The sequence below is a fragment of the Tardiphaga sp. 285_C5_N1_2 genome (assembly GCF_052076065.1).
In the GTDB taxonomy this organism is placed as follows: Bacteria; Pseudomonadota; Alphaproteobacteria; order Rhizobiales; family Xanthobacteraceae; genus Tardiphaga; species Tardiphaga robiniae.
Window position 1 is genome coordinate 4,257,069 of the sequence record NZ_CP197241.1, and the last position, 115,343, is coordinate 4,372,411.

At 61.8% G+C, this 115,343-nt stretch carries 100 protein-coding genes (1 of these 100 only partly in view); 56 read left to right on the top strand and 44 right to left on the bottom strand.

Features of this window, described 5'->3' with window-relative positions; translation table 11 throughout:
- A protein-coding gene (locus AB7951_RS20185; RefSeq protein ID WP_158596775.1) for an aldehyde dehydrogenase crosses the window boundary here: on the top strand, positions 1–1,491 show its 3' portion. It extends 12 nt beyond the left edge of the window; 1,491 of the gene's 1,503 nt are visible here — the last part of the coding sequence; its start codon lies off the left edge, out of view; the stop codon is at positions 1,489–1,491.
- 58 nt (positions 1,492–1,549) lie between these two features.
- Here the strand turns inward: AB7951_RS20185 and AB7951_RS20190 are convergent, their stop codons facing one another.
- Together AB7951_RS20190 and AB7951_RS20195 are read right to left on the bottom strand one after the other, a co-directional pair.
- Positions 1,550–2,530 (bottom strand): aldo/keto reductase, encoded by a 981-nt coding sequence (locus AB7951_RS20190; protein WP_120288830.1) that lies wholly within the window; start codon positions 2,528–2,530, stop codon positions 1,550–1,552.
- Between the two features lie 32 nt (positions 2,531–2,562).
- Positions 2,563–3,414: an SDR family NAD(P)-dependent oxidoreductase gene (locus AB7951_RS20195; protein WP_120288829.1), complete on the bottom strand. Its 852-nt coding sequence runs from the start codon at positions 3,412–3,414 to the stop codon at positions 2,563–2,565.
- A gap of 270 nt (positions 3,415–3,684) precedes the next feature.
- Between AB7951_RS20195 and AB7951_RS20200 the strand changes: the two genes are divergently transcribed.
- Positions 3,685–5,169: an aldehyde dehydrogenase family protein gene (locus AB7951_RS20200; protein ID WP_441256036.1), complete on the top strand. Its 1,485-nt coding sequence runs from the start codon at positions 3,685–3,687 to the stop codon at positions 5,167–5,169.
- A gap of 69 nt (positions 5,170–5,238) precedes the next feature.
- On the opposite strand, the gene AB7951_RS20205 is transcribed toward AB7951_RS20200, so the two are convergent.
- From AB7951_RS20205 to AB7951_RS20215, 3 genes are all read right to left on the bottom strand, one after another.
- Positions 5,239–6,756, bottom strand: coding sequence for an acyl-CoA synthetase (locus AB7951_RS20205; RefSeq protein ID WP_120288827.1), 1,518 nt, complete (start codon positions 6,754–6,756; stop codon positions 5,239–5,241).
- Between the two features lie 83 nt (positions 6,757–6,839).
- Positions 6,840–8,024: an ABC transporter substrate-binding protein gene (locus AB7951_RS20210; RefSeq protein WP_439062727.1), complete on the bottom strand. Its 1,185-nt coding sequence runs from the start codon at positions 8,022–8,024 to the stop codon at positions 6,840–6,842.
- Between the two features lie 50 nt (positions 8,025–8,074).
- Positions 8,075–9,049 carry an NAD(P)H-dependent flavin oxidoreductase gene (locus AB7951_RS20215; protein WP_089268011.1) on the bottom strand — a complete coding sequence of 325 codons (975 nt, stop codon included), beginning with the start codon at positions 9,047–9,049 and terminating at the stop codon, positions 8,075–8,077.
- A gap of 95 nt (positions 9,050–9,144) precedes the next feature.
- On the opposite strand from AB7951_RS20215, the gene AB7951_RS20220 reads away from it, so the two are divergent.
- Positions 9,145–10,035 carry a LysR family transcriptional regulator gene (locus AB7951_RS20220; RefSeq protein WP_120288825.1) on the top strand — a complete coding sequence of 297 codons (891 nt, stop codon included), beginning with the start codon at positions 9,145–9,147 and terminating at the stop codon, positions 10,033–10,035.
- Here the strand turns inward: AB7951_RS20220 and hydA (AB7951_RS20225) are convergent.
- Genes hydA (AB7951_RS20225) through AB7951_RS20245 form a run of 5 tightly spaced genes read right to left on the bottom strand, consistent with a single transcriptional unit; the run spans position 10,021 to position 14,836 of the window.
- A complete protein-coding gene (gene hydA, locus AB7951_RS20225; protein ID WP_120288824.1) occupies positions 10,021–11,445 on the bottom strand; it encodes a dihydropyrimidinase in 1,425 nt (474 codons plus the stop codon). The two genes, AB7951_RS20220 and hydA (AB7951_RS20225), sit on opposite strands and share 15 nt — an antisense overlap.
- 48 nt (positions 11,446–11,493) lie before the next feature.
- Positions 11,494–12,219 carry a maleate cis-trans isomerase family protein gene (locus AB7951_RS20230; protein WP_120288823.1) on the bottom strand — a complete coding sequence of 242 codons (726 nt, stop codon included), beginning with the start codon at positions 12,217–12,219 and terminating at the stop codon, positions 11,494–11,496.
- Entirely contained in the window at positions 12,216–13,004 is a 789-nt protein-coding gene (locus tag AB7951_RS20235) for an ABC transporter ATP-binding protein (protein WP_120288822.1), read from the bottom strand. Before AB7951_RS20235 ends, AB7951_RS20230 begins: the two co-directional genes overlap by 4 nt.
- 3 nt (positions 13,005–13,007) lie before the next feature.
- A complete protein-coding gene (locus tag AB7951_RS20240; RefSeq protein WP_120288821.1) occupies positions 13,008–13,823 on the bottom strand; it encodes an ABC transporter permease in 816 nt (271 codons plus the stop codon).
- A gap of 8 nt (positions 13,824–13,831) precedes the next feature.
- Positions 13,832–14,836: an ABC transporter substrate-binding protein gene (locus tag AB7951_RS20245; RefSeq protein WP_120288820.1), complete on the bottom strand. Its 1,005-nt coding sequence runs from the start codon at positions 14,834–14,836 to the stop codon at positions 13,832–13,834.
- A gap of 205 nt (positions 14,837–15,041) precedes the next feature.
- Between AB7951_RS20245 and AB7951_RS20250 the strand changes: the two genes are divergently transcribed.
- The 9 genes from AB7951_RS20250 to AB7951_RS20290 all read left to right on the top strand — a co-directional run bounded on the left by AB7951_RS20250 (position 15,042) and on the right by AB7951_RS20290 (position 25,704).
- The gene (locus AB7951_RS20250; protein WP_120288819.1) at positions 15,042–15,788 is read left to right on the top strand and encodes a GntR family transcriptional regulator; all 747 of its coding nucleotides are present in this window, start codon (positions 15,042–15,044) and stop codon (positions 15,786–15,788) included.
- Between the two features lie 145 nt (positions 15,789–15,933).
- Positions 15,934–16,908: an NAD-dependent epimerase/dehydratase family protein gene (locus AB7951_RS20255; protein WP_120288818.1), complete on the top strand. Its 975-nt coding sequence runs from the start codon at positions 15,934–15,936 to the stop codon at positions 16,906–16,908.
- Between the two features lie 4 nt (positions 16,909–16,912).
- Positions 16,913–17,671 carry an SDR family oxidoreductase gene (locus tag AB7951_RS20260; protein WP_120288817.1) on the top strand — a complete coding sequence of 253 codons (759 nt, stop codon included), beginning with the start codon at positions 16,913–16,915 and terminating at the stop codon, positions 17,669–17,671.
- A complete protein-coding gene (locus tag AB7951_RS20265; protein ID WP_120289230.1) occupies positions 17,668–19,098 on the top strand; it encodes a flavin-containing monooxygenase in 1,431 nt (476 codons plus the stop codon). Before AB7951_RS20260 ends, AB7951_RS20265 begins: the two co-directional genes overlap by 4 nt.
- Positions 19,099–19,248: 150 nt before the next feature.
- Positions 19,249–20,865 carry an ABC transporter substrate-binding protein gene (locus AB7951_RS20270; RefSeq protein WP_120288816.1) on the top strand — a complete coding sequence of 539 codons (1,617 nt, stop codon included), beginning with the start codon at positions 19,249–19,251 and terminating at the stop codon, positions 20,863–20,865.
- A 112-nt stretch (positions 20,866–20,977) separates the two neighbouring features.
- Entirely contained in the window at positions 20,978–22,009 is a 1,032-nt protein-coding gene (locus tag AB7951_RS20275) for an ABC transporter permease (protein WP_170849808.1), read from the top strand.
- Positions 22,006–22,854, top strand: a complete 849-nt coding sequence (locus AB7951_RS20280; RefSeq protein WP_068737405.1) for an ABC transporter permease — start codon at positions 22,006–22,008, stop codon at positions 22,852–22,854. Before AB7951_RS20275 ends, AB7951_RS20280 begins: the two co-directional genes overlap by 4 nt.
- A complete protein-coding gene (gene nikE / locus AB7951_RS20285) occupies positions 22,851–24,551 on the top strand; it encodes an ABC transporter ATP-binding protein (RefSeq protein ID WP_439062555.1) in 1,701 nt (566 codons plus the stop codon). The genes AB7951_RS20280 and nikE overlap by 4 nt, the downstream gene beginning before the upstream one ends.
- A 175-nt stretch (positions 24,552–24,726) precedes the next feature.
- Positions 24,727–25,704 (top strand): tripartite tricarboxylate transporter substrate binding protein, encoded by a 978-nt coding sequence (locus AB7951_RS20290; RefSeq protein ID WP_439062554.1) that lies wholly within the window; start codon positions 24,727–24,729, stop codon positions 25,702–25,704.
- 57 nt (positions 25,705–25,761) lie between these two features.
- On the opposite strand, the gene AB7951_RS20295 is transcribed toward AB7951_RS20290, so the two are convergent.
- The 7 genes from AB7951_RS20295 to AB7951_RS20325 all read right to left on the bottom strand — a co-directional run bounded on the left by AB7951_RS20295 (position 25,762) and on the right by AB7951_RS20325 (position 35,440).
- Positions 25,762–27,417 carry a dipeptide ABC transporter ATP-binding protein gene (locus AB7951_RS20295; protein WP_120288815.1) on the bottom strand — a complete coding sequence of 552 codons (1,656 nt, stop codon included), beginning with the start codon at positions 27,415–27,417 and terminating at the stop codon, positions 25,762–25,764.
- 5 nt (positions 27,418–27,422) lie between these two features.
- The gene (locus tag AB7951_RS20300) at positions 27,423–28,253 is read right to left on the bottom strand and encodes an ABC transporter permease (RefSeq protein WP_120289223.1); all 831 of its coding nucleotides are present in this window, start codon (positions 28,251–28,253) and stop codon (positions 27,423–27,425) included.
- 13 nt (positions 28,254–28,266) lie between these two features.
- Positions 28,267–29,289, bottom strand: coding sequence for an ABC transporter permease (locus AB7951_RS20305; RefSeq protein WP_120288814.1), 1,023 nt, complete (start codon positions 29,287–29,289; stop codon positions 28,267–28,269).
- Complete coding sequence (locus AB7951_RS20310; protein WP_120288813.1) at positions 29,286–30,872, bottom strand: ABC transporter substrate-binding protein; 1,587 nt, start codon at positions 30,870–30,872, stop codon at positions 29,286–29,288. The genes AB7951_RS20305 and AB7951_RS20310 overlap by 4 nt, the downstream gene beginning before the upstream one ends.
- Positions 30,873–30,971: 99 nt before the next feature.
- Entirely contained in the window at positions 30,972–32,558 is a 1,587-nt protein-coding gene (locus AB7951_RS20315) for an ABC transporter substrate-binding protein (protein ID WP_120288812.1), read from the bottom strand.
- Between the two features lie 39 nt (positions 32,559–32,597).
- Positions 32,598–34,184 (bottom strand): ABC transporter substrate-binding protein, encoded by a 1,587-nt coding sequence (locus AB7951_RS20320; protein ID WP_120288811.1) that lies wholly within the window; start codon positions 34,182–34,184, stop codon positions 32,598–32,600.
- Between the two features lie 161 nt (positions 34,185–34,345).
- Complete coding sequence (locus AB7951_RS20325; RefSeq protein ID WP_439062553.1) at positions 34,346–35,440, bottom strand: 2-hydroxyacid dehydrogenase; 1,095 nt, start codon at positions 35,438–35,440, stop codon at positions 34,346–34,348.
- Positions 35,441–35,518: 78 nt separating this feature from the next.
- On the opposite strand from AB7951_RS20325, the gene AB7951_RS20330 reads away from it, so the two are divergent.
- Positions 35,519–36,397 carry an AraC family transcriptional regulator gene (locus tag AB7951_RS20330; RefSeq protein ID WP_199712037.1) on the top strand — a complete coding sequence of 293 codons (879 nt, stop codon included), beginning with the start codon at positions 35,519–35,521 and terminating at the stop codon, positions 36,395–36,397.
- Between the two features lie 15 nt (positions 36,398–36,412).
- Here AB7951_RS20330 and AB7951_RS20335 read toward each other — a convergent pair whose 3' ends face one another.
- The 3 genes from AB7951_RS20335 to AB7951_RS20345 form a co-directional block, all read right to left on the bottom strand.
- Complete coding sequence (locus AB7951_RS20335) at positions 36,413–36,643, bottom strand: hypothetical protein (RefSeq protein ID WP_089268026.1); 231 nt, start codon at positions 36,641–36,643, stop codon at positions 36,413–36,415.
- Complete coding sequence (locus tag AB7951_RS20340) at positions 36,640–36,858, bottom strand: hypothetical protein (protein WP_120288809.1); 219 nt, start codon at positions 36,856–36,858, stop codon at positions 36,640–36,642. The genes AB7951_RS20335 and AB7951_RS20340 overlap by 4 nt, the downstream gene beginning before the upstream one ends.
- Before the next feature lie 276 nt (positions 36,859–37,134).
- On the bottom strand, positions 37,135–38,676 hold the full coding sequence (locus AB7951_RS20345; RefSeq protein WP_093761088.1) for an acetolactate synthase large subunit: 1,542 nt from the start codon (positions 38,674–38,676) through the stop codon (positions 37,135–37,137).
- A gap of 239 nt (positions 38,677–38,915) precedes the next feature.
- Here AB7951_RS20345 and AB7951_RS20350 point away from each other — a divergent pair, with 239 nt between their 5' ends.
- Complete coding sequence (locus tag AB7951_RS20350) at positions 38,916–39,530, top strand: L,D-transpeptidase (protein WP_081422064.1); 615 nt, start codon at positions 38,916–38,918, stop codon at positions 39,528–39,530.
- A 105-nt stretch (positions 39,531–39,635) separates the two neighbouring features.
- Positions 39,636–40,454 carry a DUF2927 domain-containing protein gene (locus tag AB7951_RS20355; protein WP_089268029.1) on the top strand — a complete coding sequence of 273 codons (819 nt, stop codon included), beginning with the start codon at positions 39,636–39,638 and terminating at the stop codon, positions 40,452–40,454.
- A 1,019-nt stretch (positions 40,455–41,473) separates the two neighbouring features.
- On the opposite strand, the gene AB7951_RS20360 is transcribed toward AB7951_RS20355, so the two are convergent.
- From AB7951_RS20360 to AB7951_RS20370, 3 genes are all read right to left on the bottom strand, one after another.
- On the bottom strand, positions 41,474–43,060 hold the full coding sequence (locus AB7951_RS20360; RefSeq protein WP_089268035.1) for an MFS transporter: 1,587 nt from the start codon (positions 43,058–43,060) through the stop codon (positions 41,474–41,476).
- Positions 43,047–44,228: an HlyD family efflux transporter periplasmic adaptor subunit gene (locus tag AB7951_RS20365; RefSeq protein WP_120288807.1), complete on the bottom strand. Its 1,182-nt coding sequence runs from the start codon at positions 44,226–44,228 to the stop codon at positions 43,047–43,049. The genes AB7951_RS20360 and AB7951_RS20365 overlap by 14 nt, the downstream gene beginning before the upstream one ends.
- A gap of 126 nt (positions 44,229–44,354) precedes the next feature.
- Positions 44,355–45,047, bottom strand: coding sequence for a MarR family winged helix-turn-helix transcriptional regulator (locus AB7951_RS20370; protein WP_158596774.1), 693 nt, complete (start codon positions 45,045–45,047; stop codon positions 44,355–44,357).
- A 143-nt stretch (positions 45,048–45,190) separates the two neighbouring features.
- Here AB7951_RS20370 and AB7951_RS20375 point away from each other — a divergent pair, with 143 nt between their 5' ends.
- Both AB7951_RS20375 and AB7951_RS20380 read left to right on the top strand, forming a co-directional pair.
- Positions 45,191–45,772, top strand: coding sequence for an amino acid synthesis family protein (locus AB7951_RS20375; RefSeq protein WP_068738529.1), 582 nt, complete (start codon positions 45,191–45,193; stop codon positions 45,770–45,772).
- 49 nt (positions 45,773–45,821) lie between these two features.
- Positions 45,822–47,021, top strand: a complete 1,200-nt coding sequence (locus AB7951_RS20380) for an amidohydrolase family protein (RefSeq protein ID WP_120288805.1) — start codon at positions 45,822–45,824, stop codon at positions 47,019–47,021.
- 245 nt (positions 47,022–47,266) lie between these two features.
- Here AB7951_RS20380 and AB7951_RS20385 read toward each other — a convergent pair whose 3' ends face one another.
- Positions 47,267–48,775 (bottom strand): 4-hydroxyphenylacetate 3-hydroxylase N-terminal domain-containing protein, encoded by a 1,509-nt coding sequence (locus AB7951_RS20385; RefSeq protein ID WP_120288804.1) that lies wholly within the window; start codon positions 48,773–48,775, stop codon positions 47,267–47,269.
- A 187-nt stretch (positions 48,776–48,962) separates the two neighbouring features.
- Here AB7951_RS20385 and AB7951_RS20390 point away from each other — a divergent pair, with 187 nt between their 5' ends.
- The 6 genes from AB7951_RS20390 (at position 48,963) to AB7951_RS20415 (ending at position 54,616) form a co-directional block, all read left to right on the top strand.
- Positions 48,963–49,634, top strand: coding sequence for a MarR family winged helix-turn-helix transcriptional regulator (locus AB7951_RS20390; protein WP_158596773.1), 672 nt, complete (start codon positions 48,963–48,965; stop codon positions 49,632–49,634).
- A gap of 495 nt (positions 49,635–50,129) precedes the next feature.
- Positions 50,130–51,356, top strand: coding sequence for an ABC transporter substrate-binding protein (locus AB7951_RS20395; protein ID WP_158596772.1), 1,227 nt, complete (start codon positions 50,130–50,132; stop codon positions 51,354–51,356).
- Between the two features lie 89 nt (positions 51,357–51,445).
- A complete protein-coding gene (locus AB7951_RS20400; RefSeq protein WP_068738539.1) occupies positions 51,446–52,324 on the top strand; it encodes a branched-chain amino acid ABC transporter permease in 879 nt (292 codons plus the stop codon).
- The gene (locus AB7951_RS20405) at positions 52,324–53,160 is read left to right on the top strand and encodes a branched-chain amino acid ABC transporter permease (RefSeq protein ID WP_120288801.1); all 837 of its coding nucleotides are present in this window, start codon (positions 52,324–52,326) and stop codon (positions 53,158–53,160) included. Before AB7951_RS20400 ends, AB7951_RS20405 begins: the two co-directional genes overlap by 1 nt.
- Positions 53,157–53,909, top strand: coding sequence for an ABC transporter ATP-binding protein (locus tag AB7951_RS20410; RefSeq protein ID WP_120288800.1), 753 nt, complete (start codon positions 53,157–53,159; stop codon positions 53,907–53,909). The genes AB7951_RS20405 and AB7951_RS20410 overlap by 4 nt, the downstream gene beginning before the upstream one ends.
- Entirely contained in the window at positions 53,909–54,616 is a 708-nt protein-coding gene (locus AB7951_RS20415) for an ABC transporter ATP-binding protein (RefSeq protein ID WP_120288799.1), read from the top strand. Before AB7951_RS20410 ends, AB7951_RS20415 begins: the two co-directional genes overlap by 1 nt.
- Before the next feature lie 154 nt (positions 54,617–54,770).
- Here the strand turns inward: AB7951_RS20415 and AB7951_RS20420 are convergent, their stop codons facing one another.
- Together AB7951_RS20420 and hydA (AB7951_RS20425) are read right to left on the bottom strand one after the other, a co-directional pair.
- The gene (locus AB7951_RS20420; protein ID WP_120288798.1) at positions 54,771–55,886 is read right to left on the bottom strand and encodes a DSD1 family PLP-dependent enzyme; all 1,116 of its coding nucleotides are present in this window, start codon (positions 55,884–55,886) and stop codon (positions 54,771–54,773) included.
- Complete coding sequence (gene hydA, locus AB7951_RS20425) at positions 55,886–57,352, bottom strand: dihydropyrimidinase (protein WP_120288797.1); 1,467 nt, start codon at positions 57,350–57,352, stop codon at positions 55,886–55,888. Before hydA (AB7951_RS20425) ends, AB7951_RS20420 begins: the two co-directional genes overlap by 1 nt.
- Positions 57,353–57,439: 87 nt before the next feature.
- Here hydA (AB7951_RS20425) and AB7951_RS20430 point away from each other — a divergent pair, with 87 nt between their 5' ends.
- Positions 57,440–58,099 (top strand): aspartate/glutamate racemase family protein, encoded by a 660-nt coding sequence (locus AB7951_RS20430; RefSeq protein WP_199712036.1) that lies wholly within the window; start codon positions 57,440–57,442, stop codon positions 58,097–58,099.
- Between the two features lie 271 nt (positions 58,100–58,370).
- Here AB7951_RS20430 and AB7951_RS20435 read toward each other — a convergent pair whose 3' ends face one another.
- Positions 58,371–59,300, bottom strand: coding sequence for an N-carbamoyl-D-amino-acid hydrolase (locus tag AB7951_RS20435; protein ID WP_120288796.1), 930 nt, complete (start codon positions 59,298–59,300; stop codon positions 58,371–58,373).
- Positions 59,301–59,510: 210 nt separating this feature from the next.
- Here AB7951_RS20435 and AB7951_RS20440 point away from each other — a divergent pair, with 210 nt between their 5' ends.
- The 6 genes from AB7951_RS20440 (at position 59,511) to AB7951_RS20465 (ending at position 67,559) form a co-directional block, all read left to right on the top strand.
- Complete coding sequence (locus AB7951_RS20440; RefSeq protein WP_120288795.1) at positions 59,511–60,053, top strand: DUF4142 domain-containing protein; 543 nt, start codon at positions 59,511–59,513, stop codon at positions 60,051–60,053.
- A gap of 80 nt (positions 60,054–60,133) precedes the next feature.
- On the top strand, positions 60,134–62,251 hold the full coding sequence (locus AB7951_RS20445) for a catalase (protein ID WP_120288794.1): 2,118 nt from the start codon (positions 60,134–60,136) through the stop codon (positions 62,249–62,251).
- A gap of 226 nt (positions 62,252–62,477) precedes the next feature.
- Positions 62,478–64,091: an ABC transporter substrate-binding protein gene (locus AB7951_RS20450; protein ID WP_120289217.1), complete on the top strand. Its 1,614-nt coding sequence runs from the start codon at positions 62,478–62,480 to the stop codon at positions 64,089–64,091.
- Between the two features lie 24 nt (positions 64,092–64,115).
- Positions 64,116–65,093 (top strand): ABC transporter permease, encoded by a 978-nt coding sequence (locus AB7951_RS20455; protein ID WP_120288793.1) that lies wholly within the window; start codon positions 64,116–64,118, stop codon positions 65,091–65,093.
- A 4-nt stretch (positions 65,094–65,097) separates the two neighbouring features.
- Positions 65,098–65,928, top strand: coding sequence for an ABC transporter permease (locus tag AB7951_RS20460; RefSeq protein WP_120289215.1), 831 nt, complete (start codon positions 65,098–65,100; stop codon positions 65,926–65,928).
- A complete protein-coding gene (locus AB7951_RS20465; RefSeq protein ID WP_120288792.1) occupies positions 65,925–67,559 on the top strand; it encodes an ABC transporter ATP-binding protein in 1,635 nt (544 codons plus the stop codon). Before AB7951_RS20460 ends, AB7951_RS20465 begins: the two co-directional genes overlap by 4 nt.
- Before the next feature lie 135 nt (positions 67,560–67,694).
- Here AB7951_RS20465 and AB7951_RS20470 read toward each other — a convergent pair whose 3' ends face one another.
- Entirely contained in the window at positions 67,695–68,999 is a 1,305-nt protein-coding gene (locus AB7951_RS20470; protein ID WP_120289213.1) for an NAD(P)/FAD-dependent oxidoreductase, read from the bottom strand.
- Positions 69,000–69,122: 123 nt separating this feature from the next.
- Between AB7951_RS20470 and AB7951_RS20475 the strand changes: the two genes are divergently transcribed.
- The gene (locus AB7951_RS20475; protein ID WP_120288791.1) at positions 69,123–69,980 is read left to right on the top strand and encodes a VOC family protein; all 858 of its coding nucleotides are present in this window, start codon (positions 69,123–69,125) and stop codon (positions 69,978–69,980) included.
- A gap of 152 nt (positions 69,981–70,132) precedes the next feature.
- Here AB7951_RS20475 and AB7951_RS20480 read toward each other — a convergent pair whose 3' ends face one another.
- The 6 genes from AB7951_RS20480 to AB7951_RS20505 form a co-directional block, all read right to left on the bottom strand.
- Positions 70,133–71,515: a M20 family metallopeptidase gene (locus AB7951_RS20480; RefSeq protein WP_120288790.1), complete on the bottom strand. Its 1,383-nt coding sequence runs from the start codon at positions 71,513–71,515 to the stop codon at positions 70,133–70,135.
- Between the two features lies 1 nt (position 71,516).
- Positions 71,517–72,860: an aspartate aminotransferase family protein gene (locus AB7951_RS20485; protein WP_439062549.1), complete on the bottom strand. Its 1,344-nt coding sequence runs from the start codon at positions 72,858–72,860 to the stop codon at positions 71,517–71,519.
- A gap of 41 nt (positions 72,861–72,901) precedes the next feature.
- Positions 72,902–73,900 (bottom strand): phosphotransferase, encoded by a 999-nt coding sequence (locus AB7951_RS20490; protein WP_199712035.1) that lies wholly within the window; start codon positions 73,898–73,900, stop codon positions 72,902–72,904.
- 349 nt (positions 73,901–74,249) lie between these two features.
- The gene (locus tag AB7951_RS20495) at positions 74,250–74,489 is read right to left on the bottom strand and encodes a DUF6719 family protein (protein ID WP_120288788.1); all 240 of its coding nucleotides are present in this window, start codon (positions 74,487–74,489) and stop codon (positions 74,250–74,252) included.
- Positions 74,490–74,494: 5 nt separating this feature from the next.
- Entirely contained in the window at positions 74,495–74,635 is a 141-nt protein-coding gene (locus AB7951_RS20500; RefSeq protein WP_158596770.1) for a hypothetical protein, read from the bottom strand.
- Between the two features lie 161 nt (positions 74,636–74,796).
- Entirely contained in the window at positions 74,797–75,057 is a 261-nt protein-coding gene (locus AB7951_RS20505) for a hypothetical protein (protein WP_141137206.1), read from the bottom strand.
- Positions 75,058–75,463: 406 nt separating this feature from the next.
- Between AB7951_RS20505 and AB7951_RS20510 the strand changes: the two genes are divergently transcribed.
- Positions 75,464–75,775: a hypothetical protein gene (locus AB7951_RS20510; RefSeq protein ID WP_439066195.1), complete on the top strand. Its 312-nt coding sequence runs from the start codon at positions 75,464–75,466 to the stop codon at positions 75,773–75,775.
- A gap of 39 nt (positions 75,776–75,814) precedes the next feature.
- On the opposite strand, the gene AB7951_RS20515 is transcribed toward AB7951_RS20510, so the two are convergent.
- The 3 genes from AB7951_RS20515 to AB7951_RS20525 form a co-directional block, all read right to left on the bottom strand.
- Positions 75,815–77,134 carry a UDP-glucose dehydrogenase family protein gene (locus tag AB7951_RS20515; RefSeq protein WP_120288786.1) on the bottom strand — a complete coding sequence of 440 codons (1,320 nt, stop codon included), beginning with the start codon at positions 77,132–77,134 and terminating at the stop codon, positions 75,815–75,817.
- A 71-nt stretch (positions 77,135–77,205) separates the two neighbouring features.
- Positions 77,206–77,997, bottom strand: a complete 792-nt coding sequence (locus AB7951_RS20520) for an FkbM family methyltransferase (RefSeq protein WP_089268058.1) — start codon at positions 77,995–77,997, stop codon at positions 77,206–77,208.
- Between the two features lie 126 nt (positions 77,998–78,123).
- Entirely contained in the window at positions 78,124–78,891 is a 768-nt protein-coding gene (locus AB7951_RS20525; protein ID WP_120288785.1) for a sugar transferase, read from the bottom strand.
- An 818-nt stretch (positions 78,892–79,709) separates the two neighbouring features.
- Here AB7951_RS20525 and AB7951_RS20530 point away from each other — a divergent pair.
- From AB7951_RS20530 to AB7951_RS20570, 9 genes are all read left to right on the top strand, one after another.
- Positions 79,710–80,438, top strand: a complete 729-nt coding sequence (locus tag AB7951_RS20530; protein WP_120289209.1) for a metallophosphoesterase family protein — start codon at positions 79,710–79,712, stop codon at positions 80,436–80,438.
- A gap of 116 nt (positions 80,439–80,554) precedes the next feature.
- Positions 80,555–81,169, top strand: a complete 615-nt coding sequence (locus AB7951_RS20535) for a polysaccharide biosynthesis/export family protein (RefSeq protein WP_244628432.1) — start codon at positions 80,555–80,557, stop codon at positions 81,167–81,169.
- Between the two features lie 309 nt (positions 81,170–81,478).
- Complete coding sequence (locus AB7951_RS20540) at positions 81,479–82,903, top strand: outer membrane beta-barrel protein (RefSeq protein ID WP_120288782.1); 1,425 nt, start codon at positions 81,479–81,481, stop codon at positions 82,901–82,903.
- Entirely contained in the window at positions 82,884–85,196 is a 2,313-nt protein-coding gene (locus AB7951_RS20545) for a GumC family protein (RefSeq protein ID WP_120288781.1), read from the top strand. The genes AB7951_RS20540 and AB7951_RS20545 overlap by 20 nt, the downstream gene beginning before the upstream one ends.
- Positions 85,193–86,614: a VpsF family polysaccharide biosynthesis protein gene (locus AB7951_RS20550; protein WP_199712034.1), complete on the top strand. Its 1,422-nt coding sequence runs from the start codon at positions 85,193–85,195 to the stop codon at positions 86,612–86,614. Before AB7951_RS20545 ends, AB7951_RS20550 begins: the two co-directional genes overlap by 4 nt.
- Positions 86,611–87,693, top strand: coding sequence for a glycosyltransferase family 4 protein (locus AB7951_RS20555; protein ID WP_120288780.1), 1,083 nt, complete (start codon positions 86,611–86,613; stop codon positions 87,691–87,693). Before AB7951_RS20550 ends, AB7951_RS20555 begins: the two co-directional genes overlap by 4 nt.
- 68 nt (positions 87,694–87,761) lie before the next feature.
- Positions 87,762–88,868, top strand: coding sequence for an acyltransferase family protein (locus tag AB7951_RS20560; RefSeq protein ID WP_441256037.1), 1,107 nt, complete (start codon positions 87,762–87,764; stop codon positions 88,866–88,868).
- Positions 88,869–88,872: 4 nt separating this feature from the next.
- A complete protein-coding gene (locus AB7951_RS20565) occupies positions 88,873–89,925 on the top strand; it encodes an acyltransferase family protein (protein ID WP_439062546.1) in 1,053 nt (350 codons plus the stop codon).
- Positions 89,926–89,927: 2 nt separating this feature from the next.
- The gene (locus AB7951_RS20570) at positions 89,928–91,367 is read left to right on the top strand and encodes a lipopolysaccharide biosynthesis protein (RefSeq protein WP_120289207.1); all 1,440 of its coding nucleotides are present in this window, start codon (positions 89,928–89,930) and stop codon (positions 91,365–91,367) included.
- A 13-nt stretch (positions 91,368–91,380) separates the two neighbouring features.
- Here AB7951_RS20570 and AB7951_RS20575 read toward each other — a convergent pair whose 3' ends face one another.
- A complete protein-coding gene (locus AB7951_RS20575; protein WP_439067377.1) occupies positions 91,381–92,577 on the bottom strand; it encodes an endo-1,4-beta-xylanase in 1,197 nt (398 codons plus the stop codon).
- A 12-nt stretch (positions 92,578–92,589) separates the two neighbouring features.
- Between AB7951_RS20575 and AB7951_RS20580 the strand changes: the two genes are divergently transcribed.
- The 13 genes from AB7951_RS20580 to AB7951_RS20640 all read left to right on the top strand — a co-directional run bounded on the left by AB7951_RS20580 (position 92,590) and on the right by AB7951_RS20640 (position 105,606).
- Complete coding sequence (locus AB7951_RS20580; protein ID WP_439067376.1) at positions 92,590–93,480, top strand: WecB/TagA/CpsF family glycosyltransferase; 891 nt, start codon at positions 92,590–92,592, stop codon at positions 93,478–93,480.
- Positions 93,477–94,757, top strand: coding sequence for a glycosyltransferase (locus AB7951_RS20585; RefSeq protein WP_089268067.1), 1,281 nt, complete (start codon positions 93,477–93,479; stop codon positions 94,755–94,757). The genes AB7951_RS20580 and AB7951_RS20585 overlap by 4 nt, the downstream gene beginning before the upstream one ends.
- A gap of 8 nt (positions 94,758–94,765) precedes the next feature.
- Positions 94,766–95,956: a glycosyltransferase family 4 protein gene (locus tag AB7951_RS20590; RefSeq protein WP_120288777.1), complete on the top strand. Its 1,191-nt coding sequence runs from the start codon at positions 94,766–94,768 to the stop codon at positions 95,954–95,956.
- Positions 95,953–96,360, top strand: coding sequence for a hypothetical protein (locus AB7951_RS20595; protein WP_199712033.1), 408 nt, complete (start codon positions 95,953–95,955; stop codon positions 96,358–96,360). The genes AB7951_RS20590 and AB7951_RS20595 overlap by 4 nt, the downstream gene beginning before the upstream one ends.
- Positions 96,361–96,379: 19 nt before the next feature.
- Positions 96,380–96,775 (top strand): hypothetical protein, encoded by a 396-nt coding sequence (locus tag AB7951_RS20600; RefSeq protein ID WP_120288776.1) that lies wholly within the window; start codon positions 96,380–96,382, stop codon positions 96,773–96,775.
- Between the two features lie 252 nt (positions 96,776–97,027).
- Positions 97,028–98,188: an acyl-CoA dehydrogenase family protein gene (locus AB7951_RS20605; protein WP_120288775.1), complete on the top strand. Its 1,161-nt coding sequence runs from the start codon at positions 97,028–97,030 to the stop codon at positions 98,186–98,188.
- Positions 98,189–98,550: 362 nt separating this feature from the next.
- Positions 98,551–99,558, top strand: coding sequence for an ABC transporter substrate-binding protein (locus AB7951_RS20610; protein WP_439062544.1), 1,008 nt, complete (start codon positions 98,551–98,553; stop codon positions 99,556–99,558).
- Between the two features lies 1 nt (position 99,559).
- On the top strand, positions 99,560–100,375 hold the full coding sequence (locus AB7951_RS20615) for an ABC transporter ATP-binding protein (protein WP_120288773.1): 816 nt from the start codon (positions 99,560–99,562) through the stop codon (positions 100,373–100,375).
- On the top strand, positions 100,368–101,192 hold the full coding sequence (locus tag AB7951_RS20620; RefSeq protein WP_120288772.1) for an ABC transporter permease: 825 nt from the start codon (positions 100,368–100,370) through the stop codon (positions 101,190–101,192). Before AB7951_RS20615 ends, AB7951_RS20620 begins: the two co-directional genes overlap by 8 nt.
- A 213-nt stretch (positions 101,193–101,405) precedes the next feature.
- On the top strand, positions 101,406–102,338 hold the full coding sequence (locus AB7951_RS20625) for a sulfonate ABC transporter substrate-binding protein (protein ID WP_439062726.1): 933 nt from the start codon (positions 101,406–101,408) through the stop codon (positions 102,336–102,338).
- The gene (ssuD, locus tag AB7951_RS20630) at positions 102,335–103,495 is read left to right on the top strand and encodes an FMNH2-dependent alkanesulfonate monooxygenase (RefSeq protein ID WP_120288770.1); all 1,161 of its coding nucleotides are present in this window, start codon (positions 102,335–102,337) and stop codon (positions 103,493–103,495) included. The genes AB7951_RS20625 and ssuD overlap by 4 nt, the downstream gene beginning before the upstream one ends.
- A gap of 59 nt (positions 103,496–103,554) precedes the next feature.
- Entirely contained in the window at positions 103,555–104,946 is a 1,392-nt protein-coding gene (locus AB7951_RS20635; RefSeq protein WP_120288769.1) for an LLM class flavin-dependent oxidoreductase, read from the top strand.
- Positions 104,947–105,003: 57 nt separating this feature from the next.
- The gene (locus tag AB7951_RS20640; protein WP_120288768.1) at positions 105,004–105,606 is read left to right on the top strand and encodes an alpha/beta hydrolase; all 603 of its coding nucleotides are present in this window, start codon (positions 105,004–105,006) and stop codon (positions 105,604–105,606) included.
- 28 nt (positions 105,607–105,634) lie between these two features.
- Here the strand turns inward: AB7951_RS20640 and AB7951_RS20645 are convergent, their stop codons facing one another.
- The 4 genes from AB7951_RS20645 to AB7951_RS20660 are packed head-to-tail and all read right to left on the bottom strand — an operon-like array spanning position 105,635 to position 110,857.
- Positions 105,635–107,404: a dipeptide ABC transporter ATP-binding protein gene (locus AB7951_RS20645; RefSeq protein ID WP_439066192.1), complete on the bottom strand. Its 1,770-nt coding sequence runs from the start codon at positions 107,402–107,404 to the stop codon at positions 105,635–105,637.
- Entirely contained in the window at positions 107,401–108,315 is a 915-nt protein-coding gene (locus tag AB7951_RS20650) for an ABC transporter permease (RefSeq protein WP_120288766.1), read from the bottom strand. Before AB7951_RS20650 ends, AB7951_RS20645 begins: the two co-directional genes overlap by 4 nt.
- Positions 108,312–109,229, bottom strand: coding sequence for an ABC transporter permease (locus AB7951_RS20655; protein WP_089268077.1), 918 nt, complete (start codon positions 109,227–109,229; stop codon positions 108,312–108,314). The genes AB7951_RS20650 and AB7951_RS20655 overlap by 4 nt, the downstream gene beginning before the upstream one ends.
- Positions 109,230–109,237: 8 nt before the next feature.
- Positions 109,238–110,857: an ABC transporter substrate-binding protein gene (locus AB7951_RS20660; protein ID WP_120288765.1), complete on the bottom strand. Its 1,620-nt coding sequence runs from the start codon at positions 110,855–110,857 to the stop codon at positions 109,238–109,240.
- 296 nt (positions 110,858–111,153) lie between these two features.
- Here AB7951_RS20660 and AB7951_RS20665 point away from each other — a divergent pair, with 296 nt between their 5' ends.
- Positions 111,154–112,491 (top strand): LLM class flavin-dependent oxidoreductase, encoded by a 1,338-nt coding sequence (locus tag AB7951_RS20665; RefSeq protein WP_120288764.1) that lies wholly within the window; start codon positions 111,154–111,156, stop codon positions 112,489–112,491.
- A gap of 64 nt (positions 112,492–112,555) precedes the next feature.
- On the opposite strand, the gene AB7951_RS20670 is transcribed toward AB7951_RS20665, so the two are convergent.
- Positions 112,556–113,398: a CmcJ/NvfI family oxidoreductase gene (locus tag AB7951_RS20670; RefSeq protein WP_439062542.1), complete on the bottom strand. Its 843-nt coding sequence runs from the start codon at positions 113,396–113,398 to the stop codon at positions 112,556–112,558.
- Positions 113,399–113,766: 368 nt separating this feature from the next.
- Here AB7951_RS20670 and AB7951_RS20675 point away from each other — a divergent pair, with 368 nt between their 5' ends.
- On the top strand, positions 113,767–113,970 hold the full coding sequence (locus AB7951_RS20675; protein WP_089268080.1) for a hypothetical protein: 204 nt from the start codon (positions 113,767–113,769) through the stop codon (positions 113,968–113,970).
- A 141-nt stretch (positions 113,971–114,111) separates the two neighbouring features.
- Here AB7951_RS20675 and AB7951_RS20680 read toward each other — a convergent pair whose 3' ends face one another.
- A complete protein-coding gene (locus tag AB7951_RS20680) occupies positions 114,112–115,185 on the bottom strand; it encodes an LLM class flavin-dependent oxidoreductase (RefSeq protein WP_120288762.1) in 1,074 nt (357 codons plus the stop codon).
- Positions 115,186–115,343: the final 158 nt, after the last annotated feature.

Sequence of the window (115,343 nt, forward strand, 5' to 3'; positions counted from 1 at the left end):
GGTCGCCCGTTCGGGCTTTATATCAATGGCCGGTTTCAGCCAGCCTCGACCGGTCGCACCATCAAGGTGGAGAATCCGAAGGACCGCAGCCATCTGGCCGATGTCGCCGAGGGGGACGAAAAGGATATCGATCTGGCCATCGACGCCGCCGAACGCGCCGGCAAAATCTGGGCGGCGACACCGGGCGCGGTCCGCGGCGACATCATGCACCGGGCTGGCGAACTTCTGGCCAAAAAGCTCCCCGAACTGGTGACCATCGAGGTCGATCAGATCGGCCGCGCCCGCCGCGAAATGACCGCGCAGCTGGGCCGGCTGCCGGAATGGTTTCGCTATTTCGGCGCTCTGGCGCGCACCCATGAGGACACCGTCCCGCCCTTCGGCGGCAATTTCCTGAATTATACCCGCCGGGTGCCACTCGGCGTCGTCGGCCATGTGACGCCATGGAATCATCCGTTGCTGATCCTCACCAAGAAGATCGCGCCGTCGATGGCGGCGGGCAATACGATGGTGGTGAAGCCCAGCGAACTGGCGCCGATCACACCTCTTCTGCTCGGCGACATCTTCAAGGAGGCCGGGGTGCCCGACGGCGTCTATAATGTCGTGCCCGGCTATGGTACGACCGCCGGCAAGGCTCTGACCACCAGCAAGCGCATCAAGAAGATCGATCTCACCGGGGGCACCGAGACCGGCAAGATGGTGGCATCACTGGCCGGTGCCAACCTCACCAAGGTGGCCGCCGAGCTCGGCGGCAAGGCCGCGGTCATCCTGTTCGACGACACCTCTATCGAGCGCGGCGTCGCGGCGGCCCTGTTCGCCTCGTTCATCGCAACCGGCCAGACCTGCGTGCAAGGTGCTCGGCTGTTGGTGCAACGCTCCGTGCATGACACCGTGGTCGCCGAACTGGTGAAGCGCACCAATGCGATCCGGATCGGCGATCCGCAGGACATGGCGACGCAGATGGGCCCGCTGGTCTCGGCGAAGCAGCGCGAGCTGACCGAACGCTATGTCAAGATCGGACTCGAGGAAGGCGCGACGCTCGCCGCGGGCGGCAGGCGGCCGGACGGCAAGGCCTTCGAGAACGGCTATTATCATCAGCCGACGATCTTCACGAACGTGACCGGCAGCATGCGCATTGCGCAGGAAGAGATCTTCGGGCCAGTCGTCGTCGTGATCCCGTTCGACACCGAAGAGGAAGCCATCGCGTTGTCCAACGGCACGGAATTCGGCCTGGCCACCTCGATCTGGACCCGCGACGTCACTCGCGCGCACCGTGTGGCACATCAGCTCGAGAGCGGCATCGTCTGGATCAACGACCACCACCGCATCGATCCCTGCTCGCCCTGGGGCGGCTTCAAGATGAGCGGCATCGGCCGCGAGAACGGCATTGTCGCCTATGAGGAATACACCCAGATCCAGAACGTGATCGTCAATCTCTCAGACGAGCCGTTCGACTGGTATGCGGACGACGGGCAGGAGAAGCGGTATAGCTAAAGCACGCAAAAAGCGTAGGGCGGATTACGCCTTCGGCTAATCCGCCCTACGTCTACTGCTAGCCGAATCCTGCCACGGCATGCGGCACATAGGGCGCTTCGAGCGAAGCGATCTCCTCATGCGTCAGCTTCAACGACAGCGCCGCCACCGCATCGGTCAGATGCGCCGGCTTCGATGCACCGATGATCGGTGACGTGATGCCTTTTTTCTGCAGCAGCCAGGCCATCGCGACCTGTGCCTGCGGAACGCCGCGCGCCTTGGCGACGGCAGCAACCTGCTCGACGATCTTGCGATCGGACTCCTCGGACTGCACATAGAGCGTCTTGCCGAATTCATCGGTATTTTGACGCGCGCTGGTCTCGTCCCAGGCCCGCGTCAGGCGCCCGCGCGCCAGCGGGCTCCACGGCATCACCGCGATCTTCTGGTCCGCGCAGAGCGGCAGCATCTCGCGCTCTTCCTCGCGGTTCAGCAGATTGACATGGTTCTGCATGCTGACAAATTCGGTCCAGCCGTTCAGCCGCGAGGTATAGAGCGCCTTGGAGAATTGCCATGCATACATGCTGGACGCGCCGATATAGCGGACCTTGCCGGCTTTCACGACGTCGTGCAGCGCTTCCAGCGTCTCCTCGATGGGCGTGTTCTTGTCGAGACGATGGATCTGATAGAGATCGATATAGTCGGTGCCGAGCCGGCGCAGGCTGTGATCGACCTCGATCATGATCGCCTTGCGCGACAGGCCTGCCCCGTTCGGTCCCGGCCGCATCCGGTTGAAGACCTTGGTCGCCAGCACCACGTCGTCGCGCTTTGTAAAATCCTTCAGCGCGCGGCCGACGATTTCTTCCGACGTGCCATCCGAATAGACATTGGCGGTGTCGAAGAAGTTGATGCCGAGTTCGATCGCCTGCTTGATCAGCGGCCGGCTCTTGTCCTCGTCCAGCGTCCATGCATGCGCGCCGCGATCGGAGATGCCATAGGTCATGCAGCCCAGACACAGACGCGAGACATCCAGACCGGTATTTCCAAGTTTGACGTAGTCCACGGCGTTTCTCCCTTGTCGTTCTATTTGGTTTTCTATTTGCGTTTGACGAAGTCTGCGAAGGCATCGGCATAATCGGGGTGCCAGCGCGACAGAGCCGGTCTGTTCTCGACGACGTCGCCGATGGCCCACAACATGCGGCGCTCGTCGAGCGCGCGCGGCACATCGTTGTCTGGGCAAAGAATGTAGAAGTCGCTGGCTTCGAGTCGTTGCATCATGAAGTCCACGGTCTGCTCGGCTGTCCACGCTGCATCCGGCTTCTCGCTGCGCCCGCCAGCCGCGAGCGGCGTGAAGACAAAGCCGGGGATCAGCAGATGTGCGGAGACCTGACATCCCTCGGTGTTGCGCAGCTCGTGCGCCAGCGCTTCGGTATAGGCTTTCACGCCGGCCTTGGAGACATTGTAGGCGGGATTGCCGGGCGGCGTTGTGATGCCCTGCTTGGAGCCCGTATTGATGATCAGGCCCGGCCGCTTGCGCGCGATCATGTCCACAGCGAAGGCCTGACAGCCATTGACGATGCCCCACAGATTGACGCCGAGCAGCCGCTCCCAATTCTCGCGCGGACCGAGCGCCGAGGTCGGCACCTGAATGCCGGCATTGTTCATCAGCACATCGCAGCCGCCGAAGCGGGCCTGCACATCGGCCGCGAGTCTGGTCATCGCGCCGACGTCACTGACATCGACAGCGGCCGTCATCACATCGTCACGCCCGCCGCGCGCCACACCGGCGATCTTGCCAGCCGCCTCAGTCAAACGATTCTCGCCGAGATCCACGATGCAGATGCGCATTCCCAGTCGCGCAAAGGCTGTCGCTGCGGCCAAGCCGATGCCGGAGGCGCCTCCCGTAATGACGGCTACAGAACCGGCGGACAGAGCGGCGTGGGGCATGGTGCACTCCAGCAATTCGGGATTTTAGAAGGCGTCCAATCGATCGGGACGTGATCCGGACAAATGAGCGTGGCGGTCTCAATATCACGCACGACACTAATCCGCATTCACGTCACCGCGAACGAATTCACGATCATGAATTGGTCGCGAAGACCTCCCATGCAAGTCGTTTCGGGTTCCCCGCCTTTACCCGTTTCGGGAAAACGATATATTTCGCGCGCTACAACGACACTTCAATCAAACGTCCGGGAGGATCACATTATGGGCTTGATGCAGCCAATCTCTGCCACCGCGCACCCTTACGCGAACGGCTCCTACAAGCAGATGCTGATCGACGGCAAATGGCAGGACGCCCAATCCGGCAAGAAGTTCGAGACGCATAATCCGGCCACCGGCGGACTGCTCGCCACCGTCGCCGAAGGCGATGCTGGGGATATCGACCTTGCGGTCGCCGCAGCACGCCGCGCCTTCGAAGGCCCGTGGAGCAAGGCCAAGCCCTACGAGCGCCAGGCGCTGCTGCTGAAATTCGCCGAGCTCGTCGAGAAGCATTTTGACGAACTCGCTTTGCTCGATACGCTCGATATGGGCGCGCCTGTCATGCGCACTTTCGCTGGCAAGCAGCGCATCCTCGGCATGCTGCGCTTCTATGCCGGCCAGGCCACGCTGATCTACGGCGAAACCATTGAGAATTCGCTGCCAGGCGAGATCTTCTCCTATACGCTGAAGGAGCCCGTCGGCGTCGTCGGCGCGATCATTCCGTGGAACTCGCCGCTGTCAGCCAGCATCTGGAAGATCGGCCCTGCCATCGCCACCGGCTGCACCATCGTGCTGAAGCCGGCGGAAGAAGCCCCGCTGACCTCGCTACGCCTCGGTGAGCTGGCCTTGGAAGCCGGCTTCCCAGCGGGCGTCATCAACGTCGTGCCAGGCTATGGCGAAACCGCCGGCGCCGCGCTGGCCTCGCATATGGACGTCAACAAGGTCGCTTTCACCGGTTCCCACTTCACCGGCCAGTCGATCATCCGCGCCTCGGCCGGCAACCTCAAGCGCGTGTCGCTCGAGCTCGGCGGCAAGTCGCCGAACATCGTGTTCTCGGATGCCGACCTCGATGCCGCCGTCCCCGGTGCTGCCATGGCAGTGTTCGCGAATTCAGGCCAGATCTGCAGCGCCGGTACGCGTTTGTTCGTCGAAAAGAAGATCTATGACGAATTCGTTGGCCGCGTCGCCGAATTCGCCAAGAAGCTGAAGGTCGGCAACGGTGCCAACCCCGACACCCAGCTCGGGCCATTGGTCTCCAAGGAACAGCTCGACCGCGTCACCGGCTATCTCACCACCGGAAGCGGCGAAGGCGCCAAGGCGCTGTCCGGCGGTGGCCGCCTGATGGATGGCGAACTGTCGAAGGGCTTCTTCGTGCAGCCGACCGTGTTCGCCAACGTCCAGGACAGCATGAAGATCGCGCAGGAAGAGATCTTCGGGCCGGTGATTTCGGCGATCTCCTTCACCGACATGGACGAACTGGTGCAGCGCGCCAACAACACCACCTTCGGCCTCGGCAGCGGCGTCTGGACCAGGGATGTCAGCAAGGCGCATCGCCTCGCGAAGTCCCTGCAGGCCGGCTCGGTCTGGATCAATTGCTATCAGGCGATGGATCCTGCCGTGCCGTTTGGCGGCTACAAGATGAGTGGCTACGGACGCGAGTCCGGCGTGCACCACATCGACGAATATCTCAACATCAAGGCGGTCTGGATCAACACCTGACGCGCCGTGATCGCATGAAGAAAGGCGCCGAGCGACGAGCTCGGCGCCTTTCTGCTGCATCATTAGCGATCAAGTCACCGGAGCCGATCCATACTGATCCCGCAGCTTGCGCTTGAAGATCTTGCCGGTCGATTCACGCGGCAGCGCATCATGGAAATGGATTTCCTTCGGCACTTTGAAGTTGGCGAGCTTCTGCTTAAGCCAGGCCTGGATCTCCGGCACGGTGAGCGTCACGCCGCTTTCGAGTTCGACGCAGCCCACCAGCCGTTCGCCGAACTCGTCATCAGGCACACCGAACACCGCGCAGTCGCGCACGCCGTCCATGCCGATCAGCGTGTTCTCGATCTCGGCGGGATAGATGTTGACGCCGCCGGAGATGACCATGTCGCGCTTGCGATCACACATGAAGAGATAGCCGTCCTCGTCGAGATAGCCGACGTCACCGACGCTGATCAGGCCCTCACGGCCGGCTTCGGCCCGTGCGTCGGGGCGGCCCTGATAGTTGAAATCCGGCACCGAGGTCTGCCGCATAAAGATTTCACCGGGCACATTGACCGGACATTCCTTGCCGTCCACATCGAAGATCTTGACCACGCCCCCCTCGATGGTGCGGCCGACCGTGCCCGGCTTCCTCAGCGCCTCCTCCGACGAATGCCAGATCGGCACCCCGGTTTCGGTGGAGCCGAGATATTCGTTGATCACCGGTCCCCACCACGCAATCATCGCCTGCTTCACATGGATCGGGCACGGCGCTGCGCCATGGATGATGAAGCGCAGCGACGACAGGTCGTAGCGCGACTTCACCTCGTCCGGCAGACGCAGCAGCCGCACGAACATAGTCGGCACCATATGCATGTTGGTGATGCGGTGCTTCTCGGTGAGCTGCAGCAGATCCTCTGGATCGAAACGCGGTTCGAGCACGATCGTGCTGCCATGACGGAATGCCATCAGCCCGTAGGAGCTTGGCGCCGAGTGATACATCGGCCCGTTCATCAGGATGATCTGATCCTCGTTCGGCTTCAGCCCATAGGCGATGCCGCCGACGCGCTCGGATGCCGCAGCCTGTTCCGGCGTCATGGCCGCGCGGGTCACGCCCTTGGGACGGCCCGTGGTGCCCGACGTGTAGAACATGGTCAGCGCGCGCTTCGGCGCGTTCTCCACCGGCGCATGCAACTCGCGCCAGACATCGAAGTCCGTGGCGCCTGCAGGCACCTCGGTCGCAGCTTCGGCAACACCATAGGCGACTGCGATCTCCGGCGGCGTGCGGACGATCAGGATCGGAAATCCCGCCGGCAAATTATCTTTGATCTGCGGCAAAAGATCAGCGTGGCAGACCAGCAGCTTCGCGCCACTGTCAGCAAGAACATAGCTGACCTCTTCACCTTTCAGATGCCAGTTGATCGGGACCACGCGCGCGCCGAGCGCACCTGCGCCGAACGCAGTCTCGAACAGCGCGAAATCGTTGCGCAGCATCATGCCGACCGGCGCATCGGCGCCTGCGCCGAGGCTCTTGAACCCGGTCGCCACCTTGGCGATGCGCTGCATGATGTCCGGATAGCTGATCGCCCGGTCGCCGCTGATAATCATTGTCCGCCCTTATATTGTTCTTGAATCGATCGAAGCCATCGCTGGCTTCGATCCTTGTTCTGTCGATGTGATGGTACAGATGCTCACTGGTCGTCGAGCAATTCGCCGAAGCCTTCCCAGTTCTTGCCGTTGAAACGGCGCAGCCGCAGTTGCTGGAACGAAAGATAATCATCCTTGTCGGTATTGACCGTGACGCCCGACAGCAACAGCGGCAGCTTGACGTTCTTCATCGACGTCGCCTGACGCAGGATATTCTCCCGGCTGACGTCATCGCCGCACGCTTTCAGGATATGCGTGATGAGATGCGCATTCAGGAAGCCGGTCGCATAATTGGTGTTGCGCGGATCGGCTGACGGCAGGCTCTCTTTCATGAAAGCGAAATAGGCCTTCACGTCCTCGTCGTTGGCCCATGACGCGTCGTTGATGTCTTTCTGATAACTCGACGTGATCAGGCCAGTGGCGTTATCCAGACCTGCCGGCTCCAGAAAGGTGATCGACGAGGCGGACGTGGGGACGAACATCAGGTCCGGCTTCCAGCCGATTTCCGCAACGCCCTTGATCATCTGCGACGAGAATTTGCCAACCACCGCGCCAAACAGCACATTCGCGCCGGACGACTTGAGCGCCGCAAGCTGCGACGAGATCGTCGGCGCACTGGTCTCATAGGTCGCTTCGGATACGATCATACTGGCGGCCTTGTCGCCCAGCGCACGTTTAAAGCCAGCCACATAGTCTTTGCCGAGATCGTCGTTCTGCGCGAGAATGGCGATCTTGGCATCCGGCTTGGTCTTCAACACGTGCTTGGCGTAGACAACGCCTTCCGATTCATAGGCGGCCATGCCCGGCATGGTCCACGGAAAACCTTTCGGATCCGCCCATTTGGTCGCGCCTGATAGCACGAACAGCTGCGGGATTTTCTTGCTGTTCAAATAGCGATGCACCGCGTTGTTGGTCGCGGTGCCGAGCGTCCCGAACATCATCAGAACCTCATCCTGCTCCACCAGTTTGCGGGTCTGCTCCACGGTCTTCGGCGGCGAATAGGCGTCATCGAGACTGATGAACTTGATCTTGCGCCCGTTGATGCCGCCCTCGGCGTTGAGCTTGGCAAAATAGGCTTCCTGCGCGCGGCCGATCACGCCGAAGCCCGAGAGCGGACCGCTATAGGGAAGCGTCTGCCCGATCTTGATCTCTTCCTTGCTGTTGGCCGCGGCTTGCGTCGGCGCATTCACGCAGACGGCAAAAGCGAACAGCCCAAGCGTCCTCAGCATGACTGATGTCATGATTGTCTTCTCCCCGTTATATTTTTATCGGGCCGCGCTTATGCGCGTGCCCGTCTCGCAAAGTCTCCGGTCGCTTCCGCATATTCGCGCTTCAGGCGATCCACGAGTTCTGCCACCGGGGGAGCATCAACGATCTGGCCGATACCCTGGCCGCAACCCCAGATGTCCTTCCAGGCCTTGACCTTCATGTTACCGCCGGAGCCGAAGTTCATCTTGGTCTTGTCAGCCACCGGAAGATTGTCGGGATCGAGGCCGGCGGCTGCGATGGACGGGCCGAGATAGTTGCCGTGAATACCGGTGAACAGGTTGGTGTAGACCGTGTCATGCGCGGCGAATTCGGTCAGCGCCTTCTTGTAGGCCGGGTCGGCATTAGCTTCTTCGGTCGCAATGAAGCGCGTGCCCATATAAGCGAGGTCTGCGCCGAGCGCGAGCGCCGACGCAATCCCGTAACCGTCAGAGATTGCACCAGATACCAGCACAGTCCCCTTGAACCACTGCTTCACTTCGCGCACCAGCGCAAAGGGCGACAGCGTGCCGGCATGGCCACCCGCACCGGCGCAGACCAGGATCAGTCCATCGACGCCCTGCTCGGCTGCCTTGCGCGCATGCTTGACGTTGATAACGTCATGAAACACGACGCCGCCATAGGAATGCGCGGCCTCGACGATCTCCGAGGGCGGGCGCAACGAGGTGATGATGATCGGAACCTTGTGCTTCACACAGGTTTCCATGTCCTTCATCAACCGGTCGTTGGACGCGTGGCAGATCTGGTTCACCGCATAGGGCGCGACCTTCTTGCCGGGATTCTTCGCTTTGTATTCGCCGAGCTCATCCTCGATGCGCGTCAGCCACTGATCGAGCACTTCCACCGGCCGCGCATTCAGCGCTGGAAACGAACCGACGATACCGGCCTTGCATTGCGCAATGACGAGTTCAGGACCGGAGACGATGAACAGCGGGGAACCGAGCACAGGCAGCTCGAGGGTGCCATCGAGAGCTTTGGGGAGCGACATAAGCGTTTCCTTATATTTTTATAATCGAACTATAAGGGTTGACCGCCCGTGCATGTTGTTCGAATTTGAACAATAAGCCTTCCGGATTTGATCACATGGACTGGGATCTCTGTCGCACCTTCAATGCCGTGGTCGACGCCGGAAGCTATCTCGGCGCGTCCAGGCAGTTGCGCACCAGCCACCCGACCGTGAGCCGCGAGGTCGCGGCGCTGGAGAAGCAACTTGGCACCAAGCTGTTCGTGCGCTCCGACGAAGGGCTGGTGCTGACTGCCCGCGGGCGGCGCTTTCATGAGAGCACCAAAGCGATGGCCGAGGCCGCGCTGAAAGCAGAAGCTGCCGCCGGCGCGTCGGGCCAGAGCGCACGCGGCGTGGTCAAGGTGTCGATCGGACCGACGCTGGCGAATTTCTGGCTGATGCCGCATATCGGCGCTTTCATCCGCCAGCACCCGCATGTCGAGATCCAGCTGGTGACGCATCCCTTCCCGGTCAGCGTGCGCAAGCGCGAAGCCGACATCGTGCTGCGGCTGTATCAGACCGGCGACGAAAATCTCACCGGACGGAAAATCGCCAAGCTCGGCGTTGGCTTCTACGCCTCGCGCGATTACGCAGCGCGATGCCCGCTGCCCGAACAGCGGGCCGCTTGGAAGGACCACACTGTCATCGGCTTCGCCGACAAATCGTCGAACTCCGAACTCGGACGCTGGAGCGACCACATCACCAAGGACGCCACCGTCGCCATCCGCTGCTCGTCGCAAGCGGATATGCTTGCGGCCGTCCGCGCAGGAATTGGCATCTGCGTGCTGTCATGCATCGTCGGCGACGCCCATGCGGATCTGATCCGCGTGGCACCGCAGAAGCTGGCCAGCCTCTCTGATATCTGGCTGCTGGCGCATCCGGACCTCATCGATCAGCCGTCGGTGCGCGCCGTGCTGGAATTCATCACGGCCTGCGCGCGCGACGACCGCGCGCTGTTACGCGGCCGATGATGTCGCGCCCTTGCCGGGAAATGGCGCCGCACGGCTGACATAGCGTCCCTCGCCTTTTCCGCCGACGAGCTTGCCGTCGCGCGTCACGAATTTCCCGCGCAGCATCGTTGCCACCGGCCAGCCGGTGATATCCATGCCCTCATAGGGCGTGTAGTCCGCGCCGTGATGCAAGTTCGCCTGGGTAAGCGTTGCTTGGCGCTTCGGATCCCACAGCGCGATATCGGCATCGTAGCCGATGGCGATGGAGCCCTTGCCGGTGAGGCCATAGGTCTTCGCATGATTGGTCGATGTCAGCGCCACGAACTGGTTGAGCGTGATGCGGCCCTTGCTGACGCCTTCCGAGAACAGGATCGGAAGGCGCGTCTCGACACCGGGAATGCCATTCGGAATCCAGCGGAAGCTGGTACGCGCGTTGGGTGGCTGCTTGCCCTGCACGTCGTCATAGCGGAACGGGCAATGGTCGGAGGAGAACAGGGAGAACACACCCTGCTGCAAACCTTCCCAGCATGCCTGCTGGCTAGCGAGATCGCGCGGTGGTGGCGAACAGACATATTTCGCGCCCTCCATGCCCAGATCCTTCAGGTCTTCCTCTGTCAGCACCAGATATTGCGGGCAGGTCTCGCCATGGATCGTCAGCCCGCGCATTTGCGCACGGCGGATCTCTTCCATGGATTCACGATTGGAGACATGAACCACCACCATCGACACGTCGACCAGTTCGGCCAATGAGATCGCGCGATGCGTGGCCTCGCGCTCGACAACGATGGGACGTGACTTGGCGTGAAAATACGGGCCGACATTGCCGTCGCGTTCGAGCTTGTCGACCAGAAAGCGGATGGCGTCGTAATTCTCCGCATGAACCTGAACCAGTGCACCGGATTCACGCGCCACGGCCAGTACCTGCAGGATCTGCAGATCGCTCAGTGCAAGGTCTTCATAGGTCATGAAGACCTTGAGCGAGGTGTATCCATCGGCGATCAAGGCTGGCAGCTCCTGCCCGAGTACCGCTTCACTGGGATCGGCGATGATCAGGTGGAAGGAATGATCGATATGGCAATTCTGATCGGCAAGCGTGTGATAATTCTTCAACGCCTCGCGGATCGGTTGGCCCTTCGCCTGCAGACAGTAAGGCATCACGAAAGTGTTGCCGCCGAAGGCTGCGGCGCGCGTGGCGCTTTCGAAATCGTCGGCCATCACGATGCCGGGGCCGGATGGTTGCGCAATATGAACGTGGCTGTCGATACCGCCGGGCAGCACCAGCAGACCGGTAGCCTCAACCGTCTCGTTCGCGTCGGTCAGCGCTTCGCCGATGGCAACGATGCGGCCGTTCCTGATGCCGACATCGGCTTTGTAGGTTTCGCTCGCGGTTGCAATGGTGCCATAACGAATGACGGTATCGAAAGCGGTCATGAGCAAAACCTCATCAATTCAGCAACGCAGGGTGCATACAGACAAATACTAGACTTGCTGAAACAGCGATCCCCATTGGGTGACGCGTTTGGTATCGACGCCAGCCATCTTCAGGCATTTCCAGACCACCGTGGCAATGGTGTCATAGACCGGAATGCCCGTCTCCCTTTCCAGTTTCGCCACGGATGGTGCAACTCTCAAATTGGTGCAGATGATCGTGATAGCGTCTGGCTTTTCCTTGGCCACGTCCCGCGTCATATCCTCAAGTTGCACAACGGGCACTTCGGAGAACGAGAAGTTATCCTGCAGGCCGAGATGGCGTTCACCCTGGCACGCAAAGCCCAGCTTTTCGTAATTCTCCAGAATCTTGGCTTGAACGTCGTCCAGATAGGGCGTCACGTACCCCAGACGCTTCACCTTTTGATGTTCAAGAATCTCATTGAGAGCCAACATCGACGTTGTCGCAGGAATCCCGGTTGCTGCGGTGATCTGCTCACACAGGCGGACATCCGCCTCAAAGCCGAGCCAGCCAGAGGATGTTCCATTCCAGCCGATGACATCGACCTTCGCATGAGCCAGCAATTCTGCGGCCCGCAGGATTTCCGAATTGTCGAATTGGGCGAGCGCCTTGTTCGACAGCGCGATCTCCGTGACCTTGAAACGCGAGAAATGCGCCGAGACTTCGGGCAATTCGCCAAGCATGGCAGTCGTGATCGGCTCCAGCGCCGTGTTCGACGAAGGCGTCAGCATTCCGAGAAGCACACGTTTGGTCATGGATGATCCAGAGTTTCGAGGGATGGTTTCGTCCGTTCAGATCGAAGCAGATCGAGAACGTGACGTTTGATTTCGTTGAACTGTGGGCTGGTGATGTCGCGTGGCCGCGGCAGGTCCAACGAGATGATTTCGCGTATACGCCCCGGGCGGGCGCTCATCACGGCAACATGCGTGCCCAGCGTCAGTGCTTCGTCGATGCCGTGCGTCACGAAAACGATCGTGCCCTGATGCTCTTGCCAGATCCGCACCAGTTCGTTCTGCATGTCCATGCGGGTCTGCTCGTCGAGCGCGCCGAACGGCTCATCCATCAGGATGACCTGCGGATTCATCAGCAGCGCGCGTGCAATGCCGACGCGCTGGTTCATGCCGCCTGACAGTTCGGACGGATAGTGATTTTCAAATCCCGTGAGCCCGACCATGTCGATATAGCGCTGCGCCGTCGCGCGCCGCACGGCTTTCTGGCCACCGCGCAGCAGCAGGTGGAAGCCGACATTCTCCCAGACCGGCAGCCACGGCATCAGGTTGGCCTGCTGAAACACCACGCCACGCTCCGAACCGGGCGCCGTGATCAATTGACCATCGACGGTGACGGTGCCGGATGACGGCTTCTCGAAGCCTGCGATCATATTGAGAAGCGTGGACTTGCCGCATCCGCTGGGGCCGAGCAGACAGAGAAACTGGTTCTTCTCCACCTTGATATTGATGTCGTCGAGAGCCGTGACATCGGCCTTGCGCTTCGCGTCCTTGAAGACCTTGGAGACACCAGAGATTTCAATCGTCGCCATGACCTAGGTCTCTCCGTTCTGGATCGTCGTGTTGCGCTGCCAGTGCAGCACGCGCGCCATCACGAGACGGATGCCGAAATCGCTGAGAAAACCGAGCAGGCCGATGCTGGCCATCGCAGCGAGGACGAGGTCGTAGCGAAGGAAATAATAGGAATCCCACAGCACATAGCCAAGGCCGCTTTTCACAGCGACCATCTCCGCCGTCACCGTCAGCATCCAGGCCGAGCCGATGCCGATCCGCAGACCGGCAAAGATGCTGGGCAGTGCCGCCGGCAGCACGATGAAGCGCAACAGTTGGCGATTGCCGCCGCCGACCATGGCTCCGGCGCGGATCAGATTGCGATCGCAGGTCTTCACGCCGTGGATCGTATTGAGGAGGATCGGGAAGAAGGCGCCGAGAAACACCAGGAAGATCGCCGGTTTGTTGGCGATGCCGAACCAGATGATGGCGAGCGGAATCCACGACACCGGCGGGATCGGCCGGAGCGTCTGCAGCGTCGGCTCGATGATCACCTCGACAGTGCGGGACCATCCGATGGCGACTCCGATCGACACGGCCAGCGCCGTGGCGATGGCGAAACCCGCGAGAACGCGCGACAGGCTGGCGAGCATGTCGAACAGCCAGTTGCCGCTATAGGTCTGGGTATTGCCGTCGGTGCCGAACACCCAATCCGCCCAAGCCCAGGCCACGGTGGAAGGCGCCGGCAACAGCGCCGCAGGCAGTGCGCCGGACCGGGAAAACGCTTCCCAGCCGGCGAGGATCAGGACCGGCACAATATACCGATCCAGTCGCCTGAACATTGCGAGGGCCTGGGGCATGACCGGGCTCAGTAGCCGAGTTCGGATTTCGGCTTGCCGGTGGCAGCCTCCAGGAAGCGGTAGTCCATGTTCTTCTCAACCGCGGCGGTGACGTCGGAATTGATGTATTTCAGGTCGCGCATCATCGCGGCGATGGCGAGCGCCGATGCGCGGTACATCTTCGGATCCGGATCGAGGTTTTCGACAGCGCCTGTGGCGATCGCCTTGTCGAGGCCGGTGATCTTGGAAATCACGTCGATCAGGGCACCCTTGTCCGCCGCGACGAATTCATCGACTTTCACAACCGCACGCACGGTCTCTTCGAGCTGCTTCGGTTTGTCCTTGACGACATCCGACCGCGTCAGAATCAGGTTGGTGAGCTTTCCCGCAGCCTGATCGTAGGGAAGGCCAAACATCTTGGCGGCCTTGGCCTGAAGGATCTGCGTGGCGAACGGCTCCACGGTGCAGATCAGCTCGATTTCACCGCGACGCAGCGCCTGAAGGTGATCGGAGGGATTGGGAATGTTGACGAACTGCACATCCTTGTTGATGTCGATGCCCTGCTTGGCAAAGGCGCCGCGCATATGAATGTCCTGCGCGTTGCCGCGGGACGCCGCGACGCGGAATGGCTTTCCCGCTGCCTTGTAGTCGGCGATGACTTTCTTGAGCGAAGCCCAGTCATTCGGAACGATCGACAGGTCATTACCGACCAACATTGCCGAACCGCCATTGACCTGCCCGGAAATGGCGACCACGTCGAAACCCTTGTCGAGCGCGATCGCATAATGAAGATAGGTCACCTGGGCGACGTCGATATTCTTCGAGACAAGCGCAGTCAGCGCATCCGTGCCTGTGTTAAATCCAACCGCATCGATCTGAACGCCCTTGGCGTATTGCGGGGTGAGTGACATCGGTGTGCAATGCGCACATTTCGCATAGCCGAGCTTGATCACCGACTCGGACTGGGCCATCGCGGCCGGGGCAATCGATGCCAAACAAAGCGCAATCAGAATGCCGAGCAGATTTTTCTTCATCGTCGCAATCTCCGGAGCGGGTGGCGGTGAATTCACGATACGTCCACCACTCAGCAAGCCTCATGCCAATCCGGATACGATATACAATCGTAAAATTATATAGTAATATCAATTACTATGAATTATTATCATCTCGATTTCGATGCTGCATTTTTGGGCGAAGGATGTCGTTTGGAGGCAACCTCGCCACCCGAGAAACTGAACCATGAGTGAGATTGCCCCACGCGCGAAGCTTCGGACGCGCTTCAAGCCGACACGGCTGAAGCTCTCCTCGGATCATTCAAAACGGCCGCTGGACCGTATGTCGCTGCACGATCAACTCGTCGCGAAGGTGCGCGAAATGATTGTCGATGGCGAACTCCAGGCCGGAGCCCCTTTGCCAGAAAAGATGTTGTGCGAAACGTTCGGCGTATCGCGCACACCGTTGCGCGAAGCATTCAAGATACTGGCCTCCGAAGGGCTGATCGAACTGCGTCCTCACCGCACCCCTGTCGTCACCCCGGTCGACAGGGAAGAAATCGCAAACAGCTTTGCGATCATGGTCGCACTGGACGGCGTTGCCGGCGCCGAGGCCGCAATGCGCGCGACGGATGAAGATATTGCCCGGCTCAGTGCGATGCACGACCAGCTTGTTATCCTTCATCGCGAAGCATCGCGCCCGGCCTATTTCAGGCTGAACCAGGACATCCATATCGAGATTACCAGGCTCGCCAAGAATCCCGTGCTCCTCAATATCTGGACGACGTTGAACGCGAATATCTATCGGGCACGGGCCACCGCCAATTATGACGCGGCACGGTGGACGGAATCCGTAAGGGAACACGAGGCTTTCATGGCTCTGCTTCGCGCGCGCGACGCGCAAGGATTTGCAGCCTCCCTCAGCGCGCATACGCGTAAGACCGGCGATGCCGTTCTTGCGACATTGCAGATTGCGACCGACGCGAAGACCTAGCAGGCCTCTATCACGACGAATAAAGCCTGGGCCCGTATCGCTGCACACCGCATAATCGCCAAGCGCCTGCAAAACGTGCTTTGGGCATGGAGCGCGATGGTCCAAACAGGGGCGAAGGACCGCCTCGCGGTTCACAGGTTGATCGATGAAGATTCTCGTTTTTGGCGGCACCGGCTTTGTCGGGCTGAATATCGCGGAAGCCCTGTTGAAGCGCGGTCATGTGGTGACCCTGTTCGACCGTTCGGGCCTGCCACCGGCGGCGCAGCTTGCCTTCGCTGACTATGGCGATAGGCTTTCGGTGATTATCGGCGATGTGCTCGACCGGACATTGATCGACAGTGTCATCACCACGGGCTTCGATGCCATCGTTCTCGGCGCTGCGATCACGGCAAGCACAGAGCGCGATGCCGCCGATCCGGAAGGCATCCTGCAAGTCAACCTGATGGCGCAAACGCCGATCCTCGCGGCAGCACACCGCCATGGCGTCAAACGCGTGATCAATCTGTCATCTGCCGGTGCATACGGCACGTCCGCGTTCAAATATCCCCTGCTCGATGAAGAGCTGCCCTGCGATCCCATCTCGCTCTATGCCATCACCAAATTTGCATCGGAAAAAGTCGCGTCGCGTCTTGCCGCGCTGTGGCAGACCGATTTCATCAGCGTGCGGCTCAGCGCCGTGTTTGGACCATGGGAGCGTGCAACAGGCGTACGGGATACGCTCAGCCCGCTGATGCAGATTTTCACGGCGCACGCGAAGCAGAGCGCCGCCATTCTGGTCCGTTCCGGCGTGCGGGACTGGATCTATGCGCCCGATGTCGCCGATGCCATGACTTTGCTGATCGAGGCGCCGAAGACGCAGCATCGCCTCTACAACATCTCAACCGCCACCCCGTGGTCAGCGCTGGAATGGGGCCAACAATTGGCGGAATCCCATCCGGGCTTTGTTTGCCGCCTGGCCAGCACCGGCGAAACCCCAACCATCGATCTGCACAGTGACAGCGACAGGGCACCGCTATCGGTCGCGCGATTGGAGCAGGAATTCGGATGGCGCGCCAAATTTGGCTGCGCCGACTCAGCCGCGGATCTGATCGACTGGTCGGCGCGGCACAGCATAGGGTGATGACATGAGACTTCAGGGACGTACAGCAATCATCACCGGCGGAGGCTCCGGCATCGGCCAGGCCAGTGCCATGCTGTTCGCACAGGAAGGCGCGTTTGTCGCACTGGTCGATCGCGACGAGGCCGGCCTGAAAGAAACGCTGGCGACACTGCCCAATGCAACCAAGGCGTCGACGCATCTCGGTGATGTCGGCGACGGCGATTTTGCGCAGACCGTGGTCGGGGAGATCGTCGCCCGGCGCGGTCAGCTCGACGTGTTGATGACCTCGGCTGGCTTTTCCTGCGGCGGCACCGTGGTGACTACAGCGCCAGAAGATTGGGACGCCGTGTTTCGCACCAATGTCGGCGGCACCTGGCTATGGGCGCGCGCAGCCATTCCGCAGATGCAGAAGCAGGGCAAGGGATCGATCATCACGCTGGCCTCGCAATTGGCCATCGCCGGCGGCAAGGGCAACAGCGCCTATATCGCAGCCAAAGGCGCGATCATCAGCCTGACACGCACCATGGCCGTGGATTTCGCCACCGACGGCATTCGCGTCAACGCGATCGCACCGGGCGCTATCGACACGCCGCTGCTGCGCCGCAGTTTCGCGCGCCATGCGGACCCCGAACCCGTGCGCGATGCCTCCCGCAATCGTCACGCCATGAAGCGGTTCGGTTTGGCCGAGGAAGTCGCGCAGACCGCGCTGCATCTGGCGAGCGATGCATCCTCGTTCACGACCGGCACAGTCATGCCGGTCGATGGCGGATGGCTCGCGGCATGAGCGACGCTCTCGCAGCGCTGGAAGCGCAGGTCCGCGACGATCTCCACAAGATCGCCCATCCGAACATGCCGTGGCTGCAGCCGAAATCCGCGCCGGACGGCACAGCCGCGCTGGACGTGCTGATCGTCGGCGCCGGCCAGGGCGGCGTCACAGCGGCCTTTGGCCTGCTACGATCGCAGGTCACCAATATACTCGTTGTCGACAAAAGCGCAGAAGGCCGCGAAGGCCCCTGGCTCACCTACGCCCGCATGCCGACGCTGCGTAGCCCCAAACACTTCACCGGCCCTGATCTGGATATCCCCGCTCTCACCTATCAGTCATGGCACGAAGCCATGTTCGGGAAGGATCACTGGCAGGCGCTCGATCGCATCCCGCGCGGACACTGGGCGGACTATCTGCTGTGGTTCAGGCGCATCACCGGCGTGCCTGTACGCAATGGCTGCGAGGTCCTGGACATTGGGCCTGCCGCCAACGGCTTGCTTGCAGCAACCGTACAAAGCGCCGGCGGCATCGAAATCATCCATGCGCGCAAGGTGCTGCTGGCGACCGGACAGGAAGGCATGGGCGACTGGATGATCCCGGAGCAACTCCAGCACCTGCCATCATCGCTTTGCGTGAATGCATCCGCGGATATCGATTTCGAAGCTCTGCGCGGCAAGACCGTCGCCGTGATCGGCGCCGGCGCATCCGCCTTCGACAATGCGGCAACCGCGCTCGAAGCCGGCGCTGAGGTGCACCTGTTGTGCCGCCGCGCGGAAATCCAGATCGTGCAGCCCTATCACTGGCTGACGTTCCGCGGGTTGCTGCGTCACTTCAGCGAGCTCGACGATGCCTGGCGCTGGCGCTTCATGCGCCGGCTGATGGATTTGCGCGAAGGCTTTCCACAGCCGACCTGGGATCGCTGTGCGCGGCATGCCGGCTTCCATCTCCACGAGAACGCGCCCGTTCAGTCGGCACAAAAAATAGGCAACCAAGTTACATTGCAGACGCCACAGGGTACCTTCACGGCGGACTTCGTGATCTGCGGCACCGGCATCGACATGGATTTCGCAGGCCGTCGTGAGCTACAGAGCTGCGCCGGCAATATCGCGATCTGGTCTGATCGCTACCAGCCGCCGGATACCGAGTTCAGCCCGCGCCTCGGCCGTTTTCCATATCTCGGCGATGATTACGCGCTGATGGAACGCGTTCCCGGCACCACGCCGTGGATCGCCGACATCCATCTTTTCGCAATTGCGTCCACCATGAGCTTCGGCCCGTCGGGATCATCGATCAATGCGATGACCACCGCGATCCCGAAACTGGTGCATGGCCTGACGCGCGGCTTGTTCCGCGCGGATATCGAGCGATACTGGACCGCGTTCGAGGCTTACGACGTTCCACAAGTGACCATTGCAAGGGCGACGGAAGCTGCGGCAAAAAGCTAAAGAACCAAATTATTCCGACGGGGAAAGTTCTCCGCTTGGCACCTATCGACCATCGTTTGGCGCGTTCCTTGCTTCAGTGGATGGGTCGCTCGACAGATCAGGCACTGACGAGTCCGTTCAGAGTTTCCGTCGAATTCAGAGGATAGGGTTATGGGACTGATCTATTCCAAGCAGATGCTCGGCGCCGCCGCAGCGCTGGCATTTTTCACCGCTGCCGTTCCTGCCAAGGCGCAGACCCGCGCCGAGACGCTGCGTTACGTGACCGGCGCCGCCGTCAACACGCTCGATCCCAATATTCCCGGCTCGACCCGCGAAGCCTTCGCTGTCAGCCTCTCGACCTATGATCGTCTGGTGTCGTTCGGCCGCAAGCAACTGAATGGCAAATGGGTGTTCGATCTGGACACCATCCGCGGCGAACTCGCAGAGTCCTACACGGTCAGCCCGGATGGCCTGAAAATCACCTTCAAGCTGCGCAACGACGCGAAATTCCAGGACGGCTCGCCGGTCACGGCCGAGGACGTGAAGTGGTCGCTCGACCGCGCCGTCACCGCCAAGATCCTTGGCAAGGCGCAGCTACTGACCGGTTCGCTCACCGATGCCAGCCAGTTCAAGGTGATCGATCCCACGACATTCGAAGTAACACTGCCGCAGCCGGACAAACTGGCCCTGCCAAACCTCGCAACCGTCTATCCGATCATCATCAATTCGAAACTCGCCAAGGCCCACGCCACCGAGGAAGATCCGTGGGCACAGGCCTGGCTCAAGGAAAACACTGCCGGATCCGGCGCCTATATCGTCGAGACCTTCAAGCCCGGCGAGCAGGTCATCCTCAAGCGCAACGACGCCTGGAATCGTGCCGCCGGCGACAAGCAGGCTTTCTTCAAGCGCCTGATCATCCAGTCGGTGCCGGAACCGGCAACGCGCGCCAACCTGGTTGAAAAAGGTGACGCCGATATCGTCATCGATCTGCAGGCCAGCGACGCGCAGGCATTAGAGGCCAAGGGCAAGCTGCAGGTGATCTCGACGCCGCAGTATAACGCCATCACCTTCATCTCGATGAACAACCAGATGGCTCCCTTCGACAAGCCGGACGTGCGTCGCGCCGTGGCCTATGCGTTGCCTTATGACGACATGTTCAAGGCGGCACTCTTCAGCCGCGGTGATTTGCTGGCCGGCGCGACCTGGGCCGACGGCAAGCCGCCATCAGGCGCGTTCCCGATCAAGCAGCCGATCAAACTCGATATCGAAAAGGCCAAAGCCTATCTGAAGGCCGCAGGGTATCCGGACGGTTTCTCGACCACGTTCAGCTTCAATGTGGGCCAGTCGGCAACGGCTGAGCCGATGGCTGCACTGCTGAAGGAATCGCTCGCCAAGATCGGCATCAAGGTCGATATCCAGAAGCTGCCGGACGCACAGATGTCGACGCAGATCACCGAAAAGAAGCTGCCCTTCTTCACCGAAGGCATCGTCGCCTGGCTGCCGTCGACCGACTACTTCTACCGCAACTTCTACACCGGCAATCAGCGCTGGAACTACAGCTCTATCGACAATGCCGAACTGACCGCGGTCGCGCAGAAGGCTCGTTTCGAGGCTGACAAGGCCAAGTACGAAGCCGACGGCAAGGTGCTGAACGCGATGAATTTCGACCTGATGCCCCAGATTCCGCTGTGGCAGCCGAGCCAGGACGCGGTGATGGCCTCGAACCTGACGGGCTACACTTATCAGTTCCATCGCCAGGTCGATTACCGCGACCTCAGCCGGAAGTGATTTTCCGAGCACCATGCGAGCGAATCCCGAAGCGCCCCTCAGCGGCGCTTCGGATCTATGCAGCTTGCGAACTTAACTGCAGCGAGCTGTCCTTGACTTCGAGTAACCGATCATGACGACACTGGGCGCAACGGCCATCCGTGCAGCGCGACGCTTCGCATCCTCGCTTCCTGCATTGTTCGGCGTGCTGATCTTCACCTTCCTGCTGATGCGCGTCTTGCCGGGCGATCCCGCCGTGTTCTTTGCCTCGGGACCCAACTCCGGCAAGGAAGAGATCGAGACGATCCGCAAGCAGATGGGTCTCGACAAGCCGGTACCGCAGCAACTTTTCCTGTATCTCTATGACGTCGGCCGCGGCAATCTCGGCCGTTCGCTGATGACGGGCCAGAACGTGACCAAGGACCTGCGTGAGCGCCTGCCCGCCTCCCTCGAACTGACCTTCTCGGCACTCCTGATCGCACTTGTTCTCGCAATCCCGCTGGGTGTCCTTGCAGCGCTGAAACCAGGATCGCTGGTCGATCACGGCGTAAGGCTCTTCTGCGCTCTCGGGGTCTGTGTCCCGACCTTCGTGTCGGGCCTGCTGCTGATCTATATCTTCTATTATCTGTTCGGCGTGTCGCCCGATCCGACCGGGCGCGTCGATATCTTCACGACGCTGCCGCCCGCACATACCGGCTTCCTGTTGATCGACTTTGCGCTCGCCGGCGACTTCGATGGCTGGTGGGCCGCATTCAAACAATTGATCCTGCCGGCCTGCACCATGGCGCTGTTTGTTATCGCGCCATTGGCGCGTATCACCCGCGCCTCGATGCTGGCCTCGCTCGGCAGCGACTTCGTTCGCACCGCGCGTTCTGTCGGCCTGTCATGGTGGCGCATCATCGTCACCTATGCGTTGCGTAATGCGATCCTGCCGGTCATCACCATCGCCGGCATCGTGTTTTCGACCATGCTCGGTGCGAATGTGCTGGTGGAGAAGGTGTTTTCCTGGCCTGGCGTCGCCTCCTACGCGCTCGATGCGCTGCTGTCGTCGGACTATGCCCCGGTGCAGGGCTTCGTGCTGTTGATGGCGTCGGTCTTCGTTATCGTCAATCTCGTCGTCGATGTGCTCTATGGCATCGCCGATCCCAGGATTTCCATCGGATGAGCAGCGCAACACTTCAACACGCCGCGTTCATCCTCCGCGGCAACCCCATTACCGGCATCGCCGCCATCGGCGCCGCGCTGCTCATCTTTGTCGGCATCTTCGGTCCGTGGATCGTACCCTATGATCCCATCGCATCGAACGTTCAAAACGCCCTGATGCCGCCGAGTGCCGCGCATTGGGCCGGCACCGACCAGCTCGGCCGTGATGTGTTCAGCCGCATCATCGTCGCCGCACAGCTCGACCTCGCCATCGCCGTCTCTGCGGTCGGCATCTCCTTCGCGCTGGGCGCCGTCATCGGTGCCCTCTGCGGCTATTCGGGTGGCAAGCTGGATCGCGCTGTTGGCCGCTTCGTCGACGTGCTGATGGCGTTCCCGCTATTCGTGCTGGCCATGGCCATGGTCGCTGCCCTCGGCAATCGCGTCGAGAACATCGTGATCGCCACCGCAATCATCAACCTGCCGTTCTATATCCGCTTTGCACGCGCAGAAGTGAACGTGCGCCGCAACCTGGGCTGGGTCGAGGCCGCTCGCGCTTGCGGCGACAGCCATGTCTCGGTGGTGCTGCGCTTTCTGTTGCCCAATGTGCTGCCTGCGATGGTAGTGCAGATGTCGCTCAATCTCGGCTGGGCCATCATCAATGCTGCCGGCCTCTCGTTCATCGGGCTCGGCGTCAAGCCGCCGACGCCTGAATGGGGCATTATGGTCGCTGAAGGCGCGCGTTTCATCTCCACCGGCAAATGGTGGCTGGTCGCGTTTCCCGGCCTGGCGCTGATGCTCGCCGTGCTTTGCTTCAATCTGCTCGGCGACGGGCTGCGTGATATTCTTGATCCTAGACAACGTACATGAGCGCAGCGAACGTGATGACGACACCAAAACCGCTGCTCGATATCGAAAACCTTCAGGTCACTTTCTCGACACGCCGCGGCCCGGTCGAGGCTGTGCGCGGGATCTCACTCTCGCTTGCCGAGGGCGAGACGCTCGGCATCGTGGGCGAGAGCGGCTCCGGAAAATCCGTCACCGGCTTTGCGATGACGCGCCTGCTGGACACGTCGGGCAAGATCTCCGGCGGCCGTATCTCGTTCCGCGATCGGGATATCACCAAGATGACCAGTGCCAGCCTGCGCGAGATGCACGGCTCGGCGATGGCCATGATCTTCCAGAATCCGCGCGGCGCGCTGAACCCGATCCGCGCCATCGGCCAGCAGATCGCCGATGCCATTCTGGCGCATCGCAAGATCTCCGCCTCCGAGGCACGCGCGCAATCCCTCGAATTGCTGCGTGCGGTGAAGATCCGCGACCCCGAAAAGCGCATGAACGCCTATCCGCACGAACTCTCTGGCGGCATGTGCCAGCGCGTCATGATCGCCATGGCAATCTCCAGCAATCCGGCTCTGCTGATCGCGGATGAGCCGACAACCGGCCTCGACGTCACCACGCAGAAAGTGGTGATGGATCTCCTCGCCAGCATCGCCGCCGAGCGGGGTATGGCGACGATCCTCATCACCCACGACCTCGGCCTCGCCGCCCGCTATTGCCGCCGCGTCGTGGTGATGGAACAGGGCAAACTCGTCGAGGAAGCCGACGCCCTGACGCTGTTCCGATCGCCGCAGCACCCCTACACCAAGCGGCTCGTCGCAGCGTCGCCAACCGCGACCTCGCGGGTCGAGGATCTCGTGACCGACGACGAGAAGCTGCTGGTACCGACCGTCCCCCTCGCTCCGCCGCCAAAGCCGGCGCATGGCACGCCGCCGCTGCTGGAAGTTCTCGACCTCGTCAAACGCTTCGACGACGGCACTGTCGGCGTCGCGAATTTCTCGATGGCCATCGCGCCTGGGGAAAGCGTCGGTCTGGTCGGCGAGTCCGGCTCCGGCAAGAGCACGACCTCGCGCATGATCTGCCGTTTGCTCGATCAGACCGAAGGCACCATCAATTTCAACGGCCAGTCGATCAGCCATATTCCGGCGCGAGACTTCCACCGCGCGCCGCAGCGCCGCGAGATCCAGATCGTTTTCCAGGATCCGAACGACAGCCTCAATCCGCGCTTCAACGCCTTCGACTGTATCGCGCATCCGCTGATCCGCCTGCTCGGCATGCGCAATGGGGCGGCGCTGCGCCAGCGCGTCGGCGAATGTGCTCATCGCGTCGGCCTCCCCGCCAATCTGCTGGAACGGTTTCCGCACCAGCTCTCGGGTGGCCAGAAGGCCCGTATCGGCATCGCGCGCGCGATTGCCTGCCGGCCGAAGCTTCTGGTGCTGGACGAGCCGACGGCCGCGCTCGACGTTTCCGTTCAGGCCGTGGTGTTGCAGCTCCTCGATCGTTTGCGCCGCGAAGACAATCTCGCCTTCCTGTTCGTCAGCCACGATCTCAACGTCGTGCGCATGATGTGCCAGCGGACCATCGTGCTGCGCAACGGCGCCATCGTCGAAGAAGGCGAGAGTCACCAGTTGTTCGACAGCCCGAAGACCGACTACACCCGCGAGCTCGTCGATGCAGTTCCGCATATCGAGATGATCGCCGCAGAAAAAATGGCCGCCGGCGCCTAGCCGCGGGTGGCTAGCGGCTAAACGCCTCAACGGACAGCCTTGTCCGGTTCCACTGGCGTAACCATACCGACTATAGTGTGAGTTATACCGGTGCCGGATACCTTGCATCCGCGCCTTATCTCGCAGAACATAAGACTAAGCGTCCCCAATGACGCAATAAAATCGGGAGGATTCCGTGCGGATCAAAGCCGTTCACGTTGCCTTGCTTGCCGTCATGGCGAGCTGTTCTGCGATCACGACCGGCGCGCACGCCCAGTGGCCGCAGAAACAAGTCACCTTCATCGTTCCCTTCGCTGCCGGCGGCGGCACCGATGCCTTTGCGCGGCCACTGGCGGCGCAGCTCGATACCCAGCTTGGCAAGCGCGTCATCATCGAAAACCGCGCCGGTGCCGGGGGCACGGTCGGCGCTTCGGCGGCTGCCAAGGCGGCGCCTGACGGCTATACCTTCTTCATGGGTGCCGCGCATCACGCGATCGCCCCGTCGCTCTATCCCACCCTCGATTATGACATCGAGAAAGACTTCATCCCGGTGGCGCTGATCGCACGGCCGCCACAGGTTATCGTGGTCAATCCAGAAAAGGTCGCCGCCAAGACACTGGGTGAATTCATCGCCTATGCGAAGGCCAACCCGGACAAGCTCTCTTATGGATCGGCCGGCGCCGGCACGACGCATCACCTAGCCGGCGAGCTGTTCAAGATCCTGACCCAGACCAAGATCCAGCACGTGCCCTATCGCGGCGCCGGACCGGCAATGCAGGACCTGATCGCCGGTCACGTGCCCGTCGTGTTCGACGGTCTCGGCTCGTCCGCCGCGCCAATCCGCGCGGGGCAACTCCGCGCGCTAGCGATTGCCGCTCCGAAGCGCGTGGCAGCCTTCCCCGATCTGCCGACCGCGGCGGAAGCCGGTTTGCCGAATTATGAAGTCGCCACCTGGTACGGGCTGTTCGCCCCCAAGGGCACACCGCCCGACGTGGTCGAGCGCATGGCGAAGGAATTGAAAGCTGCATTGCAGGTGCCGGCGATCAAGGAAGCGTGGGAGCGCAATGGCTCCGACGTGCCTGATGTGGCCGGCGCCGACTTCGGCAAGATGGTGTCGGCCGAGGTGGCGCGCTGGCGCAAGGTCGTGACCGAGGCCAACGTCAAGCTGGATTGATCCGAGCGAACACACGAAAGCCCACCGGACGCGGTAACCTGCGTCTGGTGGGCTTTTTTATGCGGAAGCGACTTCTGCCTGCCTGGCACCTGGACCGGCAAACATCGCACGGCCGGGAATCGCATCCAGCAGCGCGCGGGTATAGGCGTCGGTGGGATTCTGGAAGATCTTCTGCGTCTCGCCCTGCTCGACGATCTCGCCGCGCCGCATCACCACGATGCGGTCGGCAATTTCAGCGGCGACACGCAAGTCATGGGTGATGAAGATCATGGCGAGGTTCATCTCCTCGCGCAGTTCTGCGAGAAGCTGCAGCACCTGCGCCTGCACCGACACGTCGAGCGCCGAGACGGCTTCGTCCGCGACCAGCACCGAAGGCTTCAGGGCCAGTGCACGGGCGATACAGATACGCTGGCGCTGACCGCCGGAGAATTCGTGCGGATAGCGATTGGCCGCACTCTCCTGCAGGCCGACGCGGGCCAGAAGGCGCTTGGCATCGGCCATGGCTTCCTTGGAGGGCGTGCCATAGGCAATCGGGCCGCCGGCAATCGCGTCGCCGACCTTCTGGCGCGGATCGAGCGCCGCGAAGGGATCCTGGAACACGATCTGAATCTTGCGGCGCATCTGGCGCAATCGTTCGCCACGCTGTGACAGCAGATCCTTGCCATCGAAATGAACTGAGCCCGTGTCAGGCTCGATCAGCCGCATGATCAACCGCCCCAGCGTGGACTTGCCTGACCCGGACTCGCCGACGATGGCCACCGTCTCGCGCGCCTTCAGGCCGAGCGAGATGTTCTGCACCGCATCGGTCCGGCGCGGCGGCAGGAACATGCCCTGCTTGGTGATGAAGGTCTTGTTCAGCCCGACCGCATCGAGCAACGGCTCACCGGTGATCTTGCGATCGGCTTTGGTCAGCGAGCGCGCGCCGGGGACGGCGGCGATCAGGCTCTTGGTGTAATCGTCCTTCGGATTACGCAGGACCTCGTCGACGGTGCCCTGCTCAACGACACGGCCGTTGCGCATGACCACGACGCGATCAGCGACATCGGCAACGACGCCAAAATCGTGGGTGATCAGCAGCACGCCCATACCGCGCTCCGACTGGAGCTTCTTCACCAGCGCCAGAATCTGCTTCTGCGTGGTCACGTCGAGCGCGGTGGTCGGCTCGTCTGCAAGAAGCAGCGCCGGATTATTCGCCATCGCCATCGCGATCATGATGCGCTGACGCTGGCCGCCCGAGAGCTGGAACGGAAAGCTGCGCGCGAGCGCCACCGGATCCGGCAGGCCAACGTCCCGGATCAACTCCTGCACGCGCGCATCCACCGCCTCTTTGGACGGCGTCGGCTTGGTGTGTGTGATGATCGATTCCGCAATCTGCTGGCCGACACGGGCCAGCGGATTGAGCGCGCTGAGTGGCTCCTGGAAAATCATCGAGATGGCGCCGCCGCGCAGCTTGCGCATTGTCGGCTCATCGGCCTTGGCGATGTCGTTACCATTGAAGCTGATGCTGCCCTGCGCAACGCCCGTTCGGTCGGGCAGCAGTCGCAGGATCGCATGCGCGGTCATCGACTTGCCGGAGCCGGACTCGCCGACAAGACAGACGATTTCGTTGCGGTTGACTGTGAGCGATACGTCTTCGATGGCAAAAGGACGATCTGCGCCCGGCGGCAGGCTGATAGAGACGTTCTCGATGGCAAGCAGTGTTTTGTCAGTCATGGATACTATCGCTTGCGTGAGATACGGGGATTCAGCGTGTCGTTGAGACCTTCACCCACGAGATTGATGGCCAGCACGGTGAGCAGGATGGCGAGGCCGGGAAACACGCTCATCCACCATGCCTGACGGATCACAGTGCGCGCAGCACCGATCATGAAGCCCCACGACATCAGATTGGGATCGCCGAGACCCATGAAGCTCAGCGCACTCTCGATCAGGATGGCGCTGGCGACCGCCAGCGATCCGGTGACGATGATCGGCGAGATCGCGTTCGGCAGAATGCGACGCAGCACTACGGTCAGCGGACGCTGGCCCTGACACACCGCAGCCTGAACGAACTCACGCCCACGCAGCCGCATGAACTCGGCGCGCGTCAGGCGTGCCAGTGGCGGCCAGCTGACGATGCCGATCGCGAAGATGATATTGGAGATTTTCGGCCCGATGGTCGCGACCAGCAGGATTGCGAGAATGAAGCCCGGAATGGTCTGGAACAGCTCGGTGATACGCATCATCACCTCATCAACCTTGCCGCCGAAATAGCCGGCGGTTGCGCCGATGGTGACGCCGATGACCAGGGAGGTTAGCGTCGAGATGACGCCGATGATCAGCGAGATGCGGGCGCCATGCGCGATGCCGGCAGCCACGTCACGGCCAAGCATGTCGGAGCCAAGCCAAAGCCCTTCGCTGAACGGCGGCTGGAACGGCGCGCCAACCATGTCCCAAGGGTCGTCGGGAAACAGCCACGGGGCCGTCACCGCGAGGAGGACCACCGCGAGGAGGACGATCAGACCAATCATCCCGGTGGGATGGCGGAGAAACGATTTGAGCGTAGACATCATATAATCCCGTTCACGATGCCGCACGCACGGAGACGCGTGGATCGATCACCCGGTAGATCGCATCGGTGAGAAGATTGAGCGCAATCACGATCACCGACATCACCAGGAACACGCCCAGCAACACCGGATAGTCGCGCTGCAACAGCGCGTCATAGATGAGACGGCCGAGACCCGGCCAGGCGAACACGGTCTCGATCACCACCGCACCGCCAACCAGCGCACCGGCCTGCATACCTGCGACAGTCACGATGGGCAGCATCGCATTGCGCAGGATATGGCGAATGATGATGCGGCCCTGCTTCAGGCCCTTGGCCTTGGCGGTCTTGATGAAATCCTGATGGGTCACATCGAGCACCGACGAACGCATCAGGCGCGTGTAGATCGCGAGATACACCGCTGCGAGCGACACTGCCGGCAGGATCAGATGCATCCCGATATCGCCCATGCGCTGCAGTGTCGTCATCGGCACGCCGATGGTGACATAGCCGAAGGCCGGCAGCCAATCGAGTTGCACCGAGAACAGCAACACCAGCATCAGGCCAAGCCAGAACACCGGCGTCGCATACAGGAGCAACGACACGATCGTCAGCAACGTATCTGACCACTTGCCAGCACGAACACCGGCCAGTGTGCCCAGAATGATCCCGGACAGCAGCGCGAGGGTGAAAGCCGTCGCTGTCAGCAGCAGCGTCGCTGGCAAGCGCTCGAGAATGAGCGATGCTACGGTGCGCTGCTGGCGATAGGAATAGCCCAGGTCGAGCGTCACGACGCGCTTCAGATAGGTGGCGAGCTGAATTGGATAGGGTTTATCGAGCCCATATTCAGCGCGCAGCTGCGCCAGAAGCTTTTCGTCGGAGGCGCCGCTCTGGCCGGCAATCACCTGCGCGGGATCGCCAGGTGCGGCATGAACGAGAATAAAGTTGAAGGTCGCAATGACCAAGACGACGGCTACGAATTTGACAAACCAACCCGCAAGCGCGAGGGCGATCGCGAACACGCGACCGCCTTTTGCATTAACCGATACCGCCGTCATCCGAAGCTCACGTCGCTGAACGATTCATGCACGCCGATCGCTGTTGTAGTCACGTTCTTGAGGCGCTTGTCGATGAAGGTGGGATAGGCCTGCTCGAACATCCAGACCACCGGCACATCCTCGACCAGGATCTTCTGCACCTGGCTGTAGAGTTCCTGACGCTTGGCCTCGGAGGTCGAGGTTGCAGCCTCTTCGAACAGACGGTCGACTTCCGGATTGGAATAGCCTGCCGTGTTCGAGAATAGGATGCCCTTCTTGATATTCGACGAGATGTAGGTGCGCGACACGCCGAGCGCGGGATCTCCGAACTGATAGACCAGATTGCCGGTCATCTCGTAGTCCCAGTTGCTGAACTTCTCCGCCCAGCCACCGACGTCGGTGTTCTCGATCTGCACATCGATGCCGACGCGGCCGAGCGACTGGCGAATGAACTCGGCCGCGCGCTGATAGATTTCACCATAAGGCGGGGTGAGATACTTGATGGTGACGCGTTTGCCGCCGGCACCCGGCTTGAGCCCCATCTCGTCGAGCAGCGCCTTCGCCTTGTCCAGCGAGTAATCGTAACGCTTGACGTCTTTCTCGTAGAACCTGGTCGCCGACGACACCGGACCGGTCGCAACCTTGGGCAGACCGAAATAGACGCGCTGCGCCATCGACTTCAGATCGAGCGCATAGGCAATAGCCTGACGGAAACGCTTGTCGTCCATCGGCTTGATGCGGTTGTTGAGTTCGAGCCACTGATGCGGAGCGAAATATTCATAACCCTTCGTGGTCATCTCGAAATTCGGCAACTTCGACAGCCGCGCCACATCGAACATTTCGATGTCGTTCCACTGCGTCAGCTGAATCTTGCCCTGCTCCAGCGCAACGGCGCGTGACGCCGAGTCGGGAATGATGCGGTAGATGATTTCGTCGAGATACGGCTGATCCTTGCGGTAGTAGCCTTCGTGCTTGACGAGATGAACATGCGAGCCCTTCACCCATTCCTTCAGCTTGAACGGGCCCGAACCGATCGCCTGCGCATTGGCCGGATTCTTGCGATATTCCGTGCCGTCATAGATATGCTTCGGCACGATCGGACCCGTCGTGCAGTCGAGCGCGGTCAGGAACGGGGCAAAGGTCGACTTCAGCTTGAACACCACGGTGAGCGGATCCGGCGCGTCTGCCTTTTCGATACGCGAGTAAATCCCGCGCGCACGCGCATGGGTCTCCGGCAGCAGCTTGGTCATCGAGAAGATGACATCGTCCGCCGTCAGCGGCTTGCCGTCGTGGAAGGTGATGCCCGGAAACAGCTTGAACGTATAGGTCAGGCCGTCCGGCGACACTTCCCACGACTGTGCGAGACCGGGAAGCGGCTTGAGGTCAGGGCTGTAACGCAGCAGGCTCTCATAGATCTTGCCGCCCAAGGTCAGCGTTGGCTGCTGCTGGTTAAGTGCAGTGACGAGAATCGGAGGCTCTGGCTGAATGATCGTGTTCAACGTGCCGCCCTTGGTCTGACCAGCGGCACGAGTGATGCCGAGGGGGATACCCGAGAGCGCAACCGCACTCACGCCCATCAGCTTTGCGAATTCACGTCTATTCATAGCCTAGTCCTTTAACAGTGCATCTAACAGTGGCTGCAGCCAGACGCTTGCACATCTGGCTGCAGCCGAGTCATCAAGTGACTTTGAGTGACCCTATCTTCAACCGAGCGTCACGGCTCCAAAAGTCTCGTGCACACCGATGCCGGTGGTGATGACGTTCTTCAACCGCTTGTCGATGAAGTTGGGGAAGTCTTGCTCGACCATCCATGCGATCGGGACTTCTTCTACGACAATTTTCTGCACGGCCGTGTAGAGTTCCTGACGTTTTGCGTCAGAGGTCGCCACGGCGGCTTCTTCGAATAGCCGGTCTACTTCCGGATTGGAATAGCCCGCGATATTTGAGAACAGAATACCCTTGCGGATATTCGCCGTAATGTAACTGCGTGACACGCCCAGCGCCGGATCGCCGAACTGGTAAAGCAGATTACAGGTCATCTCGTAATTCCAGTTGCTGGTGCGTTCGGCCCAGCCGGCGAGATCGAGATTTTCTAGTTGCAGATCGATGCCGACACGACCGAGCGACTGCTTGAAGAATTCGGCCGAGCGCTGCCAGATTTCGCCATAGGGCGGAACCAGGAATTTGATGCTGACGCGTTTGCCGTCGGCGCCGGGCTTCAGGCCCATCTCGTCGAGCAGAGCTTTCGCCTTGTCCAGCGAGTAGTCGTATTGCTTGACATCCTTTTCGTAGAACCGCGTCTTCGATGAAACCGGGCCTGTCGCCACCTTGCCAAGATTGAAGAACACGCGCTGCAGCAGCGCTTTGCGATCGACCGCGAACATCACAGCCTGACGGAAGCGCTTGTCGTCCATCGGCTTAGTGCGAAGATTGAACTCCAGCCAGAAATGCGGCGCAAAGAACTCGTAGCCCTTGGTGGTCATTTCGACATTGGGCAGCTTCGAGAGACGCGCGACGTCGAACAGTTCGACGTCGGTCCACTGCGTCAATTGGACTTTGCCCTGTTCGAGCGCGACGGCGCGCGATGCCCCGTCCGGAATCACGCGATAGATGATCTCGTCGAGATGCGGCTCGCCTTTGCGGTAATAGCCTTCATGCTTGACGAGATGGACGTGGGAGCCCTTGACCCATTCCTTGAGCTTGAACGGGCCCGAGCCGATCGCCTGGGCGTTGGCAGGGTTCTTGCGGAAATCGGTGCCGTCATAGATGTGCTTCGGCACGATCGGCGCTGTGGTGCAATCGAATGAATTGAGGAACGGCGCGAACGGCGCCTTCAGCGTGAACACGACCGTGAGCGGATCGGGCGCTTCGGCCTTGTCGATGCGCAGGAAGGTGCCGCGCGCACGCGCGTGGGTTTCGACGAGAACCTTGGTGACCGAGAACACCACGTCTTCCGAGGTCAGCGGCTTGCCGTCATGAAAGGTGATGCCCGGAAACAGCTTGAACGTATAGACCAGGCCGTCGGGCGAAACGGTCCAGGACTCAGCGAGACCAGGCAGCGGCTTGAGATCGGCGCCGTAGCGCAGCAAGCTCTCATAGATCTTGCCGCCAAGGGTCAGTGTCGGCTGTTGCTGGTTGAGCGCCGTCACCAGGATCGGGGGCTCGGGCTGGATGATCGTATTGAGCGTGCCGCCCTTGGTCTGACCGACGGCGCGGGTGACGCCGAGAGGAATTCCCGAAAGCGCAGTCGCACTCAAACCCAATAGCTTCGCGAATTCACGTCTGTTCATCTTAATTCCTTTGTAGCAAGATATTTGAAACCTTCAACGTCATCCGAAGCTCACCGCCCCGAATGTCTCGTGCACCCCGATCGCCGTCGACAACACGTTCTTCAGCCGCTTGTCGATGAAGTTCGGATAGTCCTGCTCGAACGTCCAGACCACCGGAACATCGTCAACGAGAATTCTCTGGACCTGACTATAAAGCTCTTGCCGCTTGTCATCGGATGTCGCCACGGCTGCTTCTTCGAACAGGCGATCAACTTCCGGATTGGAATAACCGGCGGTGTTCGAGAACAGGATGCCCTTCTTGATATTCGATGTGATGTAAGTGCGCGCCACACCGAGTGCGGGATCGCCGAACTGGTAGACCAGGTTGGCGGTCATATCGTAATCCCAATCGGCGAACTTTTGCGCCCAGCCGGCGATATCGGTTGTCTGCAATTGCAGATCGATGCCGACGCGCCCGAGTGACTGGCGCAGGAACTCGGCGGCGCGCGTATTGGCCTCGCTGACTGGCGAGATCAGATAGCGCAGCGTAACGCGCTTGCCATCCGGACCCGGCTTCAGCCCCATCTCGTCGAGCAGCGCCTTCGCCTTATCGACAGAGTAGTCATAGGTCTTGACGTTCTTGTCGTAGAATCGTGTCTTCGACGAAATCGGGCCGGTCGCCAGCTTGCCGAGCCCGAAATAGATTCGCTGCAGCATCGCCTTGCGGTCGATCGCATGCATCACGGCCTGACGAAAACGCTTGTCGTCCATCGGCTTGATGCGATTATTGAGTTCGATCCATTGATGCGGCGCAAAGAACTCGTAGCCCTTGGTGGACACCTCGTAATTCGGCAGTTTCGACAGCCGCGGCACCTCGAAGAATTCGATATCGCCCCACTGCGTCAGCTGCACCTTGCCCTGCTCGACCGCCACGGTACGCGACGCACCATCGGGGATCGCGCGATAGATGATTTCGTCGAGATAGGGCTCGCCCGGCCGATGATAACCTTCGTGCCGGACAAAATGAATGTGCGATCCCTTGACCCATTCCTTGAGCTTGAACGGACCGCAGCCGATTGCCTGCACATTGGCGGGATTCTTGCGATAGTCGGTCCCCTCATAGATGTGCTTCGGCAGGATCGGCGCCGTGGTGCAATCCAGCGACGTCAGGAACGGCGCGAAGGGCGACTTCAGCGTGAAGATCACCGTCAGTGGATCGGGCGCTTCCGCCTTTGCGATGCGCGCAAATGTCACGCGACCGCGCGCATGGGTTTCCATCAGCACCTTGGTCATGGTGAAAATCACGTCTTCCGACGTCAGCGGCTTGCCGTCGTGAAACGTGATGTTCGGGAACAGCTTGAATGTGTAGGTCAGCCCGTCCGGCGAAACCTCCCAGGATTTGGCGAGGCCGGGAATCGGCTTGAGATCGAAATCGTAACGCAGCAGGCTCTCATAGAGTTTGCCGCCGACGGTGAGGGTCGGCTGTTGCTGATTGATCGCCGTGACCAGGATCGGCGGTTCAGGTTGAATGATCGTATTGAGCGTACCGCCTCTGGTCTGCCCCGTGGCGCGGGTGATGCCGAGCGGGACGCCCGACAGCGCCGTAGCGCTCAGACCCAGCAATTTCGCGAACTCACGTCGATTCATTCAGCTCTCCCGATAGACACAGAGGGTTGAACGTCAGGGTTGCACTGACGCGCAAGGATGAGCTTGCAAAATTCAAGCCGCCGCTGTCGCCGGGCCGATCATTGTCGCGATCGGGCCGGCGTTGTCTGAGAACCGAGCCTGCTCCGTGAATGAGCGGGATTTCAGTATCCCAGTGCCGGATCGACGCGGTTGAGTAGAATCTCTCCAGTCTTGAGACGGCGGATATTCTCGGCAATCTGGTCGGCAATGACGCGCGGTTTGGCCAATCCGGCCATATGCGGCGTCACCAGAATACCCGGCTCCGTCCACAGCGGATTGTCGGGCTGCAGCGGCTCTTTGTCGAACACATCAAGAATTGCGCCGCGCAGATGGCCCGATCGCAATGAGGCAACGAGGTCTGGAACGTTCAGGTGCTCGCCACGGCTGCAGAGGATAAGCGCCGCCCCTTTCGGCAGGCGGGCGAAACGGTCAGCATTCAGAATTCCCACCGTGCTCTGCGTTAGCGGCAGCAGACAGACCAGGATGTCGGTCTGCACCAGGAAATCGTCGAGCGCGGCGTCGCCGGCGAAGACGTCCACACCCTCGACCTGTTTTGCGGAGCGCGACCAGCCGGAGACCTTGTAGCCGACCGATTTCAGCAGAGTGGCAGCCTGGATTCCGAGGGTGCCGAGGCCGAGAATGCCGACGCGCTTGTCAGCGGCCGCGACCTGATCGTAGCGATGCCAGTGCCCATTGCGGGCATTGGTGGAGACGCGGTCGAATTCGCGATGAAAATACAGCGTGCCCCACAGCACATATTCGGCCATCGCTTTACCCAAGAGCGGATCGACGATCCGGCACAGCGGCAGGTCCGGCAGTGCCGTGTCGGACAACACATTGTCCACACCGGCGGCGATGGAATGGATCAGCCGCAAATTCGGCATGGTCGCCATCACGCCCGCGGGTGGTTTCCAGCAGACCACAACCTCCCCGTTCAGCGCACCCTGCTCCGGCCAAGTGGTCACGACTGCGCCGGGAACCGTTCGCTTCAGGTGATCCTCCAGAAAGCCCATGGTGTTGGACAGGGTTGTCATGAGAGTAATGCGGGTCATCGAATTCCTGCGTTGTTTCTGCCCGAGCCTTTTCCGTTCCGATTGAATCGGAACGGGGCTCAGGATTGTTGTTTTACGCGTTTTCTTAACGCGAACCGGTACCCACTTCGCTGGAAAACGCGCTAGTGGCATGAAGCCTGCTTTGAGAATGGCAACGTCCGGCACGATGCGCCCAAAACCTCTATCCTAGGGTACGATGTCAGCGCATCATCTCCGTCTTCACAGGGTCAGGATTTGTCGCGTATGGGCCATATCTCTTCAATTTCGTGCAACACGCCGCGCCAGCGCGTCGCGCCGCCGGCCATGGTGAGTTTTTCCGGCTTCGAGGCCAGCGGCCGCCGCGCCGATGCACTCCAGGCCGCACAACGCCCGGTGGTTGCGATGGCCGCCGAATTCTCCTCGGGCGGCGTTGGCGTCCGGCACAGCCACCGCCGCGCGCAATTTCTCCACGGCCTGACCGGGGTCATGACGGTCATCACCGAGACTGGCAGCTGGACCGTATCACCGCAGCACGCGCTGTGGATCCCGCCCGGCGTTGTCCATCAAAGCCGCTGCTGGGGCACCGTGCAGCTGCGTACGCTCTATGTCGAACCCGACGCGACGATCGGCCTGCCGACCTCGTGTCAGTTGATGGAAGTGTCGTCGCTGGTACGCGCGCTGCTCAACGAGGCCGTCACCTTCCCGACCGAATACGATATGGATGGCCGCGAAGGGCAGATCATGAATTTGATGCTTGCCGAAATCGGCCGCATGCCCGCCGTGCCGCTGCGTGCGCCGATGCCGCAGGATCGCCGCCTCGCGCGGATCTGCGAGGCGATCCTGCGCGAGCCCGGCAACAATCAGGATCTGGAATCCTGGTCGCAGATCGGCGGCCTCGGACGACGGACGCTGACACGGCTGTTTCGCCGCGAGACCGGCATGAGCTTCGCCGAATGGCGCCAGCAGGTGCGATTGATGGAAGCATTGTCGCGCCTGACCATGCGCGAGCCGGTGACCAATGTGGCGCTCGATCTCGGCTATGATAGTCCAAGTGCCTTCAGCGCTATGTTCCGTCGCTCGATGGGAATTTCACCACGCGACTATCTGCGCTGGAGCGAACAGACGGAGGACTTGGCAACGTGACCGACGCGCACCAGCTTAGGACTCGACCGCTGGCCGCGCTTCCATCGAAGCACGCAATCGGCGAATACCGGCTTCGATCTCGCGGATGTCGTCGTCGAGCTGCCCGAGCAGCACCCCGAAATTGAAGTCCATTCTGTTGCGGACGGACGCCGCCAGCGTTTCGCGATGCACCTTGAGATCTTGCAACGCACTTAGCTGGTTCGTATCGACATAGGCGGCAACCACAAGCTCAATCGCGCTTTTCACCGCAACGCTTTCTTCTCGGCTTCATCGATTTGCGCCTTCAACCGCGCTTTGGTCGCGCGAACGCCAGGGAATGGTGCTCCGAGCCGGCGTGCCTGGATCTGAACGGAACTCTGCGGTCGTTTCATGATCACTGCGGCTCTGGCCAGCGATACTTTACGCGCTATAAGCCCTTTCAAAATTTCAATCTGTTCCTCGTCCCAACGATTTTTTGCCATCTGATCTTATGAGTGCGCTGAAATAACTTGTCTGTGCGGTAGCTGTCCCTCTGCAACGCGATGTTCACAACTATTGTTCCCGATGCGCCCAGGTTGCAGAGCACAATCCCTGCCGGAGAAAGCGCTGCGTGGATTTGTGCCGGAAAATCGGAACGTGTTTCCATTGGTATCATTTCGCCAGCAGGGAACAGTACTGAAAAGGCTCCGGAGTGATCCGGAGCCTTTCTCTGTTTGGCAGGCACCCCGCTTGGTAGCGGGGTATTTGTCAGCTGCGGCTCACATCACCACTTCGATCAGCTTCGGACCCTTCGCGGCGATCGCGTTGGCGAGCGCTTTGTTGAAGTCGTCGACGTTCGACACCGAGACGCCGGGGACGCCCATGCCCTTGGCGAGCGACACCCAGTCGAGCGCCGGACGGTCGAGATTGAGCATATCGAGCGCGCGCTGGCCGGGCTCGCCGGCATCGACGCCTGCGAACTCTCCGAGCAGGATTTGATACTTGCGGTTGGCAAACACGATGGTGGTGATGTCGAGCTCTTCGCGGGCCTGGGTCCACAGCGACTGCAGCGTGTACATCGCGCTGCCGTCACCGACCATGCAGATCACCTTGCGGTCCGGGCAGGCCACGGCGGCGCCGGTGGCGACCGGGGTCGAGAAGCCGATCGAGCCACCCATGTTCTGCAACCAGTCATGCGGCGCGGCCGCTGCGGTCGGCGGGAAGAAGCCGCGGCCGGTGGTCAACGACTCATCGACCATGATGGCGTTTTCCGGAATCGCATAGGCAATCGCCTGCGCAATCGTGGTGTGGTTCAGCGCCCCGGTCGGCTTCACCAGTTCGGCGAGCTTCTGCGGCTTCACATCCGACGGCTTGGCGCCGAGCGCGCCGGCCAGCGCTTCCAGCGCAGCGATCGAGTTCTCGCCGCCTGCGGTTATGCGATGCACTTCGCAGCCTTCCGGCTTCAGCATGCTCGGCTTGTTCGGATAGGCGAAGAAGGCCACGGGATCGTTGGCTTCCACCAGCACGATGTTCTTGAAGTCCTTCAGCAGCGGAAGTGCGGCTTCGATCACATAGGGAATGCGATCGATGGAGAAGCGGCCACGGCCGCGCGCCATGCGCGGATTATAGGTCTGGCCCATCACCTTGCAGCCGGTCTTGCCGGCGATTTGCTCGGCCAGCGCCAGGCCCTTCTCGGTCAGCCCCTGGCCGGTCATCAGCAGCAGCGTCGAGGCGCCACCGTCCTTCATGATCCTGGCGGCGGTCTCGACGGCCTGCGCCGAATAGCCGGCGCTCTGCTTCTCGGCTGGCACCGGGGCCACGCCATCGGCCGCGCCCCATGCGGTGTCAGCGGGCAGGATCAGCGTCGCGATCTGGCGATCCTTGGCGGCGGCAATTGCTGCGGCGCCGTCCTTGGCCACCGACTTGGAATCCGGCGAGGTGTGCACCCACTGCGACATCGGACGGGCGAGGCCCTCGATGTCCGAGGTCAGCGGCGCGTTGTATTCGATGTGATAGACGGCATGCTGGCCGACGATGTTGACGATGCCCGAATTGGCCTTCTTGGCATTGTGCAGGTTGGCGAGGCCATTGGCGAGGCCGGGACCGAGATGCAGCAGCGTCGAGGCCGGGGTGCCCTTCATGCGGAAGTAGCCATCCGCCGCGCCGGTGACGACGCCTTCGAACAGGCCGAGCACGCAGCGCATGCCTTCGACGCGGTCGAGCGCCGCAACGAAATGCATTTCCGACGTTCCCGGATTGGCAAAGCAGACATCCACATTGCCCGCCACCAATGTCCGCACCAGGCTTTCCGCACCGTTCATCGTCTCACTCCGTTTGATTCAGGGTCGTATCTCGGTTTCTTGATCTCGGGGGCTGATGAACCATTGTTCGGAGGGCCCGTCAAAGGGTCGGAACGCAAGGCATCGTTGTGAGGGCCGCGGGGCGGGCTGAACGCCGGTTATTATCGCTCCATCCGGGCTGTCCTCACACGGCCGTGGGTTGCGGATCGGGGCGATTTATGGCCTGTCTTGGGCCTCAATTTTTTCTGGCGAGGACCATGATGAAGCGCCTTTTTGCTCTCTTTTTTGCCGCAGCCGCGTTCACCACAATTGCGTTTCCTGCCGATGCACGCGTTCGCAACCAGCCGCCGGCACAGGACTTCGAGGTCGACGACGGCCCGTCGCTCTCCAACTTCTTCTCCAATTTCGGCAATGGCGGCGGCAACAGCTCCGGCCCGATCCAGCGCCAGACCGTCGGCTTCCACAGCAATTACGCCCCGGGGACCATCGTTGTGAACACCGCCGAGCGCCGGCTCTATCTGGTGCAGCCTGGCGGCCAGGCGCTGCGTTACGGCATCGGCGTCGGCCGCGATGGCTTCCGCTGGGGCGGCGTCCACCGCGTCACCGCCAAGAAGGAATGGCCGAGCTGGACCCCGCCGGCCCAGATGCTCGCCCGCCGGCCCGATTTGCCCCGCCACATGCCCGGCGGCATCGACAACCCGCTCGGCGCCCGCGCCATGTATCTCGGCTCGACGCTGTACCGCATCCACGGCTCGAACGAGCCGGAGACCATCGGGCAGGCCGTGTCCTCGGGATGCTTCCGCATGACCAATGACGATGTCACCGATCTCTATAACCGCGTCTCGGTCGGCGCGACGGTCATCGTCAAGAACTGAGCTTGACCTGAGAACGAAGGCTTCCTGCGGGAAGCCTTCGAATTGTCCGCGGGGGCGGCACTGAACGCTTGCGCAAATACGCGCATTGCGAGAACTTGAGTAATAATGCCCGCCCCGACACCAGATCGATTCATCGTCCGGACGATTGCCGCGCTGCTGGCGCTAGCGTCTTTGACCGCCTTCGTGCCGCAGCCGTCTTATGCCGGTGCGAGCGAGCCGCCCGCCGTTACGGCGCGCCAGCGCACCGAGAAGAAAACCTTTACCGACAGCGAGATCATCGACGGTTTTTTCAAGACCGCCTTTGGCGCCGAATATCACCTCGCCGGCCGCGTCGACCGCATCCGCAAATATGAGCTTCCGGTGCGGGTCTTCGCCGAGGGCCGTGCCGACCGCAAGGCTCAAATCGCCAAGGTTGTGACCGACATCGCGCGCCGGGTGCAGCATCTCAACATCGCCATGGCGGACAACCGCGACGACGCCAATGTGCTGGTGAAGCTGGTGCGCGACCGCGATCTCTATCGCACCATCTCGACCTTCTACGGGACCGACCGGGCCAACGAGATCCGCGACTCCCTCGACCCGCAATGCCTGTCCGGCTTCCGCAAGAACGAGGCCTTCGAGATCGAACGCTCCGACGTGATCCTCACCGTCGACAATGGCGACTTCGTCTTTCTCGATTGCGCCTATGAGGAATTGCTGCAGTCGCTGGGCCCGATCAACGATACCAGTACGGTGCCGTGGACGATGTTCAACGACAACGTCCAGATGGGCTTCTTCGACGTCTACGACCAGTACATCCTCAACATCCTCTACGATCCCCGCATCAAGGCCGGCATGACCGTGCAGGAGGTCAAGGACGTGCTGCCGCAGGTGCTCACTGACGTGCGTATCTGGGTGAGCAAGGTGAACGAGCTGCAGGATTAGTTGTCTTGTCCCTCCCCCAAGCGCGACTTAGTCGCGCGCAGTGGGGAGGGTGGCGCGGCGCGAGCTCTTGCGAGCGACGTGACGGGTGGGGTGGCGCAACAGACGCCGCTCTCGCGTGGGGAGAGACCCCACCCCGGCCTCCACTTCGTCGATGCTGCGCATCGCCTCGCTCGGCCGACCCTCCCCACTGCGCGGCTTCGCCGCTTGAGGGAGGGATGCCTCTAACGCCTGTGCGTCATTGCGGATTCAACTGTCAAACAGCCACTGCTCTTCAGACATGCGTCATCACCCCCATTGTTTGCGGCGCGGGGGCGCCGTCGTCTCTTGCATTCCCGCCCCCCCCCTGTGAGAGGGCGTGCGGAACGCCGGGTGCCCGTTGCACCCTTGGGCCTGATGCGAATGCGGTCTTCCGCAATCTAGTGTGCATCAGGACTTTCGGAGGCGCCGAGCAAGTGCCCGACGTTCCGCCTGCGGTGTTTTTTCGGTTGCCTGCACATCTGCCATGGCGAACGGTCCCATCACCAAAATTAATGTCCCAGGGCGGAGGGACAGGGTAGCCGCAAAGCACTTGGCCGAACGCGTTTCGATTTGGTCGTCCGTCGCGCTGTCCAGGGCTCTTTCCATCCGAAGGTCGGCCGTCTCCTTGCCAGTGGCAGTGCTGGCGCAGATCCGTCCTGCCCGAAGACAGACGTCCCCCATGAACCGCGTAACGCCGCATCTCCGGCGTCCACCGCATCCCACCCCGCGAACGTGACGATCGCGATCGCCCCTCTCGGTGGGGCAGGACGGAGGAGAATATAAACCTGATGGGGATGTTGTCAACGGAAGATAGGAAAAAATGTTTGGGCACTGTCTTGCCGCCCCACACTGTCATTCCGGGGCGCGGGCGCACCTTTGCGCACGCGAACCCGGAATCCCAGCATGTTCAGCGCAAAACACTTCGAGATTCCGGGTTCGCGCTCTGCCGGCTTCGCCGGCGACGCACGCCCCGGAATGACGAGTGAGGTCGCCTCGTCCCCTCACCCCCGCGGCTTCGGCGTGAACGGTCCCTTCGGCGCGTTGCCGATCAGCGACACGACGATCAGCGCTGCCATCGCGAACCAGAAGGTGAGCCAGAAGCCGTCGATATAGGCCAGCGTATTGGCCTCGCGCTGCACGAGGCTTGCGAGCGTGCCGATGCCGCGGGCTTGTGCGAGACCCTCACCATGGCTGGCGAAGCGGCCGGTGAGTTTGGCAAGAATGCCGACGACATCGGCATCGCCGCTGGCGACATGCTGGCCGAGCAGATTCGAATGGATCTGCTCGCGCACGCGCAGCCAGGTGCCCATCAGCGCGATGCCGATCTCGGCACCGCCGAGTCGGAAGACCTGGATATAGGCCGCAAAGGCGGTGGCGCGCGACGGATCGGAATTCGACAGTGCGATGATCACGATGGGCAGCAGCGTGAAGCTCTGCCCAAGCGACTGCAACATCACCATCGGGATGAAATCGCCAAGCGCCCATTCATGGGTGAGCTGCGTGCCCAGGAGGGCGGCGGCGGCGAATGCCGCAAGGCCAATGATCAGCGTCAGCTTCACGTCGTAGTAGCGAATGAGCCAGATCGACAGCGGCACCAGCACGATCATCGGCACGACGGCATAGAGCAGAAACAACATGCCGGACTGCTCCGGCCGCAACAGCGCGATGTTGGTGAGAAAATTCGGCGCCAACGATGAATTGGACAGGCTGGTCATGGTGTAGAGAATGATCGTCAGCAGCGCGAGACCGATATTGCGCGACAGCAGCACCTCGGCATGCGCCCATGGCCGTTTGACCACCGACTCATTGATGAAGAAGCCGACGGTCAGGACCGTGCCGCCGCCAAGCAGCGCCACCACCGTACCCGAACCCAGCCAGTCCAGCCGGTTGCCCTGATCGAGCCCGGCATAGATCATGGCCATGCCGGTGCCGAGCAAGAGCATGCCGCCCCAATCGGCCTCGCACAGCACGAAGCGATTGATCGGCTCGCGCGGTGTGCCGAGCCAGACGAACAGCGCCAGCAGCGGCGCGATGATGACATCCTGCCAGAACATCCATTGCCAGCCGATGTGGCTGACATAGAAGCCGACCAGCGCGGTGCCGGAATTGAGCGAGAAGCCGACGCGAATGGAATAGATCGCAATGGCCGGTAGCCACCACTTCATCGGCAGATTGCGAAAGATGATCAGCAGCGTTGCCGGCACGAAGGTGCCAAGCAGCATGCCGTGCACGATGTTCAGCACCAGCAGCAGATTGTAGTCGCGCACCAGCGGGATCACCAGCGAGATCGCCGCATAGACCAGGGCAGGAATGCCGAGCACGCGGCGCAGCCCGAACACGGTAGCCATCCAGGCCACCGCCGGCGCGATGAATATCTGCGACGCGGTGCCGGCGGTGGACAGCCACGCGCCTTCGTCGAAACTCAGCCCCAGCGCCCCGCGCAGATCGGCGAGGCCGATGGAGAAGATGCGCGTATCGAAATTCGCGAGGAACGCGCCGAGCAGCACCGCGCCGACCGCAAAGATCGGATGGTGCGAAACGCCCCCGGTCGAGACCGGGCCGCTTTCGATGACCTTACTTTCCGCCATTGCCGGCCGCCGGCGCGTCGGTGTTGATGCTGGCGGTTACCGACATGCCCGGCAGCAACCGGTCGAGCAGCGGCTGTCCCTTGTCGAGCGTGATGCGGACCGGCACGCGCTGCACGACCTTGGTGAAATTGCCGGTAGCGTTATCCGGCGGCAGCAATGCGAATTGCGATCCCGACGCCGGCGAAACCCGCTCGACGCGGCCACGCAGCGTCTCCGCCGAGAACGTGTCGACCACGATATCGACGGGTTGGCCGGGCTTCACGCGGGTAAGCTGCGTTTCCTTGAAATTGGCGATCACATAGACGTCGGGCAGCGGCACGATGCTGATCAGGCTGGAGCCGATATTGACGTAATCGCCCGGCTGCACCTGACGCTCGCTGACCACGCCATCGAAGGGCGCCACGATCTTCGTATAACCGAGGCGTAGTCTGGCGGCATCGAGGGTCGCCTTGGCGCCGAGCAGATCGGCGGCGCGCTGCTTGCGTGTGCCGGCAAGAACTTCGAGCTGATGTTTCTGGGCGGCGATGACCGCACCACTCGCCTTTACATCGGCCTGCGCCTTGGCATAGGCGGCGGTCGCCTGTTCGAAGCGCTGCCGCGTGCCGGCTTCGGTCTGCGTCAGCGAAGCCTGACGTTCCCGCTCCTGCTGCGCCTGCACTTCCATCGCCTGCGCAGACACGCGCTGCGCCTCGGCCTGCGCGATGGTGGCATATTGCAGCTCGACCTGGTTGGCGAGATTGTCCAGCGCCGCCTGCGCACCGGCCACGCCGGCCTCGGCCTGTGCCACCTGCGCCTCGTAATCGGCGGGATCGATCTGGATCAGCAGATCGCCAGCCTTGACGTGCTGGAAGTCGCTGACGGCAACGGCCTTCACCGCACCGGCCACGCGGCTCGACAGCCGCGTTGTCTGCGCGCGGATATAGGCATCGTTGGTGGTTTGCACCGCGCGGTTGCCCATCCAGATGTCCCAGCGGGTGGTGGCCAGAACGATGAAGACAACCGCGGCAGCAACGGCCAGCAGCGGAATCGCAAGACGACGCCACGCCTGCTGCGCGGGTGTCAGCGCTGCAGGCTGTGCGGGCGGTTGCGCAACCGGTTGTGCCGGTGTCGGCGCAACAGGTTGTGACGGCGCCGGTTGCGGCGTTGGGGATGCATCAAGCTGGGACATGTCTTCCTCGCAGCGACCTGAGTGACATTATGTCTCATGTCGTCGCACCCGATTCAATCGCCCGATATCGGCAATCCATACCGGTGCCGCAGCATTCGGGTTCGATTCGTACCAAAGACCGCAGATTTATATCTTTTTGCGGCGTGCCGGTTTGTCGCCGCCATCAGATGGCGCCGGAGTATCCAGACCACGCGGCTGCAGATAGCGTTGCAGCGCAATGGCCCGCTCGCTGGATTCGACGAGTCGCTCGACGCTCCCCAGCAATTGATGAAATTCGTCCGCGTTGAGACAATCGAACTGCACGTCATTGACCTGACGCTGCGTGGGATTGAGGCTTACGAGCAGCGCATCGCCGGCCTGCGTCACCATGAGACGCAGGCGCCGGCGATCGGCGGGATCGACGAGCTTGTCGAGCAATCCCATCTGCTGCAGCTTGTTGGACACCGTGGTGACGAAAGCGCCGCTGAGATGCAGATGCGCTGCGAGTTCGCGCACGCTGACATCGCCTTCAGCGGCCAGATATTTGACCGAGATCAGCACGGTGTATTCGATCCCGGCCAGGCCGATCGCGGCGGCATGCCCCTCACGCACGGTCTCGTGACGCGCGAGGAACGCCAGCAATGTGTGCACGAGTTGCCGGAATGCATGATCGGAGCCATCGACCAGCAGCGCCTTGCGCGACGTGGTCAGCGCCGGAGCCGGAAGTTTTGCCTTGAGCGCGGTTTTGGCTCCGGTCTTCACCGCGGGCTTGGCCGCGGCCTTTTCGGATTTACGCAGCGCCGGCGTCTTGGAGAGCGGCGCAACCTTGGAACGAGACATACCGCTTCCCAGTGAACGATCCGCTACAGGATTGGCTGGCGGCCCCTGCTTCGTCAAGCGATTCTGCATACCTTCTTAACGAAGCTATTGATCAAATGCATTTACTGGGTCAGGATCGGCGCCAAATCTGACGGGAGAACATCATGAAACTCGATATCAGGCGCCTGCTCTGCTTCACCGACCACAAGGAGGTCGAGGCCGGCCACCGGCACGACCAACCGCTGCGCCGCGTCGCCGCCGTGGCCATCGTCGCCAATCCCTATGCCGGACGCTATGTCGAGGACCTCTCCGAGGCAATTGCCGCCAGTGTCGAGGTCGGCGCCGTGCTGGCCAAGCTCGCCGTCGAGGCGATGGGATCGTACAAGGTGGAAAGCTACGGCAAAGGCGGCGTCGTTGGGCTCGGCGGCGAACTCGAACATGCCAATGCGATGCTGACCACGACTTTCGCCACGCCGCTGCGCGAGGCCGTGGGCGGCGCCGAAGCGTGGATCCCCTCTTTCACCAAGCTCGCCGCCCCCGGCTGCCTGATTGACGTTCCCCTGGCGCACAAGGACGCGCTCTATGTCCGCTCGCATTACGACGGCGTCTCGGTGACGCTGCCACCCGATGCGCCGGCCGCCGATGAAGTCGCGCTGATCGTCTGTCTCGCCAATCGTGGGCGGCTCAATGCGCGGGTCGGCGGGTTGAATGCGAGGGATATCGGCGGCAAGGACGGCTTGCGCTAGGCTGCGGCTTTGTGCGGCCTTGGACGGCCTTGAGATTGCGGAGACGGGTATGAAAACGGCCATCGTCAATATCGGCACCATCGTCACCGGTGATCTCAAGGCGCCGTTCGCCGACGGCGACGGCATCCTGATGCAGGATGGCCGCATCAGCGCGATCGGCACACTGTCGTCGGAGCAGGTCTCATCCGCCGACGTGGTGATCGATGCCGCCGGCACCACGGCGATTCCCGGCCTGATCGACAGCCACGTCCACATCACCTTCGGCGATTACACGCCAAGGCAGCGCGTGGTCGGTTATCTCGAAAGCTACGTGCATGGCGGCACGACGACGTCGATCACGGCATCGGAAGTGCACGTCCCCGGACGCCCCAAGGATCCCGCCGGCGTGAAGGCACTGGCGCTGGCCGCCCGCGCCTGTTTCCTCGACTATCGCCCCGGCGGCATGCGCGTGCATGCCGGCTCGATTATCCTTGAGCCGGGACTGACAGAGGCCGATCTGGAAGAACTGGTCAAAGCGGGTCTGTGGCTCGCCAAGGCCGGCTTCGGCGCATTCGACACGCCATACGACTATGCGCCGCTGATGCAGACGGCGCGTCGACTCGGCATGGTCACCACCATGCATACCGGCGGCTCATCGATCCCCGGCTCATCGGGCATCTGGGCCGAGCACGTGCTGAAATCGAATCCGAGCGTGTCGTTTCACGTCAATGGCGGACCGGTGGCGATGCCGGAAGCCGGCTTTGCACGTCTCGTCAATGAAAGCGACATCGCGCTGCAGCTCTGCACCGCCGGCAATCTGCGCACCGCCCTGCTGACGGCGAAGCTGCTCGACGAAGCCAAACAACCGGAGCGGCTGCTGATCGCGACGGATACGCCGACCGGCAGCGGGATCATGCCGCTCGGCATGTTCTACACCATCAGCCATCTCGCCAGCCTGGGCCACATGCCGCCCGAACAGGCGATCGCGGCGGCGACGGGGAACAATGCAACGGTCTACCGGCTCAACAGCGGATTTCTGAAGACGGGCAAGGATGCCGACGTGGTACTGATCGACGCCTGCGCCGGCGGCTCACAGAACGATGCGTTGTCTGCGCTCGTGAATGGCGACGTGCCGGCAGTGAGCGCCGTGATCACCGACAGCGTGCCGCGCTTTGTCGGCCGCAGCCGCAATACGCCGGCAGGAATGCGGACTGTTCGCGTGGCGGAGACGAGATTGCCGCGGGATTTCTCGGGCGCGGCGGCGCATTGATTGGATTTACGCTGGAGTCGCGACAAGCGCTGCAAGCTCCCTCTCCCCGTTCTGCACGGGGAGAGGGGTGGGGTGAGGGGCAGGGCACAAGACTCGCCGCAATTAATCCCTCGCAGATCGGCACGTTCTCCGAACTGCACACACTGCGCTTGCATTGAACACCGAGAATGGCCCCTCACCCGCCGCGAAGACGCGGCGACCTCTCCCGGTAAAGGACGGGGAGAGGTTAAGGAAGCGACTGCGCTTTAGTTGCTGTCCTTGAACTCCGGCAGATCATACTTCCCCGTCATCTTCTCCGCCATGCCCGCCGCGCGCTCCCAGTCATAGGTGCGGTAGCTGTGGCCGCGGGTGACGAACTGCGCGCCGGCATAGAACATCTCATATTGCAGATGGCGCGAGGCGAATTCGGAGCCGACGGCGTCCCAGGTCAGCTTCAGCAGCTTGACGCGGTCCTGGCCGGACATCGCCGGCGAAATCTGGGTCAGCCCGATAATGTCCGCGATCTCCGGATTGCTGAAGTCATCCACCGACGACGGCAGCATCAGCAGCGCGCCGCCGGCGAGTTCGCGGATGGTCGAGATGATCTGGCCATACATCTCCTGCGACTGCACCTGCGCCGCATAGAGCAGATGCTTGTTCGGCAGGAAATAGTCGCCGCGCATCGCGCCGCCGGCTTCCATGCCGAGCACCATGCCCTCGATCAGCGCGGCCTGCGAGGCCAGCTTGCCGAGCACATCCACCACCGGCGGGAAATTGATGGTGCCGATGGTCTTGGCTATGCCGCGCGCGAGGCCGACCAGAAAACGCAGCTTCACCGACAGGCGGATCTGCGCCTGATAGTTCTGATAGACATGGGCTGGCGTGTCATGGAGCTGGGCGCGGCACATATCGGTGTTGCGCAGCAGGAACACGCGCTCCCACGGCACTTTCACGTCGTCGAAGAACACCAGCGCGTCGTTCTCGTCATAGCGATAGGCCAGCGGGTTGTCGTATTCGTTTGGCGCATGGGCCTCGAACGATTTCCGCGACAGCATCTTGAGGCCCTTGGTGCCCATCGGCAGCGCGCAGGAGAAGGCCAGATGCTCCTCGCCCGGCCGCAGCGGCTGGCCGGAGCCGACGAAGATCTCGTTGGCCATGATGGCTGACGTGGCGAACAGTTTGGCGCCGCGGATGGTGATGCCCGACGCATCCTCGTCGACGATGCGCGCGACCATGTCCTGCGCATTCTTGCCCTGATCGCCGAACGCCTTGGAGCGGTCGCCCTGCACATTGTTGATCACATAGGTCAGGAACAGGTCGCTCTTGCGGGCGTAGTCGTACCAGTCGCGAAACGCCTGTGCGCGTTTCGGGTCGTAATTGTCGAACACCTCGATGCCCATCATCATGCCGGACATGGACGAGGCCACGTGATCGGGCGAGCGGCCAAGGAAGCCGCCGGACAGTTCGGCCCATTCCACCAGCGCCTTGCGGCGCTCGACCAGTTCCGCGTAGCTGGTCGGCAGTTGCCAGGCGCGATTGACCCGGCGGCCGCCTCCGATATCGAAGGTCATGCGTTCGATATTGGCGGGGTCGGCCTGATAGTCATACAGCGCGCCGGCCGAGGCGACCGCATGGCGATAGGCGGGATGGGTCGAGACGTCATCGACCTTCTTGCCGTCGAGATAGACCGCACGACCGTCGCGCACAGCGGCGACATGCTGGGCGCCAGTCTTGACGCGGGCAACTGCCGCCCCGGATCCAAATGCCTTGTTCATCACTCTTCTCCGTCAGCTGCTGCCGGCCGCGTGCCGGTAATCACCATTAATAGCTATCATCCGAAGCTATTTTGAATCCGTTGTCAAGCGGACCTGTGGCATTCGCACACTTGCATCATTCGTCGTGATTGCAATTACCGCGCGAAGCCGCCAAGCTCGGGCAAGTTTTGATACATGGGATCATCACGTGGCCAAATCCGCAGCGCGCTCCACTTCGATCGGCAAATCAGTTGGCAAGGAGATCAGCAAGAAGCCTGCCACAGGCCGGCCGGCGTCCCGCGCCGCATTGACGGTCTCCCGTCCGGAGCTGCTGGTGGACGGTTCGGACGCCCAGTTCCGCCGCCTGGTCCACAGCCTGTTCGGATTTCTTGTCCGCCATCAAACCTTGCGCGAAGGTCACGCCGCCGTCATCGGCCTCGCCGGCATCGAATACACGACCTTGATTTCGATCCGGCATCTGTCGGCGCAAGGCGACGTCCATGTGCGCGCCGTCGCCGATCACCTGCATCTGAGCGGCGCCTTCGTCACCACCGTGACCAACAAGCTCGAAACCAAAGGGCTGATCACCAAGACCTCACACACCGGCGACCGCCGCCGCATCAGCCTCGTGGTGACGCCGCATGGCGCCGAATTGCTGGAGCGGCTCGCGCCGACTCAGGCGCAGGTCAACGACGTGCAGTTCGGTTGCCTCGGCACCCGGGAATTCCACCAGTTGCTGGACATGGTGCAGCGGCTTGTCGATTCCAGCGACCGCGCCATTGCGTTGCAGCGTTATCTGGCCGACACCAATGTGAAGCAGCTCTCGCCCGAGGCCCAATCGATCGCCGTCGCCAAGCGCGGCAAGCCGCGCAAGGGTTAACGGCCCGCGCTGCGACAAATCGGCCCTCCGGGCCACGGCGATCGTAGGATGGGTAGAGCGTCTTCGCGAAACCCATCATACCCCTGTTTGCCGCTGATGGGTTTCGCAAGGGCTCTACCCATCCTACGGATTACTGCGACAAAACGGCACCGGGGGAGCGTAGCCCCTTCCCGCCCAAGGGCGACGCGGGAATCAGCCGCGACGCGCCCGCAACACCAAACACCCGTGAAACAGGCAATTGCGCGCATTCCCGCCAGCTTCGAATTGCTGCATTTCCAGGCCGCACTGCCGCATAAATTAGCTTCTTAAGAGAACTATTTTATAAAGATACTCAGAATGACGATTGTCAAAGCCTGAAATTTATTGGACGATCCGACCAACGCTGTCATTCCGCTGTCACAGCCGGCGATGGCACATGGCGTGCATAGAAATCTTTATCTGGATTATGCTGCGGATCACTGCAGCAAAAGCATCAGCAGAAGAGGACGATCGTCGATGTCACGGATCAAATCGAATTTGCCGCGCGTATTGGGCACAGTTGCCGCCGTCACGTTCTCCGCCATGGTTGGCGGTCAGGCATGGGCGCAGGAAATCGCCATCGGCGCGGTGGTGCCGAGCTCCGGTCCGTTCGCCGAGTGGGGCCGCAGCAACACCGTGACGCTGAAGATGCTGGAACAGCAGACCAACGATGCCGGCGGCATCAATGGCGCGAAGCTGAAGATCACCATTCTCGACGACGCCGCCAAGCCGGCGCAGGCCGCAAGCTCGCTGCGCAAACTGGCCGGCGACGAGAAGGTTCTTGCCGTGGCCGGCCCGCTGACCTCAAGCGCCGCCGAAGTGACCTTCCCCGTCGCCAATGAAATGAAGGTGGTCTCCACCTCGCAGGCCTCCTCGAAGCCGGGCGTGGCGAAGCTCAATCGTCCGTGGGCTTTCCGCAACACCATCGACGAAGGCGTGCTCGCCAAGACCACCGTGCCTTTCTACAAGAAGGCCTTCAACATCAAGACAGTCGCCGTGATCTTCGACGCCAAGGACGCCACGGCTTCCACCGTCGGCAAGGTGATCATGCCGGCCGTGCTGAAGGCCAATGACATCATCGTTGCCAACGAGAACGATCTGCTGTCGTTCAACACTGGCGACCTCGACGTGTCCGCACAGGTCACCAAGCTGAAGGCCCTCAACCCCGACGGCGTCGTTGTCAGCGCCGATTACAGCCAGGCCATTACCGTGCTGCGCGAAATGAAGCGCCAGGGTCTGATCAAGCCGGTGGTCGGCGCCACCCAGCTGATCTCGTCAGCGATTCTCAAGGCTGCGCCGGAAATCCCGGTGATCGCGCCCGCGACCTTCTACGCCACCATGACAGGCCCGGCACCGGAGAAGTTCACGGCCACCCTGACGCCGCTGCTGCGCAAGGAATCGGGCCTGCCGAAGGACATCGAGCCCTCGATGTATGACGCCAACATCTACGAGATCGTCTCGATGTATATCGACGCGATCAAGAAGACTGGCGTCACCGGCAAGCCGACCGATCTCGAAGCCGACCGCACCAAGATCCGCGATCACCTTGCCAAGCTCGAAGGCTTCGCCGGTCTCGGCGGCCCGATCGGCTTCAATGACGACGGCGACGCGATCAAGGCCTTCTATGTGCTGCAGGGCCAGAACGGCGCCTGGGACACCAAGGTCAAGGGCTGCAGCTCGGCGCCCGGTCACCCGGCCTGCTGATCTCTCACATGATCCACGCCGCTGCGGCCGGGAAGTCCTCCCGGCCGCAGTCATGATGACGACCACCTGATTTAACGATTGCGATTCCCATGCTGATACAGCAACTCGTCAACGGCCTGACGCTCGGAGCGGTCTATACGCTGCTGGCGCTGTCGTTCTCGCTCGTGATGGGCATTCTCGGCATTCTCAATCTCGCGATTGCCGAACTCTTCATGATCGGCGGCTATCTCGGCTTCACGCTGATCACCGCAGGCTTCCCGCTTCCGGTCGCCGTGCTCGGCGGCATGCTCGGCGCAGCCGTGATCGCCATCGCCATCGAGAAGATCGGCTACCAGCCGCTGCGCGACGCACCGCTGGTGACGCCGATGCTGTCGACGCTGGGTTTCTCGATCATCCTGCAGAACGTCGCCACCAACATCTGGGGCTCGGATCCTGCCCAGCTCCCCGACGAGTATTTCGGCAAGCAATATGCGCTCGGCCCGGTCAATATCGGCGAGATGCAGCTCATCGTGCTCGTCGCCACCGTCGTGCTGGTCGCGCTGGTTGCCTATATCGTGCAGAAGACCCCGATGGGCCGCGCGCTGCGCGCCGTCGCCGAGAACCGCGAAGTCGCAAGAATTCTTGGTGTCTCTGCTGACCGCCTGACCATGCTGGCCTTCATCCTGTCGGGCTCGCTCGCCGGCGTCGCAGGCGTATTGATCGCGCTGCATTACGGCACCATCACGCCCTATCTCGGCGTCGAGATCGGCCTCAAGGCGATCGCCGTGATGGTGATCGGCGGCACGCGCCAGATCTGGGGCGCGCTGGTCGCGGGTCCCTTGATCGGCATCGCCGAAGTGCTGACCGTCGCTTACGGCGGCTCGCAGGTGCGCGACTTCGTCGTCTACGGCTTCATGATTTTGATTTTGTTGCTGCGTCCGCAGGGCCTGCTCGGCGGCGCGCGATCCGATCAGGGGCAGCGCGTCTGATGTCGACCTATTATGCAAGCCTGCTCGCCGAGTCCGGCATCCTCCTACTTGGCGCACTCAGCGTCTATATCATCCTCGCCACCGGCCAGCTCTCGCTCGGCAATGGCGCCTTCATGGGAATCGGCGCGTATCTGTCGTCATACCTCACCGTCGCGCTGAACGTGCCGCTGACCCTCGCCCTGGTGATCTCGGCCATCGCCGCCGGCATCATCGGCGCCATCGTTGCCTTCCCGGCGCTACGCCTGAAAGGCATCTATCTCGCCATGGCCACCGTCGGTTTCGGCGAAATGGTGCGCAGCTTCTTCCTCAATTTCGACGCCATGGGCGGCTCCGGCGGCTATCGCGGCATGCAGCACATCTCGGTCGGCTATGTCTGGCTATGGGCCGGCGGCATCCTGATCGCCGTGATGCTGCTGGAGCGCTCACGCGTCTGGCTGGAAATGCAGGCGGTGCATGATGATGAGACGGCCGCGGGCCTGATCGGACTCAACACCACCGTGACCAAGATCGGCGCCTTCGGCGTCGGAGCCGCCGTGGCCGCCGTCTCCGGCGGATTGTTCGCTCATCACAACGTCTATATCGAGCCGGCCAATTTCGGCTTCGATCGCTCGATCGAATTCGTGCTGGCCGTGATCCTCGGCGGCTCCACTGTCGGACCGGGCTCGCTGGTCGGCTCTCTCCTTCTGGTGTTCCTGCCTGAATTCCTGCGTCCGATCGCCGACTGGCGCCTCGCTGCCTTCGGCACGCTGCTGATCGTCGTGCTGCTGGTACGGCGTCAAGGCATTCTCGATCGTTCGCTGATCCGCACACTGACCTTCCGGAGGGCCGCGGCATGAGCACGCCCCTGCTTCAACTCACCGGCGTCACCAAGACGTTCGGCGGCATCCATGCGCTGTCCGGCATGGTCTGCGAAGTGCCGGAAGGCAAGATCGTCGGCGTGATCGGCCCGAACGGCGCCGGCAAGACGACTTTGTTCAACACCATCACCGGCGCCTATCGCGCCGATGCCGGCGAAGTGAAACTCAAGGGCGTCGACGTCACGGAGTGGCCGTCCTATCGCATCGTGCGCGAGGGCATCGCCCGTACCTTCCAGAACATCCGGCTGTTCGGCAGCATGACGGTCTGGGAGCATCTGCTGGTGGCGCAGCCGCATAGCGAAAGCGCGTGGCGGCGTCTGCTGCCGATCGCCTGGGCCAATCCGGCGGCGCAGGAACGCGCCGAGGAAGTGATGGCGTTCTTCGGTCTCACCGAACTGCGCGATCGCCCGGCGAAATCGCTGCCCTACGGCATCCAGCGCAAGGTGGAGATGGCACGCGCCGTCACCGCCAAGCCGAAGCTGCTGCTGCTGGATGAACCCGTGGCCGGCATGAACCACGACGAGGCCGAGGAGATCCGCGCGCTGATGATCCGCTTGCGCGACACCGGCCTCACCATTCTCCTGATCGAACACGACATGAATTTCGTGATGCGGCTCTGCGACTATCTCTATGTCCTCGATTTCGGCGTGCTGATCGCCGAAGGCAAACCCGAGGAAGTGCGCGCCAATCCTGTCGTCCTCGACGCCTATCTCGGAAAGGACGACTGATGCTCACCATCCGAGGCTTGCAGGTCCGCTACGGCGCCATCACCGCCGTGCGCGGCGTCGATCTCGACATCAAGCAGGGCGAGATCGTCGCGCTGCTCGGCGCCAATGGCGCCGGCAAGAGCACGATTGCGCGGTCCATTGCAGGACTGCTGCCATTCCAGGGCGACATCACCTATCAGGGCGAGAAGCTCGTGCCGAATGCGGCCGAAAAGAACCTCCGCCGCGGCATCGCGCTGGTGCCGGAAGGCCGCGGCATTCTGGCGCGCATGACGGTCTATGAAAATCTGCTGATGGGTATCTACACCCGTCCGGACAAGAGCGAGGCGATGGCCGATGTCGGCCGGATGCTGGAACGCTTCCCGATCCTCGGCAAGCGCCGTGACGGTCTTGCCAGTCTTCTCTCCGGCGGCGAACAGCAGATGCTGGCCATCGGGCGGGCACTGCTGGCGAAGCCGAAGCTGCTGCTGCTCGACGAGCCCTCGCTCGGTCTCGCGCCTCTGATGACCGATACGCTGTTCAAGATGATCGCGCAATTCCGCGACGAAGGCCTGACCGTACTGCTGGTGGAGCAGAAGGCGCGCCAGACGCTGAAGATCGTCGACCGGGCCTATCTGCTGGAAACCGGCCGCGTCGTGACCTCAGGCACGGCGCAGGCGCTGATCAATGACCCGACGGTCTCGGATGCGTTTTTGGGTGGGACACATTGACACTCAGTTGTCGTCCCCGCGCAGGCGGGGACCCATAGCCTCCAGCGATCTGGTCGAAACACGACCGCTGCTTCTATGCCGCTTCTCTTACACTGACCGTGGATATGGGTCCCCGCCTTCGCGGGGACGACAGCGGAGAGGTCGTCGCGTTCAACTACGCCCCATACCGCGCCAGCACCGGCCAGGTCTCCACGCCGTTATTATGCCCGACCACGTGATAGTCCGCGTGCAAATTTACCGTGGGATCGCAATGCGTGGTCAGCAGCAATACGCGGCTACCGAGTTTCGGCGCTTCCGCGCCTGATGGCATCGTGATCATGCCATGTTCGTCGCCGCCGAAGCGATAGGTCGACCCTTCCGGCACACCTAACATCAGCGACGGCACCGGGCCGTTGAAGGCCATCGCCTTGACGCCGGCATCCACGGTGAATTCGCCGGCACGATTCACCGAGGTGACCGTGGCGAGAATGAACAGACTTGGATCGTAAGGCAGCGCGCCACCCTCGTGCTCCAACTTGCCGTAGTCAGAATCCATGAACACGTAGGAACCGACCTGCAACTCGGTGAAAGTGCCCGTTGCATCATAGGCACAAGCTCCAGTGCCACTGCCGGTGACGATCTCCGCCTTGATGCCGGCTTCCGTCAGCACATGCAGATGCTCGTCGAGCATGGCGCGCACGCGCGCAGCACCTGCCCTGCGCTCCTGCGAGTCGATCACGTGCTGCACATGCCCCGCAAAACCCTGGATGCCGCCGAATGTCATGCCCGGCGTGGCTTCGATCAGTTGCGCGAGCGCGAGTGTCGATACCGTATCGACCACACCGGTGCGGCGCTGGCCGACATCGATATCGATCAGCACCTGCAGCGGACGACTGCCCGCATCGAGCAACTCGTGCAGCACGTGAACCTGGTCGGCGTGATCGACGACGATGCTGATGTCGCTGTGATCCGCGACAGCGGCCAGACGCGCGAGCTTCGGCCGGTCGGCGACCGGCGTGGTGAGCAGCAGACCTGTGATACCAGCCTGCGCAAAGGCCTCGATCTCGGCCACCGTCGCGCAGGAAATGCCGACGGCACCGGCCTCGATCTGCAACTGTGCGATGCGTGTGGACTTGTGGGTCTTGGCATGCGGGCGAAGCGCAACGCCGTTCGCTTTGGCGAAGTCGGCCATGGCCGTGATGTTGCGCTGAAGAGCAGACGCATCCAGCACCAGCGCAGGCGTCTGGATATCCGCAAAAGCCGGCAGATTGGGATCGAGCATGTTTGGCATCACAGCAACTTCGCGCCGAAGTTCTTCGCCGGGTCCATTTCGGCAGCGAGTCTGCCTGACGGCGTCGCGGCCTTGCCGCCCTCGCGCAGCATCAGGCGTCCCTCGCCCGGCTTGCTGTTGAACGCATCGCCATCGACCAGCACGCGGCCGCGCAGCAGGACCTTCTCGGGCCAGCCGGTCACGGTGCGGCTGGAGAACGGCGAGAAGCCGGTGAGATCGTGCATCATCTCGTCCGTCAGCGTCACCTTGCGGACGGGATCCCAGACCGCGATATCGGCATCGTTGCCGATGGCGATCGAGCCCTTCTTCGGCAGATTGTAGATCTGCGCCGGCGCGGTCGATGTCAGCTCGACGAATTTCGACAGGCCGAGGCGTCCTTTCGACACCATCGCGTCGAACAGCAGTGGCAGGCGCACTTCGAGGCCCGGCAGACCGTTGGCGACCTGCTTGAAGGTCGGATTCGGGCCGGCGCGCAGCTTGCCGGTCTCGTCATAGCGATACGGCGCGTGGTCCGACGAGATCAGTTGCAGATCGCCGAGGGCTAGCGCGTGCCACAGCGCCTCCTGATCGTCTGACGTGCGCGCCGGCGGGCTGCACATCCATTTCGCGCCCTCGGCGCCGGGCTTGTCCATGTCCTCGGCGGTCAAGAACAGATATTGCGGGCAGGTCTCGGCAAAAATCTTGACGCCGCGGCCGCGCGCCTCGCGGATCACGGCGGCGCCTTCGCGTGTCGAGACGTGGAAGATCATCACCGGCTGATCGAGCAATTCGCTGAACGCAATCAGCCGCGTGAAGGCTTCGGATTCCGACACGCGCGCATGGCTGACAGCGTGATATTTCGGCGCCGTATAGCCCTTGTCGATCAGGCGCTTCACCATCCAGGCGATGACGCCGTGGTTCTCGGCGTGAACGCAGACCAGCGCTTTGGCTTCGCGCGCTGCGGCGAGGATATCCAGCAACTTCTCGTCGTCGACCTTGAGCCGGTCATAGGTCATGAAAATCTTGATCGAGGAATGGCCTTCCCTGACCAGCGCCGGAATATCCTCGGCAATGACCTTGTCGGTGACGTCGGAGACGATGATGTGGAAGGCGTAGTCGATCATCGCGCCCTTCTTCGCCAGCGCCGTATAGTCGGTGACGACCTCCTGCACATCCATGCCGACATGCTGGGCGGCGAAGGAAATCACGCTGGTGGTGCCGCCGAACGCCGCCGAGCGTGTCGCGCTCTCGAAAGTATCGGCATTCATGATGCCCGCGGCGGAGAGCTGTTCGATATGGGCATGGGCATCGACGCCGCCGGGCAGAACCAGCTTGCCTGTTGCATCGATCTCCGTCTTGCCGGCCGCAAGCCCACTGCCCAAAGCCACGATGGTCTCACCGGCAATACCGACATCGGCGGCAAATACATCGCTCGATGTGGCGACGGTGCCACCGCGGATTACGAGATCGTAGACGGGATCGGACAAGGGCAGAACTCCAGATATGCGAACAATTTACAGGCTTTGACGGTGCGCACTTTCCGGTAATACTGCTGTCCTGACAAGGAGCCGAATATGCAGCCCCGCAAGAAGATTCTGGTGGTCAATCCGAACAGCAATCCGCAGGTGACGCGCAACCTCGCGGAGGCGTTGCAACCGGTGATGTTCGAGGCCGGGCCCGAGATCGAATGCGTCACGCTGGCGGAAGGACCATTGGGCGTGCAGACGCAGGCAGATCTCGAAAGCGTCACGATACCGCTGAGCCGGCTGGTGGCCGCGGACAATTCCGCCGATGCCTTCGTCATCGCCTGCTATTCCGATCCCGGCCTGCACGTTTGCCGCGAGGCGACGCAGCGCCCGGTCTTCGGCATCGCCGAATCCGGCGTGCTGACCGCGTTATCGCGCGGCGACCGCTTCGGCGTCATCGCGGTGGCGCAGGGCTCGATCGGCCGGCACATGCGTTATCTGCGCCAGATGTGCCTGATGGATCGCTTCGCCGGCGAACGTCCGCTCAACATGACCGTGGCGGAAGCTGCCTCCGGCGACGACACGCTGGCGCGCATGATCAAGGTCGGTCGCCAGTTGAAGGACGAGGACGGCGCCAATGCCGTGGTCATGGGCTGCGCGGGCATGTCGCGTCATCGCAGCGCGCTTGAGGATGCGCTCGGCATTCCGGTGATCGATCCGACCCAGGCTGCGGTGAGCATGGCCATCGGCACGGTGATGTTTCAGTAGCGGATTTCACTCCGGCGGGAATGCGCTCCCTCGCCCCGCACTGCGCGGGGAGAGGGTCGGGGTGAGGGGCGAGGCACGAACTCAGCCTTAACTCTACAGCAAGCGAACTGCTCGACGATCGACACGAGAATCCGACATTAACGCGACTGCGGTGAACCGCCCCTCACCCGCCGCGAAGACGCGGCGACCTCTCCCCGCCTAGCGAAGCTTCGCTTCGCCCGGGAGCGGGGAGAGGTTAGGTCTGCGTCACCTCAGCCAAAGAGCGATTCACTTACTCCGGCGGCAACACCACGCCCGTCTGGCTGGTGATCCGGCCATAGTGCTCGATGCGGCGGTGACGCTTGAAGTCGAAGATGGTGTCCTTGCCGAATTTCGTGTCGTCGAGATCGACGGTGCAAACCAGCAGCTCATCGCCTTCGGTCTTGGCTTCGGCGAGAATGACGCCATTGGGATCGACGATCAGCGAACCGCCGATCAGGGGATGACCGTCTTCATCGCCGGCCTTGGCGACGGCGACCACGAAGGTCGAGTTCTGATAGGCGCCGGCCTGCACCGACAGGCGATTGTGGAACAGGCGCTGCTCCGGGCCCTCGACCGACTTCTGCGAATTCACCGACGGCGTGTTGTAGCCGAGCACGATCATCTCGACTCCCTGCAGGCCCATCACGCGATAGGATTCCGGCCAGCGGCGATCGTTGCACACCATCATGCCGAAGATGCCGCCCAGCGCGCGGAACACGGGAAAGCCAAGGTCGCCCGGTTCGAAATAACGCTTTTCCAGATGCTGGAACGCACGCTCGGTGTCGAATTCGACATGTCCGGGCAGATGCACCTTGCGATATTTGCCGACGATCTTGCCGGTCTTGTCGGTGAGGATCTGGGTGTTGAAGTGATGGCCGTCGGGCGTCAGTTCGGCGTAGCCGATTGACAGCGCGATACCGGCCTTGGCGGCGGCGTCGAACAGCGGCTGCGTCGCAGCGTTCGGCATTTCCGACTCGAACCAGGTGTCGACCTCCTTCTGGTCGGTCATGTACCAGCGCGGGAAGAAGGTGGTCAGCGCCAGTTCCGGATAGACGACGAGGTCGGCGCCCTTCCCCTTGGCTTCGTCCAGCAGCGCCAGCATGCGCTTGACCACGGCCTCGCGGCTTTCGGCTTTCTGAATTGGGCCCAATTGGGCGGCGGCGACGGTAAGCTTACGCATAAAATTATCCGGGTTCGGGTTGCGTGCGGTTTGTACCAGAACCGAAAGCAATGATCGAGCCAACACGAGGCCCTTCCGGCCCGGCTGGGACCGGGCGGCCCAGACAGGCCTGATCGGGGCCTTCGCCCCCGACTCATTTGGTCCGGAACACAACACGATTGATCCGGTTGTGCTGACATCTGATGCCCTCGTCCAAACATTGGAAAAATCATGAAACGCCGCACCCTTATTGCTGCGAGCCTGTTGCTCGTGTCCTCCGCCCTCGCCCCAGCCGTTTACGCGCAGTCCGTCGGCGAAAAGACGGGAGTCAATTCCGTTCTCGGTGTCAGCCCAAGCACCCCTGATTTCGTCAAGCAGGTCGCGATCAGCGACATGTTCGAGATCCAGTCCAACACGCTGGCGGAAAGCAAGGGAAATGCCGCCGAGAAATCCTTTGCAGCCATGATGGTGAAAGATCACACCAAGACCAGCACCGAGCTGAAGGCGATGGTCAGCAGCGGCAAGGTTAAGGCCGAACTTCCGGCAGCGCTCGACAGCGCGCATCAAAGTAAGCTCGACAAGTTGAAGGAACAAAGCGGCGCTGACTTCAGCAAGAACTTCAATTCGGTCCAGCTCGACGCCCACAAGGACGCGGTTGATCTGTTCGAGCGCTACGCCAAAAGCGGCGACAATACCGAATTGAAGGACTGGGCCGGAAAGACGCTGCCGGCGCTGAAGCATCACCTCGAAATGGCGCAGAACCTCAGCAAGTAGCGCCTGCCCAACGCCGAACTCCCTGAGGCCCGCGAACGCAATCGCGGGCCCTTCTCCCGGTAACTTCTGCGAGACATCCCATGGCCAAATCATCAATGCCCAAAAGCGGCACCACCAATGCAACGATTCACGATCAGACGCTCATTCGCGGTGAAGGCGGCGAACTCCATCAGATCGCCGGACCAGATGACGCGTTGCTGACGACGGCCCAGGGCGGCCCGGTTTTCGACGATCAAAACTCGCTCAAGGCCGGATCGCGCGGACCGACATTGCTCGAGGATTTTCACTTTCGTGAAAAGATCTTCCATTTCGATCACGAACGGATTCCCGAACGCGTGGTCCATGCACGCGGTTATGCCGCGCATGGCTTCTTCGAAAATTACGATTCACTGGCCAAGCATACCCGCGCAGATCTGTTTCAGCGCGCAGGCGAGCGAACCCCCGCCTTCGTTCGATTCTCGACGGTCGCGGGCAGCAAGGGCTCGTTCGACCTCGCACGCGACGTGCGCGGCTTTGCCGTCAAAATCTATACCCAAGAGGGCAACTGGGACCTGGTCGGCAACAACATCCCGGTGTTCTTCATCCAGGATGCAATCAAGTTTCCCGATCTGGTCCATGCCGTGAAGGAAGAGCCCGACAGCGCCTTCCCTCAGGCGCAGTCGGCGCATGACAACTTCTGGGATTTCATTTCGCTGACGCCCGAAAGCATGCACATGGTCATGTGGCAGATGTCGGACCGAACGATTCCCCGCTCTTTCCGCTTCATGGAGGGGTTCGGCGTCCATACGTTCCGCTTCGTAAATGCCAAGGACGAATCGACCTTCGTCAAATTCCACTGGAAGCCGAAGCTCGGTCTGCAATCGGTGCTGTGGAACGAGGCCGTCAAGATCAACGGCGCCGATCCGGATTTTCATCGCCGCGACTTGTGGAGCGCTATCCAGTCCGGCGACTATCCCGAATGGGAGCTGCGGGTGCAGCTATTCAACAACGAGTTTGCTGACAAATTCGATTTCGACGTGCTCGATCCCACCAAGATCATCCCCGAAGAACTCGTGCCCCCGATCGCTATCGGCCGTCTGGTGCTGGACCGCATGCCGGACAATTTCTTTGCTGAGACCGAGCAGGTCGCGTTCATGACGCAGAATGTTCCGCCCGGCATCGACTTCACCAATGACCCGCTGCTGCAAGGCCGCAACTTCTCCTATCTGGATACACAGCTGAAGCGGCTCGGCAGTCCGAACTTCACCCATATCCCGATCAATGCTCCGAAATGTCCGTTCGGACATTTCCAGCAGGACGGGCACATGGCCATGCGCAACCCGGTCGGTCGCGTCAACTACCAGCCGAATTCGTTCGGCGTAGGCCCGCGCGAATCAACCGCCAAAGGCTTCAAGACATTTGCTGACATAGAGCAAGGCGCGAAGCGTCGGCTGCGCGCGGAGAGCTTTGCGGATCACTACAGCCAGGCACGGCAGTTCTTCATCAGCCAGACCAGGGGCGAGCAACACCATATTGCCGCAGCGCTGACTTTCGAATTGAGCAAAGTGAAGACACCGGTGATCCGCGAGCGCATGGTCGCGCATCTCCTGAACATCGATGAAGGACTGGCCAACAGGGTCGGCACCATGCTGGGTCTTCCGACGATGCCGAAGCCTGCTGACGCGGCGATGCCCGCGCGGCAGGATCTGGCGGAGTCGCCAGCGCTCAGCATTGTCGCAAATGGCCCGCAGCGTTTCGAGGGCCGCAAGCTCGGCATCCTCGTCACCGACGGGGTCGATGCCAAACTGCTTGCCGCCCTGCAAGGCGCGGTGACGGAGGCCGGCGCAACATACGAGATCATTGCGCCAAAGGTGAACGGCGTTGAAGCCAGCGATGGCAGCCTGGTCGCCGCCGACCAGATGATCGATGGTGGCCCGTCCGTTCTCTATGACGCAGTGGCCTTGCTCCCGGCGGAAGCCGGAATCGACGACCTCCTGCAGGAGTCGACCGCCCGCGACTTCGTCACCGACGCCTTTACCCACTGCAAGTTTATCGGCCATTCCGAGGCCGCCGAGCGGTTGTTCGCCAAGGTGGGAATCGCGGACGACCTCGATGAAGGCGTCGTTGCGCTGGGCAACGCCGACGACGTGGCGGGCTTCATGGACAAGCTGGCCAAGCTGCGGCTCTGGAGCCGCGAACCGAGCGTCAAGATGCGCTGAAGCGTGCAGTTGCCCGCCCTGTGTGCGGGCCGGCATAACTTTTGAGCAAAGCTTTCAGATCGAAGCAATGGCGCGGCATTTTATGCTGCGCCATTGCCATGTCTTGCAAGAATTCTCTGAGCCGCCGCAGCATTAGGGAATGACTTGGCCGCCGGTTATGCCCTAGGTTGCGCGGGCTATGCGCTGGTTCCATCTGCGCAGGCACGACGCAGGAGACTTCGACACCATGACCCGCCTGGAAATGACCCGCCGCACGGCGCTGCTGACATCCGCCGCCATTGCCGCCAATGTCGCGAACCCGCTGCGCGCCTTCGCGCAGGAAACGCCCCGCAAGGGCGGCGTGTTCAATGTCCATTACGGTGCAGAACAGCGTCAGCTCAACCCCAGCATTCAGGCCTCTACTGGCGTCTACATCATCGGCGGCAAGATCCAGGAAGCACTGGTCGATCTCGACGCCAATGGCCAGCCGATCGGCGTGCTCGCGGAGAGCTGGGAATCCACACCGGACGGCAAGACCATCACCTTCAAGTTGCGTAAGGGCGTGACCTGGCACGACGGCAAGCCGTTCACCTCGGCCGACGTCCAATTCACCGCCATGAACATGTGGAAGAAGATCCTCAATTACGGATCGACCCTGCAGCTGTTCCTCACCGCGGTGGAAACGCCGGACGCGCAGACCGCGATCTTCAAATATGAGCGGCCGATGCCGCTCGGCCTGCTGCTGCGCGCGCTGCCGGATCTCGGCTACATCTCCGCCAAGCACCTCTATGAGGGCAGCAGCGACATCCGCCAGAACCCCACCAACCTCGCCCCGGTCGGCACCGGCCCCTTCAAATTCGTCAAATACGAGCGCGGCCAATACATCATCGCCGAGCGCAACGAGAACTACTGGCGCCCGAACGCCCCCTATCTCGACCGTATCGTCTGGAAGGTCGTCACCGACCGCGCCGCGGCCGCCGCCCAGATGGAAGCCGGCGACATCCAGTACAGCCCGTTCACCGGTCTCACGATTTCCGACACGGCACGGCTGAGCAAGGACAAGCGCTTCATCGTCTCCACCAAGGGCAATGAAGGCAACGCGCGCACCAACACCATCGAGTTCAATTTCCGCCGCAAGGAGCTCGCGGACATCCGCGTTCGCCGCGCCATCGCGCATGCGATCAACGTGCCGTTCTTCATCGAGAACTTCCTCGGCGATTTCGCCAAGCTCGGCACCGGCCCGATCCCCTCGGTCTCCACCGACTTCTATCCGGGCCCGGACACGCCGCAATATGCCTATGACAAGAAAAAGGCGATCGCGCTGCTCGACGAGGCCGGCTTCAAGCCCGGCGCCGGCGGCACCCGGTTCTCGCTGCGCCTGCTGCCCGCTCCCTGGGGCGAGGACATCTCGCTATGGGCGACTTTCATCCAGCAGTCGCTGGGCGAAGTCGGCATTCCCGTCGAGATCGTCCGCAACGACGGCGGCGGCTTCCTGAAGCAGGTCTATGACGACCATGCCTTCGACCTCTCAACCGGCTGGCACCAGTATCGCAACGACCCTGCGGTCTCGACCACGGTCTGGTATCGTTCCGGCCAACCGAAGGGCGCGCCCTGGACCAACCAGTGGGACTGGAAGAACGACGCCATCGACAAGGTGATCGACGACGCGGCCACCGAAATCGATCCGGTCAAGCGCAAGGCGCTTTATGCGACCTTCGTCAAGGACGCCAACACCGAACTGCCGGTGTGGATGCCGATCGAACAGATCTTCGTCACGGTGATCACGGCCAAGGCGCGTAACCATTCCAACACGCCGCGCTGGGGATCGTCGAGCTGGCACGATCTTTGGCTTTCCGCCTGAGCCAAACTTCGCCACAATAGCCAGATGCGCATCCTGAGCCTTGCGGGGCGGCGGCTCGCCGCCTCGATACCCACACTATTCCTGATCCTGATCGGCGTGTTCCTGCTGCTGCAATTCGCACCGGGAGACACCGTCGATGCCATGATGGCGCAGATGGGCGGCGGCGATGCCGCGACCGCCCGCGAGCTGCGCAAGTTCTATGGGCTCGACCTTTCGATCCCGATGCAACTCGGCAACTATCTGTGGCGGCTGATCCGGCTCGATCTCGGTTTCTCCTCGATCTACGGCAAGCCGGTCGCCACCGTCATCCTCGAGCGGCTGCCGCCGACGATCCTCTTGATGACCGCGTCGCTGTCCTTTGCGTTTTTCTTCGGCCTGCTGCTTGGTGTCATCGCTGCACGCGGCGTCAACAAGTGGCCGGACACACTGATCTCCACCCTAGGCCTCGTCTTCTACGCTACGCCGTCGTTCTGGTTCGGTCTGATGGCCATCGTGGTGTTCTCGATCTATCTGCAATGGCTGCCGGCCGGCGGCTTCGAGGATATCGGCGCCGTACAGACCGGATTTGGCCGCACCATCGATATCGCGCTGCATCTGATCCTGCCGACCTTGACGCTGGGCCTGATCTTCCTCGCGATCTATCTGCGCATCATGCGCGCCTCGATGCTGGAAGTGCTCAATCTCGATTTCGTCCGCACCGCACGTGCCAAGGGACTCGACGAGACCCGCGTGGTGGCCAAACATGTGCTGCGCAATGCGCTGCTGCCGATGGTGACGCTGATCGGTCTGCAGGCCGGCACCATGCTCGGCGGTTCGGTCGTGGTGGAGAGCGTGTTCTCTTTGCCCGGTCTGGGGCGCTTGGCCTACGAGTCCGTCGTGCAGCGCGATCTCAACACGCTGCTCGGCATCGTCTTCGTCTCGGCGCTGCTCGTGATCCTGGTGAACTTCCTCGTCGACCTTCTCTATGCCCGGCTCGATCCGCGCATCCAGGCGGAGACGTGAGATGATGGACGCGATCAAGCGCTATTTCCGCAGCCCGGCCGCCGTCGTCGGCCTGCTGCTCCTGCTGGTGGTCATCGTGATGGCCATCACCGCGAGCTGGATCTATCCGCGCGATCCGCTGGCGCTGGCTGGTCGGCCGCTGATCTGGCCGTTCTCCAATCCGCGCTTCCTATTGGGCACCGATAATTCCGGCCGCGATATCGCCGCGCAGATTTTCTACGGCGCGCGCATCTCGCTGCTGATCGGCGGCGTCGCGACTGTTATCGCCGTCGTTATCGGCGTGCTGATCGGCGCCTTTGCCGGCTATTATGGCGGCTGGGTCGATACCGTGCTGATGCGCATCACCGAAGCATTCCAGACGCTGCCGAATTTCGTGCTGCTCTTGGTGCTGGTCGCCGTGTTCGGCTCGACCATCACCACCGTCACCATCGCCGTGGGCATCGTCTCATGGCCGGCACCGGCGCGATTGACGCGCGCCGAATTCATGTCGCTGCGCAGCCGTGAATTCGTCCAGGCCGGGCGGACGCTGGGTATGAAGGACATTCAACTGATCCTCGGCGAGATCCTGCCCAATGCGCTACCGCCGGTCATCGTCTATGCCAGCGTGGTGATGGCCCTTTCGATCCTGCTGGAAAGCGCGCTGGCCTTCCTGCGGCTGTCCGATCCCAATGTGGCGTCATGGGGCAACCTCATCGGCCTCGGCCGCGACGTGCTGCGCGTGCAGTGGTATGTCTCGGCGATCCCCGGCATCGCCATCCTGCTCACCGTGCTCGCGGTGTCGCTGGTCGGCCAGGGCCTCAATGACGCGCTCAATCCGAGACTGAAAAGCCGATGAGCGCCGTGGACAATCCGATCCTCACCATCGACGGCCTCAGCGTGAAGCTGCCCAAAGGCGCCGATCGCTCACACGCGCTTGGCGGCGTCTCCATGGCGATTTCCGCCAATGAGATCGTCTGCGTGGTCGGCGAGTCCGGCTCCGGCAAGTCTGTCATGGCCAACGCCATCATGCGGCTGCTGCCCGGCGAAGTCGCGATCGATGGCGGCCGCGTGCTGTTCGAGGGCAAGGATCTCGCCAGCGCGTCGAATACCGAGATGCGCAAGGTGCGCGGCGCCGGGATCGCGATGATCTTCCAGGAGCCGATGACGGCGCTTAATCCGCTGCGCACCATCGGCGACCAGATCGGCGAGATGTTCGAGATCCATACCGATCTCTCGAAGGCCGACATCAAGGCGCGCGTGCTGGCTTTGCTGCAAGACGTGCACATTCCGGATCCTGCCCAGGCCGCACGCGCCTATCCGCACGAACTCTCCGGCGGCCAGCGCCAGCGCGCGATGATCGCCATGGCGCTGGCGCTCGATCCGCGCCTCCTGATCGCCGACGAGCCGACCACCGCGCTTGACGTCACCACACAGGCGCAAATCCTGAAACTGATCAAGGAATTGCAGAGCCGCAGGAATACCGCGGTGCTGTTCATCACCCACGATTTTGGGGTGGTCGCCGAGATCGCCGACAGGGTCGTGGTGATGCAGCACGGCAATGTGGTCGAACAAGGCGCGGTCAAGGACGTGCTGACCAATCCCCAGCATCCCTATACGCAACAGCTGATCGCCGCGGTGCCACCGCTGACGGCGCCGCCGCCGCGCGCACTGTCCGACGACGTCATCCTGACGCTCGACAACGTGTCGAAGACCTATCGCAACGGCGGCTTCCTCGGCCGCGGCGTGCGTGTGACCCATGCCGTGAAGTCCGTCTCGCTGAAACTGCCGCGTGGTGCGACGCTGGGCATTGTCGGCGAGTCAGGTTCGGGCAAATCGACGCTGGCGCGCTGCATTATCAGGCTGATCGATCCCGATGGGGGATCGATCGTGCTGGAAGGCAAGGACTGGGCGAAGCTCACGCGCGACGAGGTACGCCGCGAGACCAAGCACATCCAAATGGTGTTTCAGGACCCGTTCGCTTCGCTGAACCCGCGCCGCAAAGCCGGCGACCTCGTGGCGCAGGGTCCGATCGTACACGGTACGCCGCGTGCGCAGGCAGTGGCACAGGCGAAGGAGCTGTTCCGACTGGTCGGCCTCGATCCTTCCGCGATCGATCGCTTCCCGCACGAATTCTCCGGCGGCCAACGCCAGCGCATCGGCCTCGCACGTGCGCTCGCGCTGAAGCCCGACGTGCTGGTGGCCGACGAGGCTGTCTCGGCGCTCGACGTCTCGGTGCAGGCGCAGGTGCTGAAGATGTTGCATGAATTGCGCGAGCGGCTTGGGCTCTCCATCGTCTTCATCACGCACGATCTGCGCGTTGCCGCGCAGATCTGTGATCTCGTCGCTGTGATGAAGGACGGCGAAGTCGTCGAGCACGGACTGGCCGGCGAAGTGTTCGGCAATCCGCAGCATGCCTATACGCAGGCCCTGCTGGCTTCGATCCCCGGCGGCGACTTTGCGCGCAGCCGGAAGCCGGTGACTGTGTAGCTCCATCCCTCATGGTGAGGAGCGCGCACTTGCGCGCGTCTCGAACCATGAGATGGCTAGGTTCCGAGCTCGCGCCCATCCTTCGAGACGCCGCTGCGCGGCTCCTCAGGATGAGGGCTAAGTGTGTGGCGTACGCTAAGCCATCTCCTTCGCATCGCGCCGCCGATAGACCAGCAGCATGAACGGCGCTAGCAGGCGCATCAGCCCGTGGGCTACGATCGGCACCGGCTCGGAAAACGGCAGCGCCAGTTCGCTCTCCGGCACGCCGCGCACCACCTTCGAGAATTCATCGCCGAGCGCCACCGACAGTGCGACACCGCGGCCGTTGCAGCCGGTCCAGCCATAGGCATTGGGCCCGAGCCTGTGCATGCGCGGCAGGAAGTCTGTGGTCATGCCGACATAGCCGTTCCAGACATAGTCGAACTGGACATCGCCGATCTGCGGCCAGAGTCGTTTCAACCGCTCGGCCACCATGACTTTCAGCCGCTCCGTCTTGTCGCCGAGCCCGACCACATTGCCGCCAGTGACCAGACGATTGCGCGCGTCGTAGCGCGCGAAATACAGTTCGCCATGCGTATCCGACATCGACTGCCGGCCCGGGATGATGGTCTTGCGCGCCTCGTCCGACAGCGGCTGCGTCGCCATCTGCCATGACAGCACCGGCATCACCTCATTGGCGATGCCCGGAGAGAGCTGCTTGGAGAATTCGCCGGTATAGGCATTGGTGGCGACGATCAGGCTGCGCGCGCGAACCTCGCCGTTCTTAGTCTTGACGATCCAGCGATCGCCCTTGCGCTCATAACTCTCCACCGGCGAGCGCGCATAGATGCGGCCGCCCTGCTCCAGCACCACACGCGCAAGGCCGCGCGCCAGCGCCAGCGGATTGATATGGCCGCCGGTCTTGTTCCAGAAGCCGCCGAACCATGCATCGGAGCCGAGCAGCGTGCGCATCTGCTCGCGTGACAGCAGCTCCACCGGCGCGCCGTGCTTGGACCACTGCCGCACGCGGCGCTCCGCGATCTTGATGCGGCCCGGCGAATGCACCGGCTGGATCCAGCCATTTTGTTCAGCCTCGGCCTGGATCTGATAGCGGCGCGTGAGATCGAACAGGATCGAGGCGCTGTCGCGGATCAGTCCGACGAGACGTTCCCCAGCCGCGCCATAGCGCTTGATGATGTCTTCGGGATCGGGCCGCGACAGCGTCGGGATCACCTGGCCGTTATTGCGCCCCGACGCACCCCAGCCGGGCTCCATCGCCTCGACAACGGCGACATCGACACCGGCTTCGCGCAAATGCAGCGCCGTCGAGAGCCCCGTGAAGCCGCCGCCGATGACGACCACATCGGCTTCGACCGGGCCTCTCAGTTCCGGCAAATCAGGACCGGGAGGCGTGACGCCGGCCCAGAGCGACTTCGGCCAGGGCACAGTTGCGGTATCCATCGTCACGCCTTTCTGCAGCATCAATCATGCATTGCGCCGCGCAACCGAACATAACCGTTCTCTTGCGGCACCCCTGCATTCTGCATAGTTTACGCGCCTGATCCATTGCAAGGTAATGAGCACGTGACGCTGAAAAACATCGTTGGAATCGACCACGCCGTGGTCGTCGTGAAAGACCTCGACGCTGCTGCCGCGAACTGGAAGAGCCTGGGCTTTACGGTGTCGCCGCGCGGCACCCACAGCGCCAAGATGGGCTCCGGCAATTACACCATGATGCTCGGCCCGGACTATGTGGAGCTGCTGGGCGTTCTCAACGAGACCGAGCACAATGCGCCGACGCGGGCGTTTCTCGCCAAGCGCGGCGACGGCATCGAGCGCATCGCCTTCACCACCACCGACGCCGCCGTGGGCGCCGAGGAAATCCGCGCACGCGGCTACACGCCGATCGGCCCGACCGATTTCGAACGTCCGGTGACGATGCCGGACGGCAGCCTGAGCGCGGCGAAATTCGCCACCTATCAGTGGCCTTATGAGGAAGCGCCCGGCGGCCTCCGCATCTTCGCCTGCCAGCACAAGACCCGCGAGACCGTGTGGATTCCCGAGCTGCAGGTGCATGCCAATACGGCGAAGCGCCTGAAGAAGGTGTTCATCGTCACGCCGGAGCCGGAGACAGACGCGCAGCATATGGCGAAGCTGATCGACGGATCGACGAAGACGGAAGCCGATGGCGCCGTGACTGTGCCGTCGGGCGGCGACCGCGCGGACTTCGTGTTCGTCACCAAGGACGTGCTTGCGAAACACTTCCCCGGCACATCGCTCGCGGGCATTCCGGAGCGCGGCGGCATTTCGCTGGTGTTCGGCGTGGCTGATATTGCAGCGGCCGAAAAAGCTGTGGGTTCAGCCGGGAGCCGCAGCGATATCGGCGTCGTCGTGCCGCCGAGCAAGGGCAATGGCGTGCTGCTGGCGTTTGTGAAGGATTGAGAGGGCGCACTGCCCCTCCTCGTCATCCCCGGGCTTGACCCGGGGATCCATCTTTTTGAAGATGACGGGTGCGAAAGATGGATGGCCGGGTCAAGCCCGGCCATGACAGCGTAAAGCACGAGCACCATTGCTCATCGTTACTATGGCAACGATTACGCCCGCACCGGCGCCTCACCTAAATCCCAGAACAAACCCGCCATGATGTTCAACGCTTGTTCCGTCACCGGCAGGAGAATGTGTTCATCCGGCGCGTGCTGCGAGCAGCCGGGATAGGAATGCGGCACCCACACAGTGGGGAGCCCCAGAATATCCGTGAACACGTCATTCGGCAGCGAGCCGCCGAAATTCGGTAGCAGCGCCGGCGCGCTACCCGCGGTCTTGCGAACAGAGTCAACGGCCCAGCCCACCCAGGGATTGTCGATATCGGTGCGCGACGCCGAAAAATATTGCGACTGGCTCACCTTGATATCAGCGAAGCCGTTTTCAGCGAGATGCTTCTGTATGGCCGGCACGACATTCTCGATATCGGTGCCAACCACGAAGCGCAGCTGCAGCACCGCGCTTGCCTTGCCGGGAATGGCATTGGCCGGATTGTTGATATTGCCGGCATTGATCGCCAGCACTTCCAGCGTATTCCAGGCATAGAGCCGTTCCGCCGGCGACAAGCCGTCTTCGCCCCAATTCTCCGACAGAGCCGGTTCATCGGCAGACGGCGCGACGATCACATCGGCAAGGGCTGCCCGCACCTGGTTGGAAATGCGCGGCGGCTTCAATGCGTCCAGCAGGATGCGGCCGTTCCTGTCGACCAGCGTCGCTATCGCCGAAGCGAGGATCGTCGCGGGATTAGCGAGCAGTCCGCCCCAGTTGCCGGAGTGATGCGCGCCGTCGCGCAATTCGATATCGAGATGGATGCGGCGACCGCCGCGGCAGCCGAGAAAGATCGTCGGCCGCTCGGCCGAGAGCCGCGGGCCATCGGAGGCGAGGAACAGATCGGCCTTCAGAGCGTCGCGATGAGCTTCACACACTTTCGGCAGATCGGGTGAGCCGATCTCTTCGCCCATCTCGATGATGAACTTGGCATTGAAGCCGAGCCGGCCGCCGCGCGCTTCATGCACGGCGCGGAGTGCGGCGATGTTGATGGCGTGCTGGCCTTTATTGTCGGCGGTGCCGCGGCCATAGACGCGCTCGCCAACACTCGTGCAGCGCCACGGATCGAGCCCGTCGCGCCATTCGCCTTCCATGCCGGGGACCACATCGCCATGGCCATACATCAGCACGGTCGGCAGATCGTCGCTCTCATGATAGGTCGCGAGCAGATGGGGCCCGCGCCCCGATGGCGACGGGATGATGTCAGTCGTAAAGCCGAGCGCCGTGAAAGTCGGCGTCAGTTCCTGCTCGAGATAGGCGCGCAGATCGTCGGCGCGCTTGTCGCTCTGGCTCTCGGTCTTGTAGCCCACCATGCGATCGAGCGTGGCGAGGAAATCCCCCGACGTGAACTGCGCGTTGACCCGCGCGATGGCATCAATCCGTGTCATCTCAGAGCGATGCCATCACGGCTTCGGCCTCGGTCAGCAGCCGGTCGGCATTTGCCTCGGTGAAGACCAGCGGCGGACGAACCTTCAGCACATTGGCATGAGGGCCCGTCGCCGAGATCAGCACGCGGCGCGCGCGCAGGCCATTGACCACGGCAGATGCCGCGGCGGCATCCGACTCCTTGGTGCTGCGATCCTTTACGAGTTCGACGCCGACATAGAGGCCGGAGCCACGGACGTCACCGATCTGCTCGTATTTCTTCGCCAGTGCATGGAAGCCGTTGCGCAGGACCTTGCCGACCCGGAGCGAATTCTCGACCAGCTTCTCGTCGCGAATGACATTCAGCACCGCCTGCGCGGCCGCCATCGCCACCGTATTGCCACCGAATGTGTTGAAGTAGCGGTTGTCGCGGCCGAATTTCTCCACGATCTCCGGCAGCATCACGGCGGCAGCAACGGGGTAGCCATTGCCCATCGGCTTGCCCATGGTGATGATATCAGGCGTGATGCCGTGGCGCTGATAGCCCCAGAGCTTTTCACCGCTGCGGCCGAAGCCGGACTGCACTTCATCGGCGATGAAGACGCCGCCCGCCTTGTGCACGACATCGAGCACCGGCTTCAGCACGTCGGTCGGGTGCGAGAAGATGCCATCGGACGAGAACATGGAGTCCGCGATGAAGGCGGCGACACCGACGCCGCGGCGTTGCAGGTCAACGATCTGCTCGGACACCTTCTCGGCCATCCACGCGCCGATCTTTTCCGGCGCGATGCGATAGGAATCCGGCGCGGGGACGCGGCGCACGAAGGTGCCGAGCGGCGAATACGGCCCGAGCGATGGCGAGAAGCCCGCGGTCAGTTCCGAATTGCCGTGATAGGCCTCCTCGGTGATGATGATGCCCTGGTTGCCGGTGTGATGCTTGGCCATGCGGACGGCGAGATCGTTGGCTTCCGATCCGGTACAGGTGAACATCGCATGGCGCTTCGGCCCCTCGAACGTGCCGAGCAGGTCTTCGGCGTAATCGAGAATGCCCTTCTGGATGTAGCGCGTGTGGGTGCAGATGGTCTGTGCCTGCTGGGTGATCGCATCGACCACGCGCGGATGGCAGTGGCCGACCGACACCACGTTATTATAGGCGTCGAGATATTCATTGCCCTCTGAATCATAGAGCAGCACGCCCTTGGCGCGCGCGACCTCGACGGGGTTGCTGTAGAACAGCCGGTAGGCCGGGCCGAGTAACTCAGTGCGGCGCGTGACGAGCTTGCGGCTCTCTTCGGTGAGGCCGGTTGCCGTGGCGGGGTCGAAGCCGTTGACCATCTTGCCGCGCGGGGCGCTGGTGACTGCGGTCATGTTATTGTTTCCTCTGGAAGCAGGGTCGGATGTGGCAAAGATTATCTGGCGAAGTCCATCAACTGATCGGAGATCTCGTCCATCGAGCGGGCGATGAACCAGTCCATCTGCACCCAGGTCTGCTCGTTGTTGCGCAGGACATAGGCGGCGACGGACGGCACCCGGTTGGCCATGGCCGTGGACAGCAGCAGGCGCGTCGCCAGACGCGAGAAGATCAGATGCGGAATGAGGCTGAGTTCTTCCGCGGTCAGATCGGCTATCGAGAGATAGCCCTTGAGGAGATCGCGGCCGTCGGCAAAGACATCGCCCTTCATCGCGACGGGCAACTGATTGAGCATCGCCGTCGACGCATCGATGGCGATCGCGGTACGGACCGTGTCGCCAAAATCGATGATGCCACTCACGAAACCCGGCAGCGACGCATCGACGACAATGTTGGAGCGGGTGAAATCATTATGCAGCACCTGCATGCGGCACTGTTTGAGCCGGGTTTCGATGGCGGCGAAGCGCTCCAGTGCAGCCTCGACCTTGCGGCGCTGTGCGGCATCGGTGATTTCCGCCAGCAGATCGCGCAGCGTCAACAGGTTCTTGACGTCCCATGCGACAACCCGGGAATCCGACGGATGGCTGAAATCGGCCAGCGCGAGGCGGAGCCGCGCCAGCAATTTGCCGATCTCGGCCCGACCCGACGCCGTGGACGGCACCTCGCTGAGAGGCTGGCCTTCGAGATAGGACATCATCCGCACCTGCCGGCGCTGGCCGGCACGATCCAGATAATTGAAATGCCGCTCGCCCTTGTCGTTGGGAATGACGCGCGGCACCGGCAGATCGGGCGCACGCGCCGCGACGTGATCGAGCACCTGCACCTGCAGATCAATCTCGGGAATGTCCTCGATGGGGTTCGCAACCTTCAGGATAAAGCGCGGCCCGCTTGCCGGCGCGATTCGGAAGGTGTCGTCCTTCTCGGTGGCAAAGCGCGTGGGACGGCCTTCGATGCCAAAACGCTCGCGGGCGAGATCGACGGCCTCATCATCCGTCATATTTATATACGATGCCGCGAGTCCGCCCTGCATTGCACCCGGACGCGCGGAAGGCTCAAATGTCACCTGAACTGATCCATCTCGATTCGGAACCCGGCACGTCGCGGCCGGTACGCGCGACCATAGCAATGCTGTTCCCGCTTGTCAGGGCGTCCGCGCGGATGCGGGCATTTTCGACGAATTAAGCCCGTATTTTCTGCCTTTGCTGCCCATTTGGGCATGGATGCCACGGAAGCCACATCCATCGCATATGCGCGGCATCGATCCGCCGGGCGCCGTCAACGCCTATGGCGTGGGCCGACCGACGATACAGCAGGCGACGGCGTAAGCGCCGTTGCGGTGGCCTTGGCTATTTGCCTCTGACGGCGCCGGGGCCGCGAACGTCGCTGATCGGCACACAGCTTTTCTTGCGACGCTGGTTGTTCGGCGCACCTTGCACCTTCAGCACCTTGCCCGCCGAACACGAACCGTTGTCGACGAACACGGTCGCATACGGATCCATCATCAAAGGTTCGAAGGAGAGAAATTTTTGCGCGAAACACGGCTGGGCGACGGCCGTCAGGAACAGTCCAAGTAGAATAGTACGCACGACGATTATCTCACATAGATGACAAGACCGCCGATGATCACCAGGGCCGCGATAGCAAGAACATGGGCGCATGCAATCGAAACCGCCTCGACGGCGGAACCGACCTTCTGCCTGAGCTTCGACTCCTTGAATCGGAGCATAGGCATGCGAGACGCCACTTGCGCCTTGAAACGAGAGTCAGTCAATGAGCAGTCCCCAAATGCCGGCGCAAGATGTGTCCCACTTTGCCGACGAGCAAAGACTTGCGGTCAAATGAGGCGACAGTGAGTCAGGGTAACAGCCGACAATGATCGCCGGGATTCGTCGGTCAGTTGGATTCCATGATCCATGCCCTGCCCGCTTGCGCGACGGACGGCGCAACATCGCGGCCGCAGAACTCCGCAGCGCGTTCGAATTGTTCCTGAATTTCCGATGTTACCACCCCATTTGCGGCATCAAGTTCCCGCAGCGAGATGGTCGATGTGAAGGTTCCGGCAAAACAGCTGCAGAACTTTTTGGAATCGCTCGAAGGTTTGTTCGGCCGCTTGCGAAAGTGGTTCGAACAGCTTGTTTCCAGATTGTTCGCCATCTGATCGATTTCGTTCGCATAGATCGGGGACGCGATCACGGCGGCAAGTGCCAGTATAAATGTAGTTTGTCTCATAGTGCGATCATAACCTCGGTACTCCAGCAACGCATCGTCACTCTGTCGTCATCCTCAGGTTCCACGGGAGAAAGCTCGTGCTCACGCGCCTGTGTTCGGTATTCCGACATTCGGGGTTGAATTGTTGCAATTGTGACGGTTGAACAAATGAGCCGCATTGGCGATGTTCGCGGATGGGGCGGATGCCGAAAGTGATTGTGATTCTGCGATCTGCGGTCTGAGCGCCGCATTATTCGCTTATTCAATGGGTTCTCTGCTACGCGACGATCTCGGCATTTCCAGCAGACATGTCAGATCGATAACGCTACACTGTCCGGGATTGATTGCGCTGTTGCTTGCGCTCGAATTCCTGAGCACCAACTGGACCACGCCGTTGCAGGATAGCGGCATGCCCCATAGGGACGCCTTCATGGACAAGATCGCTCCGCATAAAGTCACGAAGGCCGATATCGTCTTCTCCGTCGGCCGCGGCCTCGTGATGGCCGCAGCCATCATCGGCGCCACATATTTCCTTGGAAGCTGGTATCTCGGCGGCAGCGACCTGGAATCGATCTACCAGACTGAAAGCTATAACGACGCCTCCACGACGCCGCGAAGCGAACATGCGACTGCGCCCGACACGACGGAGGAAGCGACGCAGTAAGACACTGCGCGCCTCCCCTTATCTGCGCAGATGCGCGAGCTAGTAAGCCACTGCTTGCGGCCGCCCGACGCCGCTATAGAGAAATCCGTTCCGCGTCACTTCATCCGGCGAATAGATGTTGCGGAGATCGATGATCACCGGACAGGCCATGATCGCCGCCATCTCCTTCAGATCGAGCGCGCGGAACTGCTCCCATTCGGTGACGATGACCATGGCATGACACCCGCGGGCGCATTCATAGGGCCCCTCGCAAAAGGTGACATTTTCGAACACCTTCTTCGCCTGCTCCATGCCCACGGGATCATAGACCCGCACCTCGGCGCCCATATCCTGCAGCGCCGTGATCAACGGGATCGACGGCGCGTCGCGCATGTCGTCGGTATTCGGCTTGAAGGTCACACCGAGAATGGCGATGGACTTGCCCCGCAGATTGCCGCCGAAGGCATGCGCGACCTTGCGCGCCATCGCGCGCTTGCGCTGGTCGTTGACGGCGACCACGGTCTCGACGATGCGCAGCGGCGCTTCGTAATCCTGCCCCGTCTTGATCAGTGCCAGCGTGTCCTTCGGAAAACACGAGCCGCCATAGCCCGGTCCGGCGTGCAGGAACTTCAGGCCGATCCGGTTGTCGAGACCGATGCCCCGCGCGACTTCCTGTACATTGGCACCAACCTTCTCGGCGAGATCGGCGATCTCGTTGATGAAGGCGACTTTCGTGGCCAGGAATGAATTGGCGGCGTATTTGGTCAGTTCGGCCGTGCGGCGATCCGTATACATGATCGGCGACGAGTTCAGATGCAGCGGCCGGTAGACTTCCGCCATGACATCCTTGGCGCGCTGATCGCTGGAACCGATGACGATACGATCGGGATGTTTGAAGTCTCTGATAGCAGCGCCTTCGCGCAGGAATTCCGGATTCGAGACCACGGCGAATTCGGCATCCGGATTCTCCTCGCGAATGATGCGCTCGACCTCGTCGCCGGAACCGACCGGCACCGTCGACTTGTTGACCACCACGGTGAACTTCTTGATGGCCTTCGCGATCTCGCGCGCCGCTGCATAGACATAGGACAGGTCCGCATGACCGTCACCGCGCCGCGACGGCGTGCCGACGGCGATGAACACCACCTCAGCCGCACCGACAGCAGATGCGACATCGGTGACGAATTTCAGCCGTCCCTGCTTGACGTTGCTCGCGACCAGCGCATCGAGACCGGGCTCATGGATCGGGATCTCACCGTTGTTCAGCGCATCGATCTTTCCCTGATCGGTATCGACGCAGGTGACGTGATGGCCGAAGTCCGAAAAGCACGCCCCCGACACGAGCCCCACATAGCCAGCGCCAATCATGGCAATTCGCATTGCATGTCCTGTCTTGTAAACAGTCCGCGGTCAGAACGACCCGGACATCCCCCGAGAATTCCGCATGCGCCTCAGCTGTTGAGGATCAACTCGCCGTCGAGATGCTGCGGAAAGAAAAAGAAGTTGTTGACGTAAGCTTGCCCGGGTTTACGGCCACCATTGGGCAGCAGCGCATCGGCGTCCTGCATTTCCCCGGCGTTGAAATGATCGATGGAGATCACCTCGTCGTCCTGAAGGAAGAAGCCGCGATAGGATTTGTCGCGAAAGAAATCGAACACCGAGCGCGTCGCCTCGGCACGGTGACGATCCTCTGCCTCGACAAGGAAGACTGGCTGGCACCGGTCGATCAGGCCGACGGCTCCATGCAAGACGCTCAACTCGTGCCCCTCGACGTCCACCTTCACGAAGGACACGTCCTCGCGCACGACACCATCGAGACGCGCCAATGGAACATGCGTGGTGATCAGTTGCTTCACCGACGGCTCATATTGTTGTTCGAGCGATGCCCGCCCGTAAACCAGGCCATCCTCGCCTTGCGGTGTGTAGAGCTCGGCATCGCCTTCATGATCCGAGAGAGCCACTTCATGGATGCGGACATTGGACGCAGAGGTGCGCCGAAGCAGATCGGCCATCTCATGCGACGGCTCGAACGCATGGACCTGACCGGACAGCCGCGCCAGTTGCTGGGTGTAGAGACCGCAATTGGCGCCGACATCGACCGTGACGGCCCCCTGCGGCACGATCTTGTCGAGATAGGCCAGTTCACGCTCCGCCGATTTGGGACGCTTCAGGAAGCGCCAGCGCAGATACATCGACGGGAAAGCGTCTTTGAGGAGCTGCTTGGTCCGTTGCGTCGCCGTCATGGCTGTCACCCTTCGTTCGAGGCTGGTTTCAAGGCAAAACAATTCCGGGCGCCGGACGGGGGTCCGCCAGCGCAATGTCTGCAATGTGTGGTGTGATCGATGCCGCCGCTCAATCGGTCGTGGGCATCAGAAGGCATTACCGGAGAGGAATTCGCGCCGGACCGTCTGCACGATGATCGTGATGTCCATACGCATCGACCATTTCTCGATATACTCGAGGTCGTAATCGATGCGCGAGATCGCCCGTGGCGCCTCCACGGTGCTGCCCCGGCAACCGCTCACCTGGGCCAGACCGGTGATGCCGGGCCGTGCGCTGTGACGCGTAAAGTAATACGGCACAAGATCTTCATAGAGCACGTTGGCGGCCAGCATGCCCGGTACATGGGGCCGCGGCCCAACCAGAGACATATCGCCCTTGAGCACGTTGATAAGCTGCGGAATTTCGTCGAGGCTGGTCTTGCGCAGCAGCTTGCCGATCCGCGTCACCCGGGCGTCGCCTTCGACCGTCTGCTGAATGCCGCGCTTGTCGCCGGCATCGGTGCGCATCGAGCGGAATTTGTATATCTTGAAGAAACGGTTGCGGTAGCCGTAGCGATACTGGGTGAAGAACACCGGCCCCGGCGAGGTCGCCTTGATGATGATTGCGATGGTGATCAGCAGCGGCGCGAGAAACAGCAAGGCCGAGCCAGCGGCCGCAATGTCGAACAATCGCTTGGCAATCGACTCCGACGGCTCGCACCGGGCAACCTGGTTCGTCCGGCGGCTGCGATAGGCGCTATTCCGATAGGACCCATGGCCGGCAAACTCGACCGGCCGCACTGAAATGAGCTGCCGCTCCTTCCAGAGCGGCGTCACCTTGTTGCGATCAAAACCAACTGAAACTGTAGAGGCCATGCTCTCGCTCCCTGCTGGAACTTTGGTGCGCGATAATCGAACAGAAACATGCCTATGTGGCAGGCATGCGAATTCAGAACTCTTCCCTTCGACGAACATTCGCAATTGCGAAACCATCTTCGTCGATCAGCAAGAACCTTCATCCCTGAAGATTTCTTAACTGTGCGAACGAATTAGGGCGGCAAAACGGTATTGGCGTGTAACATTACGCAGTCGCAATATTGATATAATTGTGCGGCGCGCAAAAATCTTTGTGCACGGAAGCGCTTAGATCGTTTTATCTGTTTGCTGCACTGCATCCAGCTCACGGCAGCCATGCAAAATAATTGCGCTACGCAGATCGATGAATTGCATCGCGTAGCTGCGAGATCGGGTGCATGATCTTCGCAATTAACAAATCGCCACCAAGCGGCAATCGATTCGAGCTTGATTTTTCACTCGATACTAAAGCGCGCCCATTATGTTGCGCACTGAGACTGCTCACTCCGCCAGATATTTCGGCATCGCCATGGTCGCTCGACGAACACCTCAGATGACTACAGGGGACATTTCATTTCCCCCGCGCGCGATCGCCGTGGATAAGGCGGCGATCTCCAGCCCTGTGGATAGTTCTGCCAGCGATGTGCGTAACGCATCTGGCCGCAAACTGCGAAATAGACTTCTTCTTATCAATGCGGCCGTCTGGGTCGCTGTGATCGTCGCCGTTCGCATCATTTTCTTCTGAGCTCTTCGCTATCCCCAAAGCTTTATGAGTCCCAAGGCGTTGCGCGGCCGATTGAATTTGACCGCGACGGTTCCCTGATCGTAGCTTGCGCGAAATGCCGCGCTCCCTCTCCAGGTCAGATTCGAACAAGGCGGCACTGCCGCCCGATACGCGTATCTATGCCATCGGTGACATTCACGGACGCGCCGACCTGCTGCAGGAAACCATCGCGCGCATCGATGAGGACATCCGACGTCGCCCGATCACCTATGCGGCAGAGGTCTATATCGGCGATTACATCGATCGTGGCGCGGATTCGAAAGGTGTGATCGATTTGCTGGCAGTCCGCATGGTGCACAACCATGCAATCTGCCTACGCGGCAATCACGAAGCCATCATGGAAGACTTCCTGGAGGATGCCAGCGTGCTCGAGCACTGGCGCCAACTGGGGGGACTTCAGACTCTCGCGTCCTATGGCGTTTCTCCATCGCGCACGGCAACGGCGCGGGACGTGCAGAACGCCTTTCACGCCGCATTCCCTCCGGCGCATGACGCTTTCCTGCGTTGCCTGCGGAACAATATCAGATGCGGCGACTTCTTGTTCGTTCACGCGGGCATTCGTCCCAATGTTCCGCTGTCGTCTCAAGATCCGCATGATCTGATGTGGATCAGGGACGAGTTCCTGGATTCCAAGCGCAATCATGGCGTCTATGTGGTGCACGGACACACACCGGTTCCCCATGCAGATATTAGAGATAACCGTGTGAATATTGACACAGGTGCGTGGCGCAGCGGCATCCTCACGTGCATTGCCATCGAAGGTACAGAGATTCTGGTTCTCTAAGAAGACATTAGTACGCAATCTGCGCACTCTCTGAGTACGCCACATTCTTTCGCCGTTTTTTGCCGGACACTCTCGCGCAATTGTCGTCTGCATCAATTGTCATCGAATTGATGCAGATGATCACATTGATGTTGTGTTGGGGGTCTACCATGTTGCGAACGAACCGATGCGCCGGCATTTTGATAGTACCGGTGCTTTCATTCTTCCTTGCTGGCGTCGCTCCGTCGATCGCGCTCGCACAGGACCAGCGGGTTTCTGCGGCTTCGCCGTCAGGCACCTATCTTCTTGGACCGACTGACCGCGTTCGTCTGAAGGTCTATGGCGAAGCTGATATCACCGGTGAATATGAAGTCGACAGCAACGGATTTGTATCGATTCCCCTTGCGGGCCACGTGAAGGCCGCAGGCCTGACCACACGGCAATTAGAGAAGGGCATCTCCTCCGCGTTGGCCAAGGGAATCGTGCGAGACCCACGCGTGAATGTGGAAATCGCACTGTATCGCCCCTTCTATATCCTCGGCGAAGTGAAGAAGAGCGGCGAATACCCTTATCGCATGGGCCTGACCGTGATGGACGCCGTCGCAACTGCCGGTGGATTCACCTATCGCGCCAATGAGAACAAAGTGTATTTGCGGCGATCGGGCTCAACGGTCGAAGAGATCTATGCGCTCGATTCGCCAGTCCTAGTATTTCCCGGCGACAATGTGCGTGTCCCAGAACGATACTTCTGAACTCATCATTTTTGATTTTGTCTGATGTGTAGTGACCGATGCGCGCCTTCATGTCGCGCGTCGCCATAGTCTCGACTTTTTGCGGTGCGTATTCTTGTGCAGTGCGACGAACTTTACTTCGTACTTCGCATTGTGGGCAGCAAAGAGAAGGGCGTTTCATCAGACGAGTGTTGAGTGCGCTAGTGGGGGCGCGACATTCATCACGGGCTTGCTGAGTTTGTAAGCGCCGGGATGAATTTCTAAGCGGCAATCAAGTCTCGACGACAATTCGATAGCGGAGGAATGCATGTCCTTCGCAAGGGATGAGTGATGAAATGTACGTTTGTATCAGCAGGATCGGAGGCGATCGGCGAAGGACCGGAGGGGCTGCGGCCGATTCCCGTCACGCGCCGCGCTCTCCGTATCGCGCCATGGCCGGTCACGGCGATTCTGCTTGGTATTGCATCACCCGCCAATGCCCAGGCGATCCCGGCAACCAGCGACGAGCTCGCGCCGCCCTGGAATGCGCAACGGATTTTCGAACCGTCCGCGCTGCCCGATCTGGTCGACCGGGATAACCGCGAAGCAGTAGCGCCAGAGGACATGCCAGTAAAAAAGCGACAGCAACCTGGTTATGAACCTGTCGGCATCCGCCAGGGATCCTGGATGTTCAACCCGTCGCTGATGACGGGCGCGCTCTATGACAGCAATGTGTTTGCCTCGAACACCCAGAAGCGCGGCGACGTTGCAGCGGTGATCGAACCCAGCCTGCGTGCGCACACGCTGTGGGAACGACACGGCATCGACATCAAGCTCAATTCGCGAACCACGGCCTATAACGAAAATTCAAGCCTCGACCAGACCGATGTGAGCCTGAAGGGCGCCGGCTGGATCGATATCGCCAACGATATGGTCGTGCTGGGCAGTTTCCAGATCGCGCATCTCAATGAGGGTGTGGGTTCGCTGAGTTCGCCTTCCAATGCCGTGACACCGACTCCATATAATCTGATGTCCGGCGACCTGACCGTCCGCAAGGAATTCAACCGGCTGGCGACATCGATCGGCGCACGCGTCGACTCGTACGATTACGGCACGGCGCGCGCGCAGGATGGCAGTCTGATCGACCAGAGCAGCCGCGACGGCCAGATCTATGCGCTTCACGGCCGCGTCGATTATGCGTTCTCGCCTGTGCTCGGCTGGTTCGGCGGCGTCGAAGGCAACCAGCGCAACATCCGCGGCGTACCCGGCCAGACGCTGGACTCCACCGGCTATCGCGCGTTGTCCGGCTTGACCGTCGGTTTCGGCAATCTGCTCCGCGGCGAGTTCGGCGGCGGCTATGTCGAGCAGCGCTTCGACAATCCTCTGATCGGCACCGTCGACGGACCGTCCTATCGCGCCAAGCTCACATGGAGCCCGACGCGATTGATGGACATCCACGTCAAGGCCGAACAACTGGTCACGCAGACATCCGATACCAGCTCGACCGGCGTGCTGGCCAATGCCGTGCAGGTCGGCGTCGACTACGAGCTGCGTCGCAACGTCATCCTGTCGCTGGCGGGCGCCTATGAGATCGATCGCTTCTTCGGCCAGGCCCGCAAGGACCGCGTGACCACGACCAATGCCAGCGTGAAGTATTTGATGAACCGCTTCAGCGCGATCTCGGCCTATCACCGCTACACATCGCGCGACAGCGATATACCCACCTTCAGTTACGACAAACACCAGGTAGGGCTCAATGTTACAGCGCAATTTTGATCAGCCTTATCCGGCGGCACCGGAACCGGTTCCGACCGCCGTTGCCGGTTGGCAGGCGCCGACCGTCGATCTCCGGGAAATGGCGCGCATCCTGCGCCGGCGCTGGCGCGCAGTCGTGCTGCCCGCCGCCGTGCTCGGCGGCATCGCCCTCGCTTATGTGGCGACGGCGACCACACTCTATACTGCGAATTCCACCGTACTGGTCGATCCCCGGCGCGCCAATGTGGTCGAAACCAATCAATCGGTGCTGACCAATTTCGGCACGGATGATGCGACCATCGAAAGCCAGACGCTGCTGATCCAGTCGCTGACCATTCTGCAGCGTGTGGTCGACAAGCTGAAGCTGACGCAGGATCTCGAGTTCATGCCAAAGCCCGGCCTGCTCGATCCGATCCGCAATCTATTCCGCAGCAGCAGCCCGGTCGATGGCGTGAGCCCCGAAGACGCCGCGCGTGCATACTCTATATATCTGCTCCAGCGCCGCATGAAGGTGACACGACAAGGCACGACATTCCTGGTCGATATCGCCGTCAGCTCGGAATCGCCGCAGAAAGCCGCGACCATCGCCAATGCGGTGGCTGACGCCTATTTCGAGGAACAGGTCCGCGCCAAATTCGATGCGACGCGCATCGCAGCCAAATGGCTCGGCGGCCAGATCGATGCGCTGAAGAACCGCGTCGTCACCTCCGAACAGGCCGTCGCGGACTATCGTTCCGCCAATAACCTCGCGGTCTCGCAGGGCGTGACGGTCAACGACCAGCAGATCACCGATCTCAACAGCAAGCTGATTGCTGCCCGGGTGCAGACCGCCGAGGCGCGTGCCAAGTTCGATCAGGTGCAGCAATTGGCGAAAACCGGCGGCGATGCCGGCGGACTCAATGCCGCCGTCTCCTCGGAGATGGTGACCAAGCTGCGCGCGCAATATGCCGATATCGCCAAGAACGAAGCCGACCTGACCAGCAAATATGGTCCGCGGCATCCGCAGGTCGCCAATGTGCGGGCACAGCTCAAGGACACGCAGCGGCTGATCAACGAGGAAATCGGGCGCATCGTGCAGGGCACGGCGCATGATTATGACGTTGCGAAATCGCGCGAGGCGTCGCTGCAGGACAGTTTCGACAAGCTGCAGGGCGTCTCCAGCACGTCCGGTCAGGCCGTGGTCCGGCTGCATGAGCTGCAGCGCGAGGCCGAGGCCAACCGCACGCTCTATGAGTCATATCTGGCGCGCTCGAAGGAGACGACGGCGCAGGAAAGCCTGGAGATGCCGGACTCCCGCATCGTCAGCTTTGCCAGCATCCCGCTCAAGCCTTCCGCGCCGAAGACGATGCTTATTCTAGGCTTTGCGATCCTGCTCGGCCTCGGCGGCGGCACGGTGCTGGCATTCCTGACCGACTATCTCGACGGGCGGATCAAGACGTTGGAACAGGCCGAAGAGATATCGGGCGTTCCCGCGCTGGCCGCTCTACCCTCGATCAGCAGTCGCGAACTCGCCGGGCGTGCCAAACGCGGCCGCACCGAACTCGGCAATTACGATCCGCGCACCATGCGGCTGCTGCCGGCTGCATTGCAGCCACCACTGATGCGCTATGCCATCGAGGAGCCCGGCACATTCTTCGCCGAAGCGATTCGCGCGGTGCGTCTGGCGATTCAGCGTGCGCGCAAGATCGACACGGTCAAGGTCGTGCTGGTGACATCGGGCCTCGAAAGTGAAGGCAAGACAACCTTCGCCGGCAATCTCGCACTGTCCTTCGCCACGCTGGGCATCAAGACACTCCTGATCGACGGCGATCTGCGCAATCCCGGTCTGACCCGCGCCGTCAGCCCCAATGCCGATGCCGGCCTCCTGCAGGTGGCGACCGGCGAAGTGTCGCTGGAGCGCGCCATCCTGCTTGATCGCAGCACCGGCCTCTCGATCCTGCCCTCGCCCGCTATCAAGGATGTCGATGCCATCACCGAGTTGATGTTCTCCGAGCAGATCGTCGAAATCCTCGACCGCCTGAAGTCACATTATGAACTGATCATCATCGACTCGCCGCCGCTGATTCCGCTGGTCGACGGCCGCGCGCTGGCCGAACTCGCCGACCGAATTTTGCTGGCCATGGCCTGGAATCAGACACCGCGCGAAGTCGTCGCCCACACGATGGAGCTGCTGGCTCCGGTGCATGATCGCATTCTCGGCACCGTGCTGACCCAGGTCGATCTCAGCAAGATCCGCTTCTACGACTATTATCGCAGCTCGGCCTATCTGAAGCCCTATGGCGTCGCCGCCGCCAGTGCGGGAGCTGCGCGTTGACATTGGCCCGGACCGCGCCGCTCAGGCTGCATCGCAACGGCGCCGTCGCCGCGGCGGGCTCGCGTGCACGCGTTCCGCAACGACGCCAGATCGTCAACACCGCCCAACTCATTAATTTAATGATCGTCAGCGTGCTGCTGGGCGCCATCGTCGCGATCTTCACGCTGTCCGGCGGCGTTCTGACCAATCTCAAGATCCATTACCTGACACCCGGCGGCAATTTTCTCGAGAAATTGCACCCCGGCACCTATGCGACATTCATCGCGATGCTTTTGCTGCTGATGCGCGACGGCGACCCGATCGGTGAGATCAACCGTGCCTTCACGGACGCCAAGCTTTTGCTGGTGCACCTGTTCTGCTGGTTCGTCCTGCTGATCCAGATGTTCGTGCTGGAACGCCCGTTCACGGTCATCATCGACACGTTCCTGCTGCCGATCCTGCTGTGCCTGCTGATCTGGCGGCTGACGCCGGCGCAGCGGCGGCCGCTGGTCTGGGCCATCCATGCGACACTGCTGCTCAACATCCTGATTGGCTATTACGAATATTTCTCCGGCCATCGCATCATTCCGCTGACGCTCGGCAGCGTGCTGGTAGTCGGTGAATGGCGCTCGGCTGCGCTCCTCGGCCATCCGCTGACGGCCTCGGGCATCGTCGGCGCCTATATCATGGCGCTGGTGCTGCGACCGGCCATCTGCCCGCCGATCATGATCCGCGTGCCACTGATCGCCTTCAGTCTGGGCTCACTGATGGCCTTCGGCGGCCGTACCGCGCTGATGACGGTATTGTTCGTGCTGGCTTGCCTCGGTCTGCTTGAGACGATCCGGCTGATCCGCGGCAAGCGCGTGCCGCTGCTGTTCGCTGTCGGCGCGATCTGCTTTCTTTTTGCGGCGGCAGGTGTCGTTTTTGCTGCGCTCTATCTCGGCATCTTCGACAAGATGCTGCTGCGCTTCTCGTCGGACAAAGGCAGCGCCCTGGCGCGCTTTGCAACCTTCGACATGCTCAATCATTTCCAGTGGAGCGAACTGATTCTCGGACCCAATCCGGTTCGCGTGAACGCGCTGCAGTCGCAGCTCGGTTTGAATTATGGCATCGAGAACTTCTGGGTGTCCTGCATCGTGCAATTTGGCCTGATCCATACCATCCTGATCACGCTCGGCCTGACCTGCTTCTTCATCGAACTGCTGCGCCGGTCGGACCGCGCAGCCTTCGCCATCTTGCTGCTGATCCTGATGATTGCGGCAAGCTCGGTGAGCTTCTCGTCGAAGAACATCCAGCTGGCGCAACTCGTTCTGCTCATCGCGCTGCTGCTGCCGCGCGAACGCGCGCCGGCCGTGGCGCCACCCCGCCATGTCCATCAGCGACCGCCGATGGCGGCTCCGCATGTCCGCGCCGTCCCCCGGGATCAGGAGTTTGCATGACTATCTATGTCGATCACACCCATCTCGGACGCCATGTGACCGGGCTCGAACGGATCACACTGGAGCTGTTTTCGCAGCAGGCGCTGGCGCCGCTCGATGTCGTGCCCATCACCTCGCGCGGCACCGGCCAGATGGTGGCGACGCAGACTTTCGGTCTGCCGATGCGCCTGGCGTCTCCCTCGTCGTTCCTGCTGTGCCCCGGCTTCCCGCCAAGCCCGCTGCTGCGGATGTTTTCATCACGTGTGCTGCCCTATATGCACGACGACTTCCTGCTGACGCGACAGGCCGATCTCAATGCCCGCGCGCGACTCTATATGGCGACGCCTTTCAAGATCGCGCTCAAGAACTATCCGCGTTTCCTGACCAATTCGCGCGACACCCAGCGCAAGCTCGCCGAACATTGTCGCCCGGACGCAGAGATCACGCTGTATCGCCCGCCGGTGCGCAACGTGTTCAAGCTGGAATCCGCCGAGCGCGCCGACCGCGAGCCCGAGACGTCGCCGCTGCGCGTCGTGGCGCTCGGCACCGTGGAGCCACGCAAGAACTTCATCGCCGCGGCCAATATCGTCCGTGAATTGCGTCAGCACGGTTTTCCCGGCGCCACCCTCGACATCGTTGGCCGCAAAGGCTGGGGCGATGACTGGAAGACACTGGAACGCATGTCGTGCGTGACCTTGCATGGCTACCAGTCTTCCGAGAACGTGACGCGCATTCTCAATGAGGCCGATATTTTCCTGTGCACCTCGCATGACGAAGGCCTCGGCCTTCCACTGCTCGAAGCCCAGTATGCCGGCCTGCCGATCGTCGCGCCGAATGCGCCCGTCTTCCATGAAGTGCTGGGCACATCCGGCATCTTCATCGATCCGTCGGACCACGGCACCGCAGCGTCGCAGATCGGCGGGGCTATCGCGGCTTCTCAGTGGCGCAGGCAGTATGTTGCGGCAGCTACCGAGAACCTCGCGCGCTGGAACGCGCTGGCAGCGAGCGACCACGACATCGTCATCGACCTGATCGCCGAACTCGCCGGCGGGCAGCTGGCCGGCCGTCGTTCGGCGGCGAAACCCAACGTCGCGCATTAGGATCGTGACGCCGGCGTCCATGCCGGATCGGGGCCACGCCTGGTCCGTTCAACAGGGGATATTGCTTCTTGCAGGATATCGACACCAACACACGACATCTGGACGGGCTGCGCATCGTTGCGGCCAGCGCCGTCGTAATCCTGCATTATTCCGATTACATCAAGGACCTGCCAATTGGTCGCTTCATGGTGGACCACACCTGGCACTTCAATCTGTTCGTCGACCTGTTCTTCGTCATCTCCGGCTTCGTCATTGCCAGCCAGTATCTGGCGAAAGTCGGCTCACCCGCCGCGGTCGGCCGCTTCCTGTGGCGGCGCCTCGCGCGGATCTATCCTCTGCATCTGGCAACGCTGGCTTTCTATATCCTGATCGCACTGGCGCTTCATGCCGGCATCGCCAAGACCGACAACCCGGCGCGCTATCCGTTCTCAGACCTGCCGGCGCAGTTCCTGCTGCTGCACGCCATCGATGGCGACCGGCTGACCTTCAATTTTCCGAGCTGGTCGCTGTCGGCAGAGTTCTTCTGCTACGTGCTGTTTCCGCTGATGGTGCTAATGATCGCGCGGAGCAGGACGGTGATTGTGGTCCTCGTCGTGCTGCCGCTGCTGGCCAACAGCATCTATGCCGTTGCCATGAGCACCGAGCCCTGGCCGGACTGGATCAACAAAGGTGGCGCCTTCCGCGCTTTGCCTGCCTTCAATCTCGGCATTGCCTGCTGGCTGTTTCGCGACCGGATTGCCCGGCTTCCAGCGATACCGGGCCTGCTGACCACGGCCCTCGTCCTGTTCCTCATCTTCGGCGCGCAGCTTCCGATCATGGCAGCGCTCGCAGTCATCTATCTCATCGCTGCACTCGCCATCCATCACGACCTCTCCAGCCAGACCACCCTGTTCTCGCGCCTTGGCTTTGAGCGCTGGTCGTCGCTGACCTATTCCTCTTACATGCTGCATATTCCGGTCGCGACCGTCGTCCTCACGCTGGCGGCACGCTTCCTTGCCCCCGTCATTCCCGGCGGCAAGCTCGCCCTGGTGCCGCTGGCCATCGCCGTTCTTGCCGCCGCCAGCATTCTGTCCCTGCGCTATTTCGAGACGCCCATGCGGCGCGCTCTCAATGAGGCTTATGATCGCCATTTCAGCACGCGAATTGCCGCGGCGACGGTGCCAAGGCAGAGGTGACCTGATGGTGGATGCAACGCAGACAATGTCCGGGACGGCGCGGCCGCTGACTCAAACGAGGACGGCCAGCCGGGATGTGGCCATCGACAGCATGCGCGGCCTCGCCATTCTGATGGTGATCGGCATCCATTCGCTGCAGCAACCGCTCGATGCATCGTGGAAGACCATGCTCGATGCGGCGTTGCGCCCCTGCGTGCCGATCTTCCTGTTCGCGTCCGGCTATCTGACCGCGCTGTCGGGCCGCGTTCCACTCGGCAAGCGCGTGATGGCCGCATTGATCCCCTACGCCATCGCTTTCGCTGCGGCCTATCTCTACATGGCGCTGCAGAATCCGGCCATGGACCACCGCCCGACGACAACGGCTGCCCGCTTCGTGCTCGCTTACGTGTTCGTGTATTATTACGTCTTCGTCTATCTCGGCTGTACGCTCATGCTCTGGCTCACCCTATGGTTTGCCCATCGTGTGCCGACCCAAGCCAATGAGCGACTGCGCCTCGTCCTGATGCTCGCCCTCGTCTTCGGACTGATTATCGGCAGCTATGTCGATCCCCTGCTGATACAGCGCGGGCTGTCCGAAGGGCTGATCGAGGAAGTGCGCATGCGTGATATCCCGTTCTGGTTCAGCTTCGTGGCGCTGGGAATGCTGGTCGCCGGATCGACGGCGCGGCTGGCCCTTCCACGGATGCGCCTGACGCTGACCGCGGCGGCACTGCTGGCCTATGTGATCTATGTGGCAGCGAGACTGCTCAAGATCGGCGACGCCGCCGATTATGATTCGATGGCGTTCTTCGGCTATGCGGCGGCGCTCTGCGTCCTGTTGCTCGCACTCGGCGTCCGCGCGCCGATCCTGGCCATGCTCGGATCCGGCAGCTACTTCATCTATCTCTGGCATATTTTCATTGTCATGGCCTTGCGCGATCATGGCGGACTGCGCCAGTTCGGCCCGGTTGCGGGGACATTTCTGATGTATGCGATCACTGTCGCCCTGAGCCTTATCGCACTGCTCGCCGTGCAACGATGGGCGCCCCCGCGCGCGGCCCGCTGGCTCGGAGCCTGACCATGCTGCTGAAGCGCACGATCCTTTATCTTCCCGCTCAGATCGTCGGACCAATGTTCCAGCTGGTCGCGATGATCGTGTGGACCCATGTGGTCAACGAGCATACGCTGGGTGTGATCACGCTGATCACGGCAACGCATGAGCTGCTGCAGATCGCGTTCCTCGCCTGGTGGTCGCAATATGCGCTGCGTTTCTTCGGTCGCTATCAGGATGGCGAACAGGCCGAACGCTTCTATCGCACCGAAAATGTCGTCATTCTTGTTTCACTGGTGCTGCAGAGCGCCGCCGTGATCGGCGTGCTCTATACGGTCATCGCGACTGACACCAACCCGGCGCTGCTCGGAGCGACCGTCGCTTACGTCATCAGCCGCTCGCTCAATCTCTATATCGCCGAACGCGCCCGGGTCCGGCACCAGATCGGCGTCTACTCGATCCAGCAGATCGTCGGACCGTCGATCGGCTTCATTCTTGGCCTGGTACTCATCAAGCTGATTGGTCCGTCGCCAGAATGGCCACTGCTGGGCTATGCCGCCGCGCAGCTCTTTGCCGCTTTGGTCGTGCTGCCCCATGTCGGCTACAGCCGCCGTTTATGGCCGATCGATCGCGAGATCATTCGCCATGCGGTGAGCTACGGCATTCCGCTGATTATCGGTGGCGCGCTGGGCTGGGTCGGCCTCAATGCGTCGCGCTTTATCGTCAACGACATGCTCGGCGTTGCCGCCGCCGGTCTCTTTGCCGTTGGTTATGGTCTGGGCCAACGCGCCGCGGCAGTGGCCGCGATGCTGGTGACGGCAGCGGCTTTCCCGCTGGCGGTCAAGAGCATGGAGCAAGGCGGCAGCAAGGCTGCGATGCGCCAGCTTGCCGATAACAGTGCACTGCTCATCGGCATTCTGGCGCCGAGCATTGCGGGCATTTTCCTGCTACGAGCCGAGATCGTGCACCTGCTGATCGCCACGCCGTTTCAGCAGGTGACGCTGGCAATTCTGCCTCTCTCGGCCCTGGCCGGTTCGATCCGCAACATCCGTGCCCATTTCGGCGATCAGGTGTTTCTCCTGCACAGCAAGACACAGCTGATGATCGTGGTCTCCAGCATCGACGCGCTGGTGACGATCGTGGCGAGCTTCATCTGTATCCACTATTGGGGACTCGTCGGTGCGGCCGGCGCGACAGTGCTCTCCGCCATTGCCGCAGCGCTGGTCAGTTTCATCATCGGTTTTTCGAAATTCGGCCTGACCCTGCCCTGGGCGCATCTCGCCCGCATCGTCCTCGCAACCGGGGCCATGGCGGCACTGCTGACGCAACTGCCCGAAGCGCCCAACCATGTCTTACTGGCAGCACATGTCGCCGCAGGCGCGGCGATCTACGTGTTGGTCCTTGCCATCCTTTACGGGCCGACGTTGCTTCGGATGCTGCGCCGGCAACCGCAACTCTCGGAGCTCTAATGTCGTGAAATCGTCACGACCGTTTGGCGGTCTCCAGCGCACGGGCCATTGCGTACCACAGCGGCTTTTTTTGCATGTTCTCATCGAACGGCAGCGGCCGTGGCAGTCGTTCTGCGAGAGGATTCTTCTTTCTCGCGGCGTCCGTATAGAATGAATAGTGATCGGACAGCTGCCACGCGATCACGGCCTTGACCGCCGGGACCTGTAGCACCGTCTCGAGGAATTTCCCGCCGGTCTCCGCGATCATCTTGTCGCGCGTGGCTACATCATCCGGGAACGTGTCGTCACGGACATCGAATTCGGTGATGTAGATGTCGACCTTGCGTTCGGCGAGCGCGTGGGCGAATTCCAGAAACCGCTGGGGATCATGCGGATAGCGCGGCTGCAAGTGGCCCTGCAGGCCGACGACATCAAGCCGGACGCCGGCATGCTGCAATTCATCGACCAAACGCAACAGTCCGGTGCGTACCGCGAGACCGACATCGTCATCGCGTTCCGCCTGTGCCTCATTGAGCACAAGTTTAGTCTTCTTATCCACAGCACCGGCCCGCGCGAAGGCGCGCCTGATATAATCAGTGCCAAAGGCATCGTACCACGGGCCAAGGCGATAGCCGCCGGGTGCCTTGTGACCGGGCCAGAACGGCTCATTCACGACGTCCCATGACTGCAATTGGCCGGCATAGCGCCCGGCGACTTCATCGATATAACTATCGAAGAAAGCTTGTCGCTCGGAATTGCTCATGGACTTGATCCATTGCGGAACCCATTCGTTCCAGATCAGACAATGACCGCGCATGGGAATGCGATTACTCGCACAAAATTGTAGCAATCGATCGGCGCTCTCGAATCGCTTCGGACCCGCCATCGGCGCAAGCGTGCCCATTTTCAGAGCGATGTCCGTCGTTATAATTTTCGTCTGTGTTGTGTAAAGCTCACGATATCCGACATCCTTGTCGATCACCGGCCCCGCAGCCGCGCCAAACATCAAGCCATTTTTTGCCGCAATTGTACCAAGGCTCTGCATTTGAGTCGCGCCGAGTGCATGTTGTTGCATAGCGACTGTCGCACCGGCGATGACTGCGAGCGACTTTCTCCTTGAACATTCGAACATATCCACTCTCCATCGATTCAAAATCGTGACTGCTATCTTTTCCATATTGCGCGACAGCATCGCCATCGTTGCGTCGCAATAGTTCGTTTTGATGTCCATGACGTCGGGGAGATGATTTTCGACTCACTTTTCTTTGCTGCATCGGCAGCAAGCAGGTGTGCACTTCGTTCAAGCGTACCTCGGCTACATCGTCATCAGGGGACCGACATGTCGAAGACGCAGGCGCCACACGCCAAAAATCTCACCGTTGACGGAGTCACCGTGAACGTTTCATCGCTCGATGAAGCCGTTTTATCGATCGTAGAAGCGGCCGAACGCGGCGATAACTTCAGTGTATGCACGCTCAATCTCGATCATGTCGTACATCTGCAACAAAAGCCCGACTTTCGCGCGGCCTACCGGCGCGCACGCTTCGTGACTGCGGATGGCTTTCCGATCGTCGTTCTCAGTCATCTGCTCGGCAAACCTATTTCACGAACAACCGGTGCTGATCTTGCCGCTCCCTTGTGCGAAGCTGCAGGCAAGAAGGGGCTTCCCATCTTTCTGTTCGGTTCCGACAGGCCAACGCTGGACAAGACTGCAGCAGAATTGCGCAAGCGATATCAGGGCTTGCAGATCGTCGGCACCTTCGCGCCTGGTCGCAACTTCGAGGCCTATTCATCGGAAGCCGATACAGCGATTGCACAGATCCGCGCATCCGGTGCAAAGCTCTGCTTCCTCGCGCTGGGCGCGCCACGACAGGAAGTGTTTGCGTCGCGCTGTATCGATGAGTTGGACGGGACGGGCTGCCTGTGTTTCGGCGCGGCGCTGGACTTCATCGCAGGTACACAGGTTCGCGCACCGATGTTCACCCAACGTGCCGGTCTCGAATGGGCCTGGCGCATGTTGCGGGATCCGCGCCGCCTTGGGCCCCGTTACGCACGCTGCGCTGCCGCCGTGCCACGTTTGATCGCCAGTACGCTTCCACAAATCCTGAACGCTCGCATGAGGAAAGCCGCATGACCTCGACACTCACTCTGGGTCTTCGCGCCCGGAACGCCGCGCCGGCCAAGCAACGCTACCAGATCTGCCTCATCCACCCCTTCGATCCGCGCGGCCAAAAGGTGGGTGGGCTAGAGACCTATATCCGCGACTTCATCACCTTCCATCCCACGGACACGGACATCCTGTTCGTTGGCGTGGATTCGATCGGCGACCTCAAGCTCGGCGAAGTGCGACGGCTGACTTTCCGCGGGCGCGACTTCGACTTTCTCCCGATCCTGCACTATTCCGACCAGCAGGCCCGAGAGGCCGCGCGCACCATCCGCTCATCACTCACCGGCCAGTTCTTCATGGCGTTGCTGCGCTATTTCGGACCGGTGTCGCGCTTGATCCGCGAGCGCGGCTGCACGGTTGATCTGCGCCGCGTCGAATTTTCCTGGCTGCCGACGCTGCTGCGCCGCCCCTTCATCCAGATGCTGCATGGCGAGGGCGCGCCGAAGCTGCAGATGGATTCGCTCCTCAAGAAGTATTCGTTCGTGCACAATATCGGCGAGCGTTTCGCGGTCACGACCAGCGCAAAATTTCTGTGCGTGAATCCGTTCATCACCGAACGGCTGCAAAAGACCTATCCCGGCCAGAGCGGCAAGATCGATACGCTGTGGACCTGGGTCAACACCGACATCTTCAAGCCACAACCATTTCCGGCGATGACCGAGCCGTTCCGAATCATCTTCGCGGGACGCCTTGACGAGTTCAAGGATCCGCCGTTGATGTTCAGCACCATCGCCCGCCTGCGCGAGCGGCTGCATGGCCATCTCGAATTCCATTATATCGGGACCAGCGATCCGCATCGCTTTGCCGAATTCGCCGCGATCGAAGACATCACGATCCGGCACGGCTTCAAGGACGCTGTCGGCATGGCCGCAACACTGGCCAATGCCCACGCAGGCATCTTGACGTCGGAATTCGAAGGCATGCCGCGCTGCGTGCTCGAGACGCTTGCGGTCGGCCGCCCGGTCGTCGCGGTGCACCTGCCGCAACTGGAGTCAGTAATTCATGATGGCGAGAGCGGCTATCTCATTTCCCGCAGCCCATCTCGCGACGAGATGATCGAGAACTTGGCCCAACGTTTCCTCGATACCCGCGATGCGATCGGCACCGGCGAGATCAACCCGGTGCAGGTTGCCAGCGCGATCGATAATTTCACACCGGCGACACAGTTGGCGCGCGTCTTTACCTATCACCAGGACATCCAGAACGCGCGCAACATGACGATGACGCCCTCCGCGGCACACTGAGGCTATCTGTGAATATCCTGTTGCTATCGAGCGAATATGCTCCCGCACGCGGCGGGATAGGTACCTACGCCCACGAGATCGCATTGGCTGCAACGCAGCTCGGCGCGCGGGTGACGCTGGTCGCTCCCGATTACGCACAGGATATGTCAGCCGACGATCGCGCCATGCCCTTCGCAATCCACCGCTTCAGCGGCGGATTGCATTCGGCGCGCGATCTGCCTGCCAAGATCATGCTGGCGCGCAGCCGCATTGGTACGGCTCCGTTCGATGTGGTGCATGCCGCCGACTGGCCATTCTTCATTCCGGTCGCACTCGCGCGCGGCCGCACGCCGGCGCGGATGCTGATGACTGTGCATGGTACAGAGATCAATGAGACGCAGACGCCACTGAAGCGGCTGGCGATCCGCTTCAGTGGCGTGTTCGGGCCACGCACCGAGGTCGCAGCCAATAGCAACTTCACACGCGAGCTGTTCCGCAAAAGATTCACGATCGACGAACGCCGCATCCATGCCATTCGCCTTGGCGTCTCCGATTTCTGGTCCGGCCGGCGTAGCGACCGCGCTGCCACACGCGCGATCTATGACATTGCGCCCGACCGGATCGTCATGGTCACCGTGGCACGGCTCACGCGGCGCAAGGGACATCATCTCACGCTCGCCGCACTCGCGCAGCTTCCTGACGAATTACGTCAGCGCATCACATGGCTGGTCATCGGTCCGCAAGGAGAAGCTGACTATGTCGATGAGCTTCGCGGCATGATCGCCGCGTCGGACTGCGACATCAGGCTACTCGGCGCGCTATCGAATGAAGAAATTCGCGATATCTACGGTGCGGCGGACTTCTTTTGTCTGACCGGCGTGCCGGATTCGTCCGGCCGCGTCGAAGGCTTCGGTCTCGTCTATCTCGAGGCCGGTGCCACGGGTCTGCCGAGCGTCGCAAGCAATATCGGAGGTGTGCCCGATGCGGTGCTCGCCGGCCAGTCTGGCCTTTTGGTCGCCCCCCGCGTCGACATGATCGCCCATGTGATCCGGCAATTGGCCGAGGACGATGAGCTGCGGGCGCGCCTCGGCGCTGGCGCCGCCGCACATGCGCGTGATCTGTCGTGGGAACGCTGCGCCGCAGAAACCTATGGTTTGAAGCGGCCATCGCCGTCCGAGGATGCCTTGCAAACGGGATCGGAGCTGAGGGCATCGGCATGAAACAGCTCGCTGCCATCATCGCACTGCTCGTACTCACCGCAAGCACCGCGCATGCCGATAATTGCAACAAGAGCCGGGAATATCTGCTCGGCGGCCTTGCAGGCGATCTCACCATGCCGCCACAGGCCTATGAAGGCCTGTTCAAGGTCTGCACCGCGACGGCGACGATGCCGAACGTCAAAGATGCCTACATCCTGAAGGATGGGGCCATCGCGGTGATTCCGAAACAGGACACGGTGGCCGCCACCGCGGCGACGCTGTCGCGATTCTGCGACGCCAACCCCAGAGCCACGCTACGCTTCATCTCCGCCAAGGAGCTCGTGCTAACGAAATCGACATCGGGCATTGTGCAGATGTCGTCAGGCTCCGCAACATCGTGTAAGAAGATCAAAGGTCTCACCTGAGCCAGAGGGAAATGCCGCCATGCTGAAGCGCATCTTTCGCTCCTCGTCCGAGACATTCCGGACCCGCTCGCCGGAGCGCGACCGCATCACCGATGAACGGCTTGTTCTTGCCATTGCGGCGACCATCGACTCCGGCCTGCGCAGCGCAGAATACGAGCATGACGGCCTGAAGCGTCGGCTGGAAGAAGTCATCTCCATCGCCGCAATTGTCGGCGGTAACGAGATCGAGGACGTCAACAGTCAGTCGGATCCGCGGGCGGAACTCCTGCAGAAATCGGACGACGAGATTCGTATCGGCGAAGCACGGCTGCGGACGCTCGAAAACAATATCGAGCATTTCAGATCGCTGAAGCGGGACCTGAGACGGCGTTTCCCGGGCATCAATCTCGATGCCGCCGAGCCGGCGCCGAAATAGCGGTTTTCCACCGATCAAGACCAGCCGATCAAGATTCGACCGACCAGCACGCCATGCGCGGGTCAGTGACGCCACGACACGCTTCACGGTGATCGATGCCTCGTAGCCGAGTTCGATGCGATCGGGCATACTGATCGTGTAAATGCGATCCCTCACCTCGTCGCCGGCCACCACCCGTACCGTGATCGGCCCCGCCTGCCTCAATCCTGCCCCAGGACTTCGCCCAAGGGGGCGACCGGAGTATCTGCTTCCATGACTGATCGCGCCGACGCCATTGCCGCCAGGATCGAGACCTTCATTCGCGCCGAAGTCATCCCCTATGAGAAAGATCCGCGGACAGGTGCTCACGGCCCGAGCGACGAACTGGTGCAAGAGCTGCGCGACAAGGCCCGCAAGTCCGGCGTGTTGACCCCGCATATTCTTGCGGATGGGTCGCATCTGACGCAGCGCGAAACGGCAAAGGCCCTGATCAAATCCGGTCTTTCGCCGCTGGGTCCGCTTGCCTGCAACACGATGGCGCCCGATGAGGGCAATATGTACCTGCTCGGCAAGGTCGGCACAGCCGAACAGAAGACGCGTTTTCTGGAACCGCTGGCGTCGGGCAAAGCACGTTCGGCATTCTTCATGACCGAGCCGGCAGACGAAGGCGGCGCTGGCTCCGATCCGTCGATGATGCAGACCACCTGCAAACTCGATGGCAATCACTGGGTCATCAACGGGCGGAAGAAGTTCATCACCGGCGCGGAAGGCGCCAAGGTCGGGATCGTCATGGCGAAGTCCGATAACGGCGCCTGCATGTTCCTCGTCGATCTGCCAGATCCTGCGATCCGCACCCTGCGCGTGCTGGATACGATCGACAATTCGATGCCCGGCGGCCATGCAGAGATCGAGATCGAAAACCTGCGTGTCCCGGCAGACCAGATGCTTGGCGCGTCAGGCGACGGTTTCAAATACGCACAGATCCGCCTCAGCCCGGCGCGCCTGTCGCATTGCATGCGTTGGCTGGGTCTTGCGATCCGCGCCAACGAGATCGCGACCGACTATGCCTGTCGTCGCCATGCGTTCGGAAAGGCCCTGATCGATCACGAAGGCGTCGGCTTCATGCTGGCGGAAAACCTGATCGATCTCAAACAGTCGGAACTGATGATCGACTGGTGCGCGGACGTGCTCGACACCGGCTCGCTCGGCACGGCCGAAAGCTCGATGGCCAAGGTCGCCGTGTCGGAAGCGCTGATGCGGATCGCCGACCGTTGCGTGCAGGTGATGGGCGGCACCGGCGTTTCCGGCGAAACCATCGTCGAACAGGCCTTCCGCGAGATCCGCGCCTTCCGCATCTATGACGGCCCGACCGAAGTCCACAAATGGTCGCTCGCCAAGAAGATCAAGCGCGACTGGAAGACGCAGCAGCAATGACGCGCGCGGCGAAAGCGTGACTGTTTGATTGAGTGCTGCGACCATTCAGGATGGCGTCAGGAGGTCGATGGCCATCCTGAGGCGGCGCACGGGCGCCGAAATTGCCAGACGCCTCGCTTGAGACAGCCCCCCATCAGCAATCCCTGCCCTGAAACTGCTGGCCGACAGGTCAATGACGTTCTCTCGTACAAGCAATTCCGAGAAAAACTCTCCTATATCCACCGTCGTGCCAGCAGGCTTCTTCTGAACATGATGGCGATGCATCTACACGCTGGACGCATTGCCTGATTTCCTGAAGTGTAGTTGCAACTTCTCCAAAGCGCACACTTATGCCGCATCAGCAGGCACCGAAGAGACATATCATGAAGACAGCAAAATTTCTGCACGTCGGCGCGCTCGCATTGGGCTTTGTCGCGGCGAACATGCAAGGCGTTCGGGCTGAGACGGCCCAACTCCGCATCGCGCAGCAATTCGGGATCGCCTATCTCCCGCTCATCGTCGCGAGCGAACGAGGCTTGATCGAGGAAGAAGCCAAGGCGCTTGGCATCACGCCGCCGAAGATCGAATGGCTGCGGCTCTCGGGCGCCGCATCGATGAACGAAGCACTGATTTCCGGCGGGCTGGATTTCGCGACCGCCGGCATCACGCCAATGATCCTGACCTGGGACAAGACGCGAACCACCGCCAAGATCATCGGCGTCGCCGCCTTGGGATCGATGGCCAATATCCTCACCACCAACAATCCGAACGTCAAGACACTGGCCGACTTCACCGAGAAGGACCGCATCGCGCTGCCGTCAGTCAAGGTCGGTTTCCAGCCGATCGTGCTGCAGATGGCGGCCGACAAGGCGTTCGGCAAATACGACAAGCTCGACGAGCTCACCGTCAGCATGCCGCATCCGGACGCAACGGCGCAGATCCTTTCAGGTCGCTCCGAGATCACAGCACACTTCACCTCACCGCCGTTCTCGCAACAGCAACTCGCCAGCGGCAAGGTGCACCAAGTGCTGAACAGCTACGACGTGCTCGGCGGCCCGCATACTTTCAACGTGGTCTATGCCACCACAAAATTCGTCAACGACAATCCGAAGACGATCCAGGCCTTCGTGCGCGGGCTCGACCGCGCCAATGACTGGATCAAGGCCAATCCGAAGGAAGCCACTGCGCTTTACATCAAGGCGGAAAACTCGAAGCTTGCGCCGGATTTCGTCGAGAGCATCATCCGCGACAAGAACATCAACTTCACCACGATTCCCGAAGGTGCGCAGAAATTCGCCGACTTCGAAGCCAAGGTCGGCCTCATCAAGCAGGCACCGGCGTCGTGGCGGGATCTGTTCTGGTCCGGCCTGGGCGAAAAGCCGGGAAGCTGACGTGAACGTCGCGCCGCGATCGGCTGACTTCATCGGTGGCGCCGCAACGGCGCCGCTGCTGGTGCTGGATCATGTCAGTATCAGCTATCCCACCCGCGACGGCATCCTCACGGCTGTCGAGGATGTCAGCTTCACACTGTCGGCCAGCGAGCGGCTGGTGCTGCTCGGCCCGTCCGGCTGCGGCAAGTCCACGCTGCTGCGTACCGTCGGCGGTTTTTTGAAGCCCAGCGCCGGCGAGATCCGGCTACACGGGCGGCGCATCGATGCGCCTGGCCCCGATCGTATGACGGTGTTTCAGGAATTCGACCAGTTGCTGCCGTGGCGCACGGTGCTGGGAAATGTCCGCTACGCGCTGGAGCGCGGCAAGTCGCTGCCGCGCCGGCAGGCGGAGGATGTCGCGCGTCATTGGCTCGGACGGGTTGGGCTGAAGAATTTCGTCGACGCCTATCCGCATACGCTGTCAGGCGGCATGAAGCAGCGCGTCGCCATCGCCCGTGCCTTCGCGCTCGAGCCTGCATTGCTCTTGATGGACGAGCCGTTTGCGGCACTGGATGCGCTGACGCGCCGGCAAATGCAGGACGAACTGCTGAAGCTGTGCGAGGAGACCGGCAGTACAACCCTGTTCGTCACCCATGGCATCGACGAGGCAATCCGCGTCGGCACCCGCATCCTCGCACTAACGCCGCATCCCGGCCGGCTGGCCGCGACATTCGACGTGCCGCCCGACACCCGCATCCGCGGCACCGCGCGCTTCGCCGAGCTGGAACGACAGATCCAGCAGAGCGTTTTCGCCGATCCGGAAACCGAACATGTCTGATATCGCTGCGCCGAAACTGGTGCGCGCGCCCGCTTTACGGCGCGTGTTCGATGGTACGCCGTGGCGCCGTGCCGTGATCCTCGCGGGCTTCGCGCTGATCTGGGAGCTCTATGCACGCTGGCTGGACAATGCGCTGCTGCTGCCGACCATGGGCGCGACTTTGTCGGCGCTGTGGGCGGCTATCGTCTCCGGTGAACTGCCGGACCGCACCCTGACGTCGCTGCGCGTCCTGATCACCGGCTATGCGCTGGGCGTCGCCGTCGCCGCGGCGCTCACGACCCTCGCCGCGCTGTCGCGCTGGGGCAACGAGGCGCTCGGGCTGCTGACATCCATGTTCAATCCACTTCCGGCCATCGCGCTGCTGCCCGTTGCATTGCTGTGGTTCGGCATCGGCACGCCGAGCCTGATCTTCGTCATCGTCCATTCGGTGCTGTGGCCGGTGGCGCTGGCCTGCTATGGCGGCTTCCTCGCCGTGCCGCCGACGCTGCGGATGGCTGGCCGCAATCTCGGCCTGTCCGGCGGCCGTTTCGTGGTGGAGATCCTGGTGCCCGCGGCCTTCCCGCAGATCCTGTCGGGCCTGCGCATCGGCTGGGCCTTCGCATGGCGGACGCTGATCGCTGCCGAACTGGTATTCGGCGTCAGCGCACGCTCCGGCGGTCTGGGCTGGTTCATCTACACCAGCCGCGCACAGTTGGAGACGGCCAGCGTGTTCGCGGGACTGCTCACGGTCATCCTGATCGGCCTCATCGTCGAAGGCGTGATCTTCCGGACGCTGACGCGGATTACCGTTCAGCGCTGGGGCCAGGAGCAGGCCTGAGCGAGCAATCTGCGGCGGCAATGCCAGGGGCACAACGTTCTCCGGATGGCGGCATTGTGCAGAGCGATCAACCCATGATCGTCCTGGTTTTTGGAATTCCCCAGATCGCCTGCTTGGGACTCTAATGCATCATCAGTGATGGTGCCTTTCACACCCCAATGCAGGACAACGACAATGCATGCCAGACGAATGATCTTGAAAGCCGCCATCGCCATGGGTCTCGGCGTGGCCGTCGTCTCCGCTCCCGCGCTGATCGGTTCCGGATCAGTACACGCGCAGGAGAAGACCGTCCGGATTGGCTTCCAGAAATACGGCAAGCTGGTTCTGCTGAAGAGCAAAGGCAGCCTTGAGCCACACCTGAAGGCACTTGGCTGGAACATCAAGTGGACGGAGTTTTCGGCAGGCCCCGCGCTGCTGGAAGCGATCAATGTCGGTGCGCTCGATTTCGGCAACACCGGCGAGGCGCCGCCGATCTTCGCGCAGGCCGCCGGCGCACCGATCCGCTATGTCGCCTACGAGCCGCCAGCGCCCAAGGGCGAAGCGATCCTGGTGCCGAAAGGTAGTCCGATCAAATCGGTCGCCGAGCTGAAGGGGAAAAAGGTCGCGCTCAACAAGGGCTCCAACGTTCACTATCTCCTCGTCAAGGCGCTGGAGAAAGCCAATGTCAAATATTCCGACATCACCCCGGTGTTCCTGGCGCCGGCTGACGCGCGCGCGGCGTTCGAGCGCGGAGCCGTGGATGCCTGGGTGATCTGGGATCCGTTCCAGGCGGCCGCTGAAGCCGCGATCGAGGCGACGGTTCTTGCCGACGGCACCGATACGGTTTCGAACTACCAGTTCTATCTGTCATCGCAGAAATTCCTGGAATCGGATCCCAAGGTGGTCGATGCGATTCTCGAAGGCCTGCGGGAAGTCGACGACTGGGCCAAGACAGACATCAAGGCTGTAGCCGAACAGCTGAGCCCCTCGGTTGGCCTGCCGGTTCCTGTCCTGGAGGTCGCGCTCAAGCGGCAGGCCTACGGGATCAAGCCGATTGATCGCAAGGTCATCACCGAGCAGCAGCAACTGGCCGATACGTTTCTCGCACTCGGACTGATCCCGAAAGCCATTGCCGTAGCCGACGCCGCCGGGACATCCGCACCATGACCGCTGCCGACGACGCTCTCAAGATTCTCTGGTTCCTGCCGACCAGCGGCGATGGCCACTATCTCGGAACCACGGCCGGTGCGCGCGAGGTCGATTTCGACTATCTGCGGCAGATTGCGCGTGCCGCGGACAAGCTCGGCTATTACGGGGCCCTGCTCCCCACCGGGCGCAATTGCGAAGACTCCTGGGTCATCGCATCGGCCATCGCGCCGTGGACGGAACGATTGCGCTATCTCGTCGCCGTGCGACCCGGACTGCAGTCGCCCACAGTGGCGGCACGCATGACTGCCACGCTGGATCGCCTGACCAACGGACGGTTGCTCATCAACATCGTGACGGGCGGCGATTCCGTCGAGAACAAGGGCGATGGCGTGTTCCTCGATCACGACGAACGCTATGAGGTCACCCGTGAGTTTCTGAATGTTTACGGGCGGGAGCTCGCAGGCGAAGCCGTCACTGTCGCGGGCAAGCACATCACGGTCGAAGACGGTCGCATCCTCTACCCGCCGATCCAGACGCCTCATCCGCCGTTCTATTTTGGCGGCTCGTCGGAAGCCGGCATCGATGTCGCCGTCGATACCGTCGACAAGTACCTGACCTGGGGTGAGCCCCCGGCGCAGGTCGCGGAGAAGATCGCACGCGTGCGCGGGATCGCCGAGCAGCGCGGCCGCAAGATCACGTTCGGCATTCGGCTGCATGTCATCGTCCGCCATACCAACGAGGCCGCATGGAAGGCCGCCGACGAACTGATCGAGCATCTTACCGACGACACGATTGCATCCGCGCAGCAGATTCTCGGGCGAATGGATTCCGTCGGCCAGCAGCGCATGTCGCAATTGCACGGCGGCCGGCGCGACCGGCTCGAGGTCAGCCCGAATCTGTGGGCCGGCGTTGGCCTTGTGCGCGGCGGCGCCGGCACCGCGCTGGTCGGCGATCCCGCCACCGTCGCCGCACGCATCCGCGAATATCAGGACCTCGGCATCGATACGTTCATCCTGTCCGGCTATCCGCATCTCGAAGAGGCCTATCGGTTTGCCGAACTGGTATTCCCGCTGCTGTCGCTGCAACAAACCAGCAATGTCCGGCAGTTCCGCGCCAATACCGGACCGTTCGGAGAACCACTCGCCGATCACCGCCGGACGACCGCAAAAGTTTGATGCGTCGCCAGCCTTGATCCCAGCGGCGCAATGACGCCGCGGCATCTGGAGGACACCACGTGACCAAGCAGATTCGCCTCAACGCATTCGCCATGAACTGCGTGGCGCACCAGTCGCCCGGCCTGTGGACGCATCCCGACGATCGCTCCAGCGATTATAATCGCCTGCCCTACTGGCTCGATCTCGCGCGAACGCTGGAACGCGGACGGTTCGACGGACTGTTCCTTGCAGATGTGCTCGGCGTCTACGACGTGTTCGGCGGCAATCCGGACGCGGCATTGCGCAATGCCGCACAGGTGCCGGTCAACGACCCGCTACTGCTGGTGTCGGCGATGGCCGCCGTTACCGAGAATCTCGGCTTCGGCGTGACCTGTACGCTGTCTTACGAGCCGCCCTATCCATTCGCGCGCCGGATGTCGACCCTCGATCACCTCACCGATGGCCGTATCGGCTGGAACATCGTTACCGGCTATCTCGACAGCGCCGCGAAGGGCATGGGCAAGGCCAGCCAGAACGCCCATGACGACCGATACAACGTCGCCGAAGAATATATGGAGGTCGTCTACAAGCTGTGGGAAGGCAGCTGGGAAGACGACGCCGTGCAGCGCGACAAGGCGCGCGGCATCTTCACCGAGCCGTCGCGTGTTCACCGCGTCCAGCATTATGGCGAGAACTACACACTCGACGCCATCCATCTCTCCGAGCCGTCACCGCAGCGAACGCCGGTGCTCTATCAGGCCGGAACGTCGCTGCGCGGAAAACTGTTCGCCGCGCAACACGCCGAATGCGTGTTCATGTCCGGTCCATCCGCAAAGGTGATCGCGCCGCGCGTCGCTGCGATCCGCGCGCTTACGGCAGAGACCGGGCGCGATCCGTCGGAAATCCTGATGTTCAGCATGATGACGGTGATCCTCGGCCGCACCGAGGAGGAAGCCGCCGCGAAACATGCGGAGTATCGTCGCTACATCAACCATGAGGGCGCCCTGACGCTGATGTCCGGCTGGACCGGCGTCGATTTCTCGACCTATGACCTCGACCAGAAGGTGGAGCACGTCCACAACGAGGCCGGCCGCACGGCGATGGACAATATCACCCGCGCCGATCCCGATCGCACCTGGACGGTGCGCGAGGTGGCCGAGCATGTCGGCATCGGCGGCATCGGGCCAATCGTGGTCGGAACGCCCGAACAGGTAGCTGACGCCATCGAGGACTGGGTCGCGCAGACCGACGTCGATGGTTTGAACCTCGCCTTCGCGATCTCGCCCGGAAGCTTCGAGGACATCGTCGATCTGCTGGTTCCGGAACTGACCCGGCGCGGTATCTACAAGAGTGCCTATGCGCCCGGCACGCTTCGCGAAAAACTGTTCGGTGCCGGTCGCGCACGGCTGCAGTCGCCGCATCCAGCCTCCTCGTTCCGCCCCGTGCTGCCATCCGCTATCGCCGCGGAGTAACGACTCGAAGTCGGCCTACCGCTCGGGCTGGCACCAAAGCAGCAGAGGGATCGACGCATGCGAGGCGCTCTGATCATCCCGGGCCTTCACGGCTCGCCGGACGGCCACTGGCAGACCCTGTTGCAGAGCCATACGCCGTTTGCGCGCCGCGTCGAGCAGGACGACTGGGACGCGCCTGTGCTCGATCGCTGGGTGGAGCGACTTCTGTCGAGCGCAGATGCCAATCCCGGCGCGATCGCAGTCGCCCACAGTCTCGGCTGTATCCTCATTGCTCATGCAGCGCTGCGAGTGCCGGACATCAAAATCGGCGGCGCACTTCTGGTCGCACCGGCCGATGTGGAAACGAACACCGACGCATTCCCGCAATTGCGCAACTTTGCACCGATGCCGACGACATCCCTGCCGTTTCCGAGCATTGTCGTTGCCAGCAGCAACGATCCCTTCATGTCGCTGCAGCGGGCGTGCATGCTGGCCGAGAGCTGGGGCTCGGACTTCGTCAATATGGGCGATGCCGGCCACATCAATATCGCGTCGGGCTATGGCGCGTGGCCGGCCGCGCATCACCTGGTCGATGCGCTGGCAGCGAAAGCCGAGACGGCACGGCACCCGCCACGGCCATTCCGAAACCGCACGACCGGCAAACGGGTGCCGGCGCCGTAGAGTATTTCAAGCCGTCTTGTCGTTCCGTTCAAACCGATCGTGCCGTCGAAGGGCCAGCTATCGCCGCATTGGCAGACGAACGCACGAAGGCACTCTCGATCGCGGGGATCGATGACAACAAGGCCCTGGTGTAATCATCGGCCGGGTTGGAAAACACCTGATCGACCGGCCCGGCTTCGACGATCTGCCCGCGGTGAAACACCAGCACGCGATCCGCGATATGCTGGACGACGCCCAGATCGTGCGAGATGAAGAGCAGCGCGGTGCCGAGGCGCGCCTGCAGCTCGCTCAGCAGATCCAGCACCTGCGCCTGGATCGAAACATCCAGCGCCGACACCGGCTCGTCGCACACGATGATGTCCGGCTCCGCTGCCAGTGCACGTGCAATGGAGACTCGCTGCCGCTGGCCGCCCGACAGCGACCGCGGAGTGCGACCGAGATGACCGGCGTTCAGCCCGACCTGCTCGAGCAGCGCGACGATGCGGTCGCGCTTTGCGCGCGCATCGCCGGTCAGGTTTTCGGCAATCACATCAGCGACCCGGTAGCGCGGATCGAAACTGCTGAGGGCATCCTGCGGGATATATTGCAGCCTTGCGCGCAGCGCGCGCCGCTCGGCCTCCGCCACCCCGGACCAGCGCTGCCCGAGCAGGCGCACCTCGCCCTCATCCGGCGCGAGCAATCCGAGCACGACCTTGGCGCAGGTCGACTTGCCAGATCCGGATTCGCCGACGATGCCGACAACCTCGCCGGCCTTCATAGCAAAACCGACCCGATCCAGCGCCGGAAGCGGCGGCTCGCGGCCAGACGTCCGCCGCGATACGTATCGCTTCGATATGCCGTCCACCTGCAGCACCACGGCGTCATCCGATGGCTTGCGGGCCGGAAGCGGCTCGCGGACGATGATAGACCCGTTGGTGCTGCCGCCTTCCGCGCCGGCGACGTCAAACCGGGCGGAGGCGAGCAGATGTCCTTTTGAATCAGCGGATGGGATCGCAGCAAGAAGCTGGCGCGTATAGGGATGGCGCGGACGGCGCAAGACATCCGCCGTAGCTCCGCTGTCCACGATGCGGCCGTCGCGCATCACGATCACCCGATCGGCAATGCCAGCCACAACTGCGAGATCGTGGCTGATCAGCAGCAGTCCGGCGCCTTCCCGCACGCGCTCGGCCAATACGGCCAGTACCTGCGCCTGGACGGTGACATCCAGCGATGTGGTCGGTTCGTCTGCGATGATGAGATCCGGGTCGGCCGCAATGGCCGAGGCGATCAGCGCGCGCTGGCGCAAACCGCCGGAGAGCTGATGCGCATATTGCATAGCCCGGTGTTCGGGATCGGGAATGCCAACCTTGCGCAGCACGTCGGTGACGCGTGCGGCAACTGTGTGTCGCCCACGTAACGTCCGATGCGCGGAGAGCACCTCGCCCACTTCCTGGCCGATGGTGCGTAGCGGATCCAGCGACACCAGCGCATCCTGCATGACAAGGCCGGTGACCGTGCCGCGCAGCTTGCGCCAGTCGGTTTCGCGAAACTGCAACGCATTGCGGCCCTTGATCTGGAATCGATCAGCGTCGACCTCGGCCCCATCGCCGGACAGGTTGAGCAGGCAGCGTGCGGTGATGCTCTTGCCCGATCCGGACTCGCCGACCAAAGCCACGCATTCGCCGCGGCGGATCGTCAGGTCGAAGTTCCTGACGATCGGTGCGCCGCCATTGGCGCCGGCAAAGCCGATCGAGAGGCCCTCGATGTCGATCAGCAAATCGTCGGGTTGTGGAATGACCAGATATGGCTTGTCGGTCATGCCAGCCGCCCTTCGAACCGTTTCTGGATGGCATTGCCGACCAGCGTGAAGGCAATCACCGTCAGCGTGATGGCGAGTCCGGGAAACACGCCGGGCCACCACGCCACGCGCAGCACATCGCGGCTCTCCGCCAGCATCACGCCCCATTCCGGCGTCGGAGGTTGCGGGCCGAGCCCCAGAAAGCTGAGGCCCGACACCGCGAGGATCGTATTGCCGATATAGACCGTCGCGATCACCGGCACCGCGACCAATACATTCGGTAGCACGTGGCGGATGAAGATCTGCCAGCGACCGAGGCCATAGACGACGGCATGCGTCACGTAATCGGCATCGCGCACCAATTGCGTTTGGGCACGGATCACGCGACCGAATTTCGGGATGCCGGCAATGCCCACGGCAATGGCGATGTTGAGCATACCCTGCCCCAGAAACGTGACCACCAGCATCGCCAGCAACACGCCGGGGAATGACGACAGCACGTCGAACACGCGCGACGTCGCCTCGTCGAGGAAACGGTTGCGCTGTCCGGCAAGAATGCCGAGCACGATGCCGAAGGCCAGGCTGATCGCCATACCGCCGAGCCCGATCAACAGCGAATAGCGCGTGCCGTGGATGGTCCGCGCGAACACGTCGCGGCCGAGCCGGTCGGTGCCGAACAGATGCTCCCAGCTCGGCGGCTTCAGCCCCAGAGCATAATCGCCGATCAGCGGATCGAACTGAGTGAAGGCGCGTGGGAATGCCGCGGCCAGAAGCAGCACGAACAGAAACGCCAGAGAGATCGCAAGGCCCGGTGACAGCAATCGCGGCGCGATCACGGCCGCCGTCGTCACCGGTTCCACCGCACCGGGCGGGTTAACCTGCGGGTCAAGCGCGATGGACAGGTCCGCGAGCGGACGGGTTTGCACGTTCATTGCGCCCTCAGTCTCGGATCGATCAGCAAATACAGGATGTCGAGCAGGGTCGACGCGGCGACATGGATGAAAGCGGCCAGCAGCACCACGGCCAGCACCACCGGCACGTCATGGGTCAGCACGGCGCCGAGCGTCACGGTGCCGAGACCAGGACGCCCGAAGACTTTCTCCGTGATCACAGCGCCGCCGAGCAGTCCGCCGATCAGCCAGCCGCCGAGCGTCACCGCCGGCAGCAAGGCATGCCGCAGCACATGGCGTGCGCGGATCACGAGCTCGCCGACGCCGCGCGAACGCACCGTGGTGACGAAGGGCTGATCGAGCGTCTTCTCCATCGCCTCACGCAGCACCTGCGCGAGGAGGCCGGCCGTCGGCAATGCCAGTGTCAGCGACGGCAGCACGATCGACTGCCAGCCACTGGCACCGGACACCGGAAACCAGCGCAGCGTGAAGGAAAACGCCATCAGCAGCAGGATGCCAAGCCAGAACACCGGCGTCGATGCGAATACCAGTTCCAGAAAGGATGCGATCTGGCGCGAGATGCGCCCACGCCCTGCCGTCAGCAGCGCGAGCCCGACTGCGATCACGATGGCCAGAAGCCCGCCGAGCAGCGCAAGCTGCACGGTCGGCATCAGTTGTGATCCCACCACCTCGGTGACGGGCTGACGCAGCACATAGGACGTGCCGAAATCGCCCTGCAGGATGCGCAGAAGAAAATCCAGGTACTGCGCGGGCAGACTGCGATCGAGCCCCCACTCCGCCGCAATCGCCTCGCGCAGCCCTGGATATTCCAGATCGCCCGCCAGGATATCCTGGATGCGGCCCGGCAAGGCGTGCAGCGCCAAGAATGCCGCCGTCACACTCGCCCAGGCCACCACGAGGCTGGTGAGCAATCTGGAAATGATACGAGACCACATGATCTCGTCTACTTCGCCAGCCAGAAGTCATAGGCGCTCGACGGCGAGTCCAAACCCGCCTCAAAGCTCAGCCCGTTGACATTGTTCTTCGCCGCCAGGAACCAGCTCGGAGCGAACATCGGCACGATGAAGGCCTGATCGACGCCGAGCTTCTGGATTTCATCGGTGAGGGCACGCTTCTTCGCCACGTCGGTCGAGCGCAGCGCTTCATCGATCAGACCCGTGATCTGAGGATCCGGATTGGCGATGTTGGAATACAGAAACCCTTTGGAGCCGAGCATGTCCCACAACTCCCGCGCGGGATCCGATGGATTGTCGGTGTTCGGATAGATCGTCCAGTTGCCATTGGCGTTGTTCTTGGCATATTCGCCGGCGGTGATGATGCGCAGGTTGAGATCGAATCCGATATTCTTGCGCAGCGCGGCCTGGATGCCCTGGATCAGCACTTCGCGGTTGTCGCGGACGTAAGGCTGCGGATAGCCGACGTCGATCTTCAGGCGTACGCCGTTCTTGGTGCGGAAGCCTTCGGCGTCGCGGCCGGTCCAGCCGGCTTCGTCGAGCAGCTTGTTGGCGCCCGCAATATTGTTGCCCCATGTACCAACCAGCGCCTTGTTATAGGCTGGGTTGGCCGGCCCGATGATGGACCATGCACGCGGCACGGTGCCGAGATAGACCTGCTTGACCAGCGGCTCGAGATCGAAGCCGTCTCGCAGCGCGCGCCGGACCCGTACGTCATCCGCAGGCGGAATGGTGTAGTTGATGTTAAACGTGAATGACGTGCTGGCGCCGGACGGGCCGGTCAGCAACTTGAACTCGGCCTGATCCGCAAACAGCGCCACGTCGGTCGGCTGCACGCCTTCGATCAGATCGACCTGTCCCGACGTCAGCGCACCGGCCCGCACTGCAGCCTCCGGCAAAAAGCGCAAGGTCACGCGATCGAGATAGGCCGGCCCGCTATGCGCCGCATACCCCGGCCCCCACTTGTAATCCTTGTTGCGCACGAACACCGCCGACTGGCCGCGGCTGTAGCGCTCGAATACGAACGGCCCGCTGCCCGCCAGCAGCGGCCCACCACCGCACAGGTCGCCCTTGGCGAGCGCCTTTGGCGAGATGATGCCCAGTTTGACGTTGGACGTGGACTCCAGGAACGTCGAATCTGGCTGCGTCAAAATGAGCTTGACGACATAGGGCGACACGACTTCGGCGCGATCGAAATATTGCAGCAGCGCGACTGCATTGGTGGCGTTTTCCGGCTTCTTGACGAAATCGTAATTCGCCTTCACCGCCGCCGCGTCGAACTTCTCGCCATCGTGGAAGACGACGTCCTCGCGCAGCTTGTACGTATATTCCTTGCCGTCCGGCGAGATCGACCACTCTGTCGCCAGCCAGGGCGCGAAGGTACCGTCGGTCTTCTTGCCGACCAGCGAGTCGATATAGTTGCGCGCCACGAAAAATGCAGCCTGCTGCGAGGCGCGATGCGGATCGAAGCAGCTCGGCTCGGTCGCAACGCCCCATGTGATGGCACCGCCGGAAACCGGCTTGCCTTCCTGCGCCTGCGCAAGCTGTCCGCCCAGCATGACCGACGCGATGACGATCGCAGTGCGTGGCGAAATACTAATCTTCCTCATTGGGGACCGTCCGTTGGTGTTTTTCACTACCAACCGCAGCAGCAACGTCTCGCATTTTCTGAAGTGATCGATGGCATGGAGTTGCCACTTCATCTGAGCGCTGCAACGCGGTAGCAATTTGTAGCGCGATCTAAATCTGCAATCCGCGCAAAGACAATGCACTTCACGCGATCTCACCGTCGCGACACCAAGTTTGAAAGATCATTCGCGATGCGATGCGATCAGTGGGCTAATGTCATACGCGCAAGCCCAAAGACAACTGGATCGCTCTCCGCCTCGCCCATCAGGAATGCTCCATGAGTGAACGCAAACTGCATCTCAACGTGAACCTGCTCCATTCCGGGGTCTATGCATCGGCATGGCGGCTACCTGACAGCGATCCCGGCGCATTCTACGATGTGCAGCATTATGTGAATGTCGCGAAGATCGCCGAGCGCGGAAAATTCGACGCGATCTTTCTCGCCGACACGCCGGCCATCACCGACCGCATCGACCTGCGGCCGTTTCAATCCATGGAGCCGACCATCGTTCTGGCAAGCGTGGCTGCGGCGACCACGCATATCGGCCTGATCGCCACTGCATCTACGACCTATAACGAGCCATATAACATCGCGCGGCGCTTCGCGACGCTCGACCATGCAAGCGGCGGCCGCGTCGGCTGGAATGCGGTGACCACGGCGGACGCGTCTGCGAGTCGCAATTTCGGCCTGTCGAACGTCCTCGAACACGGCTTGCGCTACGAGCGCGCAAAGGAATTCGCCGAGGTCGTGCACGCGCTGTGGGATAGCTGGGAAGACGACGCCTTTGTCGGCGACAAGGCGACGGCGCGTTTCGTCGATATATCGAAGGTCCACGCCATCGATCATCGTGGCACGCATTATACCGTGGCCGGTGCGCTGACCGTGCCGCGCTCACCGCAGGGCCGGCCGATCACCGTGCAGGCCGGCGGTTCAAGCGACGGCCGCGACCTCGCCGCGGCGCAGGCCGATGCGGTGTTCACGCTGTCGCAATCGATCGAGGACGGCGTCGCCTATGCGCGTGATCTGCGGGCGCGAGCCGTCGCCTATGGCCGCCCGTCGGATTCCATCGTGATCCTGCCGGGCCTCGCGACCATCATCGGCAGCACCGAGGCCGAGGCGCAGCGACGGCAGGATGAGTTGTGGGACCTGGTGCCGATCCAGTACAGCCTGTCGCGGCTCGCAGGAACACTGCATGTCCCGCCCGAGATCCTCGAACTCGACAAGCCATTGCCGGACATCCCACTGCCCGCCAATGCCAATCAGACGATGTTCAAGGGCACCGTTGCCATGGCCCGCAAGGATAATCTGACGGTGCGGCAACTGCTCAAGGCGCTGGGCGGCGGCGTCGGCCATCGCATCATCGTCGGAACGCCCGAGGCGATCGCCGACGATATCGAGGCCTGGTTCAGGGCCGGTGCCGCCGATGGCTTCAACCTGATGCCTGACGTACTCCCGACAGGCCTGGCCGTGTTCGTCGACGAAGTCGTCCCCCTGCTGCAAAAGCGCGGCATCTTCCGCCGCGACTACGAGGGCACCACGCTGCGCGACCACTTCGGACTCGAACGTCCGCCCAGCCGCTATGCAAAGCGTCCCGCAGCGGCCGTCACGGCGTGATAGCACCATAGGTGAATGCTCCCGTCACGATCGGCGGGAGCATTCACGGTCGCTCTAACCTGCCCTATGGCGCGTGGAACACCAGCGCGCGCAGCTCGATGCTCTCGCGCGGCGGCGCATCCGCAGGCGCGGTCGGATCGGCAAAGGCCGTATGCGGAGCGAAACGCGCGACGCCGTCTTTGGTCGAATCATAGCACTTCAACAGCAATATCTCGTCGGGCGTCATATCCGGCACGTAGTACCAGCGATGCTGCGGATTGAATTTCACCGCGTAGGTTTCACCGACCCGGTGCTGATAGACCAGATCCGATCCGACCAGTTCGTCAAAGCGAACGGTCCGCGCATCGGCGACCGCCAGCGGCGAATCCTTCAACGGGCCACGGATCGGACGCCACAGATTGATGATCTGCACGCGGCCCTTGAGCAATTCTTCCGCATCCTCCGGGAGCAGATCGCGGACACGTTGCGGACCCGATCTATCGGTTTGATCGACATGCACCCGGGCGACAGGCTGGCGCGGGCCATCGCCGCGGTCATTGACGCCATCGACGCGCTTGCGCACGGTATGATCGAAGATGAAGACGCGGCCCGCGCCGGTGATGTCTTTCAGCAGCTTCTCGGCTTCGGGATAGTAGACGCCCTTGACGTTCTCATCATCGTAGAAGTCGGAGACCGCGCTGTGCTGGTGCGCCACCGCAAAGCCGTGTTCATCGAGCGACCACTGATCGATGCTCGGTCGCGCATCATGGATCGCAACCGCATGCGGCTCCGGTTCCGCAGTGGAACGCGGTTCGCCGGCCGGAGGATCGAATGTATAGGTACGAGGGCGGCCATTGATCGGCGCCAGGTAGTTCAGGTCCGCGGTGACGAATGCACCGGCCGTGATCTTCTCGTTGAGCAATCCCATGATGGTTCTCCCGATTGACATGGGCTCATCACGCATTTCATGCGGCCCATTTGCTTCAATCTGATCCCGGAGACCCGCCGCGCCAATGGGGCATTTCAAATAAGAACGTCATTTCCCGTCAGCGTGAAAACGGATGATGTGATTTCAGCATCGGTATCGATTGAAGATGTTTGATGTTGTGATCACGATCATCGTGAACGACGTTCGGCGTCGGTGTTCCCGCGCAAGCGGGACATCGCTTGCATCCGCAAGCAATTACGCCTCGTGACCGACGCTCCGAAAGAAGGATTGGAAGCCGTTCGGCCCAACTTTGGAATTCCCAAGCGCGCCGTGTGGAGCGTTAATGAGTGTCTTCAGGAGTCGAATTGATGCCACATCCGCCACGTCTCGCCGTCGCCATCGCAGGTGCTCTCGCGCTTGCGACGGCCGTCGAGACCTATCACGCCGCCCATCAGCCCAATCCTGACATGTCCCGGAATGCTGCAGCCACAGTGACGCCAGCCCAGCAACTCGATCGCGCCCTGCAGGCGCTCCGCCTCGATACAGTCAGAGACAACGCGTCAGCCATGTAGACGGAAGAAGGGACCAAGGCATGTATCTCGGAAAGATGATCGCTTTGGTACTGGGACACGCGACGTTCCTCAGCCTGTTCGTGTGGTGGTTTCGCTAAACGGGGCTCTCGCCTTCCGGCGGGACCGCCTCGCGGTGTCAACTCAACCGCGCGAGGCCTTCAGCAAAGCTGCCTTCCCCTTTACCCGTAGAAAGATTTGCTCGGCAAAGCGCTGCATCTCGCTCTCCAATGGCTGGAATTGCAGCATGAACAACTCGATGCCGGCGGCATGGAATTCGCGAATGCGCGCGGCGACCGTATCGTAGCTTCCCACCAGACCCGCAGCGGTTCCGCCATTGGTGCCCACCCGCGGCGACTTCTGCATCGTCTGCATCATCACGACCTTGGGATCGGTATTGGCACGCTGAATGGCCTTCATCGGCGCGTCCTGCGTGGCGAGCGCCAGCAGACGCTGATGTGCCTGCTCGGCTTCTGCGTCAGTCTCACGCGCGATCACGAAGGCCGACAGGCCGAAACGCAGCGGTGCGCCGGCCCGCGGTCGTGCCGCGACATTGGCGATCAGTGCTGCGACATCGGCCAGCGGCTGGCCGTTGATGAACCAAACATCGCCGTGGGACGCGACCAGTTCGCGCGCCGGCTCCGACTCGCCGCCGACATAGATCGCAGGCCGCGCGCGGTACCGGTCCTTCGGCCGCAGCGCGTAGTCTCGGACATCGAAATTTTCGCCCTTATGCGTCATCCGTTCCCCGCCCATCAGTTGCGCGACGATCGAGATCCATTCCTTGCCATAGGCATAGCGATCGTCATGCTCGGCAAAGCCGATACCGGCCTTCTCCAGCTCGGGCTTATTCCAGGCATTGACCAGATTGAGCGCAAAGCGACCGCGGCTGATATTCTCGATCTGCAGTGCCATCTTGGCGAGTACGACCGGATGGAACAGATAGGGCTTGATCGCCGCAATGATCTCGATCCGGCTGGTCAGCGCAGCCAGCGCTGCTGCAGAACTCCAGGTCTCGAGTTGATCGAGATCTTCCTGATGCGGATTGATGGTGTGCTGCGCGATCAGGGTCGAATCGTAACCCAGCGCCTCGGCCTGCAGGACCAGCGCCTTGTTGCGCTCCCACGACGCATCATACGGCTCTTCAGGATCCTGATGCGCCGCCCGTGGCCCATGCACCGGTGCCCAGACGCCAAATCGAAGAGGATTCGTGCTCATTGTCTGCCTCATATTCACGTCGCTCTCGCTATAAGACGACCCGCACACAACAATGCAAGCACCGCCATGCACTCACGACATCGGCGGCAAAATAGCGCGGATCGAATGAGAAACTTCTTCTTCGCATGACGCATAGCACCACAAGAAAATTCCACTGC

What these genes read in the sequence shown, in the direction of transcription:
- AB7951_RS20195 (WP_120288829.1), bottom strand. Translation starts at nt 3,414, where the DNA reads ATGCCCCACGCCGCTCTGTCCGCCGGTTCTGTAGCCGTCATTACGGGA.
- AB7951_RS20200 (WP_441256036.1), top strand. Translation starts at nt 3,685, where the DNA reads ATGCAGCCAATCTCTGCCACCGCGCACCCTTACGCGAACGGCTCCTAC.
- AB7951_RS20205 (WP_120288827.1), bottom strand. Translation starts at nt 6,756, where the DNA reads ATGATTATCAGCGGCGACCGGGCGATCAGCTATCCGGACATCATGCAG.
- AB7951_RS20210 (WP_439062727.1), bottom strand. Translation starts at nt 8,024, where the DNA reads ATGCTGAGGACGCTTGGGCTGTTCGCTTTTGCCGTCTGCGTGAATGCG.
- AB7951_RS20215 (WP_089268011.1), bottom strand. Translation starts at nt 9,049, where the DNA reads ATGTCGCTCCCCAAAGCTCTCGATGGCACCCTCGAGCTGCCTGTGCTC.
- AB7951_RS20220 (WP_120288825.1), top strand. Translation starts at nt 9,145, where the DNA reads ATGGACTGGGATCTCTGTCGCACCTTCAATGCCGTGGTCGACGCCGGA.
- hydA (WP_120288824.1), bottom strand. Translation starts at nt 11,445, where the DNA reads ATGACCGCTTTCGATACCGTCATTCGTTATGGCACCATTGCAACCGCG.
- AB7951_RS20230 (WP_120288823.1), bottom strand. Translation starts at nt 12,219, where the DNA reads ATGACCAAACGTGTGCTTCTCGGAATGCTGACGCCTTCGTCGAACACG.
- AB7951_RS20235 (WP_120288822.1), bottom strand. Translation starts at nt 13,004, where the DNA reads ATGGCGACGATTGAAATCTCTGGTGTCTCCAAGGTCTTCAAGGACGCG.
- AB7951_RS20240 (WP_120288821.1), bottom strand. Translation starts at nt 13,823, where the DNA reads ATGCCCCAGGCCCTCGCAATGTTCAGGCGACTGGATCGGTATATTGTG.
- AB7951_RS20245 (WP_120288820.1), bottom strand. Translation starts at nt 14,836, where the DNA reads ATGAAGAAAAATCTGCTCGGCATTCTGATTGCGCTTTGTTTGGCATCG.
- AB7951_RS20250 (WP_120288819.1), top strand. Translation starts at nt 15,042, where the DNA reads ATGAGTGAGATTGCCCCACGCGCGAAGCTTCGGACGCGCTTCAAGCCG.
- AB7951_RS20255 (WP_120288818.1), top strand. Translation starts at nt 15,934, where the DNA reads ATGAAGATTCTCGTTTTTGGCGGCACCGGCTTTGTCGGGCTGAATATC.
- AB7951_RS20260 (WP_120288817.1), top strand. Translation starts at nt 16,913, where the DNA reads ATGAGACTTCAGGGACGTACAGCAATCATCACCGGCGGAGGCTCCGGC.
- AB7951_RS20265 (WP_120289230.1), top strand. Translation starts at nt 17,668, where the DNA reads ATGAGCGACGCTCTCGCAGCGCTGGAAGCGCAGGTCCGCGACGATCTC.
- AB7951_RS20270 (WP_120288816.1), top strand. Translation starts at nt 19,249, where the DNA reads ATGGGACTGATCTATTCCAAGCAGATGCTCGGCGCCGCCGCAGCGCTG.
- AB7951_RS20275 (WP_170849808.1), top strand. Translation starts at nt 20,978, where the DNA reads ATGACGACACTGGGCGCAACGGCCATCCGTGCAGCGCGACGCTTCGCA.
- AB7951_RS20280 (WP_068737405.1), top strand. Translation starts at nt 22,006, where the DNA reads ATGAGCAGCGCAACACTTCAACACGCCGCGTTCATCCTCCGCGGCAAC.
- nikE (WP_439062555.1), top strand. Translation starts at nt 22,851, where the DNA reads ATGAGCGCAGCGAACGTGATGACGACACCAAAACCGCTGCTCGATATC.
- AB7951_RS20295 (WP_120288815.1), bottom strand. Translation starts at nt 27,417, where the DNA reads ATGACTGACAAAACACTGCTTGCCATCGAGAACGTCTCTATCAGCCTG.
- AB7951_RS20300 (WP_120289223.1), bottom strand. Translation starts at nt 28,253, where the DNA reads ATGTCTACGCTCAAATCGTTTCTCCGCCATCCCACCGGGATGATTGGT.
- AB7951_RS20305 (WP_120288814.1), bottom strand. Translation starts at nt 29,289, where the DNA reads ATGACGGCGGTATCGGTTAATGCAAAAGGCGGTCGCGTGTTCGCGATC.
- AB7951_RS20310 (WP_120288813.1), bottom strand. Translation starts at nt 30,872, where the DNA reads ATGAATAGACGTGAATTCGCAAAGCTGATGGGCGTGAGTGCGGTTGCG.
- AB7951_RS20315 (WP_120288812.1), bottom strand. Translation starts at nt 32,558, where the DNA reads ATGAACAGACGTGAATTCGCGAAGCTATTGGGTTTGAGTGCGACTGCG.
- AB7951_RS20320 (WP_120288811.1), bottom strand. Translation starts at nt 34,184, where the DNA reads ATGAATCGACGTGAGTTCGCGAAATTGCTGGGTCTGAGCGCTACGGCG.
- AB7951_RS20330 (WP_199712037.1), top strand. Translation starts at nt 35,519, where the DNA reads ATGGGCCATATCTCTTCAATTTCGTGCAACACGCCGCGCCAGCGCGTC.
- AB7951_RS20340 (WP_120288809.1), bottom strand. Translation starts at nt 36,858, where the DNA reads ATGGCAAAAAATCGTTGGGACGAGGAACAGATTGAAATTTTGAAAGGG.
- AB7951_RS20345 (WP_093761088.1), bottom strand. Translation starts at nt 38,676, where the DNA reads ATGAACGGTGCGGAAAGCCTGGTGCGGACATTGGTGGCGGGCAATGTG.
- AB7951_RS20350 (WP_081422064.1), top strand. Translation starts at nt 38,916, where the DNA reads ATGAAGCGCCTTTTTGCTCTCTTTTTTGCCGCAGCCGCGTTCACCACA.
- AB7951_RS20355 (WP_089268029.1), top strand. Translation starts at nt 39,636, where the DNA reads ATGCCCGCCCCGACACCAGATCGATTCATCGTCCGGACGATTGCCGCG.
- AB7951_RS20360 (WP_089268035.1), bottom strand. Translation starts at nt 43,060, where the DNA reads ATGGCGGAAAGTAAGGTCATCGAAAGCGGCCCGGTCTCGACCGGGGGC.
- AB7951_RS20365 (WP_120288807.1), bottom strand. Translation starts at nt 44,228, where the DNA reads ATGTCCCAGCTTGATGCATCCCCAACGCCGCAACCGGCGCCGTCACAA.
- AB7951_RS20370 (WP_158596774.1), bottom strand. Translation starts at nt 45,047, where the DNA reads ATGTCTCGTTCCAAGGTTGCGCCGCTCTCCAAGACGCCGGCGCTGCGT.
- AB7951_RS20375 (WP_068738529.1), top strand. Translation starts at nt 45,191, where the DNA reads ATGAAACTCGATATCAGGCGCCTGCTCTGCTTCACCGACCACAAGGAG.
- AB7951_RS20380 (WP_120288805.1), top strand. Translation starts at nt 45,822, where the DNA reads ATGAAAACGGCCATCGTCAATATCGGCACCATCGTCACCGGTGATCTC.
- AB7951_RS20385 (WP_120288804.1), bottom strand. Translation starts at nt 48,775, where the DNA reads ATGAACAAGGCATTTGGATCCGGGGCGGCAGTTGCCCGCGTCAAGACT.
- AB7951_RS20395 (WP_158596772.1), top strand. Translation starts at nt 50,130, where the DNA reads ATGTCACGGATCAAATCGAATTTGCCGCGCGTATTGGGCACAGTTGCC.
- AB7951_RS20400 (WP_068738539.1), top strand. Translation starts at nt 51,446, where the DNA reads ATGCTGATACAGCAACTCGTCAACGGCCTGACGCTCGGAGCGGTCTAT.
- AB7951_RS20405 (WP_120288801.1), top strand. Translation starts at nt 52,324, where the DNA reads ATGTCGACCTATTATGCAAGCCTGCTCGCCGAGTCCGGCATCCTCCTA.
- AB7951_RS20410 (WP_120288800.1), top strand. Translation starts at nt 53,157, where the DNA reads ATGAGCACGCCCCTGCTTCAACTCACCGGCGTCACCAAGACGTTCGGC.
- AB7951_RS20415 (WP_120288799.1), top strand. Translation starts at nt 53,909, where the DNA reads ATGCTCACCATCCGAGGCTTGCAGGTCCGCTACGGCGCCATCACCGCC.
- AB7951_RS20420 (WP_120288798.1), bottom strand. Translation starts at nt 55,886, where the DNA reads ATGCCAAACATGCTCGATCCCAATCTGCCGGCTTTTGCGGATATCCAG.
- AB7951_RS20430 (WP_199712036.1), top strand. Translation starts at nt 57,440, where the DNA reads ATGCAGCCCCGCAAGAAGATTCTGGTGGTCAATCCGAACAGCAATCCG.
- AB7951_RS20435 (WP_120288796.1), bottom strand. Translation starts at nt 59,300, where the DNA reads ATGCGTAAGCTTACCGTCGCCGCCGCCCAATTGGGCCCAATTCAGAAA.
- AB7951_RS20440 (WP_120288795.1), top strand. Translation starts at nt 59,511, where the DNA reads ATGAAACGCCGCACCCTTATTGCTGCGAGCCTGTTGCTCGTGTCCTCC.
- AB7951_RS20445 (WP_120288794.1), top strand. Translation starts at nt 60,134, where the DNA reads ATGGCCAAATCATCAATGCCCAAAAGCGGCACCACCAATGCAACGATT.
- AB7951_RS20450 (WP_120289217.1), top strand. Translation starts at nt 62,478, where the DNA reads ATGACCCGCCTGGAAATGACCCGCCGCACGGCGCTGCTGACATCCGCC.
- AB7951_RS20455 (WP_120288793.1), top strand. Translation starts at nt 64,116, where the DNA reads ATGCGCATCCTGAGCCTTGCGGGGCGGCGGCTCGCCGCCTCGATACCC.
- AB7951_RS20460 (WP_120289215.1), top strand. Translation starts at nt 65,098, where the DNA reads ATGGACGCGATCAAGCGCTATTTCCGCAGCCCGGCCGCCGTCGTCGGC.
- AB7951_RS20465 (WP_120288792.1), top strand. Translation starts at nt 65,925, where the DNA reads ATGAGCGCCGTGGACAATCCGATCCTCACCATCGACGGCCTCAGCGTG.
- AB7951_RS20470 (WP_120289213.1), bottom strand. Translation starts at nt 68,999, where the DNA reads ATGGATACCGCAACTGTGCCCTGGCCGAAGTCGCTCTGGGCCGGCGTC.
- AB7951_RS20480 (WP_120288790.1), bottom strand. Translation starts at nt 71,515, where the DNA reads ATGACACGGATTGATGCCATCGCGCGGGTCAACGCGCAGTTCACGTCG.
- AB7951_RS20485 (WP_439062549.1), bottom strand. Translation starts at nt 72,860, where the DNA reads ATGACCGCAGTCACCAGCGCCCCGCGCGGCAAGATGGTCAACGGCTTC.
- AB7951_RS20490 (WP_199712035.1), bottom strand. Translation starts at nt 73,900, where the DNA reads ATGACGGATGATGAGGCCGTCGATCTCGCCCGCGAGCGTTTTGGCATC.
- AB7951_RS20500 (WP_158596770.1), bottom strand. Translation starts at nt 74,635, where the DNA reads ATGCCTATGCTCCGATTCAAGGAGTCGAAGCTCAGGCAGAAGGTCGGT.
- AB7951_RS20505 (WP_141137206.1), bottom strand. Translation starts at nt 75,057, where the DNA reads ATGGCGAACAATCTGGAAACAAGCTGTTCGAACCACTTTCGCAAGCGG.
- AB7951_RS20515 (WP_120288786.1), bottom strand. Translation starts at nt 77,134, where the DNA reads ATGCGAATTGCCATGATTGGCGCTGGCTATGTGGGGCTCGTGTCGGGG.
- AB7951_RS20520 (WP_089268058.1), bottom strand. Translation starts at nt 77,997, where the DNA reads ATGACGGCGACGCAACGGACCAAGCAGCTCCTCAAAGACGCTTTCCCG.
- AB7951_RS20525 (WP_120288785.1), bottom strand. Translation starts at nt 78,891, where the DNA reads ATGGCCTCTACAGTTTCAGTTGGTTTTGATCGCAACAAGGTGACGCCG.
- AB7951_RS20530 (WP_120289209.1), top strand. Translation starts at nt 79,710, where the DNA reads ATGCCGCGCTCCCTCTCCAGGTCAGATTCGAACAAGGCGGCACTGCCG.
- AB7951_RS20535 (WP_244628432.1), top strand. Translation starts at nt 80,555, where the DNA reads ATGATCACATTGATGTTGTGTTGGGGGTCTACCATGTTGCGAACGAAC.
- AB7951_RS20540 (WP_120288782.1), top strand. Translation starts at nt 81,479, where the DNA reads ATGAAATGTACGTTTGTATCAGCAGGATCGGAGGCGATCGGCGAAGGA.
- AB7951_RS20545 (WP_120288781.1), top strand. Translation starts at nt 82,884, where the DNA reads ATGTTACAGCGCAATTTTGATCAGCCTTATCCGGCGGCACCGGAACCG.
- AB7951_RS20555 (WP_120288780.1), top strand. Translation starts at nt 86,611, where the DNA reads ATGACTATCTATGTCGATCACACCCATCTCGGACGCCATGTGACCGGG.
- AB7951_RS20565 (WP_439062546.1), top strand. Translation starts at nt 88,873, where the DNA reads ATGGTGGATGCAACGCAGACAATGTCCGGGACGGCGCGGCCGCTGACT.
- AB7951_RS20570 (WP_120289207.1), top strand. Translation starts at nt 89,928, where the DNA reads ATGCTGCTGAAGCGCACGATCCTTTATCTTCCCGCTCAGATCGTCGGA.
- AB7951_RS20575 (WP_439067377.1), bottom strand. Translation starts at nt 92,577, where the DNA reads ATGGACATCAAAACGAACTATTGCGACGCAACGATGGCGATGCTGTCG.
- AB7951_RS20580 (WP_439067376.1), top strand. Translation starts at nt 92,590, where the DNA reads ATGATTTTCGACTCACTTTTCTTTGCTGCATCGGCAGCAAGCAGGTGT.
- AB7951_RS20585 (WP_089268067.1), top strand. Translation starts at nt 93,477, where the DNA reads ATGACCTCGACACTCACTCTGGGTCTTCGCGCCCGGAACGCCGCGCCG.
- AB7951_RS20595 (WP_199712033.1), top strand. Translation starts at nt 95,953, where the DNA reads ATGAAACAGCTCGCTGCCATCATCGCACTGCTCGTACTCACCGCAAGC.
- AB7951_RS20600 (WP_120288776.1), top strand. Translation starts at nt 96,380, where the DNA reads ATGCTGAAGCGCATCTTTCGCTCCTCGTCCGAGACATTCCGGACCCGC.
- AB7951_RS20605 (WP_120288775.1), top strand. Translation starts at nt 97,028, where the DNA reads ATGACTGATCGCGCCGACGCCATTGCCGCCAGGATCGAGACCTTCATT.
- AB7951_RS20610 (WP_439062544.1), top strand. Translation starts at nt 98,551, where the DNA reads ATGAAGACAGCAAAATTTCTGCACGTCGGCGCGCTCGCATTGGGCTTT.
- AB7951_RS20620 (WP_120288772.1), top strand. Translation starts at nt 100,368, where the DNA reads ATGTCTGATATCGCTGCGCCGAAACTGGTGCGCGCGCCCGCTTTACGG.
- AB7951_RS20625 (WP_439062726.1), top strand. Translation starts at nt 101,406, where the DNA reads ATGGGTCTCGGCGTGGCCGTCGTCTCCGCTCCCGCGCTGATCGGTTCC.
- ssuD (WP_120288770.1), top strand. Translation starts at nt 102,335, where the DNA reads ATGACCGCTGCCGACGACGCTCTCAAGATTCTCTGGTTCCTGCCGACC.
- AB7951_RS20640 (WP_120288768.1), top strand. Translation starts at nt 105,004, where the DNA reads ATGCGAGGCGCTCTGATCATCCCGGGCCTTCACGGCTCGCCGGACGGC.
- AB7951_RS20645 (WP_439066192.1), bottom strand. Translation starts at nt 107,404, where the DNA reads ATGACCGACAAGCCATATCTGGTCATTCCACAACCCGACGATTTGCTG.
- AB7951_RS20650 (WP_120288766.1), bottom strand. Translation starts at nt 108,315, where the DNA reads ATGAACGTGCAAACCCGTCCGCTCGCGGACCTGTCCATCGCGCTTGAC.
- AB7951_RS20655 (WP_089268077.1), bottom strand. Translation starts at nt 109,229, where the DNA reads ATGTGGTCTCGTATCATTTCCAGATTGCTCACCAGCCTCGTGGTGGCC.
- AB7951_RS20660 (WP_120288765.1), bottom strand. Translation starts at nt 110,857, where the DNA reads ATGAGGAAGATTAGTATTTCGCCACGCACTGCGATCGTCATCGCGTCG.
- AB7951_RS20665 (WP_120288764.1), top strand. Translation starts at nt 111,154, where the DNA reads ATGAGTGAACGCAAACTGCATCTCAACGTGAACCTGCTCCATTCCGGG.
- AB7951_RS20670 (WP_439062542.1), bottom strand. Translation starts at nt 113,398, where the DNA reads ATGGGATTGCTCAACGAGAAGATCACGGCCGGTGCATTCGTCACCGCG.
- AB7951_RS20675 (WP_089268080.1), top strand. Translation starts at nt 113,767, where the DNA reads ATGCCACATCCGCCACGTCTCGCCGTCGCCATCGCAGGTGCTCTCGCG.
- AB7951_RS20680 (WP_120288762.1), bottom strand. Translation starts at nt 115,185, where the DNA reads ATGAGCACGAATCCTCTTCGATTTGGCGTCTGGGCACCGGTGCATGGG.